We start from the raw sequence: 114,560 nt of genomic DNA, 5'->3' as shown, positions 1-114,560 counted from the left end.
GGGGGGTCCCACAGGCAGGCTCCGCCGGGTGTCGGGAACCCGCCGCGCGCCTCCGACTCCCCGCCGCGTTGACGTCGAGAGCGGCGCTTCATACTATACGAACTCGATTCGCGGCGGGAAGGAGCCCGATGCCCGTGCTGCACGCTTTCCGCGAAGGGATCTTCTCCACCTCCCCGCACCCCCGCACCCTGGCGCCGGCGTCCGGCCGGCGCGGCAGAGCCCTATTAATATGATAGGGACCGCGCGCGGCACCATCGGTCGTGATCGGCCGGTAACCCATCCGAATTTCACGGCGATATCTACGCCGTTTCCTTGACACCCCCGGATCCGGGTGTTAGATTGCGCCATACCTGTAGGCGACGCGGTGGCAAGCCGACAGCGAATCCCGGTCGGATTCGGTCGGTCCATGGCTTCCGGCGCGAGCCGGATCCACGCGTCCAGATATCCCGGTCTCCTCGAGGAGTGTTCGCTTCGCCGTTCTTTCCAATCTTCCCGCCGGCGCCCCGGGAGCGGGCCGGGCGGAAGAATGCACGCGGAACCGGTACGAATTGGGAACCAACTCTCTTTAGGAGGCAGATGCGATGTGGGATAAGAAAGAGGGCAAGGACGTGGCGCCCGGCAGCTTCGCGACGGGAACCGGTTACGCGAGCACGGGGCAGAGCCTTCCGAGCAGCAGCAGCAGCCGGCTCGTGAACATCGGCCAGACGATCTTCATCAAGGGCGAGCTGACCGGCACCGAGGATTTGACGATCGAGGGGCGGGTCGAAGGGAAGATCGAGCTCAAGGATCACAACCTGACCATCGGTCCGAACGGGAAGATCAAGGCCGACGTCTATGCCAAGAGCATCGTCATCACCGGCGAGGTGCTGGGAAACGCGTTCGCTTCCGAGAGAGTCGAGATCACCAACTCCGGAGTGTTGAAGGGCGACATCACCTCGCCGCGCATCGTCATCGCCGACGGCGCCCAGTTCAAGGGAAGCGTCGACATGGACAAGGGAGCCGCCAACCGGGAGAGCCGCCCGGCGCAGCGCCCGGATCAGATCAAGCCGATCCAGCCGGTGAAGGACGAAGCGCCGGCCTACAAGAACGTGATGCCGCAGCCGGTCCACGGCAACTCCGCCGAAAAGGCCCGCTGAAGCCTTCGAGGGAGAGCGCCGGCCGGGCCATCGGGCCGGCGCCTCCCCCTCGCTTTCCGCTATGTTCGGACCCATGTTCAAACGCCGCGATTCCGACCTTCCCGGGCCTCAGACCGGCGCCGCAAGCGGCGCCGGGCCGATTCTCCAGACCTCCCACGCCCTCCCCCGTCTCGCCCGCCGCCTGAGCGCCGCGCCGCACGCCCGCGTCCTGGACCTCGGCAGCGTCGTCGGAGGCAACCTGCAGTTCTTCATCGACCTGGGGTGCAAAGTCACCGCCGACGACCAGCAGCGCCCCGTGGAGACGGCGGCGCTGACCTCCTCCGGAGGACCGGACTGGAAAGGACATCCCCGCCTCGATTACCCATCCGACTCCTTCGAGGCGGTTCTCGTCTGGGACTTCTTCGACTTTCTCGGTCCCCAGGAAGCCAGGAGTTTCTCCCGGGACCTCCATCGCGTCGTGAAGGCGGGAGGGATCGTGATGGCTTATTTCACCTCCCGCGAGACGGAGCGTCGCGAGCCCTCCCGGCGCTTCCGCATCACGGCGCCCGACAAGATCGAGTGGATTCCCCTGGGCGCCGCCCGGCCGCTGCGGCACGTCTATCAGAACCGCGACATCGAGCGGATGTTCGAGGGATTCCGGACCCACTTCGCCGTCGTCCTCCAGAACGGCAGCCGGGAGATCCTTCTGGAGAAGAAGCGCCCGCTCGCCGCCGCGTCCGACGGCGCGAAATCGACTCCTTCCGCGTAGGCCGCGCCGTCCCGCCATTGCCCGCCGCGGCGTCTTTGTGCTAATTTCCCTCCCCATTCACAGCCGGACGGCATCTTCCAGGGACGAGAAATGGTCGCGACGCGGCAGGTTCCGGTCAGACAAGGGGACACTTTGCTCCTGGTGGGGACCACCAAGGGGCTGTTTCTCCTGCGTTCCGAAGGGGCAAGCCGGAGGCGGTGGGACCTGGGAGGGCCTCATTTCCCGGGCCAGGACGTCTACGCCGCCGCCTTCGATGCGCGCCAGGGCCGGCACCGACTCTGGGCCAGCAACCACGGCCACTTTGGCGCGCTGCTGCGCTTCTCCGACGACTTCGGCAGGACCTGGAGCCCTCCCGGCGCCTGCGTCCTGAGATTCCCCGAGGAGTCGGAGAGGTCGCTGCGCCAGATCTGGCAGATTCGCCCGGGACGCTCGGAGGAAGCGGAGACGCTCTACTGCGGGGTCGATCCCGCGGCTCTGTTCGAGTCGCGGGACGGCGGCGGAAGCTGGAGGCTGGTCGAGGGACTGCACGATCATCCCCACCGGCCCCTCTGGGCTCCGGGCGGGGGCGGCTTGTGCCTGCACACCATCCTGCCGGATGCCTCCGACCGAAGAAGGATGTACGTCGGAGTCTCCACGGGCGGCGTCTACCGGACCGACGACGGCGGCCGGAGCTGGCATGCGCGGAACCGGGGGATCCGGGCCGACTTCCTGCCCGACCACCATCCCGAGTTCGGACAGTGCGTGCACAAGTTCGTCCAGCACCCCTCTCGTCCGGAGCGGCTGTTCCTGCAGAACCACGGCGGGATCTACCGCAGCGAAGACTTCGGAGAGAGCTGGCAGGACATCGGCAAGGGAGTCCCCTCCGATTTCGGATTCTCCATGGCGGTTCATCCCCACGAACCCGACACCCTCTTCGTCCTGCCGCTCGAATCGGACGTCTTCCGCTGCACTCCCGGAGGCCGGCTCCGGCCGTACCGCAGCCGAGACGCCGGCCGGTCGTGGCGCCCGCTCACCGACGGGCTCCCCCAGAAGGACGCCTTGGAGACGGTCCTGCGCGACGCGCTCGCGGTCGACGCGCACGATCCCGCCGGCGTCTACTTCGGCACCCGGAGCGGACGGATCTACGCTTCGCGCGACGAAGGAAAGTCCTGGAAGCTGCTGCGCAGCGGGCTGCCTCCCGTCGTCTGCGTGAAAGCGGCCGTGGTGGGAGGACCGCGCCCGCCGCGGCGCGCGCGCCGCGCGGCCGCCCCGAGGTCCCGGAGCCGCCGGGCTTCCCCGCGGAAGCCTTGATGCCGGTCGCCGTCGCCCTTTCCACCCCTTTGCGCGCCTGCGCCGCCGGCCAGAGCCGCGTGCTCCTTCCCGGCCGTCCGTCGACCGTCGGCGAGGCGCTCGAAGCGCTCTGGGCGATCCATCCCGCGTTGCGGGATCGCATTCTCACGGAGCAGGGCGAAGTCCGGCCCCACGTCAACCTTTTCGTGGGAAGCGAGAGCATCCGGCACACGGGCGGGCTCGAGACCCGCCTTCCCGCGTCCTGCGAAATCGCCGTTCTTCCCGCCGTCAGCGGCGGGGGGCGGCCCATCATCCTGTAGAATAGAGGCCATGACCGACAAACAGCGCCACGACATCCGCAACATCGCCATCATCGCCCACGTCGATCATGGGAAGACGACGCTGGTGGATCGCCTCCTCCAGCAGACGGGGACGTTCCGCTCGAACGAGAGGATGGTGGAGCGGGTCATGGACAGCAACGACCTGGAGCGGGAGCGGGGGATCACCATCCTCGCCAAGAACACCTCCGTCCGCTACCGGGGGGTCAAGATCAACATCGTCGATACCCCCGGTCACGCCGATTTCGGCGGCGAGGTGGAGCGCACCCTGACGATGGTGGACGCCGTGCTCCTGCTCGTGGACGCAGCCGAGGGGCCGATGCCCCAGACCCGCTTCGTCCTGAAGAAATCGCTGGAGCTCGGGCACCGGCCGATCGTCGTGATCAACAAGGTGGACCGCGGCGACGCCCGGCCGCACCAGGTCCTCGACGAGGTCTTCCAGCTCTGCCTCGATCTGGGGGCGAGCGAGGAGCAGCTCGACTTCCCCGTCCTGTACGCCTCCGCCAAGCTGGGCTACGCCCGGCGCGAGCTGGAGGACGCCGACACCGACGTGAAGCCGCTCCTGGAGACGATCCTGGAGCGGGTGGCGCCTCCCGGGGGCGACGACGAAGCCGATTTTCAGATGAGCGTGACGAACATCGAGTACAACGACTACCTGGGCCGTCTGGCGATCGGGCGCATTCTGCGCGGCAAGGTGCGCGAAGGAGCCGACGTGGCTCTCGTCAAGCACGACGGGGCGGACGAGCGGGCACGGGTGACCCGGCTGAGCGTTTTCGAGGGGCTTAAGCGCACCGACGTCGCCGAGGCCTCGGCCGGAGAGATCATCTCGCTCGCGGGCTTCCCCGACGTCGCCATCGGGGAGACGATCGCCGATCCCTTGAACCCGGTGGCGCTTCCGGCCCTGCGCGTCGGGGAGCCGACGCTCTCCATGGAGTTCCTGGTGAACGACTCGCCGCTCGCCGGGACCGAAGGGAAATACGTGACGTCGCGCCACCTCCGGGAGCGGCTGCAGCGGGAGATCCGCTCCAACGTCAGCCTCCGCATGGAGGAGACCGACTCCACCGAGCGCTTCGTCGTGTCGGGCCGCGGCGAGCTGCACCTGGCGATCGTGGTCGAGACGATGCGCCGGGAGGGCTATGAATTCCAGCTCTCGCGCCCGCGCGTCATCACCCGCCGCGAGGGCGAGGCGATCCTCGAGCCCATGGAGCACCTCGTCGTCGACGTGGAGGAACCGGCGCTGGGCGTCGTGATGGAGAAGCTCGGATCGCGGCGCGCCGAGATGACCAACATGAGCGGCGCCGGCACCGGCAGAGTCCGCGTCGAGTTCCTGATCCCGGCCCGCGGGCTCATCGGCTTCCGGAACGAATTCCTCAGCGACACGCGCGGCGCCGGCGTCATGAGCCACGTCTTCCACGGCTACGGGCCCCACAAAGGGGAGATCCCGGGGCGCACGCGCGGCGCGCTGATCGTCAAGGAGGCGGGCGAGAGCGTCTCCTTCGCTATTTCCAACCTGCAGGAGCGCGGCACGATGTTCGTGGGCCCCGGGGTGCGGGTCTACGAGGGGATGATCGTGGGCGAGCACTCCCGCGAGAGCGATCTGGTGGTGAACATCTGCAAGAAGAAGCACCTGACGAATATGCGCGCCTCCGGCTCGGACGAGGCGATCCGCCTGACGCCGCCGCGGCAGATGAGCCTGGAGCACTGCATCGAATTCATCAACGACGACGAGCTGGTGGAAGTGACGCCGCGAACGATTCGTCTCCGGAAGCGGTTCCTCAACCATCAGGATCGCAAGCGCTCCGACCGTCCCGCCGTGGAGGTCGTGTGAGGGCCGGCCCGCTTCGATGACGCCGCGACGCGGCCTGATTCGCTTCGCCCATCGCGGCGCCTCGGCGCTGGCGCCGGAGAACACGATCGCGGCTTTCCAGGAGGCGTACGACCGGGGCTGCGAGTGGATCGAGACCGACGTGCGGCTCACCGCCGATCAGGTCCCGGTGCTGCTCCACGACGAGCGGGTCGATCGGACCACCGGAGCCCGCGGCGAATTGGGCGCGATGTCGCTGCGGCAGGTGCTGCGCCTCGACGCCGGCAGCTGGTTCGGCCGCAAGTTCCTGGCGGAGCGCATTCCGACGCTGGACGAGGCGCTGGAATGGTCCCGCGGGCGCTGCGGCCTGAACCTCGAGCTCAAGGAGAAGAAGCGCCGCCCGGAGGCGATCCGGCAGATCGCCCGGCGCCTGGAGTCGCACCGGGCCCTCGACGCCGTGCTGATCTCCTCGTTCGCTCCGGGCGACCTTCTCGGATTTCGCGCCTGCCTGCCCCGGGTCCGTCTCGCCTGGCTCGCGTCCCGCGGCACCCGCGGCCTGAAGCCGCTGGTCCGGAAGGCGGGGCTCGCAGCGCTGCATCCCAAGGATCGGATCGTCGCGCCCCGCCTGCTGAACCGCTGCAGGCGCCTGGGCCTCGCCGTCCACGTCTGGGTCGTGAACCGTCCGGAGCGCCTGCGGGCGCTCGAGAAGATGGAAGTGGACGGGGTGATGACCGACGACCCCCGCATCTTCTCCTATGAGACAATGGGGCGGGAGGAAGGATGAGATCCTGGTCGGAGCTGAGCTGGGGCGAGAAGACGGCGCTGGGCCTGGGGAAGCTCCGCCGCTTCTACCTGGTCCATTTCCGGCCCGCCTACGTGGCCCAGAGCCTCGGCCGGCGGCGCGGCCAATGCGATCGGACCGGCGCCTGCTGCAACCTCCTGTTCGCCTGCCCGCTCTATGCCGCACGGCCTCTTCCCACCTGCCGGATCAACCGTCACAAGCCCAAGGTATGCAGGACCTTCCCTATCGACGAAAGGGACCTGCGGGAGCGCGACATCATCTCGCCGGAGGTTCCCTGCGGCTTCTCCTTCGCTCCGCCGCCCTCTCCCCCGGGCCGGGTCTTGCGAAATCATTAAAAATCTATATATTTGACCCGGCATCGGAGGAGACCGGCTTGCCCACTTCCGACATCATCCTGCACGAAGAGGACTACCTGGCCATCCGCGACCTGATCCAGCGCCTCCGCGCCGAGGCCAACGCCCGGGTCGTCTGTCTGGTGGATCGCAACGGACAGCAGATCGCCGCCGTCGGCGAGGTCGAGGGCCTCGACACCACTGCCCTGGCGTCGCTGGCGGCGGGAAACGTCGCGGCCACCGACAGTCTCGCCCGCCTGATCGGAGAGCGGGATTTCTCGGCGCTGTACCACGAAGGCGAGAAGGACAACCTCCATCTCTCGGTCGTCGGTGGCAAGGTGATCCTCCTGGTGATCTTCGGAGTGCGCTCCTCCCTGGGGTTGGTGAGGCTCCGCGTCAAGAAGTATTCGGGCGAGCTCGCCGAAGCGCTGGCGCGCATGCAGGCGCAGTCGGCGAAGGCGCGGAGCGGCAAGCTGGCCGCGTCTTCTCCGTTCGCCGAGATCACCGACGCCGACATCGACAGTCTCTTCGGGAACTGATCGCCTCGGGACCCTATGACCTTCATCAACTACGCGGCGCGCGAAATCAACTGCAAGATCGTCTATTACGGCCCGGGGCTCGGCGGCAAGACCACCAACTTGAAGTGGATCTACGGCAAGAGCAGCCCGACCAGCCGCGGCAAGCTCATCTCCCTGGCCACCGAGACCGACCGGACGCTCTTCTTCGATTTTCTGCCGCTCGACCTCGGGACGATCCGCGGCTTCAAGACCCGCTTTCATCTCTACACGGTGCCCGGCCAGGTCTTCTACGACGCCAGCCGGAAGCTCATCCTCAAGGGAGTCGACGGCGTGGTCTTCGTGGCCGACTCCCAGGCGGCGCGGATGGAAGCCAACGTCGAATCGCTCAAGAACCTGCAAACCAATCTGAAAGAGCAGGGATACGATCTCGCGAAGCTCTCCTACGTCCTCCAGCTGAACAAGCGGGACATGAGCACCGCGGTGCCGGTGGAGGAGATGAAGCGGCAGCTCGTGATCCGCAACGAGCCGGTCTTCGAGGCCGTGGCCCAGAACGGCACCGGCGTCTTCGACACCCTCAAGGCGATCGCCCGGATGGTCCTGGTCGAGCTCAAGAAGACGGCCTGAGGCGGCCGGCCGATTCTCCGCTCTCCGCGTCGCCAATTCCTTGATTCCTCTCGGCTTTTGACGTCCCCCGCGCGCTTTTCCCGGCGCCCCGCCCCAGCCCGCGCCCCCCGGGCGCCGCGCCCAACGATTCATTGACAACGCCGCCCGGCCTTGCCTATAATTCACGGTTCCACAGCAGGCAGAGGGAGCAGCATGTACGCCATCATCCGCTCCGGCGGCAAGCAGCACAAAGTGTCGAAGGGGGACGTTCTCAAGGTCGAGAAGCTCGACAAGAAGGCGGGCGAAAAGATCGAGTTCGCGGAAGTCCTTCTGGTGGGAGGCGACAAGGCGGGCGTGAAGGTCGGCCAGCCTTTGGTGGCCGAGGCGCGGGTCGTGGCGACCGTGGTGATCCAGGACAAGGCGCCGAAAGTCCTCGTCTTCAAGAAGAAGAAGCGCAAGCAGTACCGGCGGACCCGGGGCCACCGCCAGACTTACACCGCGGTGAAGGTGGAAGAGATCATCCTCTGAAGCGGGGCAGCCCTCCCCGACCCTGACAAAGGTTGACCCGATGGCACACAAGAAAGCAGGCGGAAGCTCTCGAAACGGCCGCGACAGCAACTCCCAGCGTCTGGGCGTGAAGCGCTACGGAGGCGAACGGGTTCCCGGCGGCTCCATCCTGGTCCGGCAGCGCGGGACGGTCATCAAGCCGGGCGCCAACGTGGGTCGCGGCAAGGACGACACCCTCTACGCTCGGGTCGAGGGGATCGTCGTCTACCGCGACCGGGGGCGCCTCGGAAAGTTCGTCAGCATCCAGAAAGCGGACTGAATCCCGCCCCGTGTTCATCGATCATGCGAAGGTCTTCGTCCAGGCGGGAGCGGGCGGCAATGGATGCGTCTCCTTCCGGAGAGAGAAGTACGTTCCGCACGGCGGCCCCGACGGAGGCGACGGAGGCGACGGCGGCTCGGTCTTCCTCGAAGTCAGCACCTCGCTCTCCACGCTGAGGACCTTCCGCTACAAGCGGCACCTGCGGGCCGGCCGGGGCCGGCACGGGAAAGGAAGCAACAAGGCGGGCCGGCAGGGGGACGACCTCGTGATTCTGGTCCCGGCGGGCACAGTCGTCCTCGAGGAGGACTTCCTCCTCGCCGATCTGACGCGACCCGGGACCCACTGGATGGCCGCGAAGGGGGGCCGCGGCGGCCGGGGCAATTCCCACTTCGCCTCGTCCACCCACCAGACCCCCTTGGAAGCGGAGCCGGGAGAGCCGGGGCAGGAGCGCTGGCTGACGCTGGAGCTCAAGCTGCTGGCCGAAGTGGGGCTGATCGGCTATCCGAACGTCGGCAAATCGACCTTGATCTCGCGGATTTCCGCCGCGCGCCCGAAGATCGCGGACTATCCGTTCACCACGCTGGTCCCGAACCTCGGGGTGGTGGACCAGGATGACGAGCGGACTTTCGTCGTGGCCGACATCCCGGGCCTCATCCGGGGCGCCCACGAAGGTCACGGATTGGGGATCCGCTTCCTGCGTCACGTCGAGCGGACGAAGATTCTGATCCATCTGGTCGATCCGACTCCCCTTCCGGGCCGCGACCCCCTGGAAGACTGGCGGACCATCAACGAGGAGCTCCGGGAATACCGCGCGGGGTTGGAGATGAAGCCGCAAATCGTGGCGATCACCAAGGCCGACACGCGACCCGCGCCCGAACGCTACCTTCCTCTCGCCCGGGAATGCGGCGCGCTTCACCTCCCGTTCCACGTCATCTCCGCGGTGACGGGACAGGGGCTCGAAGAACTGCTCGAGTCGATCTGGAAGCAGCTACAATCCTCCCGCGCCGGCGCCGCGGTCACGGCGCCCGAAGCGGCGACCACCCAAGGAGCAGGACGATCCGACTGACTCGCAAGATCGAATTGACCCTGAAGGCGGCGCTGGAGAAGAAGGCCGCCGACCCGGTGGCGCTGAAAGTCAAGGGGGCCTGCTCCTTCGCCGACGCGTTCATCATCTGCCACGGCCAGCAGAGCCGGCAGACGCAGGCGATCGCGGATGCGATCGAGGCGGCCCTCAAGCAACAGAAAGTCCTGGCGAGCCACGTGGAAGGGTACCGGACCGGGGAGTGGATCCTGATGGACTACTCGGACCTCATCGTCCACATCTTCACCCGGGAGCGCCGGGAGTTCTTCAATCTGGAGCGCCTCTGGGGCGATGCCCCCCGTCTGACAATCGCTGAAAAGCCAAAGAAAAAAAGGAGTTCCGGCTCCCGGCTCGGTTGACTTCGGCCGCCCGGGTCACCATATTCCCCTTCTGAGCCTGCGCTCTCGATCGAGGGGAATGGCGATGCCAAGCAGTCTGGGAAACAACGCTCTCACCTTGGTCCACTCCGATCCGGAGATGAAGCGCATCCTCGATCTGGCGGCCAAGGTGGCGCGCAGCGACGCCAACGTCCTGATCACCGGCGAAAGCGGCACCGGCAAGAGCCTCCTGGCCGCGACGATCCATCGGATCAGCCCGCGTGCCGCCGGGCCGTTCGTGACCATCAGCTGCGCCAATGTTTCGGAAGACCTCCTGGAGAGCGAGCTTTTCGGCCATGAGAAGGGGGCTTTTACCGGGGCCTCGGGCCGCCACATCGGCAAGTTCGAGCAGGCTCACGGCGGCACGATTTTCCTGGACGAGGTCAGCGAGCTGGGGCCGGGGCTGCAGGGAAAGCTCCTCCGGGTCGTCCAGGAGCGCAGCTTCGAGAGGCTCTCGGGCGACGAGACGATACGGGTCGACATCCGGCTCCTGGCCTCCTCCTCGGCCGATCTGGAAGCGCTGGCCCGTGAGAACCGGTTTCGGAAGGATCTCTACTACCGCCTCAACGTCGTCGCCATCCAGATTCCCTCGCTGCGGGATCGGGTCGAGGACGTGCCGGCGCTGGCGGGCCATTTCCTGGCGCTTTTCGCGCGGCAGCACGGCAGGGCGCCGCTGAAACTTAAGCCTGAAACTCTCGACCTGATGCGGTATCATACGTGGCCTGGAAATGTTCGAGAGCTGAAGAATGTTCTTGAAGGTGCGGTCATCGCCTCCTCGGGTCCGGAGCTGGGACCGGAAGATCTTCCGCTGAGCCCCGCCGCCCGGACCGAGACGGTCCTGAGGGCCGCGGGTCTCGGCATGGTGAGCCTGGAAAGGCTGGAGGAATCGTACATCCGTGAAGTGCTCCGGGTCTGCCGGAGCAACAAGACCGAAGCGGCAAGAATCCTGGGGATTAACCGCAAGACCCTGCTGGAGAAGCGGAAGCGGTACGGCATCCCCTGACAGAGGGGGCAAGGCATGACGAAGAAACAACAGGAGGTCTTGAGGAAGAAGCTCCAAGACAAACGGCGCGCCCTGGTCGCGGCCTACATCACCAACAAGAACTACGGCCGGGACACCGAAGACGGCGACACCCAGGACATCGCCGACAAGGCCTCCAACGCCTACACCAAAGAGTTCCTCTACTCTCTGAGCAACAGCGATCGCCAGATGCTGCAGATGGTGGACGAGGCGCTGGCGCGGCTGCGCAAGGGCGCCTTTGGCGTGTGCGTCGAATGCGGCGAGAAGATGATCCCCAAGCGCCTGGAGGCGGTGCCCTGGGCGCGGCATTGCATCTCCTGTCAGGAGCGCGAGGAGAAGGGCCTGCTCTGACGCCGGATAGCCGCGGAGTGCGAGGAGAACGTGAGGCTCAGGACCTTCTTCTTCATCGTCGCCGCCTCGGCCCTCGTCTTCGTCCTGGCCCTGCTCTACCGTCCCAACGCCGAAGTGCTCGGCGGCCACATCGCCCTGTCGCGTGATTTCTCCCTGCCGGTCTGGGCCGCCTTCCTTTTCGTCTCACTCGCGTCGATGGCCGTCCCCGTCGTCTTCGGCCTCCTCCGCGACGTCAAGCACCTCTTCGACAGCGTCACCCGCCGGCGCAGCGCGCGCCTGCAGAAGGAGATGGAGCGCCTCTACGTTCTCGGCATCGAAGCGATCCTGAGCGGACGGGAGGAGAGGGCGCTCGAGCACTTCAAGGCCGTCCTGCAGAGGGATCCCGGTCATTTCGAGGCCTTGCTGAAGTCCGGAGACGTCTGCCGGGAGCTGGGACGGACCCGCGAAGCGGTCGACTTCCACCGGCGCGCGCTGCGCTCCCGGGAATCGGATCTCCGGCCGCTCTTCGCGCTGGTCGAGGACTACGAGGGGATGGGGGACGCCGCCGCCGCCCGGGAATTCCTGACGCGGATCATCGAGAAGAAGCCGAAGCGGGCGCTGACCGCCTACCGCAAGCTGCGGGCGCTGCTGGCTCGCACCCAGGAGTGGGAGGCCGCGCTCGAGATCCAGCAGAAGATCGAGGCCCTCCTGGGCGAGGGGGGGATGAAGAAGGCCGACGAGCGATTCGCGCTCGGGATTCCGTACCAGGTCGCCTGCCGCCACGCCGGGGAGGATAGGCCGGGCGACGCGGAGGCGATCCTCCGCCGCCTGGTGAAGGAAGCTCCCGGCTTCGTCCCCGCTTCCTGGAAGCTCGGGAAGATCCTGGTGTCACGGGGCGAGACCGACGAGGCGATCGAGGTCTGGCGCAAGGGATTCGAGGAAACCTCCTCGCCCATCTTCCTGTCGACCCTGGAGGATTTCTTCCTGCAGATGGAGGAGCCGGAGCGGGCCATCGAAGTCTTCAAGCAGCTCTCCTGGAGGGCCAAGCGGGAGGTCGTCCCCCGCTTCTTCCTCGGAAAGCTTTACTATCGCCTGGAGATGCTGGACGAGGCCTTGGACGTTTTCCGGGCGCTCAAGTCGAGGCTCAGCTACGCGCCCACGATTCATTTCTACATCGCGCGAATCCTGGAGCGGCGCGGCGATCCGGCGCAGGCGGCGCGCGAGTATTCCCACCTTCTCAACCAGCTCGATCCGCTCCGGCTGGAATACCGCTGCAGCGCCTGCTCGACGCGCTTCTCCGCCTGGCGGGACCACTGCGAGACCTGCTCGGAGTGGAACACGATCCAGCTCGATCTCAAGGAGCAGCTCACCCTCGAGGAGATGGGGATCAGCTCCGCTCCCGTCTACAACGTGGAAACCGGCGACATCGCCTGATCTCCATCCCCGGGAGCGGCTTCACAGGCGGTCCGCCCGGGCCAGCTCGCGATCGAGGAGCTCCCGGATCTCCGCGGGCAGCCGGCTCCAATGCACATCCATCAACGCTCCCTGCAGCGCGTACAGGAGGCTCGCGGGGGCCGCCTGCCCGCTCCCCCGGATCAAGCGATAGGCCTGCACCGCGCCGACGCGCCGCAGATCGGCCTCGCACGCGATGCCGATGGCGTTGAGCCACCGCTCCGTCACCCGGCCGATGTTCTTCAAGCCCGAGAGCTCCGACGGCGGCGAAGACGATTCCTTCATGGCGCCCTTTCCTCCCTCTCGCTGGCGTCCCGTCCGGCGCGCGTCACTCGGCGCCCACCTCGAGGCTGCGGCGCTCCAGGAGCATCACGTCCCGCCATCGGCCGCGCGTCCTTCCCAGCTTCTCCCTCCTCCCCACCTCGCGGAAGCCGGCCCCGTGGTGCAGGGCGAGGCTCGCCCGGTTCTCGGGAAAGATGCCCGCCTGGAGCGTCCAGATCCCGTGACGCTCCGATTCCGCCACCAGGGCGGCGAGCAGCGCCCTTCCCACTCCCGCCCCGCGGTGCGCCTTCCCCACGTAAACGCTCACCTCCGCGACGCCCGCGTAGGCGCGCCGCTCCGAGATCGGACCCAGCGCCGCCCACCCGAGCAGCTCGCCCCCCCGGCGCGCGACCAGGCGGCACGGCGTCAGGTGGGAAGCGTTCCAACCGGTCCACTCCGGGACCTCCGTCTCGAAGGTCGCGTCGCCGGTGTCGATCCCCTCGCGGTAGATGGCGCTCAGGGCGGGGTAGTCCTCCGGCCGCATCGGCACGATCGTCCAGCTCATGGAGGAGTCCCCGGAGGTCCGGGGCGCGCGCGCCGCCGCGCGAGCCGCTCCTGAATCTTCCGTCGCCAGCCCGGAGCCAGGGACGCGACGCGGCCGGCGCGCTCGAGAAGCTCCGGAATCCGATCCTCGTCCGAAGCGATCAGTTCGACGAGCTCCCGGACCGACAGGGGGACCGGATCCCGCTCCAGCCGCTCGATCGCGTCGCCGGCGCCGACGTCCCCCTCCTCCAGGACCCGCAGGTAGAACCCGCTCCGGCCGCTCGCCATGAAGCGCCGCGGGAAGTCGGGAAGGCCCATCTTGAAGGCCAGCTTGTGGCACGGCAGGCGGGGCTGGCTCACCTGCAGGAGGGCGCTTCCCACGCGGAAGGCGTCGCCGATCCGGATCTCCTCCTCGAGCATCCCCTGCACCGTCAGATTCTCTCCGAACCATCCGTAGGGAAGATCCTCGCGACCCAGCTCGCGCCGCCACTGCGGATAGTGCTCGGCCGGATAGGCGTAGACGGCCATCTCGACTCCGCCGTGAACCCGCAGGTCGGCCTGACCGTCCCCCTCGAGGTGACGCTTCAGCACGCGCACCCGTCCGGTGACCGGAGCCTTGTAGATCCCGGTCCGCATCGGTCCCTCGGGAGTCATGAGCGTCTTCGGCTTGGAAACGCTGACCGACAGGAGATGCATGGTCCCCATCCCCGGCGGCCCCGAAGTACCGCTCACTCGCCGGAGGTTCCGGCGCCTCGTTCCGGCGGCGGAAGCTCTCTCCGGCTGCCGAAAACGAGGATGAAGCCGTCGAGGTCGCACACCCGGATCTCGCGCATCCCGTAAACCCGGTCCACCGGCCCCTCGAGGAGACGCGCGCCGCGTTCCTGCAGCTCCGCCGCCAGGACGTCGACATCCTCCACCCAGATGTAGGCGTCGGGATCGCCGCGCCGCGCCCCGGCCTCCACGCTCCGGTTGCCGCCGCTGCGCAGGTGCAACTCGACCTCATCCCGCGAGAGCAGCGCGAAGACGGGAGGGTCCTGAAGAAACCCCTCGATCTCGAACCCGAGGACGTCCCGATAGTATTCCGCGGCGCGCACGACGTCACACACGGCGAATTCAGGTGCCACGGCGAGGAAGCGCACCGGAGGAGCAAACTCGGCCATCAGGAACCCTCGCGGCGGATCAGCCGGCGCCCTTGCGATTCCCCCCCGAGCGCGCGGCCCCGGCGGCGCCGCGGGAGAGGCGGTGCAGCAGGACCGCGGCTCGTTGGGTCTGCACCGACAGCATCTTCAGATCCGCGGTCTCCTCCGCCGTGTGACCGCCCCGCCCCTTCAGACCGATTCCATCCAGGATCATCGAGACGACGCCGGCCACGAAAGAGACGTCGGCCGCGCCCGCCTCCATCGGGTCGGTGGCGGTGACCGGCCCAAATCCCAGGTCCCGGCTGGTTCGATCGTACAGGCCGAGGAGCCTGCGGTTCCCCTCGGAGGGCGCCAGCGGCGAGTAGGAATCCTTGAAATCGATCTCCGAGGAGGTTTGCGGCAGGTGCCGCGCCGCCACCTCGGCCATCGCCGCCTTCGCCTTCCGGAGCTGCGCCGGCGAGAGAGCGCGCAGATCGCCGGTCACGACCACCCGCCCCGCGACCACGTTGCTCTTGCCGGAGGCGGTTCCGCGGATTCCGGAATCCTCCAGCTCCGCGAGCGTGCCGCCCAGGAGGATACCCGGACTGAAGGTCAGGTAGGGCTCGCCGGCGAGCCGCTTCCGGAAGCCGTCCAGCGCCCGGGCGGCCTCCAGGATCGCTCCGGCGCCGATCTCCTTCCGGAAGATTTGCGAGGAGTGGGCCGCCTTCCCCGTCGACCGGAGCACCCAGCTGCTCGATCCGCGGCGGGCGACGACCGCCGACTGGGGCTTGCCGTCGCCATCCTCGAAGCCGAGGGCGGCCTGCGCCCCTGGGGCGGCCCGCACGAGCGCTTCGCGAGAGAGATCGATCGGCTCTCCGGGATTCTCCTCGTCCCCGGTCAGGACGACCGTCACCGCCAGGCCATCGAGGCTTCCCGCGGCGCGGAGCGCCTTCAGGGCCTGCAGGAGGATGACGTCCCCTCCCTTCATGTCGATCACTCCCGGGCCGCGCGCCTGGTCGCCTTCCAGACGCTCGAATCGCTGGAAGGAGCCGTCCGCCTCGAAGACGGTGTCCAGATGGCCGATGAGCAGGACGCGAGGACCGGAGCCGGCTCGCTCGGCGAGGAGGTGGCCCGCCCGGTGGAACGCCTCCCCTTCCACCCAGCGCGTCTTGAAGCCCAGGGCGTCGAGCTCGGCCCGGAAGAGGGCGCCGACCTTCCGTACTCCGGGCAGGTTCAGGGTCCCGCTGTTGATGTTGACCGCCCGCTCGAGGAGCGCCTCCGCCTCCTCCGCATGCTGCTCGACCCAGCGCCGGATCTCCCGCTCCTCCGAAGAGATCGCCGGCGCCCGCAAAGCGGCCCGGGCCGGCCCTCCGGGAAGCGCGGCGGCGGCGAGGCCCACCGCCATCAGCGGCCAGGCGAGGACTCGAAGGGCGCCCGGACGGCGGAGGTCGATCATTCTCCCTCGTGGCGCGCGGCGCGCCGTGCGCGGCTCTCAGGCTACAAGCCCGAGACGATCTTGGCCTTGATCGACTCGTATTCCGAGTCGCTGATGAGCCCTTTCGCGAGCATCTCCCGGGCGCGCGCCAGGCGCGCCGCCGGAGTCTCCCCCGGCGAGGGCGACGCCAGGCCTTCCGGCGCGATCGCCGCGCCCCCGATCGCGATCCCCCCGCTCTTGGCCCGGAGCTCCTCGATCTCGCGGACCCGCCGCCGTTCCCGCCACGCCTGCTCCTGCGCCTGGCAGATGCGGTAGACCGCCGCCGCCGGCTCCTTGCGCAGGCCCTGGATCGTGATCGACCGCGTCCCTTGATCCGCTCCCGCCAGGTCGGCGCCGCGCGCCGCCACGAGCAGCAGGTCCGCCCCGACGATTCCGACGTCCAGGCTCACCTCCTTCAGGTCCTGCCATCGGATGTCCTGGGGCTGGTAGCCGCCGAGCAGGCGCCTTTGCAGGATGATGAGCCGGCCGGTGGTCGCGCCGACGACGACTCTCCGGTGCGTGAGCGCGAAGAGCCGGTGCTGCGCGGCGCAGGCTTGCAGCCCTTCCCCCTCCACGAGCAGCCCGCGAAGATCGGCGAGAGCCGCCTGAAGACTCGGGGATTCGTCGGCCAGCGTCTGCGCCAGGGTCGGATCCGTTTGGCTCACCGTGCGGTCCTCGCGGGAAGAGATGGCCTCAAGGAGCGGCCCCGGCGTCGGAATCCGGCCGGCGCGCGAGGGCGGTCGGTCCCGCGTCCAGGAGCCTGGGGCGGCGCTGGGCGCAACTCTCGAACCGCATCGTGGTGAATCCGCTGGGCACCGCCGCCGGAGCGAGCCGGCAGAGATTCTGGCTCTTCGCCCGCTCGTCCAGCAGCGCGTCCCGTACGAAGGCCACCAGGTTGTTGAACTCGTCCGAGGTCAAATCGACGGGCGTGCTCAGCAATGGGTCGAGCCTCGCCAAAACCGGCTCGATCGGACCGCGGCGGAGGGTGAGATCGGCGTCCACGCCGGCGAGCACCGGATCGTAGCGCGGCGCGGAATCGAGCGGCTTCAGGTGGCTGCGAATCGCCTCCTCGAGCGTCGTGAAGGCGCCGTTGTGGAAGAACGCGGGCTGCAGCGCGGCGTTGCGCAGCGGCGAGGTCCTGAACTTGTACCGATCGGCCGGATCGCCGGTGATCTGCTCGAGGCCGAAGTCCTCGTCCCTTCCCGGGCCGTCGAAGATCACGTTCCCCGTTCCCACTCCGAAAACCGGCGCGATCTGGGGGACGCCGGCGACGTGCATCTGGAAGTCGCTGAACATCTCGTTCGAAGCGCCCGACACCGCATGGCATTGGGAGCAGCGGCCCTTGCCGAAGAAGACCAGGGCGCCCCTCTTCTGGGGAATCGTCATCGCCCGCGCCTCGCCGCGCGCGAAGCGATCGACCGGCGCGTCGGCGAAGACGAGCGTGAACTCGAACTCCGCCACGGCCCGCCCGAACATCGTGAAATCGATCGGCCCGCCGGCTGCCACCTCCGGAAAGAGGTTCCCGAAGAGCTGGCGGTAGGCGGCCGAGGCGTTCAGCTCGGCGAGGAGAGTCTGGCGAATCGGCTCGTTGCGGAACCCGCTGGCGTCCGGAGGCGGCACGACCCTTCCGAGGCCGTCGTCGAAAGCGTCGAACTCCGGGCCGATCGTCCCGCGCGTTCCCGTGAAGCCCGCCACTTCGACCAGCTCCGTGGGCGGGATGTGGCCCTGGGCGATGAGCAGGTGCGTGACGACGGGATCGAAAGCGGGGAACTTCGCGGCGCCTTCGGGGGCCGGAAACAGGTAGCCCGCCGAGTTGTCGAAGGGATTCCCCGAGGGGGCGGAGAACCGGCCGTTCCACATCAGATTGGGATAAAAGGCGGTGTTGGCGGCCGTCGGAGTCCGCCGCTGGTTGCGCGGCCCCGAGCGATTGGGACCGACGAGATTGTTGTTCTGAACCCCGATGGCGATCGATTGGCTGTCGCCGAAGCCGTTGCCGGGCGAATGGCAGCCGCCGCAGGTATTGTCCGAATGCAAGCCTCCCGCTTTGTCGAACCAGAGCAGCCGCCCGAGATCGGCGAGCTGCGGGTTGACGGGACGCCCCAGGCGAGCCTCGAGAGTCGATTGCACCCTCCCCGTGAACCCGGCCCGGTCGAGCGCCTGCTGGACCTCGCGATCGAGATCGGGGGACGCGGCGAAGGTCGACAGGGCGCCACCGATGAAAGCGACGAAGACGACGAAGGATGAACGGATTGCCCGGCTCATGACGCCTCCTGGCGCTTCGGGGTGGAATGAACCGATGGGCTTGGCCCGCGCTCGACGCGACCGACGCTTGAGGCCGCGATCCCCGTCGGCCGGCCTCGCGCGAGGCGAATGGCCCGTTACGTCACAACCGGAACACGCAAGCGGATCGGGCGTGACTATACGCCCGTCGCCCCGCCGGGGACAAGCGCCCGTATCGCGCCATCTAAAATGTAACCCGGGCGAGATACGTCGCGCCATTTAGGCTGTAACCCTCACCGAAGGGGGTTGCATCGTGAGCCACACGGGCAACCGACAGGCATCCCGGGCCGAGAAGCAGCAGAGCCTGGACGAGTTCTGTCGATCCCCGCTCCCTTTTCAGGCAAGCCGGAATCGGGCGCGCGCCCGGAGGGCCGAGGCCACGCTCTCCACTCCATCGCGGCGGCGCCGGTTGACGGCGCGCGGGCAGATCTCTTACCCTGCGGGCCTCGTTCGCGCCCCCGCCCGCGGGCTTCCGCCCCCCTGCGACGGCCTTCGAAGGATGTTAGACTGACGGAACCGCTCCCCGCTCGCGGCTCGACCGGCAAAAGGATCCTCATGACGCGCATCGCCAACCGAAGCGTCCTGCCGCTGGCGCTCATCATCCTGGACGGGTGGGGGTACAGCGAGCGCCGCGAATACAACGCCGTCGCCAACGCCGACGCCCCGCACCTTCGCGACCTCCTGGCGTCCTACCCTCACACCCTCCTGAAAGCGTCGGGGGAATCGGTGGGACTCCCCAGCGGAGTCATCGGGAATTCCGAAGTGGGGCACATCTGCATGGGCGCCGGCCGGATCGTCTACCAGGACCTGAGCCGCATCAACCGGGCGATCGAGCTGGGCGAGCTCGGCCGGAACGAGGTGCTCGCGAAGCTGTTCGCGTCGATCCGCGAAAGCCAGGGACGCCTTCACCTGATGGGCCTGCTTTCCGACGGCGGCGTGCACAGCCATCTCGACCACCTCAAGGCGCTCGTGCGTCTGGCGCACCGTCAGGATTTGGAGATTCTCATCCACGCCTTCACCGACGGGCGGGACACGCCGCCCCGCTCCGGGATCGGCCTCCTGCGCGATCTCGAATCGGCGCTCGCGCGGGAGGAAGCCGGCGCCGTGGCGACGATCGCAGGGCGCTACTACGCCATGGACCGGGACAATCGATGGGACCGGACGGAGAAGGCCTATCGGGCGATCGTCCGCCGGCAGGGAGAGGAGTACGACTCCGCCGAGGCGGCCATCGAGACCCAGTACGGCCGCGGCGTCACCGACGAGTTCCTCCTTCCGTCGGTAATCCGGATCCGGGGAGATGCGAGCCTGGGAGCCGTCCGGGACGGCGATGGCGTCCTTTTCTTCAACTTCCGCGCCGACCGGGCGCGGCAGCTGACCCGGGCGTTCATCGAGGACGGTTTCGATCGGTTCGATCGGGACCCGCGCCCGCGGCTCTCCGCCTTCGCGGGAATGACGCGCTACGATCGCACCTTCGCGATTCCCGCCGTCTTCCCGCCCCAGAACGTGGAGGGGAGCTTCGGCCAGGCCCTCTCCGCGGCCGCCATGCCGCAGCTTCGCCTGGCGGAAACGGAGAAGTACGCGCACGTCACCTTCTTCTTCAACGGCGGCGAAGAGCGAGCCTACGCGGGCGAGGAGAGGATCCTGGTCCCCTCCCAGAAAGTGGCCACCTACGACCTCAAGCCCGAGATGAGCGCCGCGGAAATCGCCCGCGAGCTGATCCGCAAGGTGGGAGAGAAGAAGGACCTGGTGGTGATCTTGAATTTCGCGAATTGCGACATGGTCGGCCACACCGGAGTCTATCCCGCCACGGTCGCCGCCGTCGAGACGGTCGACCGGTGCGTGGGCCAGGTGGTTGGCGCCATCCAGGAGAAAGGCGGCACGGCCATCATCACGGCCGACCACGGCAACGCCGAGCAGATGGTGGATGAGGCAACCGGCGAGCCGCATACGGCCCATACCACCAACCCCGTTCGCCTGCTCGCCGTGAGCGAGCGGCTGAAAGGCAAGAAGCTCCGGGAGGAGGGATTGCTCGCGGACGTCGCGCCCACCCTTCTCGAGATCCTGGAGCTTGAAGCTCCGACGCAGATGGAGGGCCGATCCCTGTTCGAGGGGTGAGGCCTTGGCTCTCGAGTCCTTCCGGCGGCTCCTGCTACCGCTCGCCGCCATTCTCCTGCCGGCCGATTGCCTGGTCTGCGGGAATCACCTCCCCGCCGAGCACGACGGGGGAGTCTGCCTGGCCTGCTGGAAGTCGTTCGGCAGGCTGAAAGGTGCATGCTGCCGGCGATGCGGCGATCCCGTCTTCGTCTTCGAAGACCCCGTTCCCGCCCCCGCGTTCCTGTGCGGCGAATGCCGGCGACGCCCGCGCGCCTTCGATCGCTGCCGCTCCGCGGGGATTTATGACGGGGCGCTGAGAGAGGCGATTCACAAGGTCAAGTTCGGCGGGGAGACGGCCCTGGCGAAGAGCCTCGGACGCTGGCTGGCGCGCTCGCTGCCGGGCGAGGCGTCCGAGGCCGACCTCGTGGCGCCGGTGCCCCTGCACCCGAGCAAGCTGCGGGAGAGGGGCTTCAACCAATCGGCGTTCCTGTCGGCCGCCGCCGCCGCGGCCGCGGCGCTGCCGCACCGGCCGAGGCTGCTCACCAAGACGACCCCGACGCGATCCCAGACGGGCCTCGGCCGGAAAGAGCGGCGGCGGAACCTTCGCGGGACTTTTTCGCTCGGGCCGGGCATGGCGGTGGCGGCGCGGGACGTCCTCCTGGTGGACGACATCTACACGACCGGGTGCACGGTGGAGGAATGCGCGCGAGTGCTCAAGCGCGCCGGGGCTCGCCGGGTGCGGGTGCTCACTCTCGCTCGGACGGTCCGCTGACTGAGGCGGCGGGAAACGTGAGGGGATGGATCAGGAAGCGGAATACCGCCGGAGAAAACGCCGCTTCTCGAATTGGGCGATCGGCGAGTACGCGCCTCCCCGCCTGAAATAGCTCTCCCAGACGTTCAGGAAGAGAAGCAGCCGCTCAAGGTTGTCCTTCGGGACCCAGACTCCGTGATTGTTGATGCAGGAGTAGATCGCGACGCCTGAAGACGAGGTGTAGTTCACCGGCTTGAGAATGCCGATGCACCAGGGGCACTTCACGATTCTCTCCTGCTCGGCCGGCTCGAGCCGGTAGCTCGGCTTGAAGCGGGTGGCGTTCTCCACCGACTTGACCGGCAGTCCGCGCCGGGCGCTGTCGATCAGCTGCTTGAGGCGTCCGTCCTCCAGCCAGATGCCCCCGCAGTTCAGGCACATCTCGATATCGACGCCCAGGTACTGCGTCTCCCGAAGCCCACCCCCGCACCCCGAACAATACAAGAAGCCCCCTCGGTCGAAGAGGGGGCTCCCCGGGATCCCCCTCTCCGCTCTGGCTTACGGCGCACCCTCGCTGATCCCGGCAGTGTGTCCCTGGATATACGTCGAGAATCCTTGTCCAGCAAGGCTTTTCACGAGAGCTCTTGAAAAGTCCCGGCGCCCTGGACCATAATTCCGGGTCGTCAATTTTCCAACGTCGAGTGAGGCGACCATGAGCCAGGTCCTGATCTTTCCCGCGCGCCGCCCGCTGCTGCCGCGCCGCGGCGCGGGAATGCGATGGGTCGCCGCCGCCATCCTCCTGTGCTTCACGGCCGCCGTCCTGGTCACGACGATCGCCTCCATGGCCAGCTACTGTCTCACCAGCGACACCTATTCCCCGCGGCGCGGCCTCTCGTTCTGAATCAGGCTCGAGCCTCGCCGCAGCGGGCGAGCGCCGGACCCGGCCGGCTGTGGGGGGCGCCGGGCGTGGCGTCGGAAGGTTTGACGGCCCGCCGGGCGCGGATTATCATCGGTCGTCGTCGGCGTCCGGCCACGCACGCCGGCTCCTGCTCCCCCGCCCCCGCGGGGCGTTCCGTTCATCCAAGGAAGAGGTGAATCCGTGACCAAGAGTTCCCCTTGCTCCCTCCTCAGGAGGCCGGCCGTCCTCGGCGTGATGGCCCTGGCCGTCCCGGCGGCTCTTTGGGCCGCCGCGGAGTCCAATCCGCCCATCAGCGTCTTCTTCGAGACCCAGCTCCCCTATTACTACCAGGGGGATCCCCTGCCGGTGGCCGTGACGGTGAAGAACGTCTCCGAGCGCACCGTGGACAACAGCAAGGGGCTGGACCTCCTGGGCGGGACGCAGTTGGAGGACGCGCGCGGCGTGCGGTTAAAACCGGCGGAGGGGATTTCCTCCCTCATCACGCAACCGAAGAGCCTCGAGAAGAGCGCCTTCTTCGGACGCGTCCTGACGGTCAACGAAATCTTCCCGGCGCTGCAGAAGCCGGGGAACTACAAGCTGTCGTGGAAGGGCGAAGGGGCGAGCGGCAACGAGCTGATCCTCCACGTGGTGGAGCGCTACGATCCGAAGAAGGATTATCGCGCCAAGATCGACACCGACTTCGGACCGATCGTCATCGAGTTCGAGAAGGAGGCCTCGCCCCGCCACGTCCGGAATTTCATCGACCTGACGAGGCAGGGCTTCTACAACGGCAACCAGTTCCACCGCATCCTGCCGGGAGTCGCCATCATCGGCGGATCGCCGACCGGAGATCCGGCCGGAGGCGCGGGGTACAACCTCGACCCGGAGCTCTCCGAGCAGCCTCTGACGGCGGGGACAGTCGTCCAGGTCCGCAACCGGCAGACCGGGTCGATGGATTCCGGCTCGAACTTCATGGTCCTGGCGATCTCGAAAGCGGATCTCCGCGGGCGGGTCACGGTCCTGGGTCACGTGGTGGAAGGGCTCGATACGGTGAAGACGATCTGCCAGGTCCCCACCCTGCGCGAGTCGACCGAGCCGGCCGGCAGCCCGGCCCGGCCGGCGAAGCCCGTTCTGATTCGCCGGATCAGCCTTTCGGACGTGACGGGCCAGTCGGCCGAAAAGGCGGCGGCGCGCAAGCCCGCGAAACCGGGAGCGGACAAAAAGAAGAACTAGTGTCGCGTCTCAAAAACCATGTTACATTCGGCCCCCGATCCATCCCGGCTCGCCGCGTTGCGCCTCGCTTGCGTACCGCCTGGGGTACGCGACGCTCTGGCGCGCTTTGCGATCCGGGCGCCTCGGCGACCTCGGTGTTAACATGATTTCCGAAACGCAACACTAGGCGGGATCGACCCGGATCCCCAGCAGCCGGGGGGGCGTCGAGTCGACTCCCTCGGCTCCCTTCACGTGGAAGTAGAACTCGTCGAAATCCCGCCCTGCATGGTAGACGCGGCAGTTTCCCTGGCCGTCCCTCAGCAGAATGCGGAAGACTTCCCACACGACGGTGGGGGAATGCTCCGGGATCGGGACGGGGACGCGATAATAGTTGTCGTGCGGCCTCGGGCCGCCGCGCTCCCACCGTCCCACGGAGGCCAGGTCGCGGTTCTCCCGGGAGCGGCACAGAGCCCGGATCTCGGCCACTCCCGATTGCCGATCGAGAGCGCCGATGTTCAGGACGACGCTTTCGCCCGCCCGGACGCTGAGCAGCCCCTCTTCCATGGGGAACGCTTCGATCGAGCCCGTCTTCTTCGTCATGCGATCATTTTCATGAGAGATTGTCCCGAGAGACCGCAGTATAGATAGGGGGCCGGAAAAGTGTCAAGACGCCGCCTTAGGCTCCGGCTCCCGCCGGGGCCGCTGTGCGCCGCAGCGATCGCCGGGCTCGCCGTCTGGTCCTCCCTGGCCGCACCGGCCCCCTCCACGGAAGAAAAATACAACCGGCCGAAGCGGGATTGGTACCAGGGGCCGGTGCGCTACCTGCTCTCGAGGGCTGAAGAGAAGCAGTACCGCGGCCTGCCGACCGACGCGGAGCGGGCGCGCTTCATCGACGATTTCTGGGCGCGGCGTGACGAGGATCCCGTCACGCCGGCGAACGAATTCGAGATACGGTTCTGGAACCGCGTGGCGGAGGCCGATCGGAGTTTCCACGACGCTCCCTTCCCCGGCTGGAAGACCGATCGGGGGAAGATCCTCGTTCTTCTCGGCCCGGCCGATGAGGTCCGTCAAGGGATGTCCACGGGACCGGGACCGCGCGGGCGGGAGATTCCCTACGCGGTCTGGATTTACCACCAGCCCCGGTTCGAAGGAATGGACCGGGAGACCCAAATCCGCTTTCTCCGCGACAACTCCGGAGAGATGCGGATGACCGATCGCCTTTTCGCGAGCCGGCTCGAGAGGCTCTCGGGGGCGGCGCGCAGCCTCTCCTTCCAAGCGGGGCTGGCCCAGAAGGTCCCCGAGCCGAAGCAGCTCCTGGACGCCATCGCCGCGTCCCGGCCGGCCATGGACGCGGGGCGGTTTCGCACCCACTACGACTTCTTCCTCGCGGCGGATGGCAGCACGTCGGTCCTCCTGACGCTCGGAATCCGTCCCGCCTCCCCGGGCGGCGCGGACGGAGCCGACCCCCAGGCCCCGGCCGGAGCCTGGAAGGTCTACGCGCGCCTGGCGAGCGAGAGCGCCAGCTACGACCTGGGGGATCCCGCTTCCTTCCGGACCTCGGAGCTCGGGAAGGACGTCGACGGGTTCGAGTTGTTCCAGGCGCGGATTTCGGTGCCGCCGGGGCTCTATGCGGTCTTCTTCGGGATTCACGACCCGGCGACGGGATCGCTGTTCTCCCTGGGCGATCGGGTCCGAGTGCCCGACTTCGCCGCCGACGAATTCTCGCTGTCGAGCGTCACGCTCGCCGCGCGGCTCGAGCCGGCGGCCCATCCTGGGGCCGACGAACCCTTCGTCGTGGGCCGGATGATCCTCGTCCCCAAGATGGATCTGGTGTTCAAGAACGGCGGAGTGCTCGCGTATTATTTCCAGGTGTACCATCCCGGGTCCGACCCGGCCTCCGGGCAGGCTCGCCTCGATCTCGCCTACCAGTTCTTCCGGGCGGCGGCGCTGCGCAAGACCGGAGATCCGGAATTCAGCCCCTTGGGCCAGCCGGTGCTGTTCGAGAACCAGTCCGGTCAGGTCCACGGCTACTCTTTTCCTCTTTCGGGATGGCCCGCCGGAGATTTCAAGGTCCGGGTCCGAGCCCGGGATCGGATCGCGGGCAAGACGGCGGAAGCCGAGACCCTCTTCTCGGTGAGGTGAGATGGAACCGACTTCAGCCTCCCGGCCCCCGGTCGCGAGCGACCCGGCGGTGCTGCGGCTCCTCGTCGAGGCGCTGAGGGCCGGCGGCGCCGCCCGCATTCATCTCCGCGGCGACAGCATGCTTCCTACGCTCCGCGAAGGTTGGAAGCTGCACGTCCGCTGCCTGGAGGCGCGATCGCTGCGCGTCGGCGACATCGCGGTCTTCGTCCAGCGGGACCTGCTCACGATTCACCGCCTCGTCTGGAAGAAGATCGAGGACGGCCGGGAGAAGTTCATCTTCCAGGGCGACAACAATCCGCGGTGCGAGGTGGTGGAGGCGCCCGCGGTCCTGGGAAAGGTCGAGGCCGCCGAAGGGGAATGGGGAGGCGATCCGGTTCCCAATCCCATCACGGTGGGCAACGACAGCCGGGCCTTCTTCTACCGCAACGCCTACCGCGCCCACGCCTGGCTCTCGCGCCGCCTTCCCGCCGCCGCCGTGCCCGTCGACGGGGTCCGCCCGGGCGTTCTTTACCGCCTTCTCCGGACCGCCTTCCGCCTTCTGGAGCCGATCTTTTCGCCCCGCCCCCGCCGTTAAAGTACGTTCCTGTCATTTCTTACTTCAATTCCTTGACTGCCCCGATCGGCCTCCTATATTAACCCCTTGTAGTTCAAAGGATTGTGCCAAATTATGTCACTCGCCGCTAAGTCATCCCCGGAGCCCTTTTCCCGGTTCGAGCCGCCGGGCGATCAGTTCTATCGGCATCTCTTCCATTCCTTGCGTTGCGGCAGCGTCACGATCGACCTGCAGGGAAGGATCACCAGCATCAACGACCTGGCGGGGAAGATCCTGGAGATGGGCGACCGGCGCGCCGTCGGTCTCCCCTGCTCCGAGGCGCTGCGGGATTACCCGATCCTGGCGCGGATTCTCCTCGAGTCGTTCGGCATGAAGAACCAGCCGAGCCGCGCCGAAATGGAGATCCGCCTGCGGGAGGAGCGCAAGAGGACGATCGGCTTCTCCATCTCGTTGATCCGGGACGATCGAGGCGAGGTCTGCGGCGCCGCGCTGCTCTTCCGGGATCTCACCCAGATCGAGCACCACGAGGAGCAGGAGCAGCTGAAGGATCGCCTGGCGGTCCTGGGGCAGATGGCCGCGGGGATGGCGCACGAGATCCGCAATCCGCTCGGCGGGATCGAGGTGAACGCCTCGCTTCTGCGCCGCCGCCTCACCGCCCGCCCCGACGATCTGGCGCTCCTGGACCGCATCCTCACGGAGGTGAAGCGGCTGAACCAGACGGTCAGCGAAAGCCTCGAGTACGTGCGCCCTCTGCACGTGGAGTGGAAGTGGGCCTCCCTCGAAGGGGTGCTCCAGGAGTCGATCCGCCGCGCCTCGGCGGCCCTGGACGGGAAGACCATCCGGGTGGCCGTGGAGACCGATTCGAGGATGCCTCCGTTGTGGATGGATCCGGATCAGGTGCGGGATGCCCTGGCGAACCTGATCCGCAACGCCTTCGAGGCGATTCCTCTGTCGGGAAGCGTTCGGGTGGAAACCTGCCGGGAAGCGCTCCCGACGCCGCTCGGCTTCTCGTGGCGCCGCGAGGACGGCCCCTCGCCGGCGGCCTCGTTCGACGCCTACGCCATCGTCCGCATCTCCGACACCGGGAAGGGAATCCCGGAGGAGATGCGCGATCGCCTCTTTTATCCCTTCTTCACCACGAAGCAGAGCGGCTCGGGAGTGGGACTTCCCCTGGCGCGGAAAATCATCGAGGGGCACCAGGGGATCATCGACTTCGAGAGTGAGGTGGGGCGCGGGACCACGTTCCTGGTCAAGCTCCCCCTATTGACCGGATGCGACGCGGCCGAGGCGGCCGCCCTGAAACTGGAGAATCCATCGCGATGAAGAACATCCTGGTCGCCGAGGACGAGAGGACCCTGCGCGAGGGGCTTTGCCAGGCCTTCGCGGAGGGAGGATTCAAGGTGGTCGAGGCCGCGACGGGACGCGAGGCGTTGGAGAAGCTGGATCGCCAGGTCTTCGATCTCGTGGTGACCGATCTCAAGATGCCGGGGTGCGACGGCCTCGAGGTCCTGAAGCGGGCCAAGACGCACAACGAGCAGACCATGGTGATCATCATGACGGCGTTCGGAACGATCGACGGGGCGGTCGAGGCGATCAAGGAGGGGGCGTACGATTACATCCAGAAGCCCTTCTCCATCGACGAGATGGACTTCAAGATCCAGCGGGCCTTCGAGCACACCCGCCTGGTCCGCAAAGTGACCTATCTCGGCAGCAGCCCCGGCTCCGAGGGAATCGTCGGCGAGTCGGCGTCGATGAAGCAGATTTTCACGACGATCGAGAAGGTCGCCGGAAGCTCCGCCACGGTGCTGATCACGGGCGAGACCGGCACGGGCAAGGAGCTCATCGCCGAGGCCATCCACCGCAACAGCCAGAGGCGCGACAACAATTTCGTCAAGATGAATTGCGCCTCGATCACCGACACGCTCCTGGAAAGCGAGCTGTTCGGCCACGAGAAAGGGGCGTTCACGGGCGCCGAGCGGCAGCGCATCGGCCGGTTCGAGCTCGCCAACGAAGGGACGCTGTTCCTGGATGAAGTCGGGAACATGAGCGCCTCCACCCAGGCGAAGGTGCTGCGCGCCATTCAGGAGCAGGAATTCGAGCGCGTCGGCGGGAACCGGACCTTGAAGGTCGACGTCCGGCTGATCGCCGCCACCAACATCGACCTCGGCGCCGCCATCCAGGAAGGGCGGTTCCGGGAGGATCTCTATTACCGCCTCAACGTGGTGAGCCTGCACGTCCCGGCCCTGCGGGAGCGGCGTGAGGACATCCCGCCGCTGGCGCGGCACTTCGTCCTGATGCTCGGAAGGGAGCTGAAGCGCTCCGCCAAGGGGTTCAGCGAGGCGGCGCTGGAGATGCTCATGCGGCACGATTGGCCGGGCAACGTCCGCGAGCTGGAGAACACCATCGAGCGGGCGGTGCTCATGGCCGAAGGGGACCTGATCACCGAAAGCGATCTGAGCATTCTGCGCCGCGGGGCGAACGGCAACGGCGACGGCGGCACGGTGGTGGATCGCCAGCTCCTGAACCTCGAGGCGCTCGAGAAGGAGGCGGTGATGGAGGCGCTGCGGCGCTGCAACTGGGTGCAGAAGGAGGCGGCGAAGCTCCTGGGCGTCTCCAGCCGCGTCATGAACTACAAGGTCCACAAGTACGGCATCACCAACGATCGCTGGACGAAGAACCGCCAGAACTAGCGCCGCGGCCGCGCTTTCCGGGGCCGCCATATCCGACCGGAACCGCCGGAAATATGCTATAGTCTCGCTCCCGCGTCCGCAGATTCGTGAAGCGGCAACCCACGGGGGCGATGATGTGTCTCTGGTGCGAGGTGGAGGAGCGGGTCTACCGCTCCTATGAGGACCAGGAGCGCAAGGCGCTCGAGGACATCCACCGGATCGAGCAGGAATGCCCGGGAGAAGAGTCCCCCGCGGAGGAGTCCGCCGATCGGTCCCGGTGTCTCTGGGAAAAGAAGCTGGAATTCGTCATGGCCCGGATGCAGAAGGAGCGCCTAGCCGCGGAGATGGCCGGCTCCGAGGCCTGCGAGCCGGAGAACGCCGGCGCTTCCGGGCGGGCCGTCCGCCGGGCCCCCTCGCCGTCCCTGCCTCCCCATCTGCTCCTCGCCTTCGAGCGCTACATCGAGACGATGTTCGACCGGCTCACGCGCGACGTCAAGGCCATTCCGCCGCGGCGTCCCCGCAAGCTGATTCCCTTCGAGAACCCCTCCGACCCGGGCCGGTAGCGCCCGCCGGTGAGGATCGCCGCCGCGTCTTGGAAGGAGCTCGGCGAAGCGGCGGCACCCCTTTCCGGAGACCCGGCGGGACCGGAGCTTTCCGCGGCCGGATCATTTTTCGCCGGTCCCGCTTGATTTTTTCACGTCCTCCGGGTATGAATATCGCCCGGTATCAAGTTCCCTGACATTGCGAACCACTTTGCAAAGGAGAGGCAGATGGCGACAGCGAAGAAGAAGGCCCGCAAACCCAGCGCCGCGTTCATGAAGCCCATGACCCCCAGCGACGCCCTTGGAGAGGTCATCGGCTCGAAAGCGGTGCCGCGCACCGAGGTGACGAAGAAGCTGTGGGCCTACATCAAGAAGAACAAGCTCCAGGACGCCAAGAACAAGCGGATGATTAATGCCGACGACAAGCTCAAGCCGATCTTCGGCGGCAAGAAATCGGTCTCGATGTTCGAGATGACCAAGCTCGTGTCGAAGCACCTCAAGTAATTCCGATCGCCCTCCTTTGCCATCGAGGGCCGGAGCGCCTCCGGCCCTGTTTCTCTCTTTAAAGACGACTTACGGCTCGTCAGGGCGGCCGCCGGGCGATCCGGCGCCTGCCCCTTCACTCCCTGCCCGGTTCCCCGCCCCGAGGGCCCATTCGATCTGGCTGAGGAACCCCCGAAGAATCCTGATCTCCCGCTCCTCCAGGCCGGTCCGTCCGAGAAGCCTCCGGAACGTGGAGAGAATACGGCCGTGGTTCGCGCGGAGGAAGCCGACCCGGAGCATCACGGTCTCGAGATGCCGGAAGAGGGCCTCGCGATCCGCCGCGCTCGCGAGATCGAGCCGGCGCTCCTCCGCCGGCTCGGGGGCGGTCCTGAACAGCTCGTAGGCCACCAACAAGACCGCCTGAGCCACGTTGAAGGAGGGGAACTCGGGATGGCCCCCGAGCGTGAGCAGCACGTCGCAGCGGTCGACCGCGTCCCGCGTCAGCCCGTCCTTTTCCGTGCCGAACAGGATGGAGATCTCCCCGCCGGCGGCGCGCGGCAGGACGTCCCGGATCCATTCCGCGGGAGACAGAAGCGGCCGGCGATCCTGGCCCGCGCGCCGGGTTGTTCCCACGACCATCCGCGAGCGCGCCACGGCGGCGTCGAGGTCGGCAAACGTTTCCGCCGCCTCGAGGATCGACAGAGCGTCCATGGCTACCCGGCACGCGGCCGGCTGGCCGGGATCCGCCCCCCGCACCAGGACGAGGCGCGACAGGCCGCAGTTCTTCATCGCCCGCGCCGCCATCCCGATGTTTTCGGGGATCCGGGGATCCACCAGGACGATCCGGATCACGGAGAGGTCCATCGCTGCTCCGAAGGAACGAGGGAAGTCAGCGTCCGGGAGGTGCGACCGGAATCAGGGTCTCGCAGGCGGGATCATGCTTCGCATGCCGCTCCTGCGCCGCCGCCCGGTTGCGGGTCGCATAGCAATAGATGCAGCCGTGCAGGCAGGTGTCGTAGGCTCCCACGTCCCACGAATGGAAGCAGCCGCATTCCTCGCGGGTCGGAGAGGGGCGGGCGCCGACCTCCAGCTCGGGCCAGAGCCGGAGGATCTGTTCCCGATCGACGCAGCGCGCCTTCCCCACCGAGCCGCCCAGCAGATCGTCGCCGCAACAGGATTTCACCTCGATGCCCCGCGCCGCTCCGATCTCCCCGAGCCGGGCCGCGAGGCGGCGCCGCAGCTCCAGGTCCGGGTCGGGCAGCGGCAGCGCCCGCTGGGTGAAATTCCTGCGCACCTTTCCGTAGACCTGCGCGAAGCTCAGGGTGCACTGGCGGGTCGCCCCTTCCAGCGAGGCCGCGAGCGACTCGAACGCGCGCCGATGGAAGTCGACGCCCGTCTCCGCGGAAATCAGGATGGGGTCGTAACGCCAGAGGACGCGCTCCGCTCCAATCCGGCCGGCCAGCTCCCGGAAACGGGCGACCGCCGTCGAGGCTGCGGGAACGTGGGTTTCGAAGGTCCTCGGCAGCCGGGTGATGGTGTAATGAACCAGGCTGCGATGGCCCCGCTCCGCAAGCTCCTGCAGGTGGCGGGCCATGGGGCTGAAATTCCGCGTCCAGAAGACGATCGCCGCCACGTCCGCGGGAGCCAGGGACACCGTCACGATGCGGCCGTTGAAGGGCTGGACCCAGGAGACCGTCTCCGCCCGTATCCTTTCCATGAACCAGTCGGAATAGAAGGCGGGAATGTCGGTGCGGCGGCTGGCCGAGATGAGATGCACGGCGGTTCCCTACCAGGCGCTGGAGCCGTAGAAAGCCTCGACCTGCAAGCCCGTTCGGCGCCTCACCTCTTCGGCGATCGCGTCCACCTCGCCGTCGGAGAGGGGCGACACCGCCGCGGCGGCGGGACGGCGCGCGACGGTGTAGACCTGGACCCCCCGAATCCGCCCGCCGCCGGCCGTCACCTCGTTGAGGCGCTCGCAGAAGGCGGCGATCTCCTCCGCCGGGGGCGGCGCGTCCCGGTACCGCAGGAAGAGACTCTGGATCACCAGCGGCCGGATCCGGGCCGCTTCCAGGATGTTGGCCAGGATCTTCGCGAACTTCGCGCCCCCCGGGACGCACACGGTCTCATAGTACTGTTCCGTTCCGGCGTCCAGCTTCGCCCAGATCTCGCCGTCGCTTTCGTCCAGCAGCGCCAGCGCCTGGCGCACCGCCGGCCTGTCCAGGACCGTGCAGTTGGTCAAGAGCGCTATCTTCAGGCCGTCGAGTCCCAGATTCCTCTTCAGCGCCACGACCTGCGCCACCACCTCGCGGAACCTCGGATAGGTGGTGGGCTCGCCGTCCCCCGCGAAAGCCAGGTCGGCGAGCCGCCGCAGCGGCTCCGGCACCCGATCGAAGGGAGGGGCCTGGAACAGGCTTCCGCTGCTGGCTTTCGCCAGTGTCGACTCCAGCTCCCGCGCCAGGAGGGTTTCGTCGACCCGGGAGACCGCCGGCGCGACCGTGCGATCGACCTGACAGTAGATGCAGTCGAAGTTGCAGATCTTGTCGGGGTTCAGGTTGATGCCCACCGAGATCCCTTTGGATCGGCGGGAGAGAACCGCGTAGACGTAGCGGCTGCCGTCGAGGGAGCGGGAGTGCCGGCTGATGCCGAGGGGCGCGGGATTCATCGTGAAACTATAGCACCAAAGGGGCGTTTCCGGAGGGACGCCGCCCGCCGGGAAGAGGCCGGTTCGACAAGCGGCGGCCCGGCCGCTAGACTCGCCTCATGGGAGAGTCCATCTTCCTCACGGGGGTCACCGGCTTCCTCGGCAAGCGCCTGCTCCTCCGCCTGCTCGGCGAAGGCCGGCGCATCCACGTCATCGTGCGCGATCCGTCGCGCCTCGAAGTTCCCGAGGGCGCCCCGCTGCGCATCTTCAGCGGCGACATTGCCGATTCCGGAGTGGTCCGGAGGGCCATGGAAGGGTGCGACGAGGGCTATCACCTGGCCGCGCGCGTGCAGTACCACCCCCGGCGCGCCGAATACGAGAGCAGCAACGTCACCGGAACGCGGAACGTTCTGGCGGCGGCGAAAGAGCTGGGACTTCGGAAGCTGGTCTATTCCTCCTCCATCATCGTCTATGCGAACGATCCGGCGCCGCTGAAGGACGAGACCGCCCGGGTCGCCGGCGGCGTGTTCAACAGCGATTACCACCGGACCAAGTACTACGCCCATCTCGAGGCGATGCGCTTCGCCGCCGAAGGGCTTCCGGTCGTTCTCGTGATGCCGGCCTCCGTGTTCGGACCGCGCGACCTCTCGGACGCCAATCGCGTCTTCTCCTGGTGCCGCCGCTTCAAGGAAGGCCGGGTGCCCCGCTGGCTTCCGGACCGCGGCGATCTGGTCCTGAACGTCGTCTATGGGGAAGACGTGGCCGGGGGAATCGTCCAGGCGATGCGCCGGGGGGATGCGGGGGAGGGTTACATCCTGGGCGGAGAGAACATCGCCATCCGGGATCTGATGGCGAAGATCGGCTCGCTGGCGGGCGACGGAAGACGCTTCCGGAGCTTCCCTTCCGCGGCCCTCGCCCCCTTCGCCGCCGCCGCCGAGATCGTAGGCGCCGCCACCCGGACCAAGCCGCTTCTCTCGCGCGGCCTGGTCCGGGCTCTGCAGACGCCGTGGGCTTTTTCCTCGGAAAAGGCGATCCGGAATCTCGGCTACTCGCTCACGCCGTTCGACGAGGCGCTGCGCGCCACCTTCGAGAGCGCCTAGCGTCGCGTCTCGACAACGATGCCGACCCGTCCCCGGCAAGCCGATTCCGGAGACGAGACCCTGGACCCTTCGATTACAGGTTCTTCTGCAGCACCGTCTCAAGATCGGAAAGCTGCTTGCTCTCGGTGTCGTCGGCGAGCACGGCGTTGTACTTGACCGTGTTGCTCGCGTCGCCGAACATAACCGTCCGGCTGGTCGTCACGTTGTAGTAGTTCTCGAAGATCTTGTAGCCCGGATTCGCCTGGTTCTTGGTCTTGTAGACTTCATCCGCGTTCTGGGCGATGACCAGCGGGAAAGTGATGCCGTTCTTCTCCTTGATCTCCTTCAGCTTCGCCAGCGCCGCCTCGGGATCGCTCACCGGAGAGGCCTTCCCGTCCTTGACGGTGGCGGCCAGGCCGAAGACGGCCAGCCCCTTGCCGTCCTTGGAGTATTTCTCGTGGAGCTTCTGGATCGCCTTCAGATCCTCGATCCAGGCGGCGTCGCTCAAGTCCCCGACGCTGATCAGCTTCGGCCGCTTCCCGTACTTGCAGACCTGGCAGTAGGGATCGCCGCCATCGCAGCTCTTCACGAGGAACGCCTGGATCTTCTCCCCTTCGCCCAGACCCGATTTGACGCTCGCGACGGCCACCGCGGCGAGCATCACGAACATCAAGCCGACGACCATCAGACGCTTCATCACTCCTCCTTCTTTCCGACACGTACGTTGGACAACGGATTGAGCCGCGGAAGCCGGAGACTCCCCTTTTTGAGGCCCACAGAATAACCGATGGTATCGGAAATTCAAGGTGGCGCGACGCTTCCCCGGGCTGACCTCACCAACCGATTCGTGGTGTGGACGGTGAAGGCCGCGCCACCATTCCATGCCCGTCTCGCCGACGACGCTTCGTCGTGGCGCTGGACGCTCCCTGACGCCTCATTATTATAGACGCAAGTGCTGCGACACTTGGCAAGGGCCTCCTGGCAAGAGGCGCCTGGGCGGGCCTTCCCGGAGACTCCCCGGCCCCGAGAGCCACAAGCCGTTGTGGATTTCACACCACGAGAGGCCATGACTTGGGTCGAGCTCCGAGCGTCGCGCCGGCCCCGCAGCGGCAAGTTCGGGGGAAAGTTTTCTCGGATCTTGCCCCCCCGCCGCGCAGAGTTCGGCGGGGGGGAGCGGAGGAGGAAAAGACCCGGCTCAGGGACTCGTGTCCCCGCGCCGGAGATTCTGCACGTTGGCCGGAGGCGTGACGTCGAGCGGAGCGGCCGTCGTGAAGGTGAAGTCAGCCGATCGCGTGACGTTGCCGCCGCGGTCCTTGGAGACGACGCGGTAGTGATAGACGGTCGCCGATTGCAGGGCGGTGAGGGTCACGCTGTGTCCGAGGACCAGCGTCGAATCGACCGGGCTGGCCAACCCGTAGGAGGTGCTGAGGCCGTACTCTACCTGGCTGTCGGACGGCTCGTTGCTCGTCCAGGTGACGGTGGCTCCGGAGGAGGTCAGACTTCCGGCGCTCACCGCGGAGAGGACGGCGAGCGTGGAGTCCGTGGGCGCGGCGACGGGGACGAAGGCGGCGTCGTCGGTCAGGATGATCTGATCGGCGCGCGTTTGCTCGTCCCGGTGGCCGAGGACCAGGCTGTGCGACCCGGCGGTCACCGTGAAGGTGGCGCCCTTCGTCCATGCCCAGACGCCGAGATTGCCCGCCGTCAGGGTCGTCTTCGTGCCGCTGTCGAGGCTCTGCCAGAACGAATCGTTGTTGGCCGTCACGGCGTACATCCGCACCCACAGCGTGTAGGTGCCCGAGTTCGCCAGCGTGACGGCGTACGTCGCCTTGGCGGTCGGATTGCCGTTGGTGTTCGCCCCGGTTCCCGCCGGAGTCCAGATGTAGTTTCCGTTGAAGGCCAGCGGGGTGTCGAAGTCGTTGTGGGAAGCCATCGGCGAGGTCAGCGTCCCCGATTCGGCCTCGACCGTCACGTAGTTGAAGGACTTGGTGGTGAGCGTGCCGTCTGGAGTCGACGTCGCGGTGTTGCCCGCCGCGTCGGTGCTCATCACGTGATACTCGTAAACTGTGGCGGCGTTGAGGCCCGAGAGCGTGACGCTGTGCGACGTCACGAGGCTGGAGTTCAGCGACGTGTTCGTGTAGGTGCCGGATCCCTGGGCCCGGTAGGCCACCTGCGAGGACGAGGCTTCGTTCGTCGTCCAGGTGATCGTCGCGCCGCTGGTCGTGACGCCGGCGGACGCGGTCGCGCTGATCACGGGCGCCGTGAGATCGGCCAGGTTGACCGTGAACAGATTGCTGCCGGTGCCGGAGCTCTGGTCGGCGTTTTTCACCGTCACGCTCCGGGCCCCCGTGGCGGCGGTCGCGGCGATGCTGACGCTTGCCGTCAGCGTCGTGCAGCTGCCGACGGAGACGGAGTTGACGGTGATTCCCGTGCCGCTGAAGGTGACCGTGGCGCCGGTCCTGAAATTGGTGCCGGTGATCGTGAGGCTCACGCCGCTGGCGTTCTGATTCGCGGACGAGGGGCTCACCCCGCCGACCGTCGGCCGGGCCATGCCGCTGATTTCGTTCGAATAGACGGCGCTCACGTTCCCCGCCGTATCGTAAGCCTTCACGGCGAAGTAATAGAGCGTGCAGTCGGTCAGGTTGTTGAGGGTGACGGTGGTGACGTTCCCCACGTCCTGCACGTTCGGATAGACGCCCGGAGAGGTCCCGTAATAGACCTTGTAGCCGGCGAGATCGGCATCGGCGACGGGATCCCAGTTCAGCGTGGCGCTGCCGGCCAGCGCCACGGGTGCCGTGAGGACGAGCGCCCCCGCGATGGAGAGGAAAATGGCCGGCGCGAGGAGGGTCTTGGAGGGAAGTCGGGTCATCGTCGGCACCATCCTACGAGAGCGACCGGAACGGCCTGAAACCGCTTCTCCGACAAAAGCAAGGGAGGTGCCATGGGACCGACGGCTTGTGAAGATGTTCCCTAACTCGCGTCGTCCGATGGATTAGGCGAATCCCGCTCCTGGCGCAGCTTTCGGGCAGGGCGCTTGCGGATCACAGAACTGTAGCCGCGGATTACGAGCGTGGGCGTCGAAAATCCTGTGGGGAGTGGGGATTTGCGTTAGGAAGCTTGCGGAGCAAACACCGCGGCTCTGGGGCGGCGCCTCAGCCGACTCGCAGGCTGACGGTGACGCCGTCGCGCAGGGGGATCAGCGTGGTGAGATATTCGGAGGAACCGTAGAGCAGCCGGGTCAGCTCCTGGACGCCGCGCGTCGTCGGCTCTCGGCCTTCCTCGACGACGCTGCCGCGCCAGAGCATGTTGTCCGAGACGAAGAGCCCTCCCGGACGCAGCAGCCGGTTCGCGGCCGCGAGCGAGCGGGGGTAGTCCTGCTTGTCGACGTCGTTGAAGACGATGTCGAACGTCCCCTCGAGCCGGCGCGCCGTCTCGAGGGCGTCGCCGACACGGAAGTCGATCTGCCGGCTCAGGCCGGCCCGCGCGACGAACCCTCTTCCGGCCTCGGCGTTCGAGGGGTCCGACTCCGTGGCCACGACGCGTCCCTCGTCCCCCATCCCGCGGGCGAACCAGATCGCCGAGTAACCGAAACCCGAGCCGAGCTCCAGCACCCGGCGCGCCCCAAGCGCGCGCGCCAGGACTTGCAGAAGGGTCCCGACGAGCGGCCCGACGATCGGGAAATCGCGCTGCCGGGCCAGCTCCTCCATGTCGCTCAGAACGGCATCGCGCGGACGGGTGATCCGATGAAGGTATTCCTCGATGCGCGGATGGACGATCGGAAGAAAATCGGTCATCTTGGCTCACCGCGGCCGGCGAGGCCGCTCCGCCGTCCAGGTCAAGGCTGCGCCGGGGCCGGACGCTGGACCTCGCCGCCGCCGCCGAACATCCAGCCGGCCAGCACGGCCACGTCCTGGATGTCGCCGAAGCCGACGTTCAGCTCGAGGAAGAAGGCGTTGTGGTCCCGCATCGGCCACTCCACTCCGCCGACTCCCGTGGCCGCGATCTCGAAATCGGAATCGCTCCGGCCGCGCGGCAGATCGACGTTCACCCACGCCACGGTGAGGCCCCCTCCGGCGTACGGAACCACGTTCCCTTCGACGACAAAGCGGTAATGGACCGGCGCGGTGATCGAGATGATGTCGTGATCGTCGCCCGTGGCGAGCTCGAAGTTCGGCTGAAAGCGCAGGTGCGGGGCGAACTCCCCGAAATTGAACTGCATTCCGGCCACGATCTGGTCGGGATTGTTACTCACTCCGACGCGGGGTCCCAGACCGAAGTACCCGAGCTCCTGGGCCGAGGCCGGAACGGCCAGCGCGTGAAACAGCAGAACGAGGGCGACTCCGAAGCGTCTCGACTTCATGCAGCGTTTCCTCCGGGCTGAAGGGATGGCAACCGGCGGCTACTCTAGCCCAAGGGCGCGAGAGGGTCAATGAGCTGTTCCCGTCGGGACAATGAGCGAGGAAGGCGTCGATTCGCGTAAGTCGGCGGGCGCGCCGAGGCGGCGCGGTTCGCGGGCGGTCCCGGCGCCCGGGACCGCCCGCGCCGGGCGCATCTCAGAGGTGAAGCGTTTCGAAGTTCTTCAGGACCGCGTCCCAGTCGACGTTCTTTATGAACGCGTCGATGTAGGCGCCGCGGTTCACGCCGTGATCGATGAAATAGGCGTGCTCGTAGGTGTCGAGCGCCAGGATCGGCGTGGCGTTCCAGACCGGGAAGGTGTTCTGCGCGTCGCCGAGGTAGTTGAAGAAGCGCTGCCAGTCCCGGTCGTACGCCAGCCAGACCCAGCCCCGGGCGGCGATCCCCGTCGCCTTCAGGTCCGCAGCCCATTCGTCGAACGACCCGAACCCGCGCTCGATCGCCTGCAGGAGCTTGCCGGACGGCTTGCCGCCCTTCCCCCCCAAGTGCTCGAAGTAGATCTCGTGGTTCTTGACACCGCCGATGGCGAAGGAGAGATCCACTTTCAGCGAGCGCAGATCGCTGAAGACCTGGTTGGCCGTCTTCAAGTCGGCGCCGGCGAGCTTCTCCATGATCTCGTTCGTCTTGTTCACGTATCCCTGATAGAGCTTGTGGTGCTCCTCCATGGTTTTCTTGGAAATCCCGTCCATGGCCAGGGTGGACGGCTTCAGCGGCTTGGCGGTCAGCTTTTCCCACATCGTGATGGCTCCTTTCCCGGCCCGGAGCGTTTCCGGATCGGCGCGAGTGCGGATGAGAGGCGGCGGCCTCACTGTCTGTATCGAGCGTCAATATACCACAGAAAAACAGGGGGGGCTCATGCCCGTCCGCCCGGGCGCGCGAGGCGGCCCGCCGGTTGACGCTCGGCGGCGCCGGGAGTAGGCTGAGCGGCGCCTTTTTCCCCGCAAGGAGACCGCCATGAAACGCTGGATCGGCATCGGCCTGCTCGCCGCAAGCCTGGGAATCGTCCGGGCCGACGAGGGAATGTGGACCTTCGACAACTTCCCTTCCGAGACGGTGAAGGAGAAATACGGCTTCGCCCCGAGCCAGGAGTGGCTGGATCACGTGCGCCTCGCCTCGGTCCGTCTGGCGGGCGGCTGTTCCGGGAGTCTGGTGTCCGGCAGCGGCCTGGTGATGACCAACCATCACTGCGCCCGCTCCTGCATCGAGCAGATCTCCACCGCCGATCAGGACCGGATGGCGGACGGCTTCTTCGCGCGCCGCGAGGCGGAGGAGGTCCGCTGCCCCGAGATCGAGATCAACCAGCTGCTGGAAATCACCGACGTCACGAAGCGCGTCGACGAGGCGACGAAGGGCCTGGCGGACCAGCAGTACAACGAGGCCCAGAAGGCGGAGATGTCGCGCATCGAGAAGGAGTGCGCGGTCCGCGAGACGCTGCGCTGCGACGTCGTTCCGTTGTACCACGGCGGCCGCTATCACCTCTACAAGTACAAGAGGTACCAGGACGTGCGGCTGGTCTTCGCGCCGGAGGCCGACATCGCGCATTTCGGAGGGGATCCCGACAACTTCAATTTCCCGCGATACTGCCTGGACGTCTCGTTCCTGCGTCTCTACGAAGGCGGCAAGCCGGCGAAAACCGAGCACCATCTGGCCTGGTCCGCCGCCGGATCGAAGGATTCCGACCTGACGTTCGTCTCGGGCAATCCCGGCACCACCTCGCGGCTGCTCACGGTGTCCGAGCTGGAATACGAGCGCGACGTCGCGCTGCCCAGCAGGCTCCTCAGGCTCGCCGAGGAGCGCGGGATGCTCACGCAGTTCCAGGAGCGCGGGGCGGAGCAGCGACGCATCTCGACGAACGCCCTGCTGCGGGTGGAGAACTCCCTGAAGGCGCTGCGCGGCAGGCACGAGGCGCTGCTCGACAAGGCGTTCTTCGCCTCGAAGGTCGAGGCGGAGAACGCGTTCCGCGCGCGTCTCGAGGCGGATTCTTCCCGGAAGCGGACTTATGGAGGAGCCTGGGAGGCAATCGCGCGGGCCAAGGACGCCCAGAAGCGGATCCAGCGGCGCTATGCCGCCATGGAGACCGGCGGCGCCTTCGGCTCGACGCTGCTGGATTTCGCCCGGACGCTGGTGCGCGCCGCCGAAGAGCTTCCCAAGCCGAACGAGAAGCGGCTGCGCGAATTCGCCGAATCGAGGCTGCCCGCGCTGAAGCAGAAGCTCTTCTCGTCCGCGCCCGTCTATGACGAATTCGAGATCCTGAACCTGACGTTCGGGCTGACGAAGCTTCGCGAAGATCTCGGCGCGGACGATCCCTTCGTGAAGAAGGTCCTGGGCAGGGAATCGCCGCGCGCGCTGGCCGAGGCGCTCGTGAAGGGAAGCCGGCTGAAGGATGTCGCGGTCCGCCGCAAGCTCTTCGAGGCGGGGCGGCCGGCCTTGGAGACCTCGGACGATCCGCTGATCGGGCTCGCCCGCCGGATTGATCCCGACGCGCGGGCCCTGCGCAAGACCTTCGAGGACGAGATCGAATCGGTGCTCAAGCGCAACGACGAGCTGGTGGCGCGGGCCCATTTTGAGATCGAGGGCACCCGGGCCTACCCGGACGCCACGTTCACCCTGCGCCTCTCCTACGGTCAGGTGAAGGGATTCCCGCAGGACGGAAAGATGGTCCGGCCCCTCACCGATTTCGCCGGCCTCTTCGACCGTGAAACGGGCAGCGATCCCTTCGCGCTCCCCGCCCGCTGGCTCTCCGCGCGCTCCGCGCTCCCTCCCTCCACGCCGATGAACTTTTGCACCACCAACGACATCATCGGCGGCAATTCGGGATCGCCGGTCATCGACCGGGAAGGGCGCGTCACGGGATTGATTTTTGACGGGAACATCCAGTCGCTGGGAGGGGACTACGGCTTCGACGAATCCGTGAACCGCGCCCTCGCCGTCCATACCGCGGCACTGACCGAGGCGCTGGAGAAAGTCTACGGCGCCGGCCGAATCCTCGACGAGATCCTTCCCCGCCGCGCGGCGCGCGGGCGGTAGCTTCGCGGCCGCGAGGGCCCCGAGGCGCTCGGTTGACGGCCCGCGGGCGATCCGATAGTCTGCCGTCATGGACGAGAAAGATTTCTACACGGAGCGCTCGGAGCAGAAGCCGGCGCAACTGCACTGCCCCTTCTGCCGCCAGAGCGACACCTACCCGCTGCGCTGGATCGTCCGCACGAAGAGGTCCTCTCTTCCGCCCCGGGCTTCCTCCGAAGACCGCGCCAAGTTCGCCAAAGCCCGATCCTACATGGTGCGGGCCGACGACGCGGTCCACTGCCAGTCACCCCGATGCCGCAAGCGCTTCGAGGTCTCCGGCGTCCAGTCGGTCGTCCTCCTTTAAACCTCGCCTCGCTGAAACCTCGCGGATCTCGAGGCCGTCGAGACCCGGATCGCCACGCGGCGAAGCGCGCCGCTCCAGGCCTTTCGCCGCGAGACCCGACCCGATGCCGCCGGCTACCGATCGCCGGCCACTCGGCCGGGACCGGCTTGCGCCTCCCGCCGGAAGGCGCTCCGAACGCCCGGCTGTCGAAGGTACCGGATCAGCAGGACGCAGGCGGCGCATTGCGCGATCGCCAGGGCCAGATCCGCCGCCACGAGGAAGAAGCCCTTCGAGGAAAAGCCACCCGGCGGGGCCGGCCCCGGCCCGGCGGCGATTCCCCAGGCCCCCGACGCGATCGATCCCGCCAGCGTCACCCACGCCAGCGCTTCGAGCCCCGGCCTCGCCCACGGCCTCGTCTTCACGAACCCAATTCCGATGACCAGGGTCGCGATCCCCAGGAGCAGCTGGACCGTCGAGACCAGGGCGACGTTCGCGAGGATCATCCTTCCGAAGGGATCGAGCGAATCTTCCAGGCCGGCGACCGGATCGAGCCCTTCGGCCGCGAAGAACGCCCGCAGGATCCCGACCAGCGCCAGGGCGGCCGCGGAAAGGACGACGAGCGCGCCCAGCGCGACGCACAGCCATCCCGTGAGGGCGATCGAGCGGCGCCGCCCGTTGATCCCGCCGTCGCGACTCGCGGTCACGGCGCCGCTCGCCGCGGGCGCTCGGGCCCCCGCATCGCGTCGGCCGCAGCGCGCCGCGCTCCTGCCCCGCTGCCCGTGTCCCCCCCCGTGTCCCCCAACGAAGAGCGGCGATCCCCGCGCGCCGGGAAGACCCGGCTTGCCGGTTTTTCCAGCGAGATTTTTCGGTTGACAGGCGCCGGGCCGGGGCGTATAGATGAGGCAGACAGGTCAAGCAGGCGCGCAGCCGGTGACCACGAAGCCTGAAAGGCTCGGGGCCCCAACCCCGACCTTACACCCCGGGGACTCTTGCCCCCGGTATAAGAAGGCGGCTCGATGCGGGCCGCCTTCTTCGTTTTCGTAACGGAGCGGGAAACGAGGATCGGCTCACCCTTCCGAATCGAGGTAGAAGGCGTCGTCGTCGCGGTTGTATCCGAACAGCTCCGTGTATCGTCCCCAGTTCACCAGAGTCCGGAAGATCGACAGGGGCTTTTCCTGAGGCAGGATCCTGCCCGCCTCGACGAGGATCTCCTCCCGGGAGGCCTTGCGCTCCGGCATCCCCTTCAGGAAATCGATGAAGTGGGCGAACAGGGAATGAGCCTTCACCTGCTTCTTCAGAAGGCTCTTCTTCGTGTTGACGTCGCACTCGATGATCTGCTTGCCCAAAGGCTGCAGGACGACGTCCCCGCCCGGCGTGTCGACCAGGCCGAGAATCTCGGCCGCCTTGATCACCCCCAACAGGTCGCCGAACTCGTAGTTCAGGTCGCGGGCCAGCCGGTAGATGTCCTGCCGCCCGCCGTGATCGTCGAGGACGTCCAGAAGTCCCAGGATTCTCGTCATTCCCACTTCCGGTACCGGTGTGACTTCCATGCTCCCTTCCCTTCCTCCGCTCTCGGAGGTGCGCTTCAAGCGATCATGGAGAAGATCTGGTCGACGAATTCTCCGAATGCTTCCGATTTCTTGTTCCGCGGGCGCTCGAGCGGAACCGTCATGTCTCGCAGGATTCTGGCGGGACGGTTCGACAGGACGATGATCCGGTCGGCCAGCTCCACCGCCTCCTCGATGATGTGCGTCACGAGGATGATCGTGGAGAGGGGAATTTCGGAGTCCCTCCAGATGTCGAGCAGCTCTTCGCGCAATGCCACGGAGGTCAGGGCGTCCAGCGCCGAGAAGGGCTCGTCCATGAGCAGCACTTCCGGCTCCACCGCCACGGCCCTCGCCAGCCCGACCCGCTGCTTCATGCCCCCCGAGAGCTCGCGCGGATAGGCTTCCTCGTAGCCGTCGAGCCCCACCTTGTCGATGAAGAACCCCGCCTTGCGCGCGCGGGCTTCGGCTTCCATCCCTCTCGCCTCCAGGCCCAGCTCGACGTTGCCGCGCACCGTCAGCCACGGCAGCAACGCGAAGGATTGGAAGACCATCGCGCAGCTCAGATTGACCCCGGCCATCGGCTGATTGCGGTAGAGGACCCTCCCCTCCGTCGGCTCGAGAAGGCCGTTGAGGATTCGCAGCAAGGTCGTCTTCCCGCAGCCCGACGGACCGACGATCGCGACGAACTCGTCCTTCTGGATGGAGAGATCGATTCCGTTGAGGACGGTGATCGTTCCCTGGGGCTGGGGATACGTCTTGCGCACCTGCTCGAGGCGAAGGAGTTCCAAGCGGCTCCCTTGTTCAGGCGTCAATCTTATAACGGTCGGCCACCAGCACGTACAGCCGGTGCCAGACGAAACGGTTCAGCAGGACGATCGTGCCCACCAGCGCGAGGAGCGCCAGCAGGATCAGCTTCTGATCGCCCGTCACGTAGGTCGCCCGATCCAGCAGCGAGCCGATCCCGCGGACGGAGTAGACTTTCTCCTTGTAGACGAGGTACTCGGAGACGATCAGGGAATTCCATCCCCCGCCCCAGGACGTGATGCTTCCCGTGACGAGGGACGGCAGCAGCGCGGGAAGATCCACTTTGCGCCACGTCATCCACCGGCTCAGCCCGAGCGAGCGGGCCGCCTCCCTCAGCTCACTGGGAATGCTGCGGACTCCGGCGATCAGGTTGAACAGAAGGTACCACTGCATCCCGGTCAGCGCCAGAAGGACCGACGCGAGGTTCATCCCGCCCGAAGTGCGGATCACGATGACGACGATCAGCGGAAACAGCGCCGTGGCGGGCAGCGAGGCGAAGATCTCGGCGAGCGGGGTCGCGAAACGCGACAGACGCGGACTTACCCCGACCCAGAGGGCGATCGGGATCGTCCAGGAAAGGGCGATCGTGTAGGCGGCCGCCAGCCGCAGGAACGACAGCAACAGGTAGAGGGGGATCTTGCGGGCCTCCTCCGGCCATGGCAGGGCCAGACCGTGGGCCAGCGCGATCCCGGCCCGGACTCCGAGATACACCGCCGCGACCCCCAGCAGCCAGCCGAAGGCGGTCCGCGTCGCCCGGCCCGTCTTCGCCGAGAAGACCCGCTTGGCGAATTCCAGCCCGTGATGCCGCAGCCATCGGACCCCCCGGCGCCTGAGCAGCCTCAGCCGCCGCGTCAGCGGGCGGAAGACCTTGCGGATCCCCCGGGCCACCGCCGCACCCCCCACGAACACGAGCGGAAGCCTCGTCTCGGCCTGCGAAGATTCGGTAGCGAATTCGTAGCGGAACTTTCCCGCCCAGGCGGAGAGGGGGGCCCAGATCAGCAGGTCCATGGCCAGAACCACGAGCGTCAGCAGGGCCAGTCCGGTGAAGGTTCCGGCTAGATTCCCCTCCTCGGTCGTCTTGATCAAATAGGATCCGAGTCCCGGCAGGCGGTAGCGCGCGGGTCCGAGCGCGATGATCTCGCAGGCGATCAGGAAGTACCATCCTCCGGACCACGACAGGATGCTGTTGTAGACGAGCTTGGGGATCGCCGAGGGGAGGAGCAGGCGCACGAAGCTGCGCCACTTGCTGCAGCCGAACGAGGCGACCACTTCCCGGGCGTCGGCGGGGATGGTGCTGATCCCCTCGTACACGCCGAACGCCATGTTCCACGCCTGGCAGGTGAAAATCAGGAAGATGGCGGCCATCTCCACGCCGAGGCGGCTTCCCCGGGTCATCTGGACGAAGAAGTGGACCGCCGCCGGGAAGAACCCGAGGACCGGAACCGACTGCATGATGTCCAAAAACGGCAGAATCATCCGCTCGCGCGACGGGCCCGTCGTCGCCAGCGTCCCGCAGGCGACGGCGAACAGGAGCGAGAATAGATAGGCGGCCAGCATTCTCAGGAACGAGGCGGCGGTGTAGCCGACGAGGTGGATCAGGTCGGTGCCGATCGCCTCCGGGACCAGCCGCACCCGGGCGCCATGCTCGTAGAGGAAGGCGGAGACGAGGACCACGGCCGTGAACAGTAGGACGTAGGTGAGGTCCCGGCGCCGACGCTCCCAATGCCGCGCTCGCATGCCTTCTCCGGCGAAAAGTTTCTCAGGCTACCCGAGAAGCGGGGCGTCCGCAACCGCTCCAGCCTTGACCCACCGGGGTCGATGTGAGAGATTCTGCGCCGGTCCCACCGGGGGATTCCGAACTCGATGCTGAAAGACCGACGGCTTTGGGCCATCCTGATCCTCGGCGCGGCCGTTCGCCTTTTCGGATTGGGCGACCGAAGCCTCTCCTACGACGAGTGCCAGCAGTTCTGGGCGTCCCGCGGCAACCCGCTCATCTCCAACCGGGAGATCACCCTCGACCCCCCGCTGTTCGCCGCCATGCTGCGGGTGCACGCGCTGGCTTCGCGAAGCGAGCTCTGGCTGCGGCTTCTCCCCTGCCTCTTCGGCATCCTCGCCATCCCCGCGGTGGCGGGGCTGGCCCGCGCTGCATCGGGGGACGCGACCACCGCACTGCTGGCGGCGCTGTTCACCGCTCTGGCCCCCTACCCCATCCGCTACTCGCAGTCGCTGCGGGTCTACGCCCTCACGCTGCTGATGTGCGCCCTCCTGCCCGGCGCGTACCTGGCGGCGCGGAAGACGGGAGGAATCCGGGAATGGGCCAGGACGGGGATCCTCGCCTGCGCCGCGCTCCTGACGATGTACGGCGCCGTTTGGATCCTCCTGGCGATGGGGATCCTGAGCGTCTCCGACTGGCTTCGGCGAGCGCCCGGCGCGGCGCGCGGAGTGCTCGCCGTCGTGGGCGCGGCGGCGGGGGCGCTCCCCTTCTACCTCGCGAGCCTTCCCGCCCAGATGAGCCATGGGACTCCGGCCGCGTTCTATGAGGACAAGTTCCTTCCCGCGGGCGGGATCTTGACCGGGCTGCGCTTTCTGGCGCGTGCCACGCTGGAGCTGTGGAGCTATCTCTCCTTCATCCATCCCGCCGCCGGCCTTCTGTTCGGAGGGCTGGCCGCCGCCGGAGGGGTCTTCCTTCTCCGCCGGCCTGACGGCCGTATCCCGGTGCTGCTGTTTCTCCTTTCGGTGACCGGGGCGGCGGCGGCCTCCATGCTCCGCCTCTACCCCTACGGCGGGACCCGCCAGATGCTCTTCGCCGGGCCCCTCTTCTTCGTCCTGGTCGCCGCCGGCGTCGCCGGCCTCCGTCCGGCCGCCCGGGGGATCAGCGTTCCGGCATTCGCGGCAGCCCTCCTCGCCGGCGCCGGGATTTTCCTTTATCGTTACCATACCGAGCCCGCGGGGCAGGAGATGAGGCCCGTTCTACGCTCCTTGGAGCGACGCTCCACCCCGGGAGATCGCATCCTGGTCAACAAAGACGCCATCCCCCAATTCCGTTTCTACTACCGCGGGTCTTCCGATCGGGTCGTGCTCGGGCGCGAGACGGTCATCTGGGATTACGTCCCGGAGGTCAATCGTATCCTGGGAAGCGACCCGTCCGAGCGCTGGTGGCTCGTCTTCTCGCATGGATGGAGCGCCGATCGCCGGGCGGAGCTTGCCCGGGTGGATCGGCGCTTCCGGCCCGGCGAGCGGATCGAGGCGCATCACGCGGGCGCCTATCTCTTCGTGCCGGTCGCGGACCTATCCGGGGGCGCGGGAAGCCCGCCGCCGTGAGCGACTCCGGGCGGGCGCTGGCGCGCGATCTCGCGTGGCTCGGCGTCGCTTTCCTCCTCGCTGGCGCCCCGTTCAGGCCCCTGCGGATTCTGGCGGGCTTCGCCCTGGCGCTTTTCTTCCCCGGCTACTCGCTGCTGCGATGCCTGAGGACTCCGGCAGACCCTCGCTCCCCTTCCGACCTGCTCCACTGCGGCGCCGCGTCGCTCGGCCTTTGCCCGCTCGCCCTGCGGCTGGCCGGCACCCTGGTCCGTTTCCAGCGCTGGAGCGTGCTCGCCGTCCTGGTCCTTCTGCCGGCGGTTCTGCTGGTGGTGGGAACCTACCGCCCGCGCCCCTCCGCACCGCGGCGATCGACCCCTCCGCCCCGCGCGTTCTACGCGCTGCTCCTGATCACCCTCCTCCTGCTGGTCCCGACGCTGACCCTCTCATCCCATCCCGACGGCAGCGAGACCCGCGTGAAGGGCTGGGATCTGAACAATCACCTTTCGATTGCCGAGGCGATCGCCAGCCGCGGACTTCCTCCGATCAATCCATTCCTTCAATCCGGCAGCCCTTTCTACTACCACACCTTCTTTCATATCCTGCTGGGGGCAATCCTTCTCTGCGGCGGCGCCGGGGCTCCCTCCTATCTCTGCATCGCCTTGCTGGCGATTCTGCTCTGCGCCATCTTCCTGGAGACGCTGTTTCGCACCGTGGCCGACCTGACCGGCCGGATACGGGTGGCCTGGCTGGCGTGCTTCTTCGTGAGCGTGGCCGGCGGTTTCGACGTCCTGCCGGTCGTCGGGCTCGCGCGCCTGCGGGAGGAGGCGGGAGGGTGGGCCGCGATCTTCCTGCGCCACTGGAACGTCGACGGGTGGGTGTCGAATCGCGGCCTCCTCATCCCCACTTTCTTCGCCGGCTACTACTGGGTCCCCCACGCCGTCGCGGCGCTGGTGGTGCTGCTCCTGGCGCTTCGCTTCCTTCGGAAGACCGAGACGGGTCTCGGCGCGATCGCGGTCGCGGGCGCCTGCCTGGCGTCGATGGCGGGGTACAACGGTTACATCGCCCTCGCCGGAGCCGCGGCGATCGCGCTGCTCCGTGGCGTCGATCTCGTCCGCTTCGCCATCTCCCGATCGACCTTCGGGCGCGACGTCCTGCTGCGCAGCGCGCTGGCGGGAGCGGCGGCCGTGATCCTGGGCTGGCCGGTCCTGAGCCTGTACGCCGGAGAGCGGGGAGACGTCGACAAGTTTCGCTGGGCCGGCGCGGGCCCTCTGGCTCCGCTCCAGATCCTGCTGGAGTTCGGACCGGCCCTTCTGCTGGGCGCGGCGGGGATGGAGAGGGCGCGCCGCGATCCGGCGCTCAGGCCCGGGACCCTCCCTTTCCTGCTGATGGTCGGCGTCAGTCTGCCCGTCCTTTGCCTCGTGGCCTCGACCGGGGAGAACAACGATCTGGCGATGCGGGTCTCGATGCTCTCCTGGATCGGGCTGGCGGTGTTCGGAGGGATGGCCCTCGATTGGATTTTCCCGCCCCGGGGCAGGGGCCGGCGCGGCCCACAGTGGGCGGCGCTGGGCGTTCTGGGCGCCGGATGCCTCTCGGTGGCCTGGTTCGCCGCCGGCGCTTCGATCGCCAAGCCCGTGCTTCCCGCCGACGAGGTGGCCGCGGGAAGGTGGATCCGAACGCACCTGCCCCCGGGGCGCACGGTGCAAGGCTCTCCGCTGCGCACCAGTCCCGACCTCGTCTATCTGAGCGGCCATCCTTCCGTCCTCTCCGACACCTGGGCGGGGCACCTCTTTTACTCCGACCGGGAGGATTTCTCCCTCCAGATGGAAGCGCTGATGAAGGCTTTCTCCGCAGCCGATCCCGCCGTCTCCTGCCAGATTCTCGAGTCGCGCGGGGTGGCGGCGCTGATCGAGGGCCCCCCCGAGCGCCAGGCCTTTCCGCGTCTCGCCGCCAGCCTCCCCTGGCCCTGCCTGGCGCGGTCCTACTCCGGGGGGGATTACCGGATCTACACCTTCCGGTAAGGGTCCCGCCGGTCCGCTCCCGTCAATTTCCTGGCGCTTTCCAAACTCCCACCTCCGAAGCGCCTCCGCGCCTTGCGGCGGCCCACGCCGGGCCTATATTTGCATTCGATTCTCTGCGCCGAGCCGGGGGAGCCTTCGCGGAAAAACATGCCCACTCTCTCCGAGATCCTCGAGTTCTCCACCGAAAGACTGACTTCCTTCGAGATTCCGCGGAAGCGCGCCATGGTGCTGCTGCGGTGGACCCTTTTCGGCACGCTCCTGGGGTTCGGAACCGCTGCGCCCGGGGATGTCTTCGGAACCCTCCTGGTCGACCTGAGCCTCGCCGCGCTGCTGATCGCCAACCTGGCGGTGACCTTTCTCCCCCTGAGCTCCATTTCTTCGGCTTCCTTCGAATTCGCCCTGAATCTCCTCGACGCGGCGATCATCACTTTCGTGGTGTTCCAGGCCGAATCCAGCGGCCTCCTGTGCGTCTTCCTCTTCCTGCTGCTCATCAGCACCGCCGGATCGACGCGCATCTACCAGATCCTCATGGCCCCGGTGAGCCTCAGCGGCCTCTACCTCCTGTTCCTCGGAATCCGGGGGACCGAGAACCTCTGGGCGATGGAGCACCTGATGGTGTTCCCGCTTTTCTATGCCGTCGGCCTACACTTCGGATACCAGGTTCTGCAGATTCGGGCCTCGCGCGCCCAGGTGGGGATGATCTACCAGGAGCGGCAGGAGCTGAGGATCGTCCTGAAAATCATGGACTCGATCACCTCCTCCCTCGATTTTCACGCGGTGATGTACGAGATCGCCAGCCGGATCGCCGACGCGGTCGACGCCGCGCGCTGCTCGATCATCCTGGTGGAGGAGGAGGGGAAGCGCGCCTTCGTCGTGGCCGCGAACGACGACCGGAAGCTGAAGATGCTGCCCGTCAATCTGGACAAGTATCCGGAAATCCAGGCGGCGATCCGCCGGAAGAAAGCCGTGATCATCGAGGACGTCGAGACCAGCGAACTGATGCGGCCGTACATCGAGGAGCTGCTGCGTCTCAACTTCCGCTCCCTGCTCGTTCTCCCCATCGTCTATCAGGAGACGGTGATCGGCACGCTGTTCCTGCGCGCCTCCCGCAAGCGGTGCTTCACCGATCAGGAGCTGAAATTCTGCCGGGTCGTCGCCTCCGCCGCGGCGAGCGCCATCAAGAATTCCATGCTCTACCGGTCGCTGGAGGAGAAAGTCCGCGAGCAGCAGGAGACCGGCGCCCGGACCCGCGCCCTGTTCGATAATTCCCCGGACATCATCCTGCAGGTCGACTCGGACGGGATGATCCGCGAGGCCAACCAGACGGTGGAGCGCCTTTCGGGGCGAAGCCGCCAGGAGCTCCTCGCCATGGAGGTGAGCTCCCTGCTGGAGGGCCTGCCGCCGGTGAGCGAGCTGACCGGGCTCGCCGCGCCCGGCTCCGAGCCGCGGCGCTACGACGGCCGGCTCGGCCCCCGCCACGTCGCGCTGAGCGTGGGGCCCCTCGGCACCGGGCCGGGGTCCCTGATGCTGATCGGCCGCGACGTGACCGAGCAAAGGGAGGCCGCCGTCATGATGCAGCAGACGGAGAAGCTCTCGAGCATCGGGGAGATCGTGGCCAGCGTGGCGCACGAGCTTAACAATCCCCTCTCGGGAGTCCTCGGCTTCTCGCAGCTTCTCGCGCAGCGGGACAAGGAGGGAATCTTCCGGCGCGACATCGAGCGGATCGTGGAGTGCGCCGACCGCTGCCAGAAGATCGTCCAGAATCTCCTGAGCTTCTCGCGGCCCGCCCATCCGGAGAAGAAGCCGGTGGGCATCAACGGCATTCTCGAAAAGACCCTGGATCTCCTCGAGCCGACCCTCCAGACCGAGAACATCGAGATCGTGAAGGAGCTGGACCCGCGCCTTCCCTACATCCTCGGCGATTTCCATCAGGTGCAGCAGGTCTTCACGAACCTGATCACCAACGCCCAGCAGGCGATGAGCTCCCGGCAGACGCCCGGCCGGCTGGTCTTGCGCAGCCACTCCGAGGACGGCAAAGTGATCCTGGAAGTGGCGGACAACGGCGCCGGCATCCCCCCGGAGGTGCTGCCCCGGATCTTCGATCCCTTCTTTTCGACGAAAAAAATGGGCAGCGGGACCGGCCTTGGCTTGAGCGTCTCCTACGGGATCGTTCGGGAGCACGGCGGCGAGCTCCGCGTGCAGACCCGCCTCGGCCAGGGAACGACCTTCCAGGTGATCTTCCCCGTGCACAGCGCCGGAGAGCCGTGGCCGGCGCGGGAGGCGCCCGCCCGGCAAGGAGGCGACGCCGGCAAGGAGATCCTGGTGGTGGACGACGAGGAGATCATCGTGGAGCTTTACCTGCAGCTTCTACAGGCGCTGGGCCACAAGATCGACACCGCGTCCACCGGCCTCGAGGCTCTGAAGAAGATCGAGGCGCGCGACTACGATCTGGTCATCACCGACATCAAGATGCCGAAGATGAGCGGCATCCAGCTCTACGAAAAGGTGGCGACGATCAAGCCGTCGATGCGCAAGCGCTTCATCTTCATCACCGGCGACATGAATTCGCTGACCAACCAGCAGATGTCGACCGTGACGAACAATCCCTGCCTGCTCAAGCCCGTCAACATCGAGAAAATCGAGTCCACCATCCACCAGCTTCTTTCCGGCACCCCGGCCCGCGGCTGACCCTTCTCCGGCCGGCCCGCGATCTTCTTCGACCTCGGCAAAGGAGAACGGCTCGACGAAGTCCCTGTATCGGGAAAGATGCTCGATTCTGAGCGGATTCCGCATCGCGGCGGCCTTCCTGGAGGCCCCGATGCGGGCACGGGAGGCGTTGAGCGATTGCCGGACGGCGCGGGTCCGGCGGCGCCCTCCGTTCGTCGAGGGATTTTGATCCGGGTCGGGCCGGGAATCAAAAAACCGGGCCGTGAGCGAGCTTGCCGCGGCGGCGGGAATAATCTTTTTCCCCGCTTGATTGGAGGGGCTATCCTGGGTTGTGCGTTCCGGCGGAGACTGACTGATGGCTCGCTTCCTGGAGTTGCTGCAGGGTAGTTCCGGTGCCGCCGAGGATGGCGCTTCGGGCGCCGTCCGGCAAGGCGACCCGGAAGATCGCGCCAGTCCCGCCGCCCTCTCGGACGAAACGCTTCTCGATGCCTATTCGCGCGCGGTGACGGGAGCGGCGGAGCGGATCAGCCCGGCCGTCGTGAATATCGAGGTGCGCCCGCGGCCGGAAGGAGCGCCGGCGGGCCGGCTCCCCGAGCGCGGCGCGCGCGGCAGCGGCTCGGGCTTCATCTTCACGCCCGACGGATTCCTGCTGACGAACAGCCACGTCGTGCACGCCGCCGGGAGGATCGACGTCACCCTGCCCGACGGCCGGCGTTTCGAGGCGTCTCTCGCCGGCGACGATCCGGCGACCGATCTGGCCGTGCTCCGGATTCCCTCCACCGGCTTCGTCCCCGCGCCGCTCGGAGATTCGGCCGAGGTGCGGGTGGGCCAGCTGGCGATCGCGATCGGCAATCCGTTCGGTTTCCAGTGCACGGTGACGGCCGGAGTGGTGAGCGCGCTCGGGCGCTCCTTGCGGACGGGGAGCGGGCGGCTGATGGAGAACATCCTGCAGACCGACGCCGCCCTCAACCCCGGCTCGTCCGGCGGCCCGCTGGTGAACTCGCGAGGCGAGGTCATCGGTGTCAACACCGCCACGATCCTCCCGGCCCAGGGGATCTGCTTCGCCATCGCCGTGAACACCGCGAAGTTCGTGGCGGGGAGGCTGATCCGCGAGGGCAGGGTGCGGCGCGCCTGGCTCGGGATCGCCGGCCAGACGGTGCCCCTTCCCCGCCGCCAGGTCCGCTTCCACGATCTGCCCGCCGAGCGCGGAGTGCTGGTGGTCTCGGTGGAGAAGGACAGCCCCGCCGCCCGGGCGGCGGTGGAGGAAGGGGACATCATCGTCGGCTACGCCGACCATTCGGTCGCGGGGATCGACGACCTCCAGCGGCTCCTCACGGAGGAGCGCGTCGGCGTGGACGCCCCGCTCACCCTGGTTCGCGGCCCCGCCCGGCGCACCGTCTCCGTCCGGGCCGTCGAAAGCCCCGCCGCCGACGCGGCGTAGCTTCCACGGCCACCATCCCGGCGGAAGGCCCCCCGGACTTGACCGACCCGGTCCAGGATCGCTTAAACTTCCGACTGCTGGATCGCATCCACGTCTTGATGAAAACGTCGCGAACCAAAGGAGGAGAGGATGAAGAGGCTGATTCCGGTGGCGGTGATGGTGCTGATGGCGGCGGCCGCGGCCGTGACCATCCGCGCGGAGGTGAAGCTCCCCAAGTGCTCGATGACGATGTGCCGCAGCGTCAATTGTGACCCGAACACGCTGTGCGTTTCGGGCGCGCACGTGAAGACCTGCGCGGACGTCTGCAACAACAAGTGATCCCGCCCGGGGATCGCGCCGACTCTACGGCGACTCTCCGACAGACAAGGGAGAGGGACGGCTGAAGCGCGACCCCTCCAGCTCAAGGATGCGAGCCAGGGTCGGAGCGATCTGCGCCATATCCACGACCCTCGGCTCGGTCCCGGCCGTCACTCGCGATCCCCAGAACAGGAGCGGCACGCGAGCGTCGTAATCGTGCGCCTGCCCGTGATCCGCGCCCCCTCCCGGGGCGCTTGCGGTCCAATAGGGGCGGAGCTGGATGGTCAGATCTCCGGAGCGATCGCTCCGGAACGAGAGCCGGACCGCTTCGGGCGCCTCCCCCGCCTCGATCTCCTCGGCCGTATAGACCGCCTCGATCCCTTCGACGCGGAGCAGATACTCCTTCAGGCTGGAGCGGGCGAGCGCCAGATGCGCCGGGCCGATCCGGTTGCGGTTGAGGTAGAGCGAAGGCTCGAAGTAGGCCGTCACCAAGGCCTCGGAGAGCGGCGTCGCGGCGTCGATTTTCTCCCCCAGCTTCCCGGCCAGGAAAAACTCCATCCGCTGGCGCAGCGCCGGCAGGTCGCCGACCTTCCCCGTCTCCCGCGCCACGCCGGCGGGAAGCTCGATGCGGCCCGCCGCGACTCCCATCTTCAGGGAAACCTCCGGAAGCGGGGCGACTCCATGGTCGGCGGTCACCACCACCAGCAGATTCTCCCTGCCGAGCCGCTTGATCAGAAAATCGAGCAGTCGCGCGAGCGTCGCGTCCATGCGCTTCATCGCGTCCGCCGCTTCGCAGGAGTCGGGGCCGAACAGATGCCCGAGGTAGTCGATGCTGGAGAAGCCGAGCGCCAGGACGTCGGGCGCGCCCCGGCGGTTTCTTCCCAGGTCGTGGGCCTCGACGACTCTCTCGGCGAGCCCTTCCAGGAATTCGTTCCCGTAAGGCGTGAAGAGCAGGGTCGCCGCGTCCTTCACCGGATGCGGAAAGCTCTTGCCGAGGCCTCCCTCCAGCGCATGAGCGTCGGGGACGTCTTCGGGGCAGGCCTTGTCGCACGGCGGCGGCAGCGAGCAGGACCACTCGCGCCAGAGCGGATGGCGGCGAAAGAGGACTCCCGCCTCGGGGGAAGAGGGCCTCTCGGAGAATCCTTCCTCGGCGGCGTAGGCCAACACGTCGGGCCGGCAGGCGGGATAGTATTCGGAGCAGGCCAGCTCGCCGGTGCGATCCGCCTTTTCCTCCACCCAATAGGCCGCGTCGGCCTTCTTCCCCGCCAGGAGAATCGCCGACCGGTCCTTGATCGACACGCCCACCACCCGCGCTTCCGGATATTTCTCCTTGACGCGCTCCGCCAGGGTCGTTCCGTCGAACGCGCAGGGGCTTTTCCGCAGGGTCGTCCCGGCCGGCGCGGCTTTTGCCGCTACCGGCGGGCACTCCCCCGCCCCCAGCCCGGCGCTCCTCGAGGAGACGCAGTACACGTCCTCCCCCTCCGCATAGGAGTACCACCGGTTGCCGATGATGCCGGAGCGATCGCCGTAGAGTCCCGAGCCGATCAGCGCATGGCCGGGTGCCGTCAAGGTGGCGGCATGGAAATAGCGCGCCTGCAGGAACACCCTCCCCTCCGTCTCGAGCCGCCGAAAGCCCTTCTCGCCGAAGTACGGCCGGAAGCGCTGCAGGTAGTCGGCGCGCATCTGGTCGACGACGATCAGCACGGTGAGCTTGGGCAAGGAGGAGGGAGGCGGAGCCTTCGACGGGAGGACGCCCGCCAGGACGACCCCCGAAAGCAGCCATCCCGCCGCTCGGGCACGCCCCGATCCTCGCCGGCGGCGCGCCAACCCTAGCGCTCCCAGAAGAACTTCCCGAGCGCTTTCTTCTCGGGCCACACCTCGTTCATCGTGAAGGCATCGAACAGGACGCCGTCTTTCATGGTGTAGGCGACCTTGGCCGAATCGCGGAGGTTCGCGAGCGGGTTGCCGTCGATCACGGCCAGATCGGCCAGCTTCCCCGCCTCCACCGTCCCGAGGTCCTTGCCGAATCCCAGCGCCTCGGCGCCGCTCCAGGTCGCGGTCCGGAGAGCCTCCATCGGAGTCATGCCCTTGCCGATCGTGAAGGCCCACATCTCCCAATGCGCCCCGAGGCCGTTCAGCTGTCCGTGGGCTCCCAGGCAGACCCGCCCGCCTTCGCGGGCGATCCGCGCCGCCCCTTCCGCCACAGTCGGGAAATGGAAATCCTCCTCCGGATACCACATCCGCCGCCGCCCGAGATTGTCCAGAGCGTCGTGAGGCGTGAACCGCCGCAGCCGCGGATCGTCGTGGGGATTGGCGTGCTGGTACCAGTAGATCTCCGCCGCGGGGCCGCCGTAGGAGACGATCAGCGTGGGAGTGTAGGCCGTCCCCGATTTCGCCGCCAGCGTCGCGACGTCGCCGTAGAGGCGCACCGGCAGCGAATGCTCCAGGCCCGTGAAGCCGTCGAGAAGGTTCGTCAGATCGGTGTGCAGCTCTCCCGCTCCTTCCATCGTGGCCCCGACGCCCTCCTTCCGGGCGGCGTCGAGCAGCCAGATGCGCTGCTCGCGGCGCGGCTGCTGGTAGACCTTGAGCCAGTGCGCGCCGTAGGCCTTCATCCTCTTCACCACGTGGAGCGCGTCCTCCGGAGTGTCGACCTTGGCGTAGACGGAGGCCTGGCCGCCGCCGTAGAGCACGTCGCCGCTCGAGTAGATTCGCGGGCCCAGCATCTCCCCCGCCTCGACCATCTCCGCTTCGGCAAACACGTCGATACTGTGGGCCGACGGGTCGTGCATCGTGGTGACGCCGTAGGCCAGGTTGACGACGTACTCCCATTTCTTTTCGGGGAAGATCTCGAACCCGGAGTAATGCGGGTGGGCGTGGACGTCGACGATCCCGGGAATGATCGTCTTGCCGGAAAGATCGAAGGAGGCCGCTCCTGGCGGGACGTGGAGGCTCCCCGGCGCGCCGACCGACTCGATCCGGTTGCCGCTGACCAGGACGTCGGCCGCGTCGAGCACCTCGTCGCCGCGCATCGTGATCACCCGGGCGTTCCGGAGGAGCACCGAGCCCTTCGGGCGCGGCTTCTCCACGATCAGCGTCACCGGGATCGCTTCGGGCTTCGGCAGCTCGGGCTCTTTCTTCGCCTCCTCCGGGCCCTTCGCCTCGGACCCCTCGCCGCCCTCCTCCGCCTTCCTCTTGTCGTCCCGCTGCTTCTGAATCGCCGCCCGCACTCTCTCCAGGCTCTGCCGGTAGATCGTATCGCCCATTCCCCAGAGGATCGTCTTCCCCCCGTCGGCCCAGCCGAGGTAGCCTCCCCCCTCCTCGCTCAGCCGGTAGACCGGCACCGGATCGCTTCCGAAACCGATCTCGACCGGGTCGGTCCCCGCCTGGGGAAGCGCCGTCACGTAGACGTCGTCGGAGCGGACGTACGCCACCCACGCGCCGTCGGGCGAGGGGATGGCGTCCTCGACCTGGCGGAACCGCAGGTGGCGCTTCTTGTCGGTGCCATCCAACCGGACCGAGACCAGGTCGGTCTTGTCGTCGGTATAGGGCTCCTTGGCAGGAATCGTCTCCTCGTAGAAAAGGCGCTCGCCATCGGCGCTCCACGCGGGGATGGGATGGAACCTCAGCGCATCGGTCGGCGAGACGCCGATGACGGTGCGGGCTTCCGAGCCCCCCGAGGCCGGCTGCGAGGGCACCCAGCGGATCTCGTAATAGGGATCGGTTTCGGGCTGCTGGCCGCGCAGCTCCGCGCCCGATCCCGCCACGAAGGCGATCCGATCCCCTTTCTTCGACCAGGCGGGATTCACGTAGTGCCCCGCCTGCCGCGTGAGCCGAACCGGGGCGCCGCCTTCGGGCCTGATTTTCCAGAGCTGCCCCAGCGCCGCGTCGCTCCAGGTGACGTAGGCGATCCAGCGGCCGTCGGGGGAGAATTCCGGGGCGTACTCCCGCGCGCCGTCGCGCGTCAGGCGGCGGGGCTTCCCCGCTTTGCCGTCGTGGATCTCGGCGATCCACAGCTTTCCGAGGGCATCGAACACCAGCGTCCGGCCGTCGGGCGAGAGCGTCGGCCACCTCAGGAGCCTCACCCGCAGCTCCTGGCCTCCGACCGGCTGTTCGGGGCGGTGCAACGGCCTGAGGTCGAGGGACACGTCGGCGCTGAACGGAACGACCGATTGCTTCCCGTCCGAGAGGTTGAGGCGCTGGATCTTCCCGCCGGAGGAGAAGACGAGCGACTTGCCGTCGGGCGTGAAGTCGGCTCCGGGGGTGACGTCCATCTGGGCGAAGCCCTCCGCTTCGTCACGACTCAGATTCCGGGAGACGACCTTCTCCCCGCCGGTCTCCAGGTCCCGCAGGACGAGGACGTCGGAGGCGTCGTCCCGGCGGACGTAGGCCAGCCGCTTGCCGTCCTGGGAGAGCAGCGGCCGGAGGCCGCCGTTCGGCCCCGGTGTCAGCCGGACCATCTCGCTCGTCTTGCGATCGAACCGATAGACGTTCCAGAGGCCGTCGTCCAGTTTGGGAATGTAGGAGAACTTCCGCTCCCGGCCGGTGAAGTAGATGTAGCGGCCGTCGGAGCTGCCGATCGGGCCTGCCACGTTGTTGAGCTTCTCCTTCGCGACGACCTTCACTCCCGCGCCGCCGCCGTCGCGGTGAATCATCATCAGCTCGACGGGCGGAATCCCGGCGCGCGAGGTGTCTTCGCGCCGGGTCAGGAGATACAGGCCGTCGGCTGTCCACGACGGGGAGGAATAGACCGCGTCCTTGTCCGCCGTGAGCGGGCGCGGATGGCTTCCGTCGGAATCCATCGTCCAAAGGTTCATGTTCCCGCCGCGGTCGCTGCAAAAAGCCACCGTCTTGCCGTCGGGCGAGACGCGGGGGGCATAGTCGTAGGCCGGCCCGGAGGTGACCCGAATCGCCTTGCCACCGGCGATCGGGATCTTGTAGAGGTCGCCGAGCAGATCGAAGAAGATCCACTTCCCGTCCGGCGTGACGTCCACGGAAATCCAGGTCCCCTCTTCGGTGGTGAACTCCACCTTCCGGGCGTTCTCCGGTGGCGCGTTGATGTCCAGCTTCGCCGGCTTCTTCGGTTTGGTCTCCTGCGCGAGCCCGCGCGGCGCCGCGGGAGCCCCGAGGAGAATCACGAATCCGAGAAGCATCGGCAGCCAAGGACGGATCGGCTGGACAGGCGGTCGGAGGCGGCTCATGGACAGGCCCTCGAGGGAATGAATGGATGGGCGGTCGGAATCGGTATGGTTGCAGCGCGTCATCCTAACACACGGCCCACCTGCGGTCTGGCCAGCCTGCGCCTGGGTCACGTGCGGCCCGGCTGCGGGCTGCGAGACCTCGAACCACTCCCGGTGCCGGCCCTCGGCGGCGCGCCGCTTCGCTACAGGAGCCTGTCCGCCTAGCGATCCGGGCGACCAAGGCCTGGCGCCCGGCGTCATTCCAGGGACGCCCCCTGGCGACAGGCTTTCGCGCCGGCGTCCGTCACCTGAAAGCAGAACGGGAAGATCGAGCGACGGTTCAGGACCAGGGAACGAAACCGCAAATCGTAGGCGGTCACCCTCGCCGGCGCGCCCTCCGGATAGGAGCGGCGCGTCTCCCAGACCGGGGCTTTGAAGAACCGCTCCAACCGGTGCCCCAGCGGGGTTTGCCGGGCGCGGGCCGCCTCGGGACTCTCGGGGTGCGTCTCGAGACGCTCTTTCTTCTCCAGACGGCCGGTGAACGAGTGTACGAGGTAGACGTCGTATAGGTTTCCCTTCCGGATGACCCCGCGCCATCGATGGGGACCCAGCGGCTCGGGAAAGACGTAGAGGAAGTCGGCCCGCCCCGGGGTCGCCAGCGCCTCCCGGGCCAGCGCCTCCCGGGCCAGGGCGTGCCCCGCGGCGCAGACTCCGAGATAGAGGACGACGGCGGCCGCCGAAATTTGCGAAAGCAGCGCCCGGCGCGGCCGGAGCGCCGCCGGGGCCGCGAGGAGGATCGGCAGCGCGAGCAGGCCGGTCAGAACCAGATCGACGATGAAGACGATCGCCAGCTCCGGGCGGCGATCGCTCAGCGGCCAGAGCAGGACGACGCCGAACGAATTGATGAGGTCGAAGAAGAGATGCAGGCCGGCGCCGAGGAGCACGAGACCGTAGACGGTCCTAACACTCGGGCGCGGATAGAAGCGCCGCAGGACCAGGGCGAGGAGAAGGGACCAGAGCGGCAGAAGGAAGAGGGAATGGCCGAAGGTCCGGCGGAACACGACCGCCGCGGGATGTCCCGTCAGCATCACCACGCCGTCGAGATCCGGCAGGTTGGAGGCCCACGCCAGGATCGGGACCGCCTCCCGCCCAGCCCGCCGCCGCAAAAAGGCGTTCGCCGTCGTGATCCCCACCAGTGTGTGGGTCACCGGGTCCATGAGCCTCCCCGGGGGCACGCGCGGCGGCCCGGAAAGTCCAGGCGATGAGGGGCGGATCTACCTCCCGGCCGAATCCGCGTCTCCGTCTCCGGGCGCGCCGCCGGAATCCTCGCGGCTTCTCCGGAAAGCGCGGACCACGTAGAGCGCGACGCCGCCGAGCAGGAGATAGGGGACCGAGAGCATCATCAGGGTGCTCTTGCTGAAGGCGAACTGACCCGCGGAGGCGTCGGCGGCGCCCGAGCACATGGCGCATTGGGCGGTCGCCTTCGCGGCGGCCAGGCAGAAGCCGTACGCGAGCGAGGCGGACGCGGCCAGGCGGGCGAGCCGTTGGGAGGAGGACGCTCTCATAGGACGTAGAGTATCACGAAGAGAAACAGCCAGGCGAGAGTCACGAAATGCCAGAACATGCCCGCCATCTCGACCGGCTCGTGATGGGCCGGGGAGAACCGATCCTTAAGCGCCATCACCAGCAGGACCGCGATCCAGATCCAAACGGCCAGCAGGTGCAGCGCGTGACAGCCGGTCAGGGCGAAGAAGAGCGCGCCGTAGGTCCCGCCGCTCGACAGGGAAAGCCCGCTCGACCGCAGGCGGGCCCACTCCATCCCGAGAACCGCCAGGAAGGCCGCCCCGGCGGCGAGCGCCACGGAGATGCCGCGCAGGACCCCCCGATGGCTGGCGCGCCGGGCGGCGCGCAGCGCCCCATGGATTCCGAAGCTCCCGGCGGCCAGGAAGGCCAGGTTCGCGGCGCCGGCCCAGAACGGCAGCTGCGGCTGGCCCGCCGGGGGCCACATCGGCGCCGCGAGCCGCAGGACCAGATAGCCGCCGAGCAGGCCGGTGAACAGCATCGTCTCCGCCACCAGGAAGATGATCATTCCCAGCCGGTGGTTCGGGATGGCGGGCGGAGTCTGCCGCGGATCGGGCTGCGCAGGCCGCTGCGTCACTCCAGAGACCATGACGGGCTCAGTTCGCGATGAGGACGGTGGCGATGGAGAGCAGGACGAGGCCGAGGATGACGAACGCCAGGAGGCGCCCGGTCTTGCGGTTCTTTTCTTTCAGCGCCGCGGAGGCGAAAGGAGAGCTGAAGTTCATCGGATCTTGTCCAGTGCCATCAACAGCAGGAGCGCCGGAAGGTAGATGACGGAGGCCAGGACGATCCGGCGGGCGCTGGCGTGACCCCGGTCGCGCAGGATTCCGGCGCAGTGCCAGATCAGGAAAAGGCCGAGCGCCAGCGCTCCGTAGAAATAGACGATGCCGGTCAGCCCGAAAAGCGCCGGCGTCAGGCTCACGGGGATCAGGACGAGAGCGTTGCCGAGGATCCTCCGGACGGTGCCGTCGCCGCTTGGATCGACCGCCGGCAGGAGGCGGAACCCCCCCCGGACATAGTCGTCGCGATACATCCAGGCGATCGCCAGCGAATGCGGCAGCTGCCACAGGAAGAGGATGGCGAACAACGCCCAGCCGCCCGCCGCCAGCGACCCCGCGGCCGCCGCCCACCCCCCCAGCGGCGGCAGCGCGCCCGGGACCGCCCCGACGAGAGTGGCGAGCGGGGTCCGCGCCTTGAGCGGGGTATATAAGAAGATATAGCTCGCCAGGGTCGCGGCGGCGAGCAGGGCCGTCAGAAGATTGACCGTGAGCGCCAGATAGACCATCCCCGCCGAGGCCAGCGCCGTCGCGAAGCCGAGCGCCTGCACCGGCTGCAGCCTCCCGGCGGGCAGCGGCCGTCGGCGCGTCCGCTCCATCTTCGCGTCGCTGTCGCGCTCGATCACCTGGTTGAGCGCGCTCGTCCCTCCCGCGACCAGCGTGGTGCCGAGGAGCGCGTGGAATAGCAGGACGGGATCGATCCCGCCGCGGCTTCCCAGATAGAACCCGAAGGCGGTGGTGGCGACCACCAGCGAGGTGACGCGCGGCTTGGTCAGCTCCAGATAGTCGGACAGGCTTCCCGAGGCAACCCGCGACTCCGCCACCTGTTCGAGCCCAATCATCTCGCTCATCGCACCGCCCATCCTTCCCGGCGGCCCGCGGGGATCGACGGCTCGGTCACGTCCGGCGGCGCGATCCTCCGGAAGCTCCGGAGGGTGGCGACCCAGGCCGTCGCGAGGAGCAGCGCCCCCGTGACGACGTGGGCCGTCGCGGGGACGACCGCCAGCTCGCTGAGGACCGTCAGCCCTCCCAGCGCGACCTGCAGAAAGAGCAGGGAGAGCATCAGGACCGCCGGGCGCCGGAGCGCCGCCACCTCGCCGTGCCGGCGCAGGATCCGAGCCGCCGTCCAGCTCACGATCAAGATCACGCCGAGCGCTCCGAGCCGGTGCAAATACGCGATCAGGACCTGGCCCCGCAGGACAGGGGGCACGAGCCGGCCGAACGCGAGCGGAAAGTCCGGTATCGCCAGCCCCGAGCCGGTGTGCCGGACGAGGGCCCCCAGAACGAGCTGCATGAAGATCATGACGGTCGACGCGAGGCAGAGCGACGGAAGCGGCGGAAAGCCGCCGTCCGATCGCCGCGCCTCCTGGGCACCGGCCCAGTCCCGCCCGGTGACCACGGCGAGGGTGACGACCAGGCAGAAGAAAATCTGGCCCAGACAGGCATGCCCGACCGAAACGGCGAGCGGCAGGCGCATCAGAACGGTGACGCCCCCCAGGACTCCCTGGAGCACCACCGCGAGCAACGCCGCGAACGCCAGGCGCCTCACCCACCGCCGCCGCTCGCGCCGCGCGATCCAGACGGCCAGCGCCACCGACAGCCCTCCGACGAACGAGGCGACCATCCGGTGGCCGTGCTCGTAGAGGACCCCGCCTTCCATCTTGGGAAGCACCTGGCCGAAGGAGAGGGGCCAGTCCGGAACGGCGAGCGACGAGCCGGTGCTGGTCACCAGTCCTCCCGCGACCAGAAGGACCACGGTGCACAGGGCCGTGAAAACTGCGAAGCCGTGCAAGGCTGGGGAGAATGGAGCGCCCCGGTCCTCGGCGGAGCTCACGCGGGCCTCATCGCCGCCGCCTCAATGGACGCCGGCCGGCGCGCCCGCCGGAAGCGCCGAGGGTACGTCCTGCGGCAGGTAATCCTCCTTCGACTCCGGCGAGGAGAATTCATACGGGCCGCGGTACACGGTGGGAATGGTCTCGAAGTTCCCGTGTCCCGGAGGCGACGGAGCGGCCCATTCCAGGCTGTTCGCCCGCCAGGGATTCCGATCGACCTTCTTGCCGCGGAACAGGCTGATGAGGAAGTTGAGCATGAAGATGAGCTGCACCAACCCGAGCGTGAAGGCGCTCATCGAGACGAAGATGTTCATGGGCTGCAGCGGCTTGAGGAAGTCGTACTGCGTCGGATCGTAGATGCGCCGCATCATCCCGCCCATCCCGAGGAGGTGCATGGGGAAGAAGGTCAGGTTGTAGGCGATGAAGGTCAGGACGAAGTGCACTTTCCCCCACCTCTCGCTCATCATCCTCCCGAACATCTTCGGGAACCAGTAATGGACGGAGGCGAAGATGCCGAACATGCTGCCGCCGAACAGGACGTAGTGGAGGTGCGCCACGATGAAGTAGGTGTCGTGGATGAAGATGTCGACGGGGGTGGAGGCCATGAAGATGCCCGACAGCCCGCCGATGATGAACATCGACACGAAGGCCATGGCGTTGAGCATCGCCGTCGTGAAATGGATCGTCCCCCGCCACAAGGTTCCCAGCCAGTTGAAGGTCTTGATGGCCGAAGGGACGGCGATGAGCATCGTCGACATCATGAAGGAAGTGCCCAGCGTCGGGTTCATGCCGCTCTGGAACATGTGATGGCCCCAGACGATGAAGCCGAGGCCCGCGATCCCCATGATCGAGTACGCCATGGCGTGATAGCCGAAGATCGGCTTGCGGGAGAAGGTGGAGATGATGTCGGAGACGAATCCCATGGCCGGCAGGATCATGATGTAGACGGCCGGATGCGAATAGAACCAGAAGAGATGTTGCCAGAGGATGACGTGGCCTCCGCCGGCGGGGGCGAAGAAATGCGTCCCCACCGTCCGGTCCAGGAGGAGCATCCCCAGGACCGACGCCAGGACCGGCGTCGCCATGAGCTGGAGGATGGCGGTGACGAACAGCGCCCAGATGGTGAGCGGCATGCGGAAGAACGACATCCCCGGGGCACGCATGTTGACGATGGTGGTGATGTAGTTCAGCGATCCCATGATGGAGGAGGTCCCCGACATCAGCAGCGCGACCAGCCAGAGGGTGTGGCCGATGCCGACCCCCGTCCACTGCGGGTCGTACGACAGGGGCGGGTAGTTGGTCCAGCCCGCCGCCGCCGGCCCCAGCGGGACGAAGAAGCTGGACAGGATGACGAACGCCGAAGGGACCAGGACCCAGTAGGAGAGCATGTTGAGCTTGGGAAAGGCCATGTCCCGCGCGCCGATCATCAGGGGGATCAGGTAGTTTCCGAACGCGCCGGTGAGCATCGGAATGATCACGAAGAAGATCATGATCGTCCCGTGCATGGTGAAGATCTGGTTGTAGACCGGCGGGGTGATGTGGCCTTCCTCCAGGACGCTGGACGGGAAGAGGCTCCCCCCCGGCAGCGCGCGGTCGGGGTAGGCGAGCTGCCAGCGGATCATCATCGCCAGGAAGCCGCCGATGAGCATGAAGAAGAAGCTCACGAACATGAACTGGATCCCGATGACTTTGTGATCCTGGGAGAAGACGTACTTCGTCCAGAAGCTGGTGGGGCCGTGATCGGGCGCGCTCGCGTGGGACTGGGTCATGCTCTTGATTCTCCGTCTCGGCCGGTTCGGCTCCGGACTATGCGGGGCCCTCGTCGGCGGCGGGAGCCGCCTGGGGGCCGGCCTCCTTCTCCGCCTGCTCGAGCCACGCTTTGTACTCCTCGGCGGGGTGGACCGTCAGGATTCCGTGCATCGTGTAATGACCGAATCCGCAGAGCTCGGCGCAGCCGATCTCGTAGTTCCCGGCCTTCGTCGGCTCGAACCAGATCGGAATGGTCAACCCCGGGACGACATCCTGCTTCACCCTCATGTTGGGAAGGAAGAAGCTGTGGATCACGTCCTTCGATCGCAGCATGATGTGGGTCGGCCGGCCCAGGGGAACGTGCATCTCGTTGTTCAGGACGACGTCGTCTGGTGTATCCAGCTTGCCGTCCGATCCCGGATAGCGGACCTCCCAGTTGAACTGGCTGGCGGTGATCAGCAGATTCACGTCGCTGGGGGGATTGGTGTGCTTCACGAGATCCCACACCGACTTGCTCATGAAGGTCAGCATCACGAGGATGCCGGCCGGGATCACCGTCCACACCGCTTCGATCGTCTTGTTTCCGTGCGTGTAATGCGCCCGGCGCCCTTCACGATGCCGGTATTTCCAGGCGAACCAGAAGAGGCAGGCCTCGGTGAGGATCATGCTTCCGCCGGTCAGGGCGAGAATGATGTAGAAGAGATGGTCGATGCGCGGACCGTAGGTCGAGGCGACTTCCGGCAGCCAGACGAACATGCGTCTCCCGCTTTTTTCCGTCCCGAAAACGCACTTTTATACATGTCGCGCCGGCGTCTGTCAACACTCCTCTCGGGCGATTCCGCCGGCCTCGGGCCGGTTTCGCGCCCCGCGGCCAGGACCTGCCGAGTCCCCCGCGTGCTTCATGCGAGCGGCGCGCGGGCGGATGACGCCGGCGACGGAGCGGTGTATCATCCTGCCTCTTGGGAGTCAGAAGATGAGCCGGAGCGATCCGGCCCTGGAGGTCCAGGGCCTGCGGCACCTTTACGGCGATCGGCAAGCCCTGCGAGAGGTCAGCTTCACCGTCGATCGCGGCGAGATCTTCGGGCTGCTCGGTCCCAACGGCGGCGGCAAGACGACCCTCTTCCGGATCCTCTCCACGCTCGCCGTCCCGACCGAAGGCCGGGCCTCGCTGTTCGGGCGGATCCTGAGCCGCTCGACCGACGGGGAGACGCTCCGGGCGATCCGGCGGCGCATCGGCGTCGTGTTCCAAGCCTTCAGCCTGGACAAGAAGCTCACGGTCCGGGAGAACCTGAGGCATCAGGGGCACCTCTACGGATTGTCGGGCGCGCCGCTTAAGGGGCGGATCGACGACCTCCTGGGACGCTTCCGACTCGCCGATCGGGCGGGCGATCGGGTGGAAGTCCTCTCCGGCGGCCTCTGCCGGCGGGTCGAGCTGGCCAAGGGACTCCTCCACGGGCCCGAAATCCTCTTGCTGGACGAGCCGGCGACCGGGCTCGATCCAGGCGCCCGTCACGATCTCTGGGAGTACTTGGAGAGGCTCCGCCGCGACAACGGCGTCACCGTGCTCCTCACGACCCATCTCCTGGAGGAGGCGGAGCGTTGCGATCGGATCGGGATCCTGAGCCGCGGCCAGCTGGTGGCGCTCGACCGGCCCGACGCGCTGAAGGCGATGATCGGCGGCGACGTCGTCTGGATCGAGACGCCGCGCCCGACGCAGCTCGCCGAGGCCATCCGGGAGAGGCTCGGCGAGGCGGCGCAGGTGGTCGACGGAGCGGTGCGGCTCGAGCGGCCCGAGGGACACCGTTTCCTGCCTTCCTTGATCGAGAGCTTCGCGGGACAAATCTCGGCCGTCAAGGTCGGAAAGCCGACGCTCGAGGACGTCTTCATCCGCCTCACGGGGCACCTCTTCCGCGAGGAGGAGAAGGAGGAGGCGCCGGCCGCCGCGGGAAGGGAGCGGTGAAAGCGATGCTGGGCGTCTACACGCTTTGGTGGCGCGAGCAGGTGCGGTTCTTCCGGCAGGGCAGCCGCGTCTTCGGGGCCTTCGCGCAGCCGTTGATCTTCTGGGTCCTCTTCGGAGCGGGGCTGCAGGCGTCGTTCCGCCCTTCGACCGGCGGCCGGGACCTCAGCTACCTGGAATACTTCTTTCCCGGCACGATCATCCTCATCCTTCTGTTCACCGCCATCTTCTCGACCATCTCGGTCATCGAGGACCGCCGGGAGGGATTCCTCCAAGGAGTTCTCGTCGCCCCCGTCTCGCGCTCGGCGATCGTGCTGGGGAAGGTCCTCGGAGGCACCACGCTGGCCCTCGTGCAGGGAACGGTCCTCCTGGCCTTGTCCCCCTGGGCCGGGATCCACCTGACGATCCGCATGTTCCTGGCCGCGGTGGCCGTGCAATTCGCGGTGGCTTTCGCGCTGACGGCGCTGTCGTTCTGCATCGCCTGGAGGATGGATTCGACCCAGGGCTTCCATGCCATCATGACCGTCTTCCTGATGCCGCTCTGGCTGCTCTCCGGCGCGTTCTTCCCGGCGCACGGCGCTCCGGCCTGGCTGGCGTGGGTGATGCGGATCAATCCGCTGACCTACGGCACCGCCGCCCTGCGGCGCATCCTCTACGGGGCGGACGGGGAGCTTCCGGTCGATCTCCCGTCGCTGCGCGCCAGCCTGCCGGCGATCGCCGCGTTCGGGCTGGCGACGTTCCTGCTCGCCACGCTGCTGGCGCGCCGCCGAACGGGCGGAGCGACCGGATGAGCGGCGACGACCGGTTGCCGACGCGCCTGCTCTGGTCCCTCCTGGTCCTGGTGATCGCGGCGATCGCGGTCGCTTTTCTCTGGAGCCGCTACGGCGCCGGCAGCCGGGCCCGCGCCCTGCCCGACCTGGGCGCGCTCCCCGATTTCACTCTCACCGACAGCGCCGGCCGCACGATCACGCGCGCCGACCTCGAAGGGCGCGTGACGGTGGCCGACTTCATCTTCACTTCCTGCTCCGCCCAGTGCCCGACCGTCACCGCCCAGATGGCGAAGCTGCAGACCTGGGCGCTGCCGCGCTGGCCGGAGGCCCTCCTGATCTCCTTCACCGTCGATCCGGAGCGCGACACGCCGGAAGCCCTGGCCGAGTACGCCCGGGGCTTCTCGGCCGATCCGGCACGCTGGCGCTTCGTGACCGGCCCACCGAAGGCGCTCGACGCGCTGATCCGGAACGGCTTCCGGGTCGCGGGAGCCTCCAAGACGCCGGTCGACACTTCCCCCGAGGCGACCCTGCACAGCGTCTCGCTCGTCCTTCTCGACCCGCAGGTCCGGATTCGCGGCTATTACGAATCGACCGATCCGGCCGAGATGGCGAAGCTGCGGGCCGACCTCGCGGCGCTCGCCGGCAGCCTCCACCCGCTCTTCTCCACCCGCTCTCTGCCCCATCTGAACGCCGGATTGAACGCCGCGAGCTTCCTCCTCCTCTGCGGGGGGTACTTCTTCATCCGGCGGGAGCGGATACCGGCCCACCGCGCCTGCATGATTTCCGCCTTCGCGACCTCGGTCCTCTTCTTCATCTCATACGTCGCCTACCATCTTCAGGCGGGCTCGGTCCGCTTCCCCGGCGTCGGATGGATTCGACCCGTCTATTTCTCGCTGCTCCTTTCCCACACTCTCCTGGCCGCGACCGTCCCGTTCCTGGCGATCGTGACGCTGGCGCGGGCTCTGCGCCTCGATTTCGCCGCCCACCGCCGCCTCGCCCGCTGGACCTTCCCCATCTGGGCCTACGTCTCGATCACCGGCGTCCTGGTCTACGTCATGCTCTATTGGGTTTACGGGGCGAAGGCTTAGGGAGGCCTTCGCGCCGGCGGGCCCTATCCAACGGCTGCTCAACCCGATCGAAAAAGCAAATTTCCGGCGGGAATCCCCGTTCGAGATCGGCCGCGCTTTCGGTTCGCCGGGGGCGCCGGGGAGGCTGGAGGCAAGAAAGAAATCCGGCGGCGGCTTCAGGCCAGGGGGGATCGGCCGGCGCAGGGACCGGTTGTTTCGGGATCGGACGCCGTCCGGATCAGGGATGCGCTTCCGGGTAAAGCTTTTCGAATTCCGGGTCGCCGCGGAGGATCGCCAGATCGGGATCACGGCGGGCCCAATCCGCGTCCTTGAACCCGTTGCGCCAGGCTTTGCCCAAGGCGTCGAGCGCCTCGGCCTTCTTGTTGATCTGGCAGAAGGTGCAGGCGGCGTTGTAGTGGACCATCGCCTCGTTGGGGCGCAGGAGCATGGCGAGATTGGTCTCCCGGATTGCGTCTTCGTGGCGCCCCTCCATGGCGTACCACACGCCTACCAGGATCCGGGCCCGGGCATCCTCAGGCACCTCGCGCAGATGCGCCTCCAGCGCCTGCATCCCGCGATGCCGGATGTTCCGCAGCGCCTCCTCCTTGGCCAGCGCGCCCAGCGAATTCATAATCGGAACGTAGACGTTGTAATCGGTCCCGCTCGACTCGATCGCCTCGTCGGCCACGTTCGCGACCTCCTGGTACCGTCCGGAAGCGTAGAGGCCGCGCAGCAGGAGGTAATAGGCCCCCTCGCAGTCACGCTTGCGGGCGATGACGTTGCGCACGATCGCCGTCATCTCGTCGTACTGTCCCTTGGCGTAGAGGATCCACGCTTGGGCGACCATCACTTCCGGCACGTCGGGCTGAAGCGCCATCGCCCGCTCGGCGGCGGCCCGGGCGCGATGAATCCAGACGTCCTCCCGCGCGTAGTGGGCGTGGTAGTAGGCGCAGACGTTGGCGATCGCCGCGAAGGCCAGCGCGAACTTCGCATCCTGGGTCACGGCGTTCTCGAACATCTGGAGCGCGAATTCGAGGTCCTGCCGGGTCAGCCGCCGGGCGTAGCTCCGGCCCCGCAGGTAGAGATCATAGGCCTGCATGTTGTCGGTGGGCTTGGCCGCGAGCGCCTGCTGCTCCTGCGGGGAGAGCTGGATCCGCAGGGCCGCGGCGATCTTCTGGGCGATCTCGTCCTGGACTTCGAACACGTCCTTCATCTCACGGTCGTAGCGCTCGGACCAGAGCGGGAAGTCGGTGTGGGTGTCGACCAGCTGGGTGGTGATGCGCAGCCGGCTGCCGGCGCTCCTCAGGCTCCCGGCCAGCACGTAGGCCGCGCCGAGCTGCTGGCCGATCTGGGTGGGGGTCACCGATTTGTCCCGATAGCCCAGGACGGTCGGTCGTGAGAAGACTTTCATCCCGCGGATTTTCGACAGCTCCGTGATGATGTCCTCGGTGATGCCGTCCCGCAGGTAGACGTCTTCCTTGTTCCCGCTCAGGTTCTCGAAGTACAGGACCGCGATCGATTTCTCGGAAGCCCGGTCCGAGGCTTTCGAGTCGGATAGGTCCGACGACTTCCGCTTCCCGGAGTCGAGATCGCGCTTGAGTCGCAGCAGGTCGGTCTTGAGCTCCGTCGCGGTCTGATGCCGGAGGTTCCGGTCCTTTTCGAGCGCCTTTTCGAGAATCCTTGCCAGCTCGGCGGGCATCCGGGGGTTGGCCTCGGAGAGCGGCCGCGGCGGGCGGTTCAGGATCGCCTCGAACACCACCGGCTGCGTATCTCCCGGGAACGGCAGCTGCCCCGTCGCCATCTGGTAGAGGACGGCTCCGAGAGAGAACAGGTCGGTGCGCGCATCGGTCAGCAGCCCGCGCGCCTGCTCCGGAGACATGTAGGAGACGGTCCCGAGCACCGCCCCCGCCGTCGTCAGCTGCCCCGACTTGAGCATCGTCTCGGCCTGAGAGGGTTCGCCGGCGCGATCCACGGGGCCGCCCCCCGCCCCCACCTTGGCCAGGCCGAAATCGAGAATCTTCAGCTGGCCGCGCGCGTTGATGATCAGGTTCACCGGCTTGAGGTCCCGGTGCACGATCCCCTTCGAATGCGCCGACTCGAGCGCGTCGGCGATCTGGATCCCGAGATCGAGGAGCTCGCCGATCTCGAGGGGCTGGCGGGCCATGCGCTGCGCGAGGGTTTCCCCCTCCAGCAGCTCCATCACGATGAAGTGCCGCTTTTCGTGCTCCTCGATCGCATGGACGGTGCAAATGCCGGGATGGTTGAGCGAGGAGGCTGCCCGCGCCTCCCGCTGGAAGCGCTCGAGGGTGGAGGGATCCTGCTCCATCGCCTCGGAGAGAAACTTGACGGCGACCCGCCGGCCGAGCTGGCCGTCCTCCGCCTCGTAGACCACGCCCATGCCCCCGGAGCCGAGCTTGCGCAGGATCCGGTAGTGCGAGATGGTGCTGCCGACCTGGACTTCCATTGCCGTAGTCTCCGGCCGCGCGCGGCGGCCATTGATTAGCTTTTATGGAAAATCTGCGTGCAATATACGATGGGTGAGGTCTTGGAGCAAGTCTCGTCCCGCGGAATCCCCATGCCGAGCGATCCATGACTGAACCAAGCGCAGAGTCGCGCCGGCGGCTCGGCCAGATGAGGATGCGAGCGCGGGCTAGGCGGGCGTCTCACCGGCGGGCGCCGGCGGCAGGTCTTTGGGCGGAGCTTCCGGAGCTTCCTGGCCCTCGCCGGGAGCCCCGGGCGCGCCGCCTTCGGCGGGCGCGCTCTCCTCGGCCCCCTTCTCGCCGGGAAGGACCCAGTTCGTCGGGGCCTTGCGGGGGTAGCTGAACCGGTTGTTGGCGTCGGGGACGAGGCCGATGATGATCACCGCCGACAGGATCAGAGGGGTGAGGACGATGATCGCCAGGGTTCTCTTCTCGAAGCGGAGGTGCATGAAATAGGCGGCGACGAGACCCGCCTTGGCGAGCGCCATCAGGACGAGCGAGACGACCATCACCAGCTGCGGCAGATGCAGATAGAAGATGCCGATTTCCGCCGCGGTCAGGATGATGAGGGCCACGAAGACCCCCATGTAGTTCGGCTCCTGGTGCCCCTCACCGCTCATGATCGCCCTCAGATCAGATAGACGAAGGTGAAGACGAGAATCCAGACGAGATCGACGAAGTGCCAGTAGAGTCCCACCACTTCCACCGACGTCCAGTGGGTCGCGCTGTAGCGGCCGCGGAAGGCTGCGGCGAGGATGAACCCCAGGTAGCAGACTCCTCCGAAGACGTGGCAGCCGTGGAAACCGGTCAGGGCGAAGAAGGTGGCCCCGAACAGGCTTCGATTGGCCGTCAGCCCTTCACGGATCAGGTGGGTCCATTCGTACGCTTGAATCCCGAGGAAAATCGCCCCGCCGAGCATGGTGAAGGCGAGGAACCGCCGCAGGCCTTTCTGGTCCCCCTTCTGGATCGCGGCGACCGCCTTCACCATCGTCACGGACGAGCAGATCAAGATGAAGGTATTCAAGGCGGTGAGGGGAACGCCGAGGATGCTGGACGGGACCGGCCAGAGGGGGTTCCCCATGCGCACCGCGCCGTAGGCGCACAGCAGCCCCGCGAACGACATGGCGTCGCTCATCAGGAAGAGCCACATCATCAGCTTCCCCCAGCTCGGGCTGAGGGGGGAGGGGGTGACCGGATCGGTCATCGGATCCATGGTGCTCGCATGGTCCATCATCTTACATGGTCGCTCCGGCGGCTCGTCCCGGGGTCACGCCGGCGGGCCAGCCCCCGCCGCAGCGGCGGAATATACCACAGGCCGGGGAGGTGCGAGAAGTGGGGGAAGAACCCGTTCTATAATCGCTCCCCGAGTCCCTCGCCGGGCTCGGGTGTCCTGGGAGAACGCTCCATGCCGACCCCGCTCGCCGCCCCGCCGCCTCCCGTGGAAGGACCGGCTGCATCGCCCGCTTTGCCTCGGGAGGCATCGGTGGCCGCGCCCCTCCCGGCCTCGCGGTTGGGGCAGATCCGCTTCGCCGGCGGACATCGCGTCGACTTCCCCGTCCTGGCCGCTCCGATGGTCGGCATCTCGCACGTCGCCTTCCGGGCGCTGGTCCGCGCCTACCTTCCGGCGCGTTGCTCCACTCTCCTCTTCACCGAGATGCTGTCGAGCCGCCGGCTGCCGTCGGAGCGCGTCGGGGGGACGCTGCAGACTTTCGTGACGGAGGAGGAGCGCGACCTCGTCCCGCAGCTTCTCGCCAACGAAGAGCGCTTCATCCGGGAGTCCGCGAAGAAGCTCCAGATCCTCCGGCCCGCCGGCGTCGACATCAACATGGGCTGCCCGGTGAAGAAGGCGCTGTCCCACAACTGGGGAGTCGCGCTGATGGGCGACATCGGCTACGCCTCGGAAGTCGTGGCGATCGCCCGGCGGGAGTTCGCGGAGCCTTTGTCGGTCAAGATGAGGAGCGGGCTGTCGGAGAACCTCCCCTACCTGATCGATTTCCTCCAGGCCATGGAAGCGGCGGGCGCCGACTGGGTGACGCTCCACCCGCGGCTTCAATCCCAGGGGCGCCGGGGACGCGCCTCCTGGGAAACCATCGGGGCGGCGCGGCGCGCCGTGCGGATCCCGGTCGTCGGCAACGGCGACGTCCAGACTTCGGAGGACGTGGCGCGCATGTTCTCCGAGACGGGATGCGACGGCGTCATGGTGGCGCGGGCCGTCACCGCCCGTCCCTGGATCTTCTGGCAGGTCGGCGAAGAGCTGGGCTTTCCCCCGCCGGCGGGCCGCGAGAACGAGCGGGCCCCCCGCACTCCGGAAGAGGAAGGCAGTGAATGCGGCCGGGCCTTGGCTTATTTCGTCGATCAGCTCGAGCGCTGGTTCGAGCCGGCCGAGGGAATCCGCCGGCTCCGCTTCTTCACCGCCTGGAGCCACAAGTGGCTCCAGTTCGGGCACCACCTCTGGGCGGAGATGACGCGCGTCTCCGACTACCCCGCGGCGCGCGCCGCCGTGCAGCGGTTCTTCGGCGCCCCGCAGCGGATGCTCCCGCGCACCACGCTCTAGTGTTGGTCATCGCAGCGGAATCCGCAGGCGCGCCGCGCACCCCCGGCCGCGGCGCCGGTTCTCCACCGTCAGCGTGCCACCGTGGGCTTCGGCGATCTGCCGGCTCAGCACCAGCCCGATCCCCGATCCTCCCGGCTTCGTGGTAAAGAACGGCACGAATAGGTTCGAGGTGCTGGAGATCCCCGGCCCCTCGTCCTCGACCCAGACGTCGAAATGAGTCGCGTTCCTTCCCCACCCCACCGTCACGCTCCCGTGGGTCTCCAGCACGGCGTCGGCGGCGTTGCGCAGAAGGTTGATGAGGAGCTGCTCGAGCTGATCGCCGTCGGCCCGGACGAGCAGCTCGGGTCCCGGCCGGAGCGTGATCCTCGCCCGGCTCTCCAGCCCCGCGACGCGGCGCACCAGCGCTCCCAGCTCGACCTCGCGCAGCTTCGGCGCCGGCAGGCGCGCCAAGCGCGCGTAGGCCTCCATGAAGCGGTTGAGCGACTCCGAGCGGGCGGAGATCACCGCGAGCCCTTTCTTCAGATCCTCCTCCCAGTCGGCGGGGCGCGGCTCCTTCTCCGCGAGCGCTTCGAGGCTGCCGGCCAGCGACCGGATCGGCGCGAGCGAATTGTTCAGCTCGTGCCCCATGACCCGGATGAGCCGCTGCCAGGCCTGCCGCTCCTCCTCCCTCAAAGCCCGGCTCAAGTCGGTGATCACCAGCAGCTGGAGAGGCAGGCCCCCCTGCCGGAACTCGCTGCGGCGCGTTTCCCAGCGCCCCGCCCCGCCGGGAAAGTTGCGCGAGATCGTCATCGGCGCGTCGTCGCGCAGGCAGTCGAGCAGCTCCAGCTCCGCCGCGTTGCGCCCCAGCAGGCGCTCCGCCGGCTGGGCCATGAGCCGCTCCCCCGCCCGGTTCACCAGCCCCAGCTTCCCGGAGGCGTCGAACGCGAAGATGGCGACCTCGATCTCTCCCATGATCTTGCGCAGCAGGACGGTCGCCTCCAGCGCGTCGAGGCGCTGGCCGTGGAGCATCTCCACCAGGGCATTCACTTCCAGCATCACGTCGCCCAGGACGTCGCCGCGCCGCGCCCCGCGCGCGCGGATCGAGAAATCGCCTTCCCGGAGGGCCGAGAGCAGGTTGGAGACGGTCTGGAGGGGGCGCACGACGCGCTCGCGCAGGCGGAAGGCGAAGCTCAGCCAGGTCATCCCGATCAGGGCGGCGAGGGTCCAGCGGACCTTCGGCGTGAAGTCGCCGCTCCACAGCAGGATGACGGCGATGAGCGAGCCGCACAGGCCGGTCATCAAGGCCATCAGGAGCACCCGGCCTTCGAAGCTCAGGCGGCGGCTGCTCCGGCCTTTCTTGCCGGTCATAACCCGAACCGCTGGATCCGCCGGTAAAGGGCGCTGCGGCTGAGCCCGAGCGCCTGCGCGGCGCGGCTCACGTTGCCGTTGAACTTCTGCAGCGCCTTCTTGATCAATTGATACTCCACCTCTTCCAGCCCCATCTCCTCCAGCGGAAGCGGCACGGACTGCCCCTTCGTCAGGGCCAGATCCTCGGCGCGCACCCGGTCCTTCGGCGCCATGAGGACGCCGCGCTCGACCGCGTGATCCAGCTCCCGCACGTTCCCCGGCCAGGGATGATCCATCATCGCCCGCAGCGCCGCCGGCTCGAACGCCTCGATGCGCTTGCGATAGCGGCCGGAATGCTGGCGGAGGAACAGGGCGGCGAGCTTCGGGATGTCGTCGCGGCGATCGCGCAAGGGCGGGATGCGGATCTCGATGGTGTTCAGGCGGAACAGGAGGTCTTGGCGGAAGCGCCCCGCGCGGACCTCCTCCGGAAGATCGGCGTTCGTGGCGGAGAGGATCCGGACGTCGACGCGGCGCGTGCGCGACGAGCCGACGCGCTCCAGCTCCCCGGTCTCCAGGACGCGCAGCAGCCTGGCCTGCTGCCGGGGCGAGATGTTGGCGATCTCGTCGAGGAAAAGCGTGCCGCGATCGGCCAGCTCGAAGCGTCCGACGCGATCGGTCTTCGCGTCGGTGAACGCCCCCTTGACGTGGCCGAAAAGCTCGCTTTCGAAGACCCCCTCCGAAAGGCCGCCGGCGTTCACCGTGACGAGAGGGCGGCCCGCCCGGCCGGAGGCGGCATGGAGCGCCTGGGCGACCACTTGCTTGCCGCTGCCGTTCTCTCCCGTGATCAGGACGTTCGCGTCGGAGGGGCCGATGCGCGCGATCACCTCCAGGACCGGCTTCATCACGGGCGATTCGGCCACCAGCTCGGGCCGGATCTCCTCCCGCAGGAAACGGTTCTCGGCCTCCAGCAGTCTCCCCTTGCGCAGCGCGCGGCCCAGCTCCACCTGGGTGCGCACGATCGCGAGGAGGCGGTCGTTCTCCCAAGGCTTCTGGACGAAGTCGCGCGCCCCGCGCCGCATCGCCTGCACCGCCAGCTCGACGCTGCCCCACGCGGTCATCACCACCACCGGCAGCGTGGAGTCGAGCGTCCCGAGGCGGGAGAGGAGGTCGAGCCCTTCCTGGCCCGAGGTCGTGTCGCGGGCGTAGTTCAGGTCGATCAGGACGACGTCGAAGTCGTCCGCGTCGAGTGCGGCGAGGACGCCGGCGGGGGAAGAGACCGTCTCGATCCGGTACCCCTCGCTCTTCAGAAGCAGCCGCAAGGAGACCAGGACGTCGGTCTGGTCGTCGGCGATCAGGACCCGCGGGGAAGGCTCGTCGGCAAGGCTCATCGTGGCAACTAGTTTATGTCAGATCCGAAAAACGGGCAGGGCCGCCGCGCCCCGAGCGCCGCCGACGGGGAAGATCGCCCGGCGGCGGGCGCTGGAGTCGGGCATCGGCTCCCTATTCGACTCTCAAGGCGATGATGGGATCGACTTTCGTCGCCCGGCGCGCCGGCAGGTAGCAGGCGATCCACGCGACGGCGGCGAGCAGGATCGGGACGCCACCGAAGGTCATCGGGTCTCTCGCCGGCACCCCGAACAGCAGGCCGGAGAGCAGACCGGCCAGCGGCAGGGCCGCCGCCAGACCCAGCCCGACTCCCGCCGCCACCAGACGCAGCCCTTGGCCCACGACTAGGCGCAGGACGTCGGAGCGCCTCGCTCCCAGGGCCATCCGGACGCCGATCTCATGGGTCCGCTGCGTCACCGAATAGGCGATCACGCCGTAGAGCCCCAGCGTCGCGAGGAACAGGGCCACGCCCGCGAAGCCGCCGAACAGGATCGTCGAGAAGCGCCGGTCGACGGTCGAGTCGGCGACCACGCGGTCGAGGGTCCGGATCTCCGAGACCGGCTGATCGGGATCGACGGCCGAGACCCGCTCGCGGAGCGCCGCCGCCAGGGCCACAGGCGACGAGGCGGCGCGGACCACCAGGTTCATGCTCGGATTCGGCCGCTGGGCCAGCGGCGCGTAGGCCTCCGCCAGGGTCGGAGCGTCCAGGGAGTCGTGCTTCACGTCCCCCACCACTCCGACGACTTCCTGCCAGCCCTTGCCGAGCCACTGCATGTCGATCCGCTTCCCCATCGGGTCCTGCCCAGGGAACAGGCGCCGGGCCATCGCCTGGTTGATCACGGCGACGGCGGGGGCCTGGGCGTCGTCGGCCTCCGTGAAGGCCCGTCCCCGAAGCACCGGGATCCCCATGGCACGGAAATAGTCGGGGCTCGCGATGCGCAGCTCCACGAGCGGCTCCTCGCCGGTGGGCACCGCCCGGCCTTCGATCAGGATGCCGCCGTTGGTGTCCTGCCCGGAGAGCGGCAGGTGGCTCACGACGGCCGCGGCCCGCACGCCGGGCAGCGGCCGGACGCGCTGGAGAAGATCCTGAAAGAACGCGGCCTGCCGGGCAGGCTCCGCATACTTTCCCGGCGGCAGGTCGATCTCGGCCGTGACCACCCCCGAGGGATCGAACCCCTTGGGGACCGCCAGGACCTTCACGAAGCTGTGAATCAGAAGGCCGGCGCCGACCAGCAGGACGATCGAAAGGGCCACTTCCGAGACGACGAGAAGGCTTCGCAGCCGGCCGCGTCCGGTGCCGGCGCCGCTGCGCCGTCCCCCTTCGCGCAGCGTCTGGCCCGGCGCTTGGCGGGAATTCTGCCAGGCCGGGAACAGCCCGCAGAGCAACCCGGTGAGCAGCGAGGCCGCCGCCGTGAAAGCGAGGACGGCGGGATCGACGGCGATCTCGCTCATCCGGGGAAGTCCGGCGCTCTGCCCCGCGGCGATCAATCCGTCCATCCCCCACCAGGCCAGGAGCAGTCCGAGACCTCCTCCCGCCGCGGCGACGAGCGCTCCTTCGGTGAGGAACTGGCGCATCAGCCGGATCCGTCCGGCGCCGAGCGCCTGGCGGATCGCGATCTCCTTCTGGCGCGCGGTCGAGCGGGCGAGTAGAAGGTTCGCGACGTTGCTGCAGGCGATCAACAGGACGAGACCGACCGCTCCGAACAGGATCAGAAGCGTCGGGCGGACGCGTCCCACGACCTGCTCCTTCAGCCCGACCAGGAGGATCCCGTGATTGGTGACGCCGTCGCGGCGCAGCTGCGACGCGATCCCCTCCATCTCCTGCCGCGCCGCGGCGAGCGTCTTCCCCGGACGGAGCCGCCCCATGACGACGATGAAGTGCAGCCCTCGCGGGGCGCGCTCGGTGTCGAGCCGCAGCGGCATCCAGAGGTCGCGCGGGCCGCCGTAGCGGAATTCGGGCAGAACGCCGACGATCGTCTGCGGCCGGGCGTCCAGGATGACCGTCCGGCCGAGGATCTTCGGGTCGCCACCGAAGCGCCGGTGCCACAGCCGATCGCTGATCAAGACGACCGGCTCGGCGGCGGATAGCTCTTCGTCGGGCCGGAAGCCCCGGCCGAGGAGAGGCTTCACGCCCAGGGCCGGCAGCAGGTTCGCCGAGATCGCCATGGCGTTGAGCTTCTCCGGCCGGCCGCCGCCCGTCAGCGTGACCGACGCGTCGAAGCGGGCCGTCACCTCCTGGAAGCTCCGGCTGCGCTCTCGCCAATCGAGGAATTCGGGATAGGAGGCAGGGGCCTGAGCCAGCCCCGGCTGGACGTCCCACAGCAGCACCAGCCGCTCGGGCTCGGGATACGGGAGCGGATTGAGGAGAACCGCGTGCACCACGCTGAAGATGGCGGTCGTCGCGCCGATGCCGAGGGCGAGGGTGAGGATCATCACCAGGCTCAGCCCGGGGCTCTGGGACAGGACCCGGATCCCGTGACGGACGTCCTGGATGAGGATTCCCACCTTGCCTCCCGCGCGCCCGCAACCGGGCGTCACATCTCCTGGAGCGCTTCCTCCCGCCCCTTCTCCGGCTGCACCCAGCCGTCCATCAGCTGGAGGATCCGGTTGCCGTAGGCGGCGTTCGTCTCGGAGTGCGTGACCTGGATGATCGTCGTCCCCTCGCCGTTCAGCTTCTTGAACAGCTCCATGATCTCCCGTCCCTGGCTGGAATGGAGGTTCCCGGTCGGTTCGTCGGCGAGGATCAGAAGCGGGTTGATGATCACCGCCCGCGCCACCGCCACCAGCTGCTGCTGGCCGCCGGAGAGCTGGGCGGGATAGAGGTCCCGCTTGCCGACGATCCCGAAGCGATCGAGGACGTCGCAGACCAGGCCGGCCCGGTCGCTCCCCTTGATGTTCTTGTAGGAGAGCGGCAGCTCCAGGTTCTCGTACACCGTGAGGTTGTCCAGGAGGTGGTAGCTCTGGAACACGAACCCGATGTACTGCTTGTTCAGCTCGGCGCGCTGCTTGCGGTTCAGGGTGTGGACCTGGTGGCCGAGGAACTCGAACTCGCCGGTCCAGCTCGCGTCGAGCATTCCGAGAATCGCCAGAAGCGTCGACTTCCCCGCCCCGGACGGACCCATGATCGTCAGGAAGTCCCCTTCCCCGACGTCGAGATTGACCCGCCGCAGGACGTAGGTGCGACCGGCTCCCGATTCGAAGAATTTCTCCACGTTGCGCAGGCGAATCATCATGGAAGCTCCTATTCGTCCCGGAGGGCGACGGCGGGATCGATCCGCGTCGCCCTCCGGGCGGGGAGGTAGCAGGCGAGAAGCGTCACGACTCCGAGCAGGAACGAGACCGCCGTGAAGGTCGAGAGATCGGCAGGCTTGACGCCGAAGAGCAGGCTCGCGAGCAGGCGGGTCAGCGCGAAAGTCCCGGCCAATCCGACGGCCATCCCGACCCCGACCGGCCGGAGCCCGTCCCCGACGATCAAGGCCAGGACGTCCGAGCGCCGGGCGCCGAGAGCGATGCGGATGCCGATCTCTCGGGTCCGCTGCGCCACCACGTGGGCCGTCAGCCCGTAAATCCCCACCGCCGCGAGGGCGAGCGCGAGCCCCGCGAAGGCCCCCAGGAGCAGCGCCCGAAAGCGCGGCTGGGCGACCGAGCGGTCCACCAGATCAGCGATCGTCCGGACGTTGGAGAGCGCTAGATCCTTGTCCAGGTCGCGGACCGCCGCGCGGACGGGGGCCAGCAGCGGCGCCGGATCCCCGGAGCCCCTCACGACGAGCGTGTACTCCGAAAGGTCCTCCTGGGAGAAGGGGAAGTAGTACTCGGGCTTGGGCTCCTCGGCCACCGCAAAGTGACGGACGTTGCCGACGATTCCCACGATCTCGCGGGACTCGCCGTACTTGAGGTGCTTGCCCATGGGATCCTCACCGGGGAAGAAAGTCCGCGCCATCGCCTCGTTGATCAGGGCGACGCGCGGCGCCTGCGCGTCGTCGCGCGGCGTGAAGAGGCGGCCGCGGCGCAACGGGATCCCCATCGCCGTGAAATAGCCTTCGCTCACCGTGCGATGCTCCGCGTTCGGCTCCTGGCCGGGCTGGACGGGCGGGTGCTCGTCGACGAGGAAGCTGTCCCCCGAATAGCCGCCGCTGAGCGGCAGGATGTTGATCAGGCCGGCGGCGCGCAGGCCCGGGATCGCTTCGACCCGATCGAGGAGGCGGCGATAGAAGTCGTTGATCTGACCGGTCTCCGCGTACCGGGCGCGGGGCGGCGCCAGCGTCACGGTGAGGACGTTTTCGGTCCGAAAGCCGGTGTCGACCCGCAGGAGGCGCCACAAGCTCTGCAGCAGCAATCCCGCTCCGGCAAGGAGCACCATGGAAAGGGCGACTTGGCCCGTCACCAGGAGGCGCCGGAGCCGGGTCTTCTCCAGGCCGATCCCCGCCCGCGTCCCCTCCTGGAGGAAGCGCCCCAAATCCGATCGGAAGCCGTGCAGCGCGGGGCCGAGGCCGAACAGCACTCCGGTGACGATCGAGACCACCAAGGTGAAGCCCAGGACGGTGCCGTCGAGCCGGACGTCGGCCCAGGCCGGAAGCGAGGCTCCGGCCGCGGCGAGAATCAAATCCTTCGTCCAGGTGGCGAGAAGGAGCCCGAACGTTCCGCCGGCCGCCGCGAGGACGAGGCATTCGGTCAGGAGCTGGCGGGAGATTCTCCAGGAGCTCGCCCCGAGGGTCCGGCGAATCGCCATCTCCCGCGTCCTTCCGGCGGCCCGGACGAGAAACAGGTTGGCCACATTGGCGCAGGCGATGGCCAGGACGAGGGCGACCGCGCCGGTCAGCGCGACCAGGCCGCGGCGGACTTCGCCCACGAGATCCTCCTGGAGCGGCACGACGTGCGTCCGCCAGCCGGTGCTCGTCTCCGGATAGGTCTTTTCGATGCTCGCGGCCAGGGAGTCGAGATCGGCCTGGGCCTGGGCGACCGACGCCCCCGGCTTCAGGCGGCCGACGCACCAGTTCGTGTGGCCGCCGCGCGCCCCGAGGTCAGACGGCACGAGCAGCGGCCGCCAGATCGCGGGCTCCCCCATCGGCCCCGGGATCGGAGAACGGAACCCGGAGGGCAGAACCCCCACGACGCGGCGCGGAATGCCGCTCAGCGTCACCATCTGTCCGAGAACCTTCGGATCGCCTCCGAATTCGGACCGCCAGAATTCGTGGGCCACCACGATGACGCGCTCACCCCCTTCCTTCTCCTCTTCCGGCAGGAGGAAGCGTCCCAGCAGAGGCTTCGCGCCCAGGACCCGGAGCAGGCTGGAGGAGGCGCTGGCCACGCTCAACGGGCGGGGCTCCCCTCTTCCGGTCAGGATCGCGGAGGAGTTGCTCAACGCCGCGAGCGACTCGAGCGTCCTGTTCTGCCGCCGGAAGTCCTCCACGTCGAGCGTGGACACCGGACCGGCGGTGGTCCCGGAAAGGGCGTTGACCCCGTGGATCCGGACTAGGCGCCGCGGATCCTCGTAGGGGAGCGGGCGCATGAGGACGGCGTTCACAACGCTGAACAGGGCGGTGTTGGCGCCGATTCCCAGCCCGAGCGTCACGACGGCGATCGCCGTGAAGCCGGGAGCCTTCAGGAACAACCGGAGGGCGTGACGAAGATCCTGGAGGAAGGAGCCCATGGCGGCGTCCTCCTACTCGCACCGCAGGGCGACCGCCGGATCGACCCGGGTCGCCCGCCGCGCCGGCAGATACGAGGCAAGGAGCGCGACCGCGGCCAGGATCAGCGGCGTCACGAAGAAGGTCATGGCATCGAAAGGACCGACGCCGTAGAGAAGGTGGGCGATGAACCGGATGAGCAGCGCGGCTCCCGCCAGGCCGACGATCACGCCCGAGGTCACCAGCCCCATCGCCTGCCGGAGCACCATGCCGAAGATGTGGCTCTTCTGCGCGCCGAGCGCCATGCGCACGCCCAGCTCCTGGGTGCGCTGCGCCACCGAATAGGCGACCACGCCGTAGATCCCCACCGCCGCCAGAACCAGCGCGACGAGCGCGAAGAGACCGATCAGGACGGTGTTGAACCGGCGCTGGGAGGAGGAGTCGGAGATCAGGGACTCGAGGGTCTGGACCTGGGAGACGGGCAGGTCGCGATCCAGCGCGAACACCGCCCGGCGCGCGGCCGGCGCCAGGGAGCCCGGGTTCGCATCGGAGCGCAGCACGAACGTCATCCCCTCGCTCGGATTCTGCAAGAACGGCTCGTACATCTGCATCGTCACTTGGGACTCCAGTCCGTAGTGCTTCACGTCTCTCACGATTCCCACGATCTCCCGCATCGACTCGGGATCGATCCCCATCGAGATCCTCCGCCCGATCGGGTCCTCGCCGGGGAAGACCTTGCGCGCCATCGTCTCGTTGATGAGCGCCACGCGGGGGGCGCCGGGCGCGTCGTGCTCGGTGAATCCGCGCCCCTTCACGATCGGGATCCCCATGGTCTGGAGGTAGTCGGAGCTGATCGAGTACCAGTTGGCGGACGGATTCTGGCCCGCGGGGCTCGGGCGCCCTTCCACCTCCACCGAGTAGATCAGGTCGTCCCCTCCGAAAGGCAGCGGGTTGACGGCGGCGACCGCTTTCACTCCGGGCAGCGCTCGTGCGCTTTCGAGTGTCCTCCGGTAGAAGTCGGAGCGCGGTTCTCCCGCCGCGTACTTCTGCCCGGGGAGAGAGACGCGGAAGGTGAGCGCGTTGGTCGCGTCGAAGCCGGGGTTGACGGCCATCAACTGCATGAAGCTCCGGATCTGCAATCCGGCTCCCACCAGAAGCACGAGGGACAGGGCCACCTGGGAGACGACCAGGAGGCCCCGCAGCCGCTGCCGCAGCCGGGAGGGCCCGCGGCCGCCTTCTTTCAGGACGTCGTGCAGATTGGATCGTGAAATCAGGAACGCGGGCGTCACCCCGACCACCAGCCCCGTGAGCAGGGAGAGGCCCAGCGTGAACAGAAGAACCGTCGGATTCATCCCGAGCTCCTGGATCCGCGGCAAGCCGGCCGGCTTGAGCGCGCGCAGGAGATCGACCCCCCATCCTCCGAGGAGCAGCCCGAGCCCTCCGCCTCCCAACGCCAGCAGGACGCTCTCGGTCAACAGCTGGCGGACGAGGCGGCCCTGACCCGCCCCCACCGCCGCGCGCAGGGCGATCTCTTTCTGCCGCGAGGATCCGTGCGCCAGAAGCAGGTTGGTGACGTTGCCGCAGGCGATGAGGAGCACGAAGCCGACGGCGGCGAAAAGCGCCACGAGAGCCGGACGAACTCCTCCCACGATTTGTTCGTAGAGCGGGTTCACCGTCGCCCCCCAACCGGTGTCGGCGTCCGGGTACTGCTTCGCCAGACTCTCGGCGATCCCGCTCACCTCGGCCCGGGCCCCGGAGACGGTGCCGCCGGGCCGCAGCTTGCCCATCACCACGAGGTTTCGACTCCCGCGATGGGCCAGCCGCTCGTCCGAGAAGCCGAGGGGCGCGAGCAGATCGGCCCCCATGGGAATCCGGAACTGTTCCGGCAGGACCCCGACCACGGCGTAGGGCTCCCCGTTCAGTAGCAGGCTCTTCTGCAGGACCTCCGGATTCGATCCGAACCGGCGCTTCCACAGACCATGGCTCAGCACGACGACCCGGTTCTTTCCTTCCCCGAATTCCTCCGGTCGAAATCCGCGGCCCCGCGCCGGCTGCACGCCGGAGAGCTCGAAGAACCCTTCGGTCGTGAGCATTCCGTCGAGACGCTCCGGCTCGGCATCGCCGGTCAGGACCAGCGATTCGCTCTGGAAGGCGACCATCGTCTCGAATCGCCTGCTGCGTTTTTTGAAGTCGAGGAAATCGGGCGGGGAAACGGCGAAGCTGTCCCATCCCTTGGAGAGATTATTGGACCAGACCATCATGATCCGGTCGGCGTCGGCGTAGGGCAGCGGCTTGAGGAGGACCGCGTGGATGACCGAGAAGAGCGCCGTGTTGGCGCCGATCCCGAGCCCCAGCGTCAGGATCGCGGCCGTCGTGAATCCGGGCTGGTGGACGAGCAGGCGGAAGCCATAGCGCACATCCTGCCAGAGCGACTTCACCGCGCCGCCTCCATCGTCTCCTCCACGATGCGCCCGTCGAAGAGATGGATCGTGCGGTCCGCGTGCCGCGAGAAGCGTTGATCGTGGGTCACCATGCAGATCGTCGCGCCTCCCCGGTGCAGCTCCCGCAGCAGCTCCATCACCGCATCGCCGTTCTTGGAGTCGAGGTTCCCGGTCGGCTCGTCCGCGAGCAGCATCAGAGGGCTGCCGACGAGGGCTCGCGCCACCGCGACGCGCTGCTGCTGCCCTCCGGAGAGCTGGCTCGGGAGGTGGCGGGCCCGATGGGCCATCCCCACTTTCTCGAGGGCCTCGTTCACCCGTCCCTTGCGCTCGCTCCCCTTCATGCCCCGGTAGGTGAGCGGAAGCTCCACGTTCTCGAACACGGTGAGATCGCCGATGAGGTTGAAGCTCTGGAAGATGAACCCGATTTCCCGGTTGCGGATCCGGGCGCGATCCGAGAGATTCAGATCCTGCACCGGGCGCCCGTTGAGCAGGAACGACCCCTCGGTCGGGGAATCGAGCAGTCCCAGGATGGAGAGCAGCGTGGACTTGCCGCATCCCGACGGTCCGGCGATCGAGACGTACTCGCCGTTCTTAATCTCCATCTGAACGCCCGAAAGGGCATGCGTCTCGACCTCATCCGTGTAGAAGACTTTGGTCACGCCGTCCAGGGCGATCAGGGGCTGAGCCGAACTGTTCATGGATCCCGCTCCTCTCTTCGTGAATGGATTCGGACCGTCAATTCAATCGGACGCGATCGTAGGAGTCCCACGCCGAGGTGTCCGAAAGGATCACCTGCTCTCCCTCCTTGAGCCCCTCCAGGATCTCCACGGTGTTCACCGAGCTGCGGCCCAGCTTGACCTGGGTCCGGTTGGCTTCCTTGCCGCCGGGGGCGAGACGGAAGAGGCTCACGGTGCTCTTCTCCTGACCGAACGCCGGACGGCCGACGTACAGGACGTTCTCGAGCCGCTCCAGCTCGATCGTTCCGTCCACCGTCAGATCGGGCCGGGCGCCGCGCAGCAGCTCGCCGGTCAGCGCGACGTCGACGGTGACCGTGCCGTTCTGCACGGAAGGATCGATCCGGGAGACCCGCCCGGCGATGATGCCGTTGCGCGTGTCGATGGACGCCACCTGCCCGATCTGGATGTCCCGGGCCTGCGTCTCGGCGATCCGTACCTGCGCCTTCAGGCGCCCCGGCTCGGCGACGCGCGCCAGGTTCGCGCCCGGCGAAACGCGCTGTCCCACCTCGACGGGAATGAGCTGCAGGACCCCCTCCACTCCGGCTCGCACCTTCAGCGCGTTGAGCTGGCTCTTGCGCAGATCGTGGGCTTCCTTCAGTCTCCCCACGCGCGCCTGCTGGACCGCGAGCTGCGCCTCCGCCGCCTGCGCGGCGACGTCCAGGCGCTTCTGCTCGATCCCGGAGCGCCCTTCGAGCTCCTCGGCGCGCAGCTTGGAGATGTTTTTCGTGATGTCGGCGACCAGCCCGTCGGCGGCGAGCCGCGCGTCGGCGTCGGCCTGCATGGCGGCTTGCCGGTAGTCCGCCTGGACGAGTGCCGCGGCCGCCTGCTGCGTCAGGAGCTGGCTTTGCAGCTGGGCCTTCAGGTTGAGCAGCTCGGCCTCGCCGGCCTTCAGCTCCGAGGCGGCGTCGCGCTCCGCGAGGCCGACGTCGGGATTGCTCAGCTCGAGGAGCACGGTGTCGGCCTTCACCACCGTCCCGGGCAGCGTCTTGATCCGCTCCACCCGTCCCTCCGTGACCGCCGGGATCCAGCGGATCTCCTCGGGCACCAGGCTCCCGGTGCCCCGCACCTGCCGGAGCATCGAGCCGCGCTTGACGGTATCCACCCAGACGGTGGCGCGCTCGATGGAAGGCGCGGCCGGCTCCAGCCGGGAGAGTCCCACCGTCACCAGGACCAGGAGCAGGACGGTCCCCGCCACGAGCGCAATCCGTTGCTTGCGGCGCTTCGCCGCCACGGACGGACGCTGAATATCGATGTCAGTCTCCTTTGTGGATCCGGCGGATTCGAGCCGGCGGCGGGGTAGATGGCAAGGGCCGTGCCACGTGAGGCCGATCGCGCAAGCCCCTGGAATCCCGTCTCATACGTGGCCGCCACCGGCCGTGGCAAAGGCGTGTCTCGTTCGCTTCCGGAACCCCGGCGTCCCGGATCCGGACACCCGGACCCCCCAACATTATTAATGTACGGACGCGATGCGGACCGGGTTCCGGGAAGGGTCAGCTGGGGCGCCGGCCGAAACCGGGGGTCCTTCCTTCGAGGTATCGGGGAAGATCGGAGGCGTGGAATTGCAGGCCGACCCAGAAGGACCCGAACTCTCCGAACCAGGAGCTGGCTTCGTCGAAACGCATCTCGTAGACCAGCTTCTTGAAGACCAGCGGGTCGTCGGCGAACAGGTCGACGCCCCACTCCCAGTCGTCGTAGCCGATCGATCCGGAGATGATCTGGGTGACCCGCTCGCCGTAGCGGCGGCCGATCATGCCGTGCTCCCGCATCATCGCGGCCCGCCGGCGAACCGGCTCGGCGTACCAGTTCTTGATCTCGCCGCGCTTCTTGTTCATCGGATAGAAGCAGACGTACCGCCGCGGCGGAAAGACCGGATCGAGCCGGCCGCGCAGGCGCTCGCGCTGGCGGGCGAGCTCCTCCTCCAGCAGACTGTCGAACTCGGGGGTGTTCGGCTTCAAGCCCTTCCCCTCGAGCTCTTCGTGGATCTTCAGCGTCATCTCGTAGAGGCCCAGCTCGACGACCGAGACGTAGGAGTCCGCCGGCTCGAGCTGGCCGGAGAGCCCCAGGCGCGAGACGTCCAGCTCGGCCTGCTGCAGATCGTCGAGCGTCGGACGGAAATGGATCAGCATCAGGTCGGCCTTGTGCCCGAGAATCGCCGCCGCCGCGCTGGTCCCTCCCGGCCGCTTCTCCATCTCGCCGAGCGCCGCGGCCGCCTCCCCGGCGACGGCGCGCCGTGTCTCGGGGGCGAGCGCCTTCCAGGACTCCCAGCGCACCCGGAACATCTGGTGCAGCAGGAAGTGACCCTCGATCGTCAGCGGCGCGAGCGTGTCCTGCATCGGGCCTCCGGAAAGCCGGAAGTCTACCGCAGAGAGGCAGCCGCCTCAAGGCTCAGAAGTCGATCTGGACCCCGAACTCGAACCGGCGCCCGAAGCGCCGCTCGCCTTCGAGGGCCGTGTACTGATGCGGAATGCCGAGGCCGGCCCACCACAATCTCATTTCGTCGACTCTCAGGTCGTCGCTGTTGAGCGCGTTGAATACCTCGAAAAACCCCGCGGCGCCGGCCTTCCCCAGGACGAAGTTCTTCTCGACGCGGAAGTTAAAGTCGTAGGTCGCGCGATTGCGGTGCACGTTCCGGTTTTCGCGGAGGAAGCCCAGCCCGTGGAATCTCCCGTACAGGAGCCGACTCTGTCCATATCCGACGTCGTCCTGGGCGCCTCCCCGGTAGACCGACGAGTAGGGCGTCCCGGAGGCCCATTGGGTGCGCCATGCCAGGCGCCAGTCTCTGGGGAAGTACGTCACGGCGCTGACTTTGACCACATGGCGCTGATCGTACGCCAGGTATCCCTTCTCGAATTCCGCCACGGACGGATCGTCGCCCTGCTCGGAGACGTAGGACTCCGCGTCTCCCCAGGTGCGGGACCAGGTGTAGCTCGCCTGCATCTGCCATTTCCTGCTCAACCGACGCACCCATTCGACCTCCCATCCGCGATAGGCCTGGGCGTTGAGATTCCCGAGCCGGAAGACGCGGTTGAACATCGGGTTCTCGATGTAGAGATCGGGGAGCCCGTCGGAAATGCGCTGGTTCGGATTCCGCAGGAAGCTGGGATCGACCGGGGGGTCGAGCTTCTTGTCGGGCTTCAATTCTGCTCCGAACAGGTCCGATAGTTGTCCGGTGTAGGGATCGATTGTCGTGTGGTGGTTGATGTCGACGTACTGCAGCTGCTGCCGGTAGTCCCGGCGGACGTACGTGACGGACAGGGAAAGCTCGGGGGCCAGCTCGTGGCTGAAGCCGGCCGTGAGCTCGTCGGTGTAGGGCGTGCTCAGGCCGCGATCCACCTGGAAGGCCGAGAGCGGAGACTCCGATTTCAGACCTCCGAGCTGGTTGTTCGGAATCCCGGACTGCACCCCGTCCTCGTCGAAATCGTAATAGCGCGTCAGCTCGTCCGGACCCTGCTCTCCGGTGACCGCATTGAGGAAGAGCTTGTCGTAGAAGCGGCCCCACGAGGCGAAGGCTTTCGCCTTCCCGTCCCCGGCCGGGTCCCAGCTCGCGCTCAGCCGGGGCGCCACGTTGGCGTTCTGAATCCGCATTTCCTGAGGCTCGCGGACCCGGAATCCGAGGGCCAGAAGATCGGCGCGCGTCGGGGAGTGCCCCAGGATGTCCGTGAGATGCGGGCTGAACATGTCCACGATGACGTTGTGGCGGGTGAAGCTGCTGGGCGCGAGCTGCCTCGCCACGGAAGAGATTTGCGAGACGACAGAGCCGGTCGGATTGTCCCGGTAGAGCGGATCCGACGCCAGCCCCCCCTGCTCGAGAGTGTCCATCGGGTTCGTGTCGAGGCCGCTCACGCCCATCAGGGCGTCGAAACGATCGCGCTCCCGCCGCGGATCGAAAGGCTGGAAGCCCGGCGCGTGCACGTTTTCCAGATCGACGCGCAGCCCCAGCCCCAGGGACAGGTTGGGAAGCGGTTTGTAAGTGTCCTGGAAATAGATTCCGACGTCGTCGCCGACGGCCGCGTTCTCCGCCTGGATCGGGAAGGCCATGCTGGCGGTCACCGTGCCCGGAGAGGGGGAGGAGGAGGATGAGCCTCCGATCCCGGCGGACTGTTGCCGCGAGGGAAAAGTGAGGATGGGACGCTGCAGGATATCCTGATGATAGGCCTCGTGCTCGAACGCAACGCCCAGCTTGATGTCGTGGCTGTCTCCCCCGATCTCCCGATAGATCGACAGGTCTTCGCGCCAGACGAAGCGTTTGCGGTGATCGAGAAACTCCAGGGGATTCGGGCCGGTCGTCCTCCCCTCGGCGTCGGTCGAATAGTCCAGGTCGGGCGGAAGCGGGGCCCGATACTCGCCGGCCTCGACCCTCCCGTCGGCGTTGCGATCGAACCAGAACGGAAACGCGCTTTGCCCCGAATCGCCCACGACGTCCAGGACGCCGTTCCCGTTTAAATCCTCGGTATCGAATCGTCCGTTTCCAGTGCCGCACACCACACCCCCCCCGCAATCAAATCCGGAGTCGTCTTCGGGATCCAGGATGCCGTTCTGATTGAGATCGACCTCGTGCCCCAGCACTCCGTCGCAGTCCTCGTCCTCATGCTCCCGGCCCTCACAGCCACTGCGGGTGAGCCGGCCGTCGTGATCCAGATCCTCCCCCGGGCTCAGGAGGGAGTTGTGATTGAAATCCTCGAAAAGATCGTAAGCGCCGTCTCGATCCCAATCCTCGCCGGAATCGCGCTCACGGGCCTGGAGAATCCCGTCTCCGTTCCCTCCCAGCTCCGGCCGGTCGTCGACGAAGAGGATGCCGTTGCCGTTCGTGTCGGGATCGGTGTTCGGCCGCCGCTCGAAGCTGTTGTCGAACCACCCGAGGGTGGAGTCGAGCAGGAGGTTCGGGGAGAAGGCGGCGCTCTCCTTGAGGGTGTAAGTCGGCCCGCCGCGCTTGTAGAGATAGCCCGACCGCCGGTCCTTGAGAGTGCTCACCCCCAGATCCGGCATCACGGTGCGATCCACGATGGCGGAGAGCGCCCATTTGTGGACGGGAACGGCCTGCCAGGTGACTTTCCCGAACTCGCGGGCGCCGCGCTCCCGCGAGACGATGGCCTGGCTCAGGAAATTCCTGGGAGTCTCGATCTGCAGATATTCTCCGGCAAGGTAGTACCAGAGCTTGTCCCGCAGGAGCGGGCCGGAGACCGAGAGGAACGGGTAGAGGTCGGTGAACCGCAGGTCGCGGAAGCTCTCCGCTCCGCGGAAGCCGTACGTCAGCTCGGGAGGATCGATGCCGGCGCCGTCGCCGTCCAGGCGGCTCGTTCTCATAAAGAACTTGAACGTTCCCCGGAACTCGTTGCCGCCCGACTTCGTGATGATGTTGGCGAAGCCCCCCTGAGCCCGGCTGAATTCCGCCGTGGCTCCGGCCGTGATCACCTCGAGCTCCTCGATCGACTCCACGTTCAGCTGCTGCCCGTAGTAACCGGTGAAGGGATCGGTCGTGCTCACCCCGTCGACCAGGGTGACGACCGAGGTGTCCCGGGCGCCGTGGATGTTGGGGTTGCCGGTTTCGTAGATGTCGGTCACGCCCGGGGCCAGCGTGAGGAGGTCCTGATAGTTGCGGCCCAGGAGCGGCAGGCTGGCGATGAACTGCGAGGTGAAGGTGCTGGAGGTCACCACGCTCTCGGTGTCGACGACGCTCGTCTTCCCCGGAACCCGCACCGTCTCCTGCAGCTCGGTGGCCGGGCGCAGCACGGCGTCGAGCGTCGTCACGCCGCCGGCGGTGATCGTCACGTCGGAGAATTCCACCGGTGCGAAGGTGGGGAGGGAGACCCGCACGCGGTAGCCGCTTCCGGGAGGCAGCCCCGGGATCCGGTAGTTTCCCGCCGCGTCGCTGACCGTGCCGCGCTCGGCCAGGGCCAAGCCCGCGTTACGCGCCGTGACGGTGACGCCCGGGAGAGGCTGGAGCGCTGCGTCGAGCACGCGGCCTTTCAGGTCGCCGGTGGTTCCGGCGAGGAGCGGAAGGCCGGCCAGGGCCGCTGAAAGCTGGAGGAAAACGAGGCTCGCGCGAAGGAAGGAGCCCATAGGGCCTCTCCTGCCGCCGACGCTTTGCCGGTGACGCTGTGATCGATGCAACGAAGAGAGATAACCTAGGGGAAATGCTACCAGCCCATTTTCCGGAGCGCAACATCTATAATTGGACAGGCGGAAGGTCCCGTCTTGAGCGGGTTCAGGCGGGGGGCGAAGAGGCTCCCAGGAGTTCTTGGGCCGCGCGAATGGTCGTGACGTGGATTTCGACGGTGTCCTCGACGCGCACCGCGTAGCCGCCGGCCAGTGTGATGCACACCGGGATCCGGCGATCCCGCGCGGCGGCGAGGACCAGCCGATCCCGTTGCGCCAGGCCCTCTCGGCTGACCTTCAGGCCGCCGAGCTGGTCCTCGGTGTAGGGATCGGCGCCCGCCACGTAGAAGAGCAGTTCCGGCGTGAACCGGCCGAGCGAGTCCGAGAGCCCCTCTTCGAGCCGCCGCAGGTATTCGGCATCCTCGACGCCGTCGGCGAGGTTGATGTCGAGGTCGCCGGGCGGCTTCCAGGCCGGGTAATTGTTGGCTTGGTGGATGGAGAAGGTGAAGACTTCCGGATCCTTCATGAAAATCGCGGCCGTTCCGTTTCCGTGGTGCACGTCGCAGTCGACCACCATCGCCCGCCCGACGGTCCGGTCTTTCTGAAGCCGGCGGATCGCCACCGCCACGTCGTTGACCAGGCAGAATCCCTCGCCATGCTCCGGAAAGGCGTGATGGAATCCCCCGCCCAGGTTGGCGGCGACTTTTTCCTCGAGCGCCAGCCGGCCCGCCGCGATGCTCCCGCCGGCGGCTAGGAAGAAGGCCTCCGCGAGCTCGCGCGAGTACGGCACCTCCATCCGCATCACTTCGACCGGGGAGAAAGCTCCGCTCTTCAGCTTCTGGACGTAGGAGGGGGTGTGCACCAGGAGGAGATCCTGGTCGGTCGCCGGCTCGGGAACGACGAGATCCGCTTCCCGGATCACTTTTTCTTCCAGCAGCCTCTCCTTGACGCGGCGATATTTGATCGCCGGAAAGACGTGCTCCCCGAGTTTGAGCAGATACCCGTCGGAATAGACGACTTTCACGGAGCTCCTCCCGCCGGATCCGAGCGGAGGATTATAAGCCGCCTCGCGCGCGGTTGCCCGCCGGGCCCGTCTCGCCCATACTGAGGGCGGCCGGAGGACTCTTGAAGATGTCGATCCGAGAAGTCATCGTCCTGGGCGGCGCGTGGACGGCTTCCCTCCTCTTCCTCTTGAACCTATGCAATCTGGTCTTCGGATGCGGCTGCACCTGGGCGTGGGCCGGGGCCGCGCGGCATTGCGACGTCCACCACGCCGCGCCGCCCCATTGTCCCTGGTGCTCCCATGGATGGCGCGGCTTTCTGTGGGTGCCGGCGCTGCTCCTGGCGGCTCAAGCGGGCGCCGTCCTCGGGCTGAGGAAGCGGGGAATCCTGGCGCAGCTCCTGGCCGCCGCGGCCGTCTTCCTCGCGGCGGGCGCCGCGGCCGGACTGGTTTCGGCGCTGCTCGACGGCTATCCGCGCTGGCTCGGGATGCCGCTGCGCTAGCCAAGCTCGGCGGCGCAGCGAGGGAACTCCATCGATGGCAGAGCTCGACGATCTTTCGTTCGCCGACCGCAGCTTCATGAAGCTGTATCGGTATCGCGTCTCCACCTGGAAGGCGATGACGCGTCTGGAGAAGCCTCTTGCCGAGACGCGCGGCGCGCTGATCACCACCGCGGCGCTCCACCTCTCCGAGCAGGCTCCGTTCGACGAGACGATTCGAGGCGGAGACTGGAGCTTCCGGGAGATTTCCGACGCCGTGGCGGTGAAGTCCCTGCGCTGCGCCCACAAGAGCCGCTCCTTCGATCGGACCGGGATCGAGCGCGATCCGAATCTGGCGTTTCCCTTGGATCGGCTGCGCGAGCTTGCGGCGCGCCGGGTCCTCGGGCCGCCGAATCACCGCCATTTCAGCTTCATGGGATCGATCACCGCCCCGGCGCGGCTGCTGGTGGAATCGGCCCCCGAAGTCGCGCGCCGGCTCAAGGAAGATCGGCCCGACTGGGTCCTCCTAACCCCCGTCTGACCGATGTGCAATCAGACCGTCGGTCTGATCCAGGGTTTCGTCGAGTCGGCCGGGATCCCCACCGTTTCCCTGTCGCTGCTCAAGGAGGTGGCGGTGCGCGTCCGGCCGCCGCGCACGCTCTGCGTGCCTTTCCCGATGGGCTACCCCCTCGGCGAGCCGGATCGCCCGGAGCTCCAGGAGCGCGTCCTCCTCGCCGCGCTCGACCTTCTCCGTTTGCACTCCTCCTCTCCGATCCTCGAGGATTATCAGCCGGCATGAACGGCGCCTCGGGGGCCTGATGGAATCCGGCCGCTTCGACGTCACGGTGATCGGCGGAGGGATCGTCGGCCTGGCGACGGCGCTGGCGATTTCCGAGGCGCTCCCCCGCCTCCGGCTCGCGGTGCTCGAGAAGGAAAACCGCCTCGCGGCCCACCAGACGGGGCACAACAGCGGCGTGATCCATTCGGGAATCTACTATGTGCCGGGCTCGCGGAAGGCGAAGCTTTGCGTCGAGGGGGCGCGCCTGCTCTGCCGATTCTGCGACGAGAGCGGCGTGGCGATCCGCCGGACCGGAAAGGTGATCGTCGCCGTCTCGCAGGACGAGCTGCCGCGACTGGAGACTCTCCATCAGCGCGGCGCGGCGAATGGGGTCGCAGGGCTGCGCCGGCTCGCTCCCGAGGAGCTGCGCGAGCTGGAGCCTCACGCGCGGGGTCTCGCGGCCCTTCACTCTCCCGAAACCTGCACCGTCGACTTCCGGGAAGTGGCGGAGAAGATCGCCGGGAAGCTGGAGCAGCGCGGGGTCGCGGTGCGGACCGAGGCGCGGCTCGTCGGGGTAAGCGGCGCTCCGGGGGCGCTCGAGCTGCGCACGCCACTAACCGTCTTCCGTTCTAAATGGATGGTGAACTGCGCCGGGCTCTACTCCGACGTCGTGGCGGCGCTTTCCGGGGCCTGCCCGGCGGCGCGGATCGTCCCCTTCCGGGGAGAGTACTATCGCCTGCGGCCCGACCGCCGGCACCTGGTGCGCGGCCTCATCTACCCCGTCCCCGATCCGCGGTTCCCGTTTCTAGGGGTCCATTTCACCCGCGGCGTTGGCGGCGAGGTGGAAGCGGGCCCGAACGCCGTCCTCGCCTTCGCCCGGGAAGGCTACCGTCTCGGGCGGATCAGCCTCGGCGAGACGGCTTCCACTCTGGCCTTCCGCGGCTTCTGGGCGATGGTCCGCCGGAATTGGCGGACGGGAGGCGGCGAGATGCTCCGATCCCTGAGCAAGTCGGCTTTCACGCGGGCCCTCCAGCGGCTCGTTCCGGAGATTCGCCAAGAGGACCTGGCTCCGGGAGGATCCGGCGTCCGGGCCCAGGCGGTCGACCCCGACGGCAGCCTGGTGGACGACTTCCGCATCGTCTCCTCTCCCGGCGCGCTGCACGTCCTCAACGCCCCGTCCCCGGCCGCCACCGCGGCGCTGGCTATCGGCCGTGAGCTGGCCCGGCGGGCGGAGGAGGCTTTCGGTCTCGCGAAGAGCTGAGCCAATCGCCCCGGAATCCTCTATCATCTTTCCCGGTTTGAGCTGGCGGGAGGCGACCATGGAGTCCGGAGTCAATCCGTCTCGACCCACCGGTGCGAAGACGTTCAAGGATCCCGTGTGCGAGATGGACGTGGACCCCGCCGGCGCCGCCGGAAAGCACCAGCACCGCGGGAGCACTTACTACTTCTGCAGCGCGTGGTGCCTCGACAAATTCAAGGCGGCGCCGGAGAAATACCTCTCGGCCCGACCCGCTTCCGGCCCCTCGGCGCCGATCTCGATCGAGAAGCCCGCCCCGGCGACGGTCTCGGGGGCGATCTTCACCTGTCCGATGCACCCGGAAATCCGTCAGACCGGCCCCGGGCCCTGCCCGATTTGCGGCATGGCGCTCGAGCCGCTCGTTCCGGGCACAGGAGAGGAGGAGAATCCCGAGCTCTCCGAGATGACTCGGCGCTTCTGGGTGAGCCTGGCGTTCACCCTTCCACTATTTCTCCTCGACATGCTTCACATGACGGGCATCCAGGCACTCGATCGCGTCGTTTCTCCGCGCGGCGAAGCCTGGACCGAATTCCTGCTGGCGACTCCCGTAGTCCTGTGGGGAGGATTTCCTTTCTTCCAGCGCGGCGCGGCTTCGCTGCGAAGCCGGCGCTTGAACATGTACACCCTCATCGCGCTCGGGACGGGCGCCGCGTATGCGTCCAGCGTCGCCGCCGTCCTGGCGCCGGGACTCTTTCCGCGATCCTTCCGCGGCCCGGGAGGCGAGGCGGCCCTCTACTTCGAGGCTTCCGCAGTGATCACCGTGCTCGTCCTGCTGGGCCAGGTCCTGGAGCTGCGGGCGCGAAGCCGCGCCGGCGGAGCCATCCGGGCGCTTCTGAGCCTCGCGCCGCCGACCGCTTTGAGAATCGACGCGGATCGGAGGGAGGAGCTCGTCCCCCTCTCCGCCGTGAGGCCAGGGGACCTTCTCCGGGTGCGCCCCGGCGAGAAGATCCCCGTGGACGGGATCGTGGTGGAGGGAGCCAGCTCGGTGGATCAATCGATGGTCACCGGGGAGCCGATTCCGATCGAGCGGCGCGCCGGGGATCGGGTCGTGGGCGCGACCGTGAACGGCCTCGGATGGCTGATCCTCCGCGCCGAAAAGGTCGGCGAAGACACGCTTCTGGCGCGCATCGTCCGGCTGGTCGGCGAAGCGCAGCGCAGCCGCGCCCCCATTCAGCGCGTCGCGGACCGCATCGCTTCCTATTTCGTGCCCGCCGTGCTGGCGGTCGCGGCCGTCACGTTCGCGGCCTGGGCCTGGATCGGCCCCGAGCCGCGCCTCGCCCATGCATTCCTGGCCGCGGTTTCGGTCCTCATCATCGCCTGTCCCTGCGCCCTGGGCTTGGCGACCCCCATCGCCATCATGGTGGGCACGGGGCGTGGTGCGACCGCCGGCATCCTGATCAAGAGCGCGGAGGCGCTCGAGACCATGGCCCGCATCGACACCCTGGTGGTCGACAAGACGGGAACCCTCACCGAAGGGAAGCCGCAGCTCGTCGAGTATCACACGGCGCCCGGCGTGGAGGAGACGGAGATGCTGCGGCTCGCCTATTCGCTCGAGCAAGCGAGCGAGCATCCTCTCGCGGCGGCGATCGTCGCCGGGGGCCGGCGCCTCAATCTCCCGGCAGGCAGGGTCACGGACTTCCGGGCCGTCCCGGGCAAAGGGGTCCTGGGCCGCGTCGACGGAAAGGCGGTCGCGGTCGGAACGTTTCCGCTGATGCTGGAGGAGGGGATCCCAGCCGGCGCGCTCACCGCGAAAGCGCGGGAGATGGGGGAGGCTGGAAAGACGGTCGTCTTCGTCGCGATCGAGGGGCGCCCCGCCGGCCTGCTGGCGGTGGCCGACACGTTGCGGGAATCGACGCGCCTGGCGATCCGGCGATTCCATCAGGAGGGGATCCGGGTCGTGATGGCCACGGGCGATTCGCGGACGACCGCCGAGGCCATAGCCCGGGAGCTCGGCATCGACGAAGTGGCGGCGGAGCTTCTCCCCGAGCAGAAAGGGGAGGTCGTCCGCCGCCTCCAGGCGCAAGGGCGCGTCGTCGCGATGGCGGGCGACGGAATCAACGACGCTCCGGCGTTGGCTCAGGCCGACGTCGGCATCGCTCTCGGAACCGGAACGGACGTGGCGATGGAGAGCGCGGGAATCACGCTGGTGAAAGGCGATCTCCGGGGTATCGCACGGACCCGGGCGCTGAGCCGCGCGACCCTTCGCAACATCCGTCAGAATCTGTTCTTCGCCTTCTTCTACAACGCCCTGAGCATCCCCCTCGCGGCGGGCGTCTTCTACCCTCGGTTCGGGTGGCTCCTCAATCCGATGATCGCCAGCGCCGCCATGTCGTTCAGCTCCGTCTCGGTCATCGCCAACGCGCTGCGGCTGCGCAAGCTTCCCCTGTAAGCCTCATTTCCCGCCCCGTCCTCTCGACGTCCGTATCCTTATCGTCCCAAATAACTTAGGACGACGCATCGAGGTGACTTCCGCGCCCGGAAGACGCCCTCGCGGGGTAGGGTTTTGCCCCATAGTCGGGGATCGGGGGGCGCAGTAGTATGTGTGGCTGTATCGTCGTATTGAACCTGAATCGCGCATCAGGTTTCGGTTCCGTAATCCTCGGGCGGAACGAGACCGATTCAGGAAACCCACGAGGAAGGAAAAGGAGGGGCACGATGCTGAAGCCCACGCGAAACGCGTTCCTTGCACTTCCGCTCGCGCTGCTTCTGGCGTTATCGACGCTTGCGGCCGCTGAGACCCACAAGGGCGGTCTCGACACGAAGGATACGAAGACGCTGCAGGAGGCCTCGGCCGTCCTCAACGCTCTGACCAACGCTCCCGACAAGGGGATTCCGCACGAGCTTATGGCCAAGGCCAATTGCATCCTGATCTTTCCGAACGTCGCGAAAGGCGCCTTCATCGTCGGCGGCAAGGCCGGTAAAGGCGTCGCTTCCTGCCGTCAGGCGGACGGGAAGATGAGCCCGCCGGCGTTCTATGAGATCGGCGGAGCGAGCGTCGGCTGGCAAATCGGCGGCCAGTCGGCCGACATGGTGCTGCTGATCATGAACGATAGCGGAGTCAGCCACCTGCTCTCCGACAAGTTCACGATCGGAGCCGAGGCGGCGGCCACGGCCGGCCCCGTCGGCCGGACGGCCCAAGCGGCCACCGACGCCCAGCTGCATGCGCAGATTCTCTCCTGGTCGCGCTCCAAGGGACTTTTCGTCGGAGCGGCTCTGGATGGCTCCGTCGTGAAGCCCGACAAGGAGGCGAACGAAGCGCTGTACGGCTCGCCCGTTTCGGGAACGGAGATTCTCGTCAACACGAAGCTGACCACCCCCGCTCGGGCGCGGTCCTTGATGCAGACCATCAACCGGCACATGGGTGCCGGCGCGCAGGAGGCGGCGAAAAAAAGCTAGTGGCCGCCTGAATTTTCCCCCACTTCCCAAGGGGTCGCCGGGCAGTTTTCGGCGGCCCCTTTTTATTTGCCGGGGCTCAGAAAGGCGCCGGCGCGGATGGCCGCGCGGACGGCAGCCGTCCCGCCGTCCCCAACGCTGCGGCGCCGAAAGGGGCCCGGGGCGTCGCGGGGGCCGAAGCCCGCGCGATGAAAGGCTCGGGAGAAGCCGCCAGATCGTATTCCGCGAGATAATGGGCGGGATCCATGAGCCGCTGGCTGCGGCGCAGCGCGCGCAGCAGGAAGAGCGCGTTGCGCGGATCGACCTCCCGCATCCATTGCCACATCGCTTTCCGGCCCCGCAGGTTCAGGACCGATCGCCGCCACGTCTGGCAGTACAGCTCGAAGAAGCGGCGCGCGCCGAGCGCCGGCTCCCACAGCAGGTGGTGCATGTCGAAGTGCGACCAGGAGCGCGCTCTCAGCTTCGGCCGCATCTCGTCGAAATAGGCTGTGCCGGGCAGAGGCGTGAGGATCGTGAAGCCGGCCTGGTACAGACGGTGGCGCTCCACGAAGTCCCACAGCCTCTCGAAGTCCGCCTCCCCCCATGCCGGATCGACGACGAAGTTCCCGGTGACGCCGTAGCGGAAGTGGCGGGCCGTCTCCACGCCGCGCAGGGTCTGGGCGACGGTCGCATCCTTCACCAGATGGCCGAGCCCTTCGTCGGTGGCGGCCTCCAATCCGAAGAAGATGTCGAAGTCCCGGGCGAGCGGCCGCCAGGCCTCGAGCAGCTCGGGGTGGCGGCCGACGAGGTCCACCCGGCTCTGGACCAGGATCCACCGTTTCCGCACGTTCCGGCGGCGCAGCTCCCGCGCCAGCTCAAGGCTGCGCGCCGGGTGGTGCCAGAAGAGATCGTCGGCGACGAAGATGTGCTCCCCCGCCGACTCGAAATCGCGGCAGACCCATTCGATCGAGCGCTCGCGCACGGCGCGCGCGTGCAGCTGCCATATCGAGCAGAAGGAGCAGCGGAACGGGCAGCCGCGCGCCGTCTCGACGAGCCACGCGGGCCGGTGCGCCAGGCAGGCGTACTCCCGGCGGCAGCCCGCCAGATGGTGCCGCGCCGGCAGGGGCACCTCGTCGAGATCGAGGCCGCCCGTTTCGCCCGGGGTCCGGATGGCCCCTCCGGCCCCGTCGGGCAGCGCCAGTCCGGGCACGCCCGCAAGCGATCCGCCGCGCTCGAGCGTATCGCACGCCTCCGGCAGAGTCCGCTCGCCGTCGTCCAGGACGACCGCCGCCACTTCCGGCACGAGAAAGGGACCGGGGCAGGCGGCCGCCGTGTGACCGCCGACGACGATTGGAACCTGGGGGGACAGCCGGCGCACGCGCCGGACGAGCGCCAGCACGTCGTCGGTCTCGAGGGCGTGCATCGCGGCGATTCCCACGAGGCCCGGACGCGACCGGCGCATCGTGGAGGCGAGCGAGCGGCCGAAGCGCAGATCGACGAGCGTGACCCGGTGGCCCCGGGCCGCGAGCGCGGCGGCGATGTACTCCATGCCGAGCGGCTCGATCCGGAAGAAGGGCCCGAGTCCGAAGCGCTCGTTCGACGGGACCGGTCGAAGCAGCAGGATGTTCATCGGAAGCTGGACGGACCTCTGGGCGCCGGTCGGTCGCGCCGGCGACATTCTGGTCCAGTCGGCTCCCGAAATTCAACCGGCAAGGGAAAGAGCGGTCAGCGTCTCCGCGATTGCCTCGGCTCCCGGGCGCCGCGGTCGCCTGAATCCCCAGGCGAGCCAGGGGTTGCGCGCCTGGGTGCAACCTCGCGAGGGGGTTGGGATTCTTCCGCTCGACGTGCCGAGCGGCGCTCGCATCCTCTCAGGGCGTGGGGGAGATCTCCGGCATCGACAGGACTCCCCGCTCGGCGCCCAGGATCCCGAGGCTTCGCAGCTGCCGAACCGCCGGTTGGAGCTCTCGCATCCCGGCGGCCAGCGCCGCCACCGCCGCCTGCGGGTCGCTGTTCTCGGGCGGCTCCTCCAGAATCATCTCCAGCGGCCCCTTCTTCGGCGGGTAGACCTTCAGATTCACGTCGTCGCCCTCCGGGATGCCCGCCGCCTTCTTCGCGAGCCGCAGGGCCGCGGGGAATCCGCCCAGCTCGTCCACCAGTCCCAGACCCTTGGCGTCCTCTCCGGTCCAGATCCGCCCTTTGGCGATCTGCAGGACTTTCTCCTTGGGGAGCTTCCTTCCCTCGGCCACCTTGCCGGTGAAGTCGATATAGACCCGATCGAGCCAAGCCTGGAAGCGCCGCCATTCGGGCTCGGAGTAGTCGTGCGTCCCGGTCCACATCGTCGCATTGGCGCTGGTGTGGACCTCGTCCCACGAGAGCCCGAGCTTGTCCCAGAGCCCCGAGGTGAGCATCTTGCCGCCGAGGACTCCGATCGAGGCGGTGATCGTTCCGGGCTGCGCCACGATCTTGTCGGCCGCCATCGCCACGAAATAGCCTCCGGAGCCCGCCAGGTTCCCCATCGTCACGATGACCGGCTTCCCCGCCTGCTTCGCCTTGAGCGTCTCGCGCCAGATCGTGTCCGAGGCGACGTACGATCCCCCGGGCGAGTCGACGCGGAAGATGATCGCCTTGACGCTGCGATCGGCGACCGCCGTGCGGAACGCCTGGGTGATCGAGTCGGATCCCATGCTCGTCTCGCCGCTCATCGGCCTGTAGCCGTTCTCGCCGCGGGTGACCGACCCGACTCCGTACACGAGCGCGATCGTCTTTCCCTGCTGGTGGGGGCGTCCGGCGCGCTTGAGGTATTGCCGCAGGTAGAGGAGCTTCGCCCCCTCTCCCGCCTTCTTCTTCACCTTGGAGTAGACCTCGTCCCGATAGGCGAGACCGTCCACGAGCCCCGCGTCCACCGCCTCCTTGCCCAGGAACGGCCCGCGATCCGCGAGGGCGCGGACTTGGCCCTCGGTCAGGTGCCGGGACTTGGCTATCCCGGCGACGATCTGGGAGAACCAGGAGTTCATGAGACGCTCCATCGCCTCCCTATAGTGCGGGTCGTACTTCTTGTCGGTGAAGAAATTCATGGCGTTCTTGTATTCGTAGCGGTGATCCATCCGGGGCTTCACGCCGATCTTGTCGAGCGTGCCGCGCACGAACGGGCTCTCCAGGATGATCCCCGTGAGCCCGATGTCGCCGGAAGGCTGCAGCCAGATCTCGTCGAAGGCGGTGGCCAGGTAGTAGGCCCCGGTGCCGGTCCCCACCTCTCCGAACGTCTCGGAGTAGGCGATCGCCGGCTTCTTCTTCGCGCGAAACGCGATGACGGCGTCCCGGAGCTCCTGGATTTGAGCCATGCCGACGGGGGCGGCCCCCACCTTCGCGACGAGACCCACCACGCGGCTGTCATTCGCTCCTTTCTCCAGCGCCTCGACCATGTCCCTCACGACCGGCGCTTCGCGGAGCGTCAGGGCGGCGATCGGGTCGTCGGGAATGTCCTCGATCATCCCCGTCTCGAGATCCACTTCCAGGATCGTCTTCCCCGGCACGATCCCCTTGCCCAGGCGGAGGATCGACCAGATCCCCACTCCCACGACCAGGCCGATGATCAGCAACCCCCCGATCACCGCCAAAATCCGAACGAATACTTTCATGGCAGACTTCCCCCCTGTCTCACCGGGCGCGAAAGGGCGCGGCGTTGCGCCCTGCCTTCCCGCGGCCCGACCTCATCCCCGATGGATCATACGCAAGAGCAGTCGTCGAGTTCCAGCGGCCCGGTCTGGGGCGGACTCGGCGAGCCGCCAGGGTCTCAGGGCCGGCACGGCCTCAGTCCCGGTAGTACCAGGCGGCGACCACGGTGGCCAGGACGCAGCCGACGACGAGGTCCACCATCCAGCCCAGCGGCAGCCAGCGGGAAACCGGGCTCCAGGAAGCCTGGGCCAGATTCCCCGGCCACCCCGCGATCAGGCCGGCGACCAAGCCGACTTTCAGCGCCGAGAGCGGCCCGGGACCCAGCGTCCCGCGGCTGGCGGCGTAGAGCCACGCCAGGCCGATCGCCAGGAGGAGCAAGGACACGATCCAGAAGCCCATGAAGAAGCCGTAGCGCGCCTGCGGGAGCAGGTGTCCCGCCGCCTCTTCCTCCTGATAGAGCTTCGCCAGGAGGCCGGCATTGACCAGGATGCTCCAGACGTTCCACGCCAGGCCTCCCAGGAGGCCGCCCACCACGATCCGCTTGAGATTGACCGCCGCCATCCCGTCCTCCCGCGTCGCCCGCGGCGCCGCTTCCGGGCGTTTCGGATCCCTCGCACCGGCGGGAAGGATAGCGCATCCCCGCCCGAAGGCACCAGGGCGGCCGGATCGGGTACACTAGAAGGCCATCGGGACCGGCTCCCGGACTGCCGGGCCCGAGAAGGAGGAGATTCATGCGCACCGCTCTGCTCGCGGCTTTCGTCCCGCTGCTCGCGTTCACCGCTTCCTGCGACAACGGAGACACCATCGTTTCGACCTCCGACTGCGGCCTCATCCGCAGCGATCTCCTGGGCGCGTGGGACGTCACCTTCCCGTCGCAGAGCACGCAGCTCTTCGCCTGCTCCAACACCTCGTTCAACAACAAGAGCGTCGTCATCCCTTCGGGAACGACCTCGTTCAACGACGTGGAAGTCTCCGCTTCCCGCAGCAACGTCGGCTTCTTCTTCCACAACGGCGGAAGCCCCGAGGACATCTTCGGCAACGTCGAGACCGATTCGTGCTCCATGCTCTTCTCGTTCCTGACGGCGGCGTCGACCACCGACTCCACCCCGCTCTACCTCCAGTGCATCGGCACGCTGAACCGCCAGAGCGGGATCGTCCGCGCCGAGTGCGACTCGGCGACGGTGCTCGACGAGCCGCTGACCGATCCGGTGACGGTCGTCTCGGATTGCGATCTGACCCTGATCCTGGATCCCACCGTCTCCATTCATTAAGTGTCGCGTCTCGGAAATGGCGTTAACATCGAGGCTGTCGAGGCGACCGGATCGCAAGGCGCGCCGAAGTGCCGCGTACCCAAGCGGTACGCCAGCGAGGCGCAACGCGGCGAGCGGGGATGCATCGGCAGCCGAATGTAACGGGATTTCGGAGACGCGGCACTAGTATCGCGGAGCCCTGGTGCGCGGATTTGAGAGCGCCACCCCCGAAGTCCGGGAGATCCTGGGCCGGCGGATCGACCAGCTCGGGCTGAAGCTCGAAGGATCCCCGGTGGAGCGCTTCGTCCTCCAGCTTCAGGACGAGATCCGCCGCAAGGGGCTCAAAAAGTTCCAGGCGGTCTGCTATCTCACCGACGAGTGGGGCTGCCCCGACCAGGAGCCGATCATCGGAATCCCCTTCTACCTGGCCGACCCCAAGCTCGCCACGCTCGAGAAGGAGATGAACGATCTCGAGGACGCCCGCGAGATCATGATGTACCTGCGGCACGAGGCGGGGCACGCCCTGAATTACGCCTACCGCCTCTACGCCACGCCCGAGTGGAGAAAGCTGTTCGGCCCTTTCAACCGCCGCTACCGCGAGCACTACCGGCCCGTTCCCTTCTCGCGCCGCTTCGTCCGGCACATCGAAGGTTGGTACGCGCAGAAGCACCCCGACGAGGACTTCGCGGAGACCTTCGCCGTCTGGCTGACGCCGGGATCGGGGTGGCGCAAGCGGTACCGGGGATGGCCGGCCCTCGCGAAGCTGCGCTACGTCCACCGGATCGCGCGCGAGATCGCCGATCGGGAGCCGACGGTGGGGCACGGCAAGACCGACCTTACCGTGGCGGAGATGAAGGTCACGGTCGAGGAGTTCTACCAGAAGGCGGCCCGCCGGAATCGCGCGGCCGTGGACGTCGCGATGGAAGGGGACCTGCTCGACATCTTCGGGAAGCCGGTTCGGCGCAAGAACGGCCTGCGGCCGGCCGCCGAGATCGTCCAGGAACACCGCGAGGATCTGACCGACAAGATCGCTTACTGGACCGGCGTGCGGCGTCCCGTCGTCCGCGCCCTGGTCGAGTCCGTCATCCGGCATTGCGGCGAGCAGAAGCTCCTGGGAGATCCGGCGAAGGAGGCCGCGTACCTCGTGGAGCTTACCGCGTACGGCACCACCCTGGCCATGAACTATCTCACGCGCGGCCGTTTCGTACTAAAGTAACGGGAACCGAGGTTCCGGAAGGCGGCATCGATGGCGAAACTGCGAATCGCCGTGCTCTACGACATCTGGTACGACGACTCCCAGGAGGAACCTCCGGAGGGCAAGCCTTCCCGCCGGAAGAAGAAACCGGACAAGGAAGACCGGCAGGAGATCCATGAGGCCCTCCGGGAGGCGGGCCACTCCCCTTTTTATGTCAGCATCGACGGCACCCGGGAGTCCCTGGCCGAGCTGGCCAAGACCGAATGCGACCTGATCTTCAACCTGACCGCCTCGTGGGCGGGGGACGACACCAAGGACATTCATCTCGCCGCCTACCTCGACCTCTGCGGATTCAAGTACACGGGCGCGGGGCCGTTCGGCCTGCATCTGTCGCAGAACAAGTCCCTCGCCAAGAAGATCTTCGCTTTTCACGGGATTCGCACCCCCTTCTTCGCCGCCGTCTACCGCGGGAGGCTCGACTGGGCGCACGACGACCTTTCCTTTCCGGTCATCGTGAAACCGGCGCGCGAGGACGGGTCGATTGGCATCGAATTCAACGCCGTCTGCGAGTCGATCAAAGAGCTGATGGAGCGGATCCACGACATCCACGAGAAGTTCGACTCCCCCGCCCTGATCGAGGAGTACATCGAAGGGCGCGAGATCTACGTGACCGTCCTGGGAAACGAGAACCCGATCGCCCTGCCCGTCGTAGAACTGGACATGTCGAAGCTCCCGGAGGGGACGCCGCGGATCGCCGGGACCGAGGTCAAGTGGCGGACGGGATCCGAAGCCTACAAGAAGACGAAGAGCGTGATCCCGACCGACCTCGACGAAAAGGTCGGCCGGAAGCTCCAGGAGGTCGCCCTCGCGGCCTACCAGGCGGTCGAGCTCAGGGACTACGGGCGCATCGACATGCGCCTGGCCGCGGACGGCAAGATCTACGTGCTGGAGGTGAATCCCAATCCTTGGCTGCAGTCCAAGGCAGAGGTCGCCCTGGCCGCGAAGGAGTCGGGACGGACCTATCCGGCCCTCATCGAAGAGATCGTGAATCTGGCCCAGGCGCGGTACGGCCCCTGACGGCCCGCCTTCCGGTATAATCGGGAACCCCGAACCATTTCATCGAGGAGAGCATGCGCAAATCAAGGCCTTTCCATCGCCGCCTCGGCGCGCTGCTGATCGCCGCCGCCCTGGCGGGATTCGCGGCCCTGCCGGCCGCCGCCCAGAGTCTGGCCGACTTCGAGAAGAAGGTGACGGTCAAGACGCTGCCGAACGGCTGGACTTTCATCATCTACGAGCGGCCCGAGGCGCCGGTGTTCTCGTTCTCCACGCACGTCAACGTGGGATCGGCCCAGGAAGTCCCGGGCATCACCGGCATCGCCCACATGTTCGAGCACATGGCCTTCAAGGGCACCGATCATATCGGCACCACCGACTACGCGGCCGAGAAGAAGGCGCTCGACAAGGTGGACCAGGCGTACGCCGCCTTCGACAGCGAGCGACGCAAGCTGCGCCCCGATCCGGAGAGGGTCAAGACGCTCCAGCAGGCCTGGAAGGAGGCGCAGGAGGAAGCGGGAAAGTTCGTCAAGAAGAACGAATTCGGCGAGATCATCGAGCGCGAGGGCGGGGTGGGCCTCAACGCCGGCACCGGGGCCGACTCGACCGTCTACTTCTACTCGCTTCCCTCCAACAAGATGGAGCTCTGGGCCTACCTCGAATCGGAGCGCTTCCTCCATCCGGTGTTCCGGGAGTTCTACAAGGAGCGCGACGTCGTGAAGGAAGAGCGGCGGCTCAGGACCGAGAGCAATCCGATCGGCCGGCTCGTCGAACAGTTCGTGATGGTCGCCTTCTCGGCGCATCCCTACCAGCATCCGGTGGTGGGATACATGAGCGATCTCGATTCGTTCAGCCGCGGCGACGCCGAGAAGTTCTACCGAACCTATTACGTCCCGTCCAACCTCGTCACGACCCTCGTCGGGGACGTGAAGGCTTCGGAGACGACACCGATCCTGGAGAAGTACTTCGGGCGGATCCCGAAGGGCGATCCTCCCCCGCCGATCCGGACGGTCGAGCCGAAGCAGATCGCCGAGAAGACGATCCGGATCCCCGATCCGGCCCAGCCCTTCTACCTCGAGGGGTATCACAAGCCCGCCTCCACCGATCCGGACGGGGCGGTCTACCAGGCGCTGGTGGACGTCCTCTCGAACGGGCGGACCTCGCGCCTCTACCGCAGCCTGGTCCGCGACAAGCAGATCGCCGCGACGGCCCAGTCGTTCCCCAGCTTCCCCGGGGAGAAGTACCCGAACCTGTTCCTGGTGTTCGCCGTCCCCGCCCCGGGCCACACCAACGACGAGGTCCGGGGCGCCATTCGCGCCGAGCTGGATCGCCTGAAGAAGGAGGACGTCACGGCCGAGGAGCTGGCGATGGTCAAGACGCGCGCCCGGGCGGCGCTGATCGAGGGGCTCAACAGCAATCAGGGGCTCGCGAACAGCATGGCCGAGTATCAGACGACGTTCGGCGACTGGCGCGAGCTGTTCCGATCGGTGGACAAGATCGACAAGGTCACGGCGGCGGACGTCCGCCGCGTGGCGAACGCGATGTTCGTGGACACCAACCGCACCGTGGCCATGGTGGACACCACCGGCTCGCAGCCGCGCGCCGGCGGCGACGCCGGTCGCTGACGAAGGAGAAGCCATGACCTCCAGGAGATTCCCGACGATCCCGCTCCTCGTGCTCGCTCTGGCCCTGCCGGCCGCCGCGCAGGTGCAGGACTACCGGCAGATCAAAGCTCCCGCCCTGCGGCCCATCACGATCCCCGAGCCGCAGCGCCTCACCGTGCCCAACGGCATGACGGTGCTGCTGCTCGAGGATCACGAGCTTCCCACGATCGAGGCGATCGCCTCGATCCGCACGGGGACCCGCTACGAGCCCGCCGACAAGGCGGGACTCGGGGACATCCTCGGCGACGTGCAGCGCACGGGCGGCGCCAAGTCGATGAAGGGGGATCAGATCGACGACTTTCTCGAGGCCCGGGGCGCCCGGATCGAGACCGGCATGTCCGAGACCTCCGGCACGGCCAACATGTGGTCCTTGAAGAAAGATTTCCCCCAGGTCTTCAAGCTCTTCGCCGACGTTCTGCGGAACCCGACCTTCGAGGAGGAGAAGATCGCCATCTCGAAGAACCAGATCGCCTCGACGATCGCGCGCCGCAACGACAACCCGACCGGGATCATGTTCCGGGAGTTCGACAAGCTGGTCTACGGCCCGGAAAGCCCCTACGCCCGGACGCCGGAGTTCGCCACCCTCGAGAGCGTCACGCGCGACGACCTGGTGGCGTTCCACAAGAAGTACTACGTCCCGAACCGGACGATCCTGGGCGTGACGGGTGATTTCGACGCGAAGGAGATGGCGAAGACGATCCGGGAGGTCTTCGGCGACTGGCCCAAAGGGGCCGAAGTGAAGGACGCGCCGGCCGCCTATCGCACCGCCCCGAAGCCGGGCGTCTACTACGTCCAGAAGGATGATATGACCCAGTCCGACATCATCCTGGGCCACCTCGGGATCCAGAAAGACAATCCCGACATCTTCGCCGTCGACGTGATGAACGAAGCGTGGGGCGGAGGCTTCGCGGCGCGGCTGTTCAGCAACGTCCGCTCCCGCAAGGGGCTCGCCTACGCGGTCCGGGGGGCGATCGATTCCAATTACGATTTCCCCGGGACGTTCAACGTCTGGATGACGACCAAGACCGAGACCACCGGGGCCGGGCTTGAGGCTCTGATGGTGGAGATCGAGGGCCTCTCGAAGACTCCCCTGACCGAGGAGGAAGTCCAGCGGGCCAAGGACTCGATCCTGAATTCCTTCATCTTCAATTACGACTCGAAGGCGAAGATCCTGCGCCAGCAGATCGTCTACAGCTATTACGGGTTCCCGGCCGACTACCTGTCGCGCTACCGGCAGAACATCGAGAAGGTAACGGTCGCCGACGTCAACCGGGTCGCCAAGAAGTACGTGCACAAGGATCAGCTGGCGATCCTGGTCGTCGGACCCCCGAAAGGCCAGGACCGGCCGCTCGACTCGTTCGGCAAGGTGACCCGGGTCGACATCACCATCCCGCCGCCCAAGAACGCCGGAAGGCCGGGCTCCAGTTCGTCGTCCGCTCCCTGAGCCGCTCGCCGCTCGCGGACGAACGCATCCTTCTCCGGGGTCCGGAATCCTCCGGACCCCGAGAAGGCTCTTCTTTCCTTTTCCTGGAATCAGTTCTTTCCGGCGGCGCCGCGCGCCGCCGCGGCGGGCGAGCCGAGGGCGACGAGCCCGTACTGCGGGACGTCCAGGATGATCTCGTCCCCGGGCCGCCCGTCGAGATCGGCGATCGCGGCGGGAAAGTCCGTCAGGCTGCCCGTCACGTTCATCAGCAGTAGCGGCGAGCCGTCCAGAGCGTAAACCGAGACGCCGCCCCGGGCGGCAACGAAGATGTCCTTCCTTCCGTCTCCGTCAAAATCGTGCATCAGGTCGACGTCGGCGCCGTAAGCGGGTCCGAACAGATCGAGGCTCCCCCCGTCGCCCGGCTCGATCCGCCCCTTCAGGACGGCCAGGCCGCGGGTCGGTGGCGCCGCAAGCCGCGCCTGTCCAGCGCGATCGATCGACTGGGTCCCCTCAGGCGTCTGGACCAGCACGCCGCCGAGCGGATCGGGAACCACCGATCGGACGTAGCCCAAGGGAAGGGTCTTCCAGAGGTTCGCGGCGAGCGCCGTCCGGGCGATCAAGGAAGACGCGTCCTGGATCAGAATCTCCGCCGTCCCATTGCCGTCCAGATCGGCGACGTCCGCGACTCGCAGCGGAGGTCGGGCGGTGTAGTACTGCCAGTAGGCTTCTCCGGACGAGTCGACCACCTTCAGGTGATCTTCCCCTCCCGCGATCCACTCGCTCTTTCCGTCGCCGTCGAGATCGGCCCCGCGCAGGTAATAGAAGTCCTTTCCTTCAAGCGGCGCACCTCCGAGAAGCTCCCCCGAAGGGGAGTATCGGGTCAGTCGGCCCTCGCTCAGCAGCCCGATCTCGGCCGGCCGCCCCTTCCCGGAAGGAGCGACCGACATCGCCGTGGCGATCGGAGCCTCCTTGTCCCTCCACAGCACGCCGAAGTCGGGCGGCGATTTCTCGATCGTCCAGACCACCCGTCCCGGAGCCGGCTTCCCGGTCAGAAGATCAGGGAGCCGCGCCTCCAGCTTCTTCTCGAGATCGGGCTCGAACTCGCCCGGCCTTCCGGCGAGGATCCCCTGGCGATCCACGACGTAGAGCGTGGAGACGACGCGGGTGTCGTAACCCGGGAGCTTCTCGGCTTCTCCGAGGAGAACCGTCGGGTGAAGACCGTGCTTTTTCAGAAAAGCGGGGATTCTCGGGCGATCCTCGGGCGCGTCGACGCTGACGGCGAGAAGCGCGAGCCCCTCCTTGCCGTGTTTCGCTTGCTCCGCCTGCAGGACCTGCAGGTGCCGGGGGCAGGAGCCTCACCAGGTGGTCCAGAGCATGACGAGGACCACCCGGCCCCGGTAGTCCGAAAGGCTGACGGGCTTCCCCTCCAGGTCGTCGAGGGTGAATTCGTGCGCCGGCATCGGCTCGCTGCGTGTCTCGGCGAGCGCGGGCGGGGCGGCCTTCAGCTCTCTCCGGAGCTTCTCCACTTCGCGTGAGATTTCCTGAGACTCAGCGTCGCCGCCTCCTCTCACCTTCGCCAGGCACCGGCGCGCGGAGGAGCGATCGCCGAGGCGCGCGTAGCCCTCCGAGAGGGAGACGTACAGCCGGTCCACGTCCTGGCTGCCGCTTTCGAGCTCCCGCACGATCTCCCGGCGGGAATCCCGCAGCGTCATGATCTCTCCGAGATCGCGGGCGATCGCTTCCGCCTCCCGCAGCTTCTTCACCGCCCCCGCCGCGTCCCTCCGGGCCAGCAGGATTCGTCCCTCCGTCAGCTCGATCTCGAACCTCGGGTCGAAGTAGATCGTTTGCTCGTGGGCTCTCGGATCGCTCTCCTTCTCCAACGCCGCCTGCTCGCGGCCAAGCGCCTCGCGGGCCTGCTTCAGGAGCCTCTCCGCGCTGTCGAGCGGCAGGTGATACCGGAAGTAATACATGCCGACCAGGGCGACGGGGAGATAGCTGTCCTCCTCCGGCGCGGCCCAGCGCTCCAGGATCCGCGCCACATGGGCCGGATCGAACCTCATCGTCCCGACCAGGTCGTCGACCAGCACCCGATAGAGCCTCGGGTCGTGATAATTGGGATGCTGCCTCAGGAAAGCTTCGCACTCCCGGATCCGCTGCGGTCCTCGCGGCGCCGCCATCGCGTCGTCGGCAGCCTTCCTCAGGGCCCGCCATTCCGCCAGCGACCTCGGCGTGTCCTGGCCGGCCGCGCGGGAGGCGCGCGGGGACGATTCCGCTCCAAGGAGAAACGACAGGGCAACGGCGGCGGCGAGAACCGGCAAGAGAACGGGGAGGATGCGGCGACCTGAAAGGGGGCCGGACATCGGCGACTCCGCTGCGGCTCAATCGGAGGCTTCCAGTTCGTCCGATACAGCAAGGCTAAGCCAGATTCTTGCCCTCCGTCAAGGCACGCGGCTCATTCGCCGAACGATGGCTTCTCGGGCAAGGCGAGGAACTCGCGCAGCGCCGCGCGGCGCTCCGCCAAGGCGATCTCGAGCGAATCGTTGTGGTGCGCCCGGGGCAGGAGGACGAAGCGCTTCGGCGCGCGGACCTTCGCGAAGAGCGCGCGGCCGAACGCAACCGGAATGATCTCGTCTTCGCCGGGATGCAGGAAAAGGACGGGACAGGAGATCCGTCCGACGACGGCGGCGGAGTCGAAGCGATCGCGCAGCAGGAGCCGCACGGGAAGATAGGAATAGTGGTGCCCGGCCACCGAGGCGAGGGAATCGAAGGCCGACTCGAGGATGAGCCGCCCCGGCTCCCGCCGCGCCGCCAGCTCGATCGCGACGCCCGCCCCCAGCGATTGCCCGAAGAACACGATGCGCCCGCGCGGCACTTCGAGAGTCGACTCGACGAAGGCGGCCGCCGCCTCGCCGTCGGCGATCAATCCCGCCTCCGTCGGCCGGCCGGTGCTCCGGCCGAATCCCCGATAGTCGAACAAGAGGACTTGCAGGCCCAGCGCCTTGAACGGCGCCATGGCCGGCTCGTGCAAGGAGAGGTTCCCGGCGTTTCCGTGGAAGACGATCACCGTCCAGGGGGCACCGGCTCGCCGGTGGAGCCAACCGTGCAGCCTCTCGCCATCCGTGCTCCTGAAAAAGACCCCTTCGTAGCCCGGATTGAGGCGGCTCTCCTCCGCCGCGCTCCAGGGAACGGGGAAATAGATCAGGCGGCGCTGGACGAGGAAGGCCAGAAGGCAAAGCAAGCCATAGACGACGAGGAGCGCCGCGCCAAGAGTCGTCCATCGCGCCGGCCAGCTGATAAGTGGATCCCTCCGGCTGAGAATGAGCGCAAGTCCAGCCTTTTCCTTGACTTCCCTTTATTCGGAACCTAGGTTCTCGTCTTGTCGGACCCGCAGGGTCCTGCAGGTGCCGACCGTCCGGTCAGGGCGAGGGAAGGAACATGAACGGACTCAAGGCTTTACTGTCGGTCCTGAGCCTCGCATTCCCCCTGTCGATCCAGGGCCAGGAGAATCCGGAAGCCCGCGAAGGCTCCGGGGAGGAGATGATACTCTTCCAGGGGATCCCCTCGGTCTACCGCACCGACCGCGTGGAGTTCATCCGCAGCCCCTCTTCCGCGACAAGGAGGGGACGAGGGAGCAGGTCGCCCGGGATTCTGAGCGAGTCTCCCGGCGCGGAGCCGGCGCTGACGCAGCTCCTGGGGCGCGTGCAATCATGACTTCCGGAGGCTCGAAGGCGAAGACTCCGCTCATCCTCCTGGCCGACGACGACTCCACCAGCCGGATGGTTCTGCGCGAGGCGTTGGAGGTTTCCGGTTTTTCCGTCTCGGAGGTCGAGAACGGCGCCGAGGCCGTGAAAGCCTGCGCGGCGCAGCGGCCGCAGATGGTCCTCCTGGACGTGATGATGCCGGAGATGGACGGCTACCAGGCGTGCGCCGCCATCCGGCGCCTGCCCGGCGGAAACTCCCTTCCGATCATGATGCTCACCGGCCTCGACGACATCGAGTCGGTCAACAAGGCTTACGAGGCGGGCGCGACCGATTTCGCCATCAAGCCGATCAACTGGGTCATCCTCTCCCACCGGATCCGTTACATGCTCCGGTCGAAGACGACGCTCGACAACCTGCGCGAAAGCGAGAGCCGGCTGGCGACGGCCCACCGGATCGCCGGGCTGGGGAACTGGGACTGGGATCTGGAGTCGGGAGATCTCCGGTGGTCGAAGGAGATCTACGCTGCCTTCGGCGTCGATCCGGAGCGCTTCGACCCCGATCCCGGGCGATCCCTCGAGCTGATCCATCCCGAGGACCGGGAGGCGGTCTCCGCGGCCCGCGGCCGCTCGCTGGCGAGCCAGGAGCCCTACCGCATCGACTTCCGGGTCGTCCGCCCCGACGGCGGGATCCGCTTCCTCCACGAGCAGGCGGAGGTCCTGCTCGACGAGGACGGCCGCCCGGCCCGCTTGAGCGGCACGGTCCAGGACGTCACCGACCGGAAAGCCAGCGAGGAGCAGATCCGTTTCCTCGCCTACTACGACGGCCTGACCCGGTTGCCCAACCGCCTGCTCTTCACCGAGCGCCTGGTCACCGCCCTGAACGTGGCGCGGCGCCAGAAGCGGACGTTGGCCATGCTCCTTCTCGATCTGGATCGCTTCAAGGAGATCAACGACACCCTGGGCCACACGCTGGGGGACAAGCTCCTCCAGGGGGTCACCGAGCGGCTCGGCAAATGCCTCCGCGAAGGCGACACGATCGCGCGCGGCTCTCCCGCGGCCCCGAGAGGCGACACGGTGGCGCGGCTGGGCGGCGACGAGTTCATCGTCTGCATCCCGGACATCAACCGGGGCGAAGACGCCGCGAAGGTGGCCTGGCGGATCCTCGATTCCCTGAAAAGCCCGTTCCTACTTGACGAGCACGAGGTCTTCGTCACCGGGAGCATCGGCATCAGCCTCTTCCCGCACGATGGCGAGGACGTCGAGAGCCTCCTGAAGAACGCCGACGCCGCCGTGTACCACGCGAAGGACTGCGGCCGCGGCAACTATCAGTTCTACGACGAGTCGATGAACGCCCGGGCGCTGCACCGCCTCAACCTGGAGGGGAGCCTGCGCAAAGCGCTCGAGCGCGATGAACTGGTTCTCCACTTCCAGCCCCAGGTGGACATGAGATCAGGGCGGATCATCGGGGTGGAGGCCCTGGTGCGATGGAGGCATCCGGAACTGGGCCTCGTGGCTCCCGGAATGTTCATTCCGTTGGCCGAGGATACGGGGCTCATCCTGCCGATCGGCGAGTGGGTCCTGCGCACCGCGTGCGCCCAGATCAAGTCCTGGCAGCGCGAGGGCCATCACTCGCTGAGGATGGCGGTGAACCTGTCGGCCCGCCAGTTCCGCCGGCAGCAGCTTCTGGCGAGCGTCGAGGAGGCGATGGAGGCGGTCGATCTCGATCCCCGCTCCCTGGAGCTGGAGATCACCGAGACGATCCTCCTGCAGGACGTGGAGGAGAACGTCCGCACGCTCCGCAACCTCAAGGAGATGGGATTGCGGATCTCGCTGGACGATTTCGGAACGGGCTATTCGTCCTTGAGCTACTTGAAGCGCTTCCCGATCGACACCCTCAAGATCGATCGGTCCTTCGTCCGCGACATCACCACGAACGCCGAAGACGGCGCGATCACGTCCGCCATCATCTCTATGGCGCGCGGGCTGCGGATCCACCCGATGGCGGAGGGAGTCGAGACCGCCGCGCAGCGGACCTTCCTGCGCCGGCAGGGCTGCCTGCTCATGCAGGGCTTCCTCTTCGGCAAGCCGATGCCGCCCGATCAGCTCGAGCGGCTGCTCTGCCGGCCGATCCAGCCGCGCAAGGTCGCGGGCAAGAGGAAGTCGTGAGGCCGCGGTCCCGCTAGCGTTCGGCGCTTCCCGCCCCGAACGGATGCTCGAAGCTCAAATACAGGAACAGACCGTAGTCGCCCGAGCTGGGTCCGACGCCCACCGGAAGCGCGACGCCCGGGACGATCTGCGTCCCGGAGGGGAGGTTCAGCGCCCACCGCGCGCCCGGGCTGAGGAGGAACGTGCTGGAACGCGAGGTCCGTCCCGGCCCCGTGACCTCTTCGAAGCTGGTCCAGGCCGCCTCGAGCATCAGGTTGAAGTCGGGACGCAACAGCCAGATCAGGCTCTGTCCGAGGTTGTAGCCGGTCGTCCCGGCTTCGTCGCCCGCGTCGTTGCGCTCGGAGGAGAAGTGCTGGATCCCGGCGTTGGAGTGGGCGGCCAGCCCTGGCGAGATCCGCAGGCTCAGGGGGAGGTTCAGCTGGAAGCCGGTCGATCCGGAGCCTCTGCCTTTCTCGTCATCTCCGGTGGGAAGCAGCACGCTGACTCGCCAGGCGAAGGCGAGAGCCTCTCCGGAGCCGCCCGCCGCCTGCCAGCGGTAGTTCAGGGCCAGGTCCCCCGCGCCGGCGCCGCCCGGCGCCTCTTCGCCGGGGTCGAGCCAGGCGAGCGTGTAGCTGAGCTGGTGCTTGGCGCCGAACAGCGGCCACTCCTGGGTGAAGTTCCCGACCCAGTCCCGGCTCTCGCGATACAGCGCGAAGCTGCTGATGTGCTGGACGACGTGATCTTCCTGGTTGTAGGCCTCCTCGACCA

The 114,560-nt window shown here is 67.5% G+C and carries 103 protein-coding genes; 51 read left to right on the top strand and 52 right to left on the bottom strand.

The genetic code is table 11. From position 1 onward, the window contains the following. Window positions 1–581 precede the first annotated feature (581 nt). The 16 genes from VGR67_15275 (at window position 582) to VGR67_15200 (ending at window position 12,619) form a co-directional block, all read left to right on the top strand. Window positions 582–1,136 carry a polymer-forming cytoskeletal protein gene (locus VGR67_15275; GenBank protein ID HEV8337775.1) on the top strand — a complete coding sequence of 185 codons (555 nt, stop codon included), beginning with the start codon at window positions 582–584 and terminating at the stop codon, window positions 1,134–1,136. Window positions 1,137–1,209: 73 nt separating this feature from the next. Beyond that, the gene (locus VGR67_15270) at window positions 1,210–1,884 is read left to right on the top strand and encodes a class I SAM-dependent methyltransferase (protein ID HEV8337774.1); all 675 of its coding nucleotides are present in this window, start codon (window positions 1,210–1,212) and stop codon (window positions 1,882–1,884) included. Window positions 1,885–1,974: 90 nt separating this feature from the next. Further along, window positions 1,975–3,174 carry an exo-alpha-sialidase gene (locus tag VGR67_15265; protein ID HEV8337773.1) on the top strand — a complete coding sequence of 400 codons (1,200 nt, stop codon included), beginning with the start codon at window positions 1,975–1,977 and terminating at the stop codon, window positions 3,172–3,174. After that, complete coding sequence (locus VGR67_15260; protein ID HEV8337772.1) at window positions 3,174–3,473, top strand: ubiquitin-like small modifier protein 1; 300 nt, start codon at window positions 3,174–3,176, stop codon at window positions 3,471–3,473. Before VGR67_15265 ends, VGR67_15260 begins: the two co-directional genes overlap by 1 nt. A gap of 10 nt (window positions 3,474–3,483) precedes the next feature. Next, entirely contained in the window at window positions 3,484–5,319 is a 1,836-nt protein-coding gene (gene typA, locus VGR67_15255; GenBank protein ID HEV8337771.1) for a translational GTPase TypA, read from the top strand. Between the two features lie 16 nt (window positions 5,320–5,335). Continuing rightward, complete coding sequence (locus VGR67_15250) at window positions 5,336–6,079, top strand: glycerophosphodiester phosphodiesterase family protein (protein HEV8337770.1); 744 nt, start codon at window positions 5,336–5,338, stop codon at window positions 6,077–6,079. Next, the gene (locus tag VGR67_15245) at window positions 6,076–6,432 is read left to right on the top strand and encodes a hypothetical protein (GenBank protein ID HEV8337769.1); all 357 of its coding nucleotides are present in this window, start codon (window positions 6,076–6,078) and stop codon (window positions 6,430–6,432) included. Before VGR67_15250 ends, VGR67_15245 begins: the two co-directional genes overlap by 4 nt. A 38-nt stretch (window positions 6,433–6,470) precedes the next feature. Beyond that, entirely contained in the window at window positions 6,471–6,968 is a 498-nt protein-coding gene (locus VGR67_15240; GenBank protein HEV8337768.1) for a roadblock/LC7 domain-containing protein, read from the top strand. Between the two features lie 15 nt (window positions 6,969–6,983). Then, window positions 6,984–7,571 (top strand): GTPase domain-containing protein, encoded by a 588-nt coding sequence (locus tag VGR67_15235; protein ID HEV8337767.1) that lies wholly within the window; start codon window positions 6,984–6,986, stop codon window positions 7,569–7,571. Between the two features lie 192 nt (window positions 7,572–7,763). Further along, a complete protein-coding gene (gene rplU, locus VGR67_15230) occupies window positions 7,764–8,078 on the top strand; it encodes a 50S ribosomal protein L21 (protein HEV8337766.1) in 315 nt (104 codons plus the stop codon). Between the two features lie 40 nt (window positions 8,079–8,118). Beyond that, a complete protein-coding gene (gene rpmA, locus VGR67_15225) occupies window positions 8,119–8,376 on the top strand; it encodes a 50S ribosomal protein L27 (GenBank protein HEV8337765.1) in 258 nt (85 codons plus the stop codon). A gap of 10 nt (window positions 8,377–8,386) precedes the next feature. Continuing rightward, a complete protein-coding gene (obgE, locus tag VGR67_15220) occupies window positions 8,387–9,442 on the top strand; it encodes a GTPase ObgE (protein HEV8337764.1) in 1,056 nt (351 codons plus the stop codon). 14 nt (window positions 9,443–9,456) lie between these two features. After that, window positions 9,457–9,816, top strand: a complete 360-nt coding sequence (rsfS, locus tag VGR67_15215) for a ribosome silencing factor (protein HEV8337763.1) — start codon at window positions 9,457–9,459, stop codon at window positions 9,814–9,816. Window positions 9,817–9,880: 64 nt separating this feature from the next. Further along, window positions 9,881–10,837 (top strand): sigma-54 dependent transcriptional regulator, encoded by a 957-nt coding sequence (locus VGR67_15210; GenBank protein ID HEV8337762.1) that lies wholly within the window; start codon window positions 9,881–9,883, stop codon window positions 10,835–10,837. A gap of 15 nt (window positions 10,838–10,852) precedes the next feature. Further along, complete coding sequence (locus VGR67_15205) at window positions 10,853–11,206, top strand: TraR/DksA family transcriptional regulator (GenBank protein ID HEV8337761.1); 354 nt, start codon at window positions 10,853–10,855, stop codon at window positions 11,204–11,206. Window positions 11,207–11,236: 30 nt separating this feature from the next. Continuing rightward, window positions 11,237–12,619 (top strand): tetratricopeptide repeat protein, encoded by a 1,383-nt coding sequence (locus VGR67_15200; GenBank protein HEV8337760.1) that lies wholly within the window; start codon window positions 11,237–11,239, stop codon window positions 12,617–12,619. A 21-nt stretch (window positions 12,620–12,640) separates the two neighbouring features. On the opposite strand, the gene VGR67_15195 is transcribed toward VGR67_15200, so the two are convergent. From VGR67_15195 to VGR67_15165, 7 genes are read right to left on the bottom strand one after another with little or no spacing between them, the layout of a single operon-like run. Continuing rightward, entirely contained in the window at window positions 12,641–12,922 is a 282-nt protein-coding gene (locus VGR67_15195; protein ID HEV8337759.1) for a TfoX/Sxy family protein, read from the bottom strand. Between the two features lie 43 nt (window positions 12,923–12,965). Further along, a complete protein-coding gene (locus VGR67_15190) occupies window positions 12,966–13,463 on the bottom strand; it encodes a GNAT family N-acetyltransferase (GenBank protein HEV8337758.1) in 498 nt (165 codons plus the stop codon). Next, on the bottom strand, window positions 13,460–14,137 hold the full coding sequence (locus tag VGR67_15185) for an MOSC domain-containing protein (GenBank protein HEV8337757.1): 678 nt from the start codon (window positions 14,135–14,137) through the stop codon (window positions 13,460–13,462). Before VGR67_15185 ends, VGR67_15190 begins: the two co-directional genes overlap by 4 nt. A gap of 32 nt (window positions 14,138–14,169) precedes the next feature. Continuing rightward, window positions 14,170–14,601 (bottom strand): glyoxalase superfamily protein, encoded by a 432-nt coding sequence (locus tag VGR67_15180; protein ID HEV8337756.1) that lies wholly within the window; start codon window positions 14,599–14,601, stop codon window positions 14,170–14,172. A gap of 19 nt (window positions 14,602–14,620) precedes the next feature. Further along, window positions 14,621–16,015: a M20/M25/M40 family metallo-hydrolase gene (locus VGR67_15175; GenBank protein ID HEV8337755.1), complete on the bottom strand. Its 1,395-nt coding sequence runs from the start codon at window positions 16,013–16,015 to the stop codon at window positions 14,621–14,623. Between the two features lie 41 nt (window positions 16,016–16,056). After that, complete coding sequence (locus VGR67_15170; GenBank protein HEV8337754.1) at window positions 16,057–16,698, bottom strand: SHOCT domain-containing protein; 642 nt, start codon at window positions 16,696–16,698, stop codon at window positions 16,057–16,059. A gap of 28 nt (window positions 16,699–16,726) precedes the next feature. Beyond that, the gene (locus VGR67_15165) at window positions 16,727–18,295 is read right to left on the bottom strand and encodes a cytochrome c peroxidase (protein ID HEV8337753.1); all 1,569 of its coding nucleotides are present in this window, start codon (window positions 18,293–18,295) and stop codon (window positions 16,727–16,729) included. Between the two features lie 573 nt (window positions 18,296–18,868). On the opposite strand from VGR67_15165, the gene gpmI reads away from it, so the two are divergent. Both gpmI and VGR67_15155 read left to right on the top strand, forming a co-directional pair. Further along, entirely contained in the window at window positions 18,869–20,428 is a 1,560-nt protein-coding gene (gpmI, locus tag VGR67_15160; GenBank protein ID HEV8337752.1) for a 2,3-bisphosphoglycerate-independent phosphoglycerate mutase, read from the top strand. A gap of 4 nt (window positions 20,429–20,432) precedes the next feature. Next, window positions 20,433–21,179, top strand: coding sequence for a ComF family protein (locus VGR67_15155; GenBank protein HEV8337751.1), 747 nt, complete (start codon window positions 20,433–20,435; stop codon window positions 21,177–21,179). Window positions 21,180–21,209: 30 nt separating this feature from the next. Here the strand turns inward: VGR67_15155 and VGR67_15150 are convergent, their stop codons facing one another. Further along, window positions 21,210–21,659: a zf-TFIIB domain-containing protein gene (locus VGR67_15150; GenBank protein ID HEV8337750.1), complete on the bottom strand. Its 450-nt coding sequence runs from the start codon at window positions 21,657–21,659 to the stop codon at window positions 21,210–21,212. A 208-nt stretch (window positions 21,660–21,867) separates the two neighbouring features. Between VGR67_15150 and VGR67_15145 the strand changes: the two genes are divergently transcribed. Next, the gene (locus VGR67_15145) at window positions 21,868–22,056 is read left to right on the top strand and encodes a hypothetical protein (protein ID HEV8337749.1); all 189 of its coding nucleotides are present in this window, start codon (window positions 21,868–21,870) and stop codon (window positions 22,054–22,056) included. Window positions 22,057–22,254: 198 nt separating this feature from the next. Continuing rightward, entirely contained in the window at window positions 22,255–23,286 is a 1,032-nt protein-coding gene (locus VGR67_15140) for a peptidylprolyl isomerase (GenBank protein HEV8337748.1), read from the top strand. Between the two features lie 162 nt (window positions 23,287–23,448). Here the strand turns inward: VGR67_15140 and VGR67_15135 are convergent, their stop codons facing one another. Continuing rightward, on the bottom strand, window positions 23,449–23,865 hold the full coding sequence (locus tag VGR67_15135) for a hypothetical protein (protein ID HEV8337747.1): 417 nt from the start codon (window positions 23,863–23,865) through the stop codon (window positions 23,449–23,451). 60 nt (window positions 23,866–23,925) lie between these two features. On the opposite strand from VGR67_15135, the gene VGR67_15130 reads away from it, so the two are divergent. From VGR67_15130 to VGR67_15105, 6 genes are all read left to right on the top strand, one after another. Next, complete coding sequence (locus VGR67_15130; protein HEV8337746.1) at window positions 23,926–25,407, top strand: GWxTD domain-containing protein; 1,482 nt, start codon at window positions 23,926–23,928, stop codon at window positions 25,405–25,407. A gap of 1 nt (window position 25,408) precedes the next feature. Further along, window positions 25,409–25,981 carry a hypothetical protein gene (locus VGR67_15125; protein HEV8337745.1) on the top strand — a complete coding sequence of 191 codons (573 nt, stop codon included), beginning with the start codon at window positions 25,409–25,411 and terminating at the stop codon, window positions 25,979–25,981. A 93-nt stretch (window positions 25,982–26,074) separates the two neighbouring features. After that, a complete protein-coding gene (locus tag VGR67_15120) occupies window positions 26,075–27,283 on the top strand; it encodes an ATP-binding protein (GenBank protein ID HEV8337744.1) in 1,209 nt (402 codons plus the stop codon). Continuing rightward, a complete protein-coding gene (locus VGR67_15115) occupies window positions 27,280–28,650 on the top strand; it encodes a sigma-54 dependent transcriptional regulator (GenBank protein HEV8337743.1) in 1,371 nt (456 codons plus the stop codon). Before VGR67_15120 ends, VGR67_15115 begins: the two co-directional genes overlap by 4 nt. Before the next feature lie 86 nt (window positions 28,651–28,736). Further along, window positions 28,737–29,192, top strand: a complete 456-nt coding sequence (locus VGR67_15110; protein ID HEV8337742.1) for a hypothetical protein — start codon at window positions 28,737–28,739, stop codon at window positions 29,190–29,192. 207 nt (window positions 29,193–29,399) lie between these two features. After that, window positions 29,400–29,675, top strand: coding sequence for an SWIB/MDM2 domain-containing protein (locus VGR67_15105; GenBank protein ID HEV8337741.1), 276 nt, complete (start codon window positions 29,400–29,402; stop codon window positions 29,673–29,675). A gap of 69 nt (window positions 29,676–29,744) precedes the next feature. On the opposite strand, the gene VGR67_15100 is transcribed toward VGR67_15105, so the two are convergent. The 3 genes from VGR67_15100 to VGR67_15090 are packed head-to-tail and all read right to left on the bottom strand — an operon-like array spanning window position 29,745 to window position 32,316. Then, complete coding sequence (locus VGR67_15100; GenBank protein ID HEV8337740.1) at window positions 29,745–30,518, bottom strand: RNA methyltransferase; 774 nt, start codon at window positions 30,516–30,518, stop codon at window positions 29,745–29,747. A gap of 25 nt (window positions 30,519–30,543) precedes the next feature. Continuing rightward, window positions 30,544–31,431, bottom strand: coding sequence for a DUF1848 domain-containing protein (locus tag VGR67_15095; GenBank protein HEV8337739.1), 888 nt, complete (start codon window positions 31,429–31,431; stop codon window positions 30,544–30,546). A gap of 9 nt (window positions 31,432–31,440) precedes the next feature. Next, complete coding sequence (locus VGR67_15090) at window positions 31,441–32,316, bottom strand: radical SAM protein (GenBank protein ID HEV8337738.1); 876 nt, start codon at window positions 32,314–32,316, stop codon at window positions 31,441–31,443. A 98-nt stretch (window positions 32,317–32,414) separates the two neighbouring features. On the opposite strand from VGR67_15090, the gene VGR67_15085 reads away from it, so the two are divergent. Continuing rightward, window positions 32,415–33,395: an NAD-dependent epimerase/dehydratase family protein gene (locus VGR67_15085; protein HEV8337737.1), complete on the top strand. Its 981-nt coding sequence runs from the start codon at window positions 32,415–32,417 to the stop codon at window positions 33,393–33,395. Between the two features lie 73 nt (window positions 33,396–33,468). Here the strand turns inward: VGR67_15085 and VGR67_15080 are convergent, their stop codons facing one another. The 5 genes from VGR67_15080 to VGR67_15060 form a co-directional block, all read right to left on the bottom strand. Continuing rightward, a complete protein-coding gene (locus VGR67_15080) occupies window positions 33,469–34,071 on the bottom strand; it encodes a hypothetical protein (protein HEV8337736.1) in 603 nt (200 codons plus the stop codon). Window positions 34,072–34,569: 498 nt separating this feature from the next. Next, window positions 34,570–36,240: a fibronectin type III domain-containing protein gene (locus VGR67_15075; GenBank protein HEV8337735.1), complete on the bottom strand. Its 1,671-nt coding sequence runs from the start codon at window positions 36,238–36,240 to the stop codon at window positions 34,570–34,572. A gap of 283 nt (window positions 36,241–36,523) precedes the next feature. Further along, window positions 36,524–37,165, bottom strand: a complete 642-nt coding sequence (locus VGR67_15070) for an O-methyltransferase (protein ID HEV8337734.1) — start codon at window positions 37,163–37,165, stop codon at window positions 36,524–36,526. Between the two features lie 41 nt (window positions 37,166–37,206). Beyond that, window positions 37,207–37,731 carry an outer membrane beta-barrel protein gene (locus VGR67_15065; GenBank protein ID HEV8337733.1) on the bottom strand — a complete coding sequence of 175 codons (525 nt, stop codon included), beginning with the start codon at window positions 37,729–37,731 and terminating at the stop codon, window positions 37,207–37,209. A gap of 193 nt (window positions 37,732–37,924) precedes the next feature. Next, on the bottom strand, window positions 37,925–38,521 hold the full coding sequence (locus VGR67_15060; protein HEV8337732.1) for a Fe-Mn family superoxide dismutase: 597 nt from the start codon (window positions 38,519–38,521) through the stop codon (window positions 37,925–37,927). A gap of 217 nt (window positions 38,522–38,738) precedes the next feature. Here VGR67_15060 and VGR67_15055 point away from each other — a divergent pair, with 217 nt between their 5' ends. Next, window positions 38,739–40,811, top strand: coding sequence for a S46 family peptidase (locus tag VGR67_15055; protein ID HEV8337731.1), 2,073 nt, complete (start codon window positions 38,739–38,741; stop codon window positions 40,809–40,811). A 67-nt stretch (window positions 40,812–40,878) separates the two neighbouring features. Then, window positions 40,879–41,151, top strand: a complete 273-nt coding sequence (locus VGR67_15050; protein HEV8337730.1) for a hypothetical protein — start codon at window positions 40,879–40,881, stop codon at window positions 41,149–41,151. A gap of 113 nt (window positions 41,152–41,264) precedes the next feature. Here VGR67_15050 and VGR67_15045 read toward each other — a convergent pair whose 3' ends face one another. From VGR67_15045 to VGR67_15030, 4 genes are all read right to left on the bottom strand, one after another. Continuing rightward, on the bottom strand, window positions 41,265–41,834 hold the full coding sequence (locus VGR67_15045) for a hypothetical protein (GenBank protein HEV8337729.1): 570 nt from the start codon (window positions 41,832–41,834) through the stop codon (window positions 41,265–41,267). Window positions 41,835–42,197: 363 nt separating this feature from the next. Beyond that, window positions 42,198–42,680 carry an AAA-associated domain-containing protein gene (locus VGR67_15040; protein ID HEV8337728.1) on the bottom strand — a complete coding sequence of 161 codons (483 nt, stop codon included), beginning with the start codon at window positions 42,678–42,680 and terminating at the stop codon, window positions 42,198–42,200. A 35-nt stretch (window positions 42,681–42,715) separates the two neighbouring features. Beyond that, on the bottom strand, window positions 42,716–43,465 hold the full coding sequence (locus VGR67_15035; GenBank protein ID HEV8337727.1) for an ABC transporter ATP-binding protein: 750 nt from the start codon (window positions 43,463–43,465) through the stop codon (window positions 42,716–42,718). Window positions 43,466–43,478: 13 nt separating this feature from the next. Then, window positions 43,479–45,218, bottom strand: coding sequence for an ABC transporter permease subunit (locus VGR67_15030; protein ID HEV8337726.1), 1,740 nt, complete (start codon window positions 45,216–45,218; stop codon window positions 43,479–43,481). A 126-nt stretch (window positions 45,219–45,344) separates the two neighbouring features. On the opposite strand from VGR67_15030, the gene VGR67_15025 reads away from it, so the two are divergent. The 5 genes from VGR67_15025 to VGR67_15005 all read left to right on the top strand — a co-directional run bounded on the left by VGR67_15025 (window position 45,345) and on the right by VGR67_15005 (window position 53,225). After that, on the top strand, window positions 45,345–46,802 hold the full coding sequence (locus tag VGR67_15025) for a glycosyltransferase family 39 protein (protein HEV8337725.1): 1,458 nt from the start codon (window positions 45,345–45,347) through the stop codon (window positions 46,800–46,802). After that, a complete protein-coding gene (locus tag VGR67_15020; GenBank protein HEV8337724.1) occupies window positions 46,799–48,799 on the top strand; it encodes a hypothetical protein in 2,001 nt (666 codons plus the stop codon). Before VGR67_15025 ends, VGR67_15020 begins: the two co-directional genes overlap by 4 nt. A gap of 147 nt (window positions 48,800–48,946) precedes the next feature. After that, window positions 48,947–51,487, top strand: coding sequence for an ATP-binding protein (locus tag VGR67_15015; protein ID HEV8337723.1), 2,541 nt, complete (start codon window positions 48,947–48,949; stop codon window positions 51,485–51,487). Between the two features lie 334 nt (window positions 51,488–51,821). Further along, window positions 51,822–52,907, top strand: a complete 1,086-nt coding sequence (locus tag VGR67_15010) for a trypsin-like peptidase domain-containing protein (protein HEV8337722.1) — start codon at window positions 51,822–51,824, stop codon at window positions 52,905–52,907. Between the two features lie 129 nt (window positions 52,908–53,036). Continuing rightward, window positions 53,037–53,225 (top strand): hypothetical protein, encoded by a 189-nt coding sequence (locus tag VGR67_15005; protein HEV8337721.1) that lies wholly within the window; start codon window positions 53,037–53,039, stop codon window positions 53,223–53,225. Between the two features lie 24 nt (window positions 53,226–53,249). Here the strand turns inward: VGR67_15005 and VGR67_15000 are convergent, their stop codons facing one another. The 10 genes from VGR67_15000 to coxB form a co-directional block, all read right to left on the bottom strand. After that, a complete protein-coding gene (locus VGR67_15000) occupies window positions 53,250–55,031 on the bottom strand; it encodes an alkaline phosphatase family protein (protein HEV8337720.1) in 1,782 nt (593 codons plus the stop codon). Between the two features lie 2 nt (window positions 55,032–55,033). Continuing rightward, window positions 55,034–58,402, bottom strand: coding sequence for an amidohydrolase family protein (locus VGR67_14995; GenBank protein HEV8337719.1), 3,369 nt, complete (start codon window positions 58,400–58,402; stop codon window positions 55,034–55,036). A 236-nt stretch (window positions 58,403–58,638) separates the two neighbouring features. Continuing rightward, the gene (locus tag VGR67_14990; protein ID HEV8337718.1) at window positions 58,639–59,598 is read right to left on the bottom strand and encodes a metal-dependent hydrolase; all 960 of its coding nucleotides are present in this window, start codon (window positions 59,596–59,598) and stop codon (window positions 58,639–58,641) included. Between the two features lie 57 nt (window positions 59,599–59,655). Further along, a complete protein-coding gene (locus VGR67_14985) occupies window positions 59,656–59,946 on the bottom strand; it encodes a hypothetical protein (protein HEV8337717.1) in 291 nt (96 codons plus the stop codon). After that, entirely contained in the window at window positions 59,943–60,551 is a 609-nt protein-coding gene (locus VGR67_14980; protein ID HEV8337716.1) for a cytochrome c oxidase subunit 3, read from the bottom strand. The genes VGR67_14985 and VGR67_14980 overlap by 4 nt, the downstream gene beginning before the upstream one ends. 7 nt (window positions 60,552–60,558) lie before the next feature. Next, window positions 60,559–60,687: a hypothetical protein gene (locus tag VGR67_14975; protein ID HEV8337715.1), complete on the bottom strand. Its 129-nt coding sequence runs from the start codon at window positions 60,685–60,687 to the stop codon at window positions 60,559–60,561. Then, window positions 60,684–61,589, bottom strand: coding sequence for a heme o synthase (gene cyoE, locus VGR67_14970; GenBank protein HEV8337714.1), 906 nt, complete (start codon window positions 61,587–61,589; stop codon window positions 60,684–60,686). The genes VGR67_14975 and cyoE overlap by 4 nt, the downstream gene beginning before the upstream one ends. After that, complete coding sequence (locus VGR67_14965; GenBank protein HEV8337713.1) at window positions 61,586–62,572, bottom strand: COX15/CtaA family protein; 987 nt, start codon at window positions 62,570–62,572, stop codon at window positions 61,586–61,588. Before VGR67_14965 ends, cyoE begins: the two co-directional genes overlap by 4 nt. Before the next feature lie 21 nt (window positions 62,573–62,593). Beyond that, complete coding sequence (locus VGR67_14960; GenBank protein ID HEV8337712.1) at window positions 62,594–64,339, bottom strand: cbb3-type cytochrome c oxidase subunit I; 1,746 nt, start codon at window positions 64,337–64,339, stop codon at window positions 62,594–62,596. Between the two features lie 37 nt (window positions 64,340–64,376). Beyond that, window positions 64,377–65,075, bottom strand: coding sequence for a cytochrome c oxidase subunit II (coxB, locus tag VGR67_14955; protein HEV8337711.1), 699 nt, complete (start codon window positions 65,073–65,075; stop codon window positions 64,377–64,379). A gap of 217 nt (window positions 65,076–65,292) precedes the next feature. On the opposite strand from coxB, the gene VGR67_14950 reads away from it, so the two are divergent. The 3 genes from VGR67_14950 to VGR67_14940 are packed head-to-tail and all read left to right on the top strand — an operon-like array spanning window position 65,293 to window position 68,134. Next, entirely contained in the window at window positions 65,293–66,279 is a 987-nt protein-coding gene (locus tag VGR67_14950) for an ABC transporter ATP-binding protein (protein HEV8337710.1), read from the top strand. A 5-nt stretch (window positions 66,280–66,284) separates the two neighbouring features. After that, window positions 66,285–67,067, top strand: a complete 783-nt coding sequence (locus VGR67_14945; GenBank protein ID HEV8337709.1) for an ABC transporter permease — start codon at window positions 66,285–66,287, stop codon at window positions 67,065–67,067. Then, on the top strand, window positions 67,064–68,134 hold the full coding sequence (locus VGR67_14940; protein ID HEV8337708.1) for a DUF420 domain-containing protein: 1,071 nt from the start codon (window positions 67,064–67,066) through the stop codon (window positions 68,132–68,134). The genes VGR67_14945 and VGR67_14940 overlap by 4 nt, the downstream gene beginning before the upstream one ends. A 217-nt stretch (window positions 68,135–68,351) precedes the next feature. On the opposite strand, the gene VGR67_14935 is transcribed toward VGR67_14940, so the two are convergent. From VGR67_14935 to VGR67_14925, 3 genes are all read right to left on the bottom strand, one after another. After that, window positions 68,352–70,577 carry a protein kinase gene (locus VGR67_14935; GenBank protein ID HEV8337707.1) on the bottom strand — a complete coding sequence of 742 codons (2,226 nt, stop codon included), beginning with the start codon at window positions 70,575–70,577 and terminating at the stop codon, window positions 68,352–68,354. A 186-nt stretch (window positions 70,578–70,763) separates the two neighbouring features. Further along, a complete protein-coding gene (locus VGR67_14930; protein ID HEV8337706.1) occupies window positions 70,764–71,213 on the bottom strand; it encodes a cytochrome C oxidase subunit IV family protein in 450 nt (149 codons plus the stop codon). 8 nt (window positions 71,214–71,221) lie between these two features. Beyond that, window positions 71,222–71,827 (bottom strand): heme-copper oxidase subunit III, encoded by a 606-nt coding sequence (locus VGR67_14925; protein HEV8337705.1) that lies wholly within the window; start codon window positions 71,825–71,827, stop codon window positions 71,222–71,224. Window positions 71,828–72,076: 249 nt separating this feature from the next. Between VGR67_14925 and VGR67_14920 the strand changes: the two genes are divergently transcribed. Then, window positions 72,077–73,147, top strand: coding sequence for a tRNA-dihydrouridine synthase family protein (locus VGR67_14920; protein HEV8337704.1), 1,071 nt, complete (start codon window positions 72,077–72,079; stop codon window positions 73,145–73,147). 6 nt (window positions 73,148–73,153) lie between these two features. Here the strand turns inward: VGR67_14920 and VGR67_14915 are convergent, their stop codons facing one another. The 11 genes from VGR67_14915 to VGR67_14865 all read right to left on the bottom strand — a co-directional run bounded on the left by VGR67_14915 (window position 73,154) and on the right by VGR67_14865 (window position 91,784). Next, window positions 73,154–74,494: an ATP-binding protein gene (locus VGR67_14915; protein ID HEV8337703.1), complete on the bottom strand. Its 1,341-nt coding sequence runs from the start codon at window positions 74,492–74,494 to the stop codon at window positions 73,154–73,156. Then, complete coding sequence (locus VGR67_14910) at window positions 74,491–75,861, bottom strand: sigma-54 dependent transcriptional regulator (GenBank protein ID HEV8337702.1); 1,371 nt, start codon at window positions 75,859–75,861, stop codon at window positions 74,491–74,493. The genes VGR67_14915 and VGR67_14910 overlap by 4 nt, the downstream gene beginning before the upstream one ends. Window positions 75,862–75,973: 112 nt before the next feature. Continuing rightward, window positions 75,974–78,364, bottom strand: coding sequence for an ABC transporter permease (locus tag VGR67_14905; protein ID HEV8337701.1), 2,391 nt, complete (start codon window positions 78,362–78,364; stop codon window positions 75,974–75,976). Between the two features lie 29 nt (window positions 78,365–78,393). Continuing rightward, entirely contained in the window at window positions 78,394–79,089 is a 696-nt protein-coding gene (locus VGR67_14900; protein ID HEV8337700.1) for an ABC transporter ATP-binding protein, read from the bottom strand. A gap of 11 nt (window positions 79,090–79,100) precedes the next feature. Next, a complete protein-coding gene (locus VGR67_14895; GenBank protein HEV8337699.1) occupies window positions 79,101–81,509 on the bottom strand; it encodes an ABC transporter permease in 2,409 nt (802 codons plus the stop codon). A 12-nt stretch (window positions 81,510–81,521) separates the two neighbouring features. Then, entirely contained in the window at window positions 81,522–83,924 is a 2,403-nt protein-coding gene (locus VGR67_14890; GenBank protein HEV8337698.1) for an ABC transporter permease, read from the bottom strand. Next, window positions 83,921–84,625, bottom strand: coding sequence for an ABC transporter ATP-binding protein (locus VGR67_14885; protein ID HEV8337697.1), 705 nt, complete (start codon window positions 84,623–84,625; stop codon window positions 83,921–83,923). The genes VGR67_14890 and VGR67_14885 overlap by 4 nt, the downstream gene beginning before the upstream one ends. A 37-nt stretch (window positions 84,626–84,662) precedes the next feature. Continuing rightward, complete coding sequence (locus tag VGR67_14880) at window positions 84,663–85,859, bottom strand: efflux RND transporter periplasmic adaptor subunit (protein HEV8337696.1); 1,197 nt, start codon at window positions 85,857–85,859, stop codon at window positions 84,663–84,665. Between the two features lie 295 nt (window positions 85,860–86,154). After that, window positions 86,155–86,997: a hydrogen peroxide-dependent heme synthase gene (gene hemQ / locus VGR67_14875; protein HEV8337695.1), complete on the bottom strand. Its 843-nt coding sequence runs from the start codon at window positions 86,995–86,997 to the stop codon at window positions 86,155–86,157. Window positions 86,998–87,049: 52 nt separating this feature from the next. Further along, on the bottom strand, window positions 87,050–90,724 hold the full coding sequence (locus tag VGR67_14870) for a TonB-dependent receptor (GenBank protein HEV8337694.1): 3,675 nt from the start codon (window positions 90,722–90,724) through the stop codon (window positions 87,050–87,052). A 145-nt stretch (window positions 90,725–90,869) separates the two neighbouring features. Beyond that, window positions 90,870–91,784 (bottom strand): histone deacetylase, encoded by a 915-nt coding sequence (locus VGR67_14865; GenBank protein ID HEV8337693.1) that lies wholly within the window; start codon window positions 91,782–91,784, stop codon window positions 90,870–90,872. A 107-nt stretch (window positions 91,785–91,891) separates the two neighbouring features. Here VGR67_14865 and VGR67_14860 point away from each other — a divergent pair, with 107 nt between their 5' ends. From VGR67_14860 to VGR67_14835, 6 genes are all read left to right on the top strand, one after another. Next, a complete protein-coding gene (locus VGR67_14860; protein HEV8337692.1) occupies window positions 91,892–92,263 on the top strand; it encodes a hypothetical protein in 372 nt (123 codons plus the stop codon). Between the two features lie 34 nt (window positions 92,264–92,297). Then, a complete protein-coding gene (locus VGR67_14855; GenBank protein ID HEV8337691.1) occupies window positions 92,298–92,780 on the top strand; it encodes a glycine/sarcosine/betaine reductase selenoprotein B family protein in 483 nt (160 codons plus the stop codon). 3 nt (window positions 92,781–92,783) lie between these two features. Further along, the gene (locus VGR67_14850) at window positions 92,784–93,038 is read left to right on the top strand and encodes a hypothetical protein (protein ID HEV8337690.1); all 255 of its coding nucleotides are present in this window, start codon (window positions 92,784–92,786) and stop codon (window positions 93,036–93,038) included. Window positions 93,039–93,057: 19 nt separating this feature from the next. Further along, the gene (gene lhgO, locus VGR67_14845; protein HEV8337689.1) at window positions 93,058–94,278 is read left to right on the top strand and encodes an L-2-hydroxyglutarate oxidase; all 1,221 of its coding nucleotides are present in this window, start codon (window positions 93,058–93,060) and stop codon (window positions 94,276–94,278) included. Between the two features lie 58 nt (window positions 94,279–94,336). Continuing rightward, on the top strand, window positions 94,337–96,703 hold the full coding sequence (locus VGR67_14840) for a heavy metal translocating P-type ATPase (protein HEV8337688.1): 2,367 nt from the start codon (window positions 94,337–94,339) through the stop codon (window positions 96,701–96,703). 266 nt (window positions 96,704–96,969) lie between these two features. Next, window positions 96,970–97,710 (top strand): lipid-binding SYLF domain-containing protein, encoded by a 741-nt coding sequence (locus VGR67_14835; protein ID HEV8337687.1) that lies wholly within the window; start codon window positions 96,970–96,972, stop codon window positions 97,708–97,710. 76 nt (window positions 97,711–97,786) lie between these two features. Here the strand turns inward: VGR67_14835 and VGR67_14830 are convergent, their stop codons facing one another. The 3 genes from VGR67_14830 to VGR67_14820 all read right to left on the bottom strand — a co-directional run bounded on the left by VGR67_14830 (window position 97,787) and on the right by VGR67_14820 (window position 101,922). Further along, window positions 97,787–99,364: a radical SAM protein gene (locus VGR67_14830; protein ID HEV8337686.1), complete on the bottom strand. Its 1,578-nt coding sequence runs from the start codon at window positions 99,362–99,364 to the stop codon at window positions 97,787–97,789. 190 nt (window positions 99,365–99,554) lie between these two features. Further along, window positions 99,555–101,324 carry a signal peptide peptidase SppA gene (gene sppA, locus VGR67_14825; protein ID HEV8337685.1) on the bottom strand — a complete coding sequence of 590 codons (1,770 nt, stop codon included), beginning with the start codon at window positions 101,322–101,324 and terminating at the stop codon, window positions 99,555–99,557. Between the two features lie 172 nt (window positions 101,325–101,496). After that, the gene (locus tag VGR67_14820) at window positions 101,497–101,922 is read right to left on the bottom strand and encodes a hypothetical protein (GenBank protein ID HEV8337684.1); all 426 of its coding nucleotides are present in this window, start codon (window positions 101,920–101,922) and stop codon (window positions 101,497–101,499) included. A gap of 170 nt (window positions 101,923–102,092) precedes the next feature. On the opposite strand from VGR67_14820, the gene VGR67_14815 reads away from it, so the two are divergent. The 5 genes from VGR67_14815 to VGR67_14795 all read left to right on the top strand — a co-directional run bounded on the left by VGR67_14815 (window position 102,093) and on the right by VGR67_14795 (window position 107,967). After that, window positions 102,093–102,632, top strand: coding sequence for a hypothetical protein (locus VGR67_14815; GenBank protein HEV8337683.1), 540 nt, complete (start codon window positions 102,093–102,095; stop codon window positions 102,630–102,632). Between the two features lie 181 nt (window positions 102,633–102,813). Then, the gene (locus tag VGR67_14810) at window positions 102,814–103,827 is read left to right on the top strand and encodes a putative zinc-binding metallopeptidase (protein HEV8337682.1); all 1,014 of its coding nucleotides are present in this window, start codon (window positions 102,814–102,816) and stop codon (window positions 103,825–103,827) included. A gap of 30 nt (window positions 103,828–103,857) precedes the next feature. Beyond that, window positions 103,858–104,883 carry an ATP-grasp domain-containing protein gene (locus VGR67_14805; protein HEV8337681.1) on the top strand — a complete coding sequence of 342 codons (1,026 nt, stop codon included), beginning with the start codon at window positions 103,858–103,860 and terminating at the stop codon, window positions 104,881–104,883. A 53-nt stretch (window positions 104,884–104,936) separates the two neighbouring features. Then, window positions 104,937–106,484 carry a pitrilysin family protein gene (locus VGR67_14800; protein ID HEV8337680.1) on the top strand — a complete coding sequence of 516 codons (1,548 nt, stop codon included), beginning with the start codon at window positions 104,937–104,939 and terminating at the stop codon, window positions 106,482–106,484. Between the two features lie 13 nt (window positions 106,485–106,497). Beyond that, window positions 106,498–107,967 (top strand): pitrilysin family protein, encoded by a 1,470-nt coding sequence (locus tag VGR67_14795; protein ID HEV8337679.1) that lies wholly within the window; start codon window positions 106,498–106,500, stop codon window positions 107,965–107,967. A gap of 89 nt (window positions 107,968–108,056) precedes the next feature. On the opposite strand, the gene VGR67_14790 is transcribed toward VGR67_14795, so the two are convergent. From VGR67_14790 to VGR67_14780, 3 genes are all read right to left on the bottom strand, one after another. Next, window positions 108,057–109,085 carry a VCBS repeat-containing protein gene (locus VGR67_14790; protein HEV8337678.1) on the bottom strand — a complete coding sequence of 343 codons (1,029 nt, stop codon included), beginning with the start codon at window positions 109,083–109,085 and terminating at the stop codon, window positions 108,057–108,059. Window positions 109,086–109,301: 216 nt separating this feature from the next. Next, on the bottom strand, window positions 109,302–110,306 hold the full coding sequence (locus tag VGR67_14785; protein HEV8337677.1) for a hypothetical protein: 1,005 nt from the start codon (window positions 110,304–110,306) through the stop codon (window positions 109,302–109,304). A gap of 92 nt (window positions 110,307–110,398) precedes the next feature. Further along, a complete protein-coding gene (locus VGR67_14780) occupies window positions 110,399–111,184 on the bottom strand; it encodes an alpha/beta hydrolase (protein HEV8337676.1) in 786 nt (261 codons plus the stop codon). A gap of 197 nt (window positions 111,185–111,381) precedes the next feature. Between VGR67_14780 and VGR67_14775 the strand changes: the two genes are divergently transcribed. Beyond that, window positions 111,382–111,657: a hypothetical protein gene (locus tag VGR67_14775; protein HEV8337675.1), complete on the top strand. Its 276-nt coding sequence runs from the start codon at window positions 111,382–111,384 to the stop codon at window positions 111,655–111,657. Continuing rightward, a complete protein-coding gene (locus tag VGR67_14770; GenBank protein HEV8337674.1) occupies window positions 111,654–113,813 on the top strand; it encodes an EAL domain-containing protein in 2,160 nt (719 codons plus the stop codon). Before VGR67_14775 ends, VGR67_14770 begins: the two co-directional genes overlap by 4 nt. Before the next feature lie 13 nt (window positions 113,814–113,826). On the opposite strand, the gene VGR67_14765 is transcribed toward VGR67_14770, so the two are convergent. Next, the coding region (locus tag VGR67_14765; protein ID HEV8337673.1) for a transporter at window positions 113,827–114,560 on the bottom strand (734 nt) is incomplete at its 5' end.

The organism is Candidatus Polarisedimenticolia bacterium (assembly GCA_036004685.1).
Taxonomy (GTDB): Bacteria; Acidobacteriota; Polarisedimenticolia; order Gp22-AA2; family AA152; genus DASYRE01.
Note: the sequence above shows the minus strand (reverse complement) of the source record. Positions and strands in the feature narration are given on the sequence as shown.

Excerpts from the sequence above, each read along its gene's own strand:
- VGR67_14915 (HEV8337703.1), bottom strand. The coding sequence starts at position 74,494 with ATGACCGGCAAGAAAGGCCGGAGCAGCCGCCGCCTGAGCTTCGAAGGC.
- VGR67_14870 (HEV8337694.1), bottom strand. The coding sequence starts at position 90,724 with ATGGGCTCCTTCCTTCGCGCGAGCCTCGTTTTCCTCCAGCTTTCAGCG.
- VGR67_15135 (HEV8337747.1), bottom strand. The coding sequence starts at position 23,865 with ATGACGAAGAAGACGGGCTCGATCGAAGCGTTCCCCATGGAAGAGGGG.
- VGR67_14860 (HEV8337692.1), top strand. The coding sequence starts at position 91,892 with ATGTCGATCCGAGAAGTCATCGTCCTGGGCGGCGCGTGGACGGCTTCC.
- VGR67_14945 (HEV8337709.1), top strand. The coding sequence starts at position 66,285 with ATGCTGGGCGTCTACACGCTTTGGTGGCGCGAGCAGGTGCGGTTCTTC.
- VGR67_14900 (HEV8337700.1), bottom strand. The coding sequence starts at position 79,089 with ATGATTCGCCTGCGCAACGTGGAGAAATTCTTCGAATCGGGAGCCGGT.
- VGR67_15165 (HEV8337753.1), bottom strand. The coding sequence starts at position 18,295 with ATGAGCCGGGCAATCCGTTCATCCTTCGTCGTCTTCGTCGCTTTCATC.
- VGR67_14785 (HEV8337677.1), bottom strand. The coding sequence starts at position 110,306 with ATGTCCGGCCCCCTTTCAGGTCGCCGCATCCTCCCCGTTCTCTTGCCG.
- coxB (HEV8337711.1), bottom strand. The coding sequence starts at position 65,075 with ATGTTCGTCTGGCTGCCGGAAGTCGCCTCGACCTACGGTCCGCGCATC.
- typA (HEV8337771.1), top strand. The coding sequence starts at position 3,484 with ATGACCGACAAACAGCGCCACGACATCCGCAACATCGCCATCATCGCC.
- VGR67_15260 (HEV8337772.1), top strand. The coding sequence starts at position 3,174 with ATGCCGGTCGCCGTCGCCCTTTCCACCCCTTTGCGCGCCTGCGCCGCC.
- VGR67_15245 (HEV8337769.1), top strand. The coding sequence starts at position 6,076 with ATGAGATCCTGGTCGGAGCTGAGCTGGGGCGAGAAGACGGCGCTGGGC.
- VGR67_15085 (HEV8337737.1), top strand. The coding sequence starts at position 32,415 with ATGGGAGAGTCCATCTTCCTCACGGGGGTCACCGGCTTCCTCGGCAAG.
- VGR67_15235 (HEV8337767.1), top strand. The coding sequence starts at position 6,984 with ATGACCTTCATCAACTACGCGGCGCGCGAAATCAACTGCAAGATCGTC.
- VGR67_15080 (HEV8337736.1), bottom strand. The coding sequence starts at position 34,071 with ATGAAGCGTCTGATGGTCGTCGGCTTGATGTTCGTGATGCTCGCCGCG.
- VGR67_14950 (HEV8337710.1), top strand. The coding sequence starts at position 65,293 with ATGAGCCGGAGCGATCCGGCCCTGGAGGTCCAGGGCCTGCGGCACCTT.
- VGR67_15070 (HEV8337734.1), bottom strand. The coding sequence starts at position 37,165 with ATGACCGATTTTCTTCCGATCGTCCATCCGCGCATCGAGGAATACCTT.
- VGR67_15120 (HEV8337744.1), top strand. The coding sequence starts at position 26,075 with ATGTCACTCGCCGCTAAGTCATCCCCGGAGCCCTTTTCCCGGTTCGAG.
- VGR67_14935 (HEV8337707.1), bottom strand. The coding sequence starts at position 70,577 with ATGGAAGTCCAGGTCGGCAGCACCATCTCGCACTACCGGATCCTGCGC.
- VGR67_15025 (HEV8337725.1), top strand. The coding sequence starts at position 45,345 with ATGCTGAAAGACCGACGGCTTTGGGCCATCCTGATCCTCGGCGCGGCC.
- VGR67_15180 (HEV8337756.1), bottom strand. The coding sequence starts at position 14,601 with ATGGCCGAGTTTGCTCCTCCGGTGCGCTTCCTCGCCGTGGCACCTGAA.
- VGR67_14995 (HEV8337719.1), bottom strand. The coding sequence starts at position 58,402 with ATGAGCCGCCTCCGACCGCCTGTCCAGCCGATCCGTCCTTGGCTGCCG.
- VGR67_14895 (HEV8337699.1), bottom strand. The coding sequence starts at position 81,509 with ATGGGCTCCTTCCTCCAGGATCTTCGTCACGCCCTCCGGTTGTTCCTG.
- lhgO (HEV8337689.1), top strand. The coding sequence starts at position 93,058 with ATGGAATCCGGCCGCTTCGACGTCACGGTGATCGGCGGAGGGATCGTC.
- VGR67_14975 (HEV8337715.1), bottom strand. The coding sequence starts at position 60,687 with ATGAACTTCAGCTCTCCTTTCGCCTCCGCGGCGCTGAAAGAAAAGAAC.
- VGR67_15205 (HEV8337761.1), top strand. The coding sequence starts at position 10,853 with ATGACGAAGAAACAACAGGAGGTCTTGAGGAAGAAGCTCCAAGACAAA.
- VGR67_15265 (HEV8337773.1), top strand. The coding sequence starts at position 1,975 with ATGGTCGCGACGCGGCAGGTTCCGGTCAGACAAGGGGACACTTTGCTC.
- rpmA (HEV8337765.1), top strand. The coding sequence starts at position 8,119 with ATGGCACACAAGAAAGCAGGCGGAAGCTCTCGAAACGGCCGCGACAGC.
- VGR67_14815 (HEV8337683.1), top strand. The coding sequence starts at position 102,093 with ATGCGCACCGCTCTGCTCGCGGCTTTCGTCCCGCTGCTCGCGTTCACC.
- gpmI (HEV8337752.1), top strand. The coding sequence starts at position 18,869 with ATGACGCGCATCGCCAACCGAAGCGTCCTGCCGCTGGCGCTCATCATC.
- VGR67_15190 (HEV8337758.1), bottom strand. The coding sequence starts at position 13,463 with ATGAGCTGGACGATCGTGCCGATGCGGCCGGAGGACTACCCCGCCCTG.
- rplU (HEV8337766.1), top strand. The coding sequence starts at position 7,764 with ATGTACGCCATCATCCGCTCCGGCGGCAAGCAGCACAAAGTGTCGAAG.
- VGR67_14770 (HEV8337674.1), top strand. The coding sequence starts at position 111,654 with ATGACTTCCGGAGGCTCGAAGGCGAAGACTCCGCTCATCCTCCTGGCC.
- VGR67_14930 (HEV8337706.1), bottom strand. The coding sequence starts at position 71,213 with ATGAGCGGTGAGGGGCACCAGGAGCCGAACTACATGGGGGTCTTCGTG.
- VGR67_14775 (HEV8337675.1), top strand. The coding sequence starts at position 111,382 with ATGAACGGACTCAAGGCTTTACTGTCGGTCCTGAGCCTCGCATTCCCC.
- VGR67_14850 (HEV8337690.1), top strand. The coding sequence starts at position 92,784 with ATGTGCAATCAGACCGTCGGTCTGATCCAGGGTTTCGTCGAGTCGGCC.
- VGR67_14820 (HEV8337684.1), bottom strand. The coding sequence starts at position 101,922 with ATGGCGGCGGTCAATCTCAAGCGGATCGTGGTGGGCGGCCTCCTGGGA.
- VGR67_14990 (HEV8337718.1), bottom strand. The coding sequence starts at position 59,598 with ATGGACCCGGTGACCCACACACTGGTGGGGATCACGACGGCGAACGCC.
- VGR67_14885 (HEV8337697.1), bottom strand. The coding sequence starts at position 84,625 with ATGAACAGTTCGGCTCAGCCCCTGATCGCCCTGGACGGCGTGACCAAA.
- VGR67_14985 (HEV8337717.1), bottom strand. The coding sequence starts at position 59,946 with ATGAGAGCGTCCTCCTCCCAACGGCTCGCCCGCCTGGCCGCGTCCGCC.
- VGR67_15090 (HEV8337738.1), bottom strand. The coding sequence starts at position 32,316 with ATGAATCCCGCGCCCCTCGGCATCAGCCGGCACTCCCGCTCCCTCGAC.
- VGR67_15125 (HEV8337745.1), top strand. The coding sequence starts at position 25,409 with ATGGAACCGACTTCAGCCTCCCGGCCCCCGGTCGCGAGCGACCCGGCG.
- VGR67_15060 (HEV8337732.1), bottom strand. The coding sequence starts at position 38,521 with ATGTGGGAAAAGCTGACCGCCAAGCCGCTGAAGCCGTCCACCCTGGCC.
- VGR67_15210 (HEV8337762.1), top strand. The coding sequence starts at position 9,881 with ATGCCAAGCAGTCTGGGAAACAACGCTCTCACCTTGGTCCACTCCGAT.
- VGR67_14795 (HEV8337679.1), top strand. The coding sequence starts at position 106,498 with ATGACCTCCAGGAGATTCCCGACGATCCCGCTCCTCGTGCTCGCTCTG.
- VGR67_14980 (HEV8337716.1), bottom strand. The coding sequence starts at position 60,551 with ATGGTCTCTGGAGTGACGCAGCGGCCTGCGCAGCCCGATCCGCGGCAG.
- VGR67_14840 (HEV8337688.1), top strand. The coding sequence starts at position 94,337 with ATGGAGTCCGGAGTCAATCCGTCTCGACCCACCGGTGCGAAGACGTTC.
- VGR67_15005 (HEV8337721.1), top strand. The coding sequence starts at position 53,037 with ATGAAGAGGCTGATTCCGGTGGCGGTGATGGTGCTGATGGCGGCGGCC.
- VGR67_15195 (HEV8337759.1), bottom strand. The coding sequence starts at position 12,922 with ATGAAGGAATCGTCTTCGCCGCCGTCGGAGCTCTCGGGCTTGAAGAAC.
- VGR67_15065 (HEV8337733.1), bottom strand. The coding sequence starts at position 37,731 with ATGAAGTCGAGACGCTTCGGAGTCGCCCTCGTTCTGCTGTTTCACGCG.
- VGR67_14855 (HEV8337691.1), top strand. The coding sequence starts at position 92,298 with ATGGCAGAGCTCGACGATCTTTCGTTCGCCGACCGCAGCTTCATGAAG.
- VGR67_15030 (HEV8337726.1), bottom strand. The coding sequence starts at position 45,218 with ATGCGAGCGCGGCATTGGGAGCGTCGGCGCCGGGACCTCACCTACGTC.
- cyoE (HEV8337714.1), bottom strand. The coding sequence starts at position 61,589 with ATGAGCGAGATGATTGGGCTCGAACAGGTGGCGGAGTCGCGGGTTGCC.
- VGR67_15075 (HEV8337735.1), bottom strand. The coding sequence starts at position 36,240 with ATGACCCGACTTCCCTCCAAGACCCTCCTCGCGCCGGCCATTTTCCTC.
- VGR67_15145 (HEV8337749.1), top strand. The coding sequence starts at position 21,868 with ATGAGCCAGGTCCTGATCTTTCCCGCGCGCCGCCCGCTGCTGCCGCGC.
- VGR67_14940 (HEV8337708.1), top strand. The coding sequence starts at position 67,064 with ATGAGCGGCGACGACCGGTTGCCGACGCGCCTGCTCTGGTCCCTCCTG.
- VGR67_14800 (HEV8337680.1), top strand. The coding sequence starts at position 104,937 with ATGCGCAAATCAAGGCCTTTCCATCGCCGCCTCGGCGCGCTGCTGATC.
- VGR67_15010 (HEV8337722.1), top strand. The coding sequence starts at position 51,822 with ATGGCTCGCTTCCTGGAGTTGCTGCAGGGTAGTTCCGGTGCCGCCGAG.
- VGR67_14830 (HEV8337686.1), bottom strand. The coding sequence starts at position 99,364 with ATGTCGCCGGCGCGACCGACCGGCGCCCAGAGGTCCGTCCAGCTTCCG.
- VGR67_15275 (HEV8337775.1), top strand. The coding sequence starts at position 582 with ATGTGGGATAAGAAAGAGGGCAAGGACGTGGCGCCCGGCAGCTTCGCG.
- VGR67_14835 (HEV8337687.1), top strand. The coding sequence starts at position 96,970 with ATGCTGAAGCCCACGCGAAACGCGTTCCTTGCACTTCCGCTCGCGCTG.
- VGR67_15040 (HEV8337728.1), bottom strand. The coding sequence starts at position 42,680 with ATGGAAGTCACACCGGTACCGGAAGTGGGAATGACGAGAATCCTGGGA.
- VGR67_14960 (HEV8337712.1), bottom strand. The coding sequence starts at position 64,339 with ATGACCCAGTCCCACGCGAGCGCGCCCGATCACGGCCCCACCAGCTTC.
- VGR67_15175 (HEV8337755.1), bottom strand. The coding sequence starts at position 16,015 with ATGATCGACCTCCGCCGTCCGGGCGCCCTTCGAGTCCTCGCCTGGCCG.
- VGR67_15100 (HEV8337740.1), bottom strand. The coding sequence starts at position 30,518 with ATGGACCTCTCCGTGATCCGGATCGTCCTGGTGGATCCCCGGATCCCC.
- VGR67_15055 (HEV8337731.1), top strand. The coding sequence starts at position 38,739 with ATGAAACGCTGGATCGGCATCGGCCTGCTCGCCGCAAGCCTGGGAATC.
- VGR67_14805 (HEV8337681.1), top strand. The coding sequence starts at position 103,858 with ATGGCGAAACTGCGAATCGCCGTGCTCTACGACATCTGGTACGACGAC.
- VGR67_15270 (HEV8337774.1), top strand. The coding sequence starts at position 1,210 with ATGTTCAAACGCCGCGATTCCGACCTTCCCGGGCCTCAGACCGGCGCC.
- VGR67_14925 (HEV8337705.1), bottom strand. The coding sequence starts at position 71,827 with ATGATGGACCATGCGAGCACCATGGATCCGATGACCGATCCGGTCACC.
- VGR67_15250 (HEV8337770.1), top strand. The coding sequence starts at position 5,336 with ATGACGCCGCGACGCGGCCTGATTCGCTTCGCCCATCGCGGCGCCTCG.
- VGR67_14910 (HEV8337702.1), bottom strand. The coding sequence starts at position 75,861 with ATGAGCCTTGCCGACGAGCCTTCCCCGCGGGTCCTGATCGCCGACGAC.
- sppA (HEV8337685.1), bottom strand. The coding sequence starts at position 101,324 with ATGAAAGTATTCGTTCGGATTTTGGCGGTGATCGGGGGGTTGCTGATC.
- VGR67_15015 (HEV8337723.1), top strand. The coding sequence starts at position 48,947 with ATGCCCACTCTCTCCGAGATCCTCGAGTTCTCCACCGAAAGACTGACT.
- VGR67_15050 (HEV8337730.1), top strand. The coding sequence starts at position 40,879 with ATGGACGAGAAAGATTTCTACACGGAGCGCTCGGAGCAGAAGCCGGCG.
- VGR67_15105 (HEV8337741.1), top strand. The coding sequence starts at position 29,400 with ATGGCGACAGCGAAGAAGAAGGCCCGCAAACCCAGCGCCGCGTTCATG.
- VGR67_15185 (HEV8337757.1), bottom strand. The coding sequence starts at position 14,137 with ATGCATCTCCTGTCGGTCAGCGTTTCCAAGCCGAAGACGCTCATGACT.
- VGR67_15115 (HEV8337743.1), top strand. The coding sequence starts at position 27,280 with ATGAAGAACATCCTGGTCGCCGAGGACGAGAGGACCCTGCGCGAGGGG.
- hemQ (HEV8337695.1), bottom strand. The coding sequence starts at position 86,997 with ATGCAGGACACGCTCGCGCCGCTGACGATCGAGGGTCACTTCCTGCTG.